The 112,629-nt window shown below is 71.5% G+C and carries 104 protein-coding genes, 6 tRNA genes and 1 pseudogene (2 of these 111 only partly in view); 24 read left to right on the forward strand and 87 right to left on the reverse strand.

Going from position 1 to position 112,629, the window contains the following annotated elements:
- The 8 genes and pseudogenes from pyrF to pyrR form a co-directional block, all read right to left on the reverse strand.
- A protein-coding gene (gene pyrF / locus AN215_RS01515; RefSeq protein WP_275520712.1) for an orotidine-5'-phosphate decarboxylase crosses the window boundary here: on the reverse strand, positions 1 to 356 show its start. Its footprint begins 484 nt before the window's first position; 356 of the gene's 840 nt are visible here — the first part of the coding sequence; it begins with the start codon at positions 354 to 356; its stop codon lies off the left edge, out of view.
- 62 nt (positions 357 to 418) lie between these two features.
- Positions 419 to 1,546: a quinone-dependent dihydroorotate dehydrogenase gene (locus tag AN215_RS01520; protein WP_070012640.1), complete on the reverse strand. Its 1,128-nt coding sequence runs from the start codon at positions 1,544 to 1,546 to the stop codon at positions 419 to 421.
- A gap of 132 nt (positions 1,547 to 1,678) precedes the next feature.
- Positions 1,679 to 4,993: a carbamoyl-phosphate synthase large subunit gene (carB, locus tag AN215_RS01525; protein WP_070012639.1), complete on the reverse strand. Its 3,315-nt coding sequence runs from the start codon at positions 4,991 to 4,993 to the stop codon at positions 1,679 to 1,681.
- An 88-nt stretch (positions 4,994 to 5,081) separates the two neighbouring features.
- Positions 5,082 to 6,215 (reverse strand): annotated as a pseudogene (carA, locus tag AN215_RS01530) (glutamine-hydrolyzing carbamoyl-phosphate synthase small subunit); the annotation flags it as partial.
- Positions 6,215 to 6,829 carry a PH-like domain-containing protein gene (locus AN215_RS01535; protein ID WP_070012760.1) on the reverse strand — a complete coding sequence of 205 codons (615 nt, stop codon included), beginning with the start codon at positions 6,827 to 6,829 and terminating at the stop codon, positions 6,215 to 6,217. The gene AN215_RS01535 and the pseudogene carA, both read right to left, overlap by 1 nt.
- A gap of 56 nt (positions 6,830 to 6,885) precedes the next feature.
- Positions 6,886 to 8,220, reverse strand: a complete 1,335-nt coding sequence (locus AN215_RS01540; protein WP_070012638.1) for a dihydroorotase — start codon at positions 8,218 to 8,220, stop codon at positions 6,886 to 6,888.
- Between the two features lie 2 nt (positions 8,221 to 8,222).
- Positions 8,223 to 9,230, reverse strand: coding sequence for an aspartate carbamoyltransferase catalytic subunit (locus AN215_RS01545; protein WP_070012637.1), 1,008 nt, complete (start codon positions 9,228 to 9,230; stop codon positions 8,223 to 8,225).
- A 233-nt stretch (positions 9,231 to 9,463) separates the two neighbouring features.
- A complete protein-coding gene (gene pyrR, locus AN215_RS01550) occupies positions 9,464 to 10,099 on the reverse strand; it encodes a bifunctional pyr operon transcriptional regulator/uracil phosphoribosyltransferase PyrR (protein WP_070012636.1) in 636 nt (211 codons plus the stop codon).
- 250 nt (positions 10,100 to 10,349) lie between these two features.
- On the opposite strand from pyrR, the gene bldD reads away from it, so the two are divergent.
- Positions 10,350 to 10,850 carry a transcriptional regulator BldD gene (gene bldD / locus AN215_RS01555; RefSeq protein WP_028431622.1) on the forward strand — a complete coding sequence of 167 codons (501 nt, stop codon included), beginning with the start codon at positions 10,350 to 10,352 and terminating at the stop codon, positions 10,848 to 10,850.
- Positions 10,851 to 11,132: 282 nt separating this feature from the next.
- Here the strand turns inward: bldD and nusB are convergent, their stop codons facing one another.
- From nusB to rpsD, 14 genes are all read right to left on the reverse strand, one after another.
- Positions 11,133 to 11,558, reverse strand: a complete 426-nt coding sequence (gene nusB / locus AN215_RS01560) for a transcription antitermination factor NusB (protein ID WP_070012635.1) — start codon at positions 11,556 to 11,558, stop codon at positions 11,133 to 11,135.
- Between the two features lie 2 nt (positions 11,559 to 11,560).
- The gene (gene efp / locus AN215_RS01565; protein ID WP_070012634.1) at positions 11,561 to 12,127 is read right to left on the reverse strand and encodes an elongation factor P; all 567 of its coding nucleotides are present in this window, start codon (positions 12,125 to 12,127) and stop codon (positions 11,561 to 11,563) included.
- A 72-nt stretch (positions 12,128 to 12,199) separates the two neighbouring features.
- A complete protein-coding gene (locus AN215_RS01570) occupies positions 12,200 to 13,330 on the reverse strand; it encodes an aminopeptidase P family protein (RefSeq protein ID WP_070012633.1) in 1,131 nt (376 codons plus the stop codon).
- A 138-nt stretch (positions 13,331 to 13,468) separates the two neighbouring features.
- Positions 13,469 to 14,254, reverse strand: coding sequence for an AAA family ATPase (locus AN215_RS01575; protein ID WP_079122593.1), 786 nt, complete (start codon positions 14,252 to 14,254; stop codon positions 13,469 to 13,471).
- Positions 14,255 to 14,726: 472 nt separating this feature from the next.
- Positions 14,727 to 15,821, reverse strand: a complete 1,095-nt coding sequence (gene aroB / locus AN215_RS01580; RefSeq protein WP_070012632.1) for a 3-dehydroquinate synthase — start codon at positions 15,819 to 15,821, stop codon at positions 14,727 to 14,729.
- Complete coding sequence (locus AN215_RS01585) at positions 15,818 to 16,333, reverse strand: shikimate kinase (protein WP_070012631.1); 516 nt, start codon at positions 16,331 to 16,333, stop codon at positions 15,818 to 15,820. Before AN215_RS01585 ends, aroB begins: the two co-directional genes overlap by 4 nt.
- The gene (gene aroC, locus AN215_RS01590) at positions 16,330 to 17,514 is read right to left on the reverse strand and encodes a chorismate synthase (RefSeq protein ID WP_070012630.1); all 1,185 of its coding nucleotides are present in this window, start codon (positions 17,512 to 17,514) and stop codon (positions 16,330 to 16,332) included. Before aroC ends, AN215_RS01585 begins: the two co-directional genes overlap by 4 nt.
- A gap of 179 nt (positions 17,515 to 17,693) precedes the next feature.
- Positions 17,694 to 18,563, reverse strand: coding sequence for a shikimate dehydrogenase (locus tag AN215_RS01595; RefSeq protein ID WP_070012629.1), 870 nt, complete (start codon positions 18,561 to 18,563; stop codon positions 17,694 to 17,696).
- Positions 18,563 to 20,248, reverse strand: a complete 1,686-nt coding sequence (mltG, locus tag AN215_RS01600) for an endolytic transglycosylase MltG (RefSeq protein ID WP_070012628.1) — start codon at positions 20,246 to 20,248, stop codon at positions 18,563 to 18,565. The genes AN215_RS01595 and mltG overlap by 1 nt, the downstream gene beginning before the upstream one ends.
- Before the next feature lie 126 nt (positions 20,249 to 20,374).
- Positions 20,375 to 20,839, reverse strand: coding sequence for a Holliday junction resolvase RuvX (ruvX, locus tag AN215_RS01605; RefSeq protein ID WP_070012627.1), 465 nt, complete (start codon positions 20,837 to 20,839; stop codon positions 20,375 to 20,377).
- The gene (gene alaS / locus AN215_RS01610; RefSeq protein WP_070012626.1) at positions 20,839 to 23,511 is read right to left on the reverse strand and encodes an alanine--tRNA ligase; all 2,673 of its coding nucleotides are present in this window, start codon (positions 23,509 to 23,511) and stop codon (positions 20,839 to 20,841) included. Before alaS ends, ruvX begins: the two co-directional genes overlap by 1 nt.
- A complete protein-coding gene (locus tag AN215_RS01615; RefSeq protein WP_070012625.1) occupies positions 23,511 to 23,855 on the reverse strand; it encodes a DUF6167 family protein in 345 nt (114 codons plus the stop codon). The genes alaS and AN215_RS01615 overlap by 1 nt, the downstream gene beginning before the upstream one ends.
- 7 nt (positions 23,856 to 23,862) lie before the next feature.
- Positions 23,863 to 24,306 (reverse strand): DUF948 domain-containing protein, encoded by a 444-nt coding sequence (locus AN215_RS01620; RefSeq protein ID WP_070012624.1) that lies wholly within the window; start codon positions 24,304 to 24,306, stop codon positions 23,863 to 23,865.
- Positions 24,307 to 24,814: 508 nt separating this feature from the next.
- Positions 24,815 to 25,426 (reverse strand): 30S ribosomal protein S4, encoded by a 612-nt coding sequence (rpsD, locus tag AN215_RS01625; RefSeq protein ID WP_431306301.1) that lies wholly within the window; start codon positions 25,424 to 25,426, stop codon positions 24,815 to 24,817.
- Between the two features lie 53 nt (positions 25,427 to 25,479).
- Here rpsD and AN215_RS01630 point away from each other — a divergent pair, with 53 nt between their 5' ends.
- Positions 25,480 to 26,331, forward strand: coding sequence for a DUF2470 domain-containing protein (locus AN215_RS01630; RefSeq protein ID WP_079122596.1), 852 nt, complete (start codon positions 25,480 to 25,482; stop codon positions 26,329 to 26,331).
- A gap of 223 nt (positions 26,332 to 26,554) precedes the next feature.
- Here AN215_RS01630 and AN215_RS01635 read toward each other — a convergent pair whose 3' ends face one another.
- From AN215_RS01635 to AN215_RS01650, 4 genes are all read right to left on the reverse strand, one after another.
- Complete coding sequence (locus AN215_RS01635; protein ID WP_070012621.1) at positions 26,555 to 27,961, reverse strand: replication-associated recombination protein A; 1,407 nt, start codon at positions 27,959 to 27,961, stop codon at positions 26,555 to 26,557.
- 53 nt (positions 27,962 to 28,014) lie between these two features.
- Entirely contained in the window at positions 28,015 to 28,644 is a 630-nt protein-coding gene (locus tag AN215_RS01640; RefSeq protein WP_245694145.1) for a vitamin K epoxide reductase family protein, read from the reverse strand.
- 74 nt (positions 28,645 to 28,718) lie between these two features.
- Positions 28,719 to 29,981 carry a histidine--tRNA ligase gene (gene hisS, locus AN215_RS01645; protein WP_070012619.1) on the reverse strand — a complete coding sequence of 421 codons (1,263 nt, stop codon included), beginning with the start codon at positions 29,979 to 29,981 and terminating at the stop codon, positions 28,719 to 28,721.
- 10 nt (positions 29,982 to 29,991) lie between these two features.
- Positions 29,992 to 30,708, reverse strand: coding sequence for an MBL fold metallo-hydrolase (locus AN215_RS01650; protein WP_070012618.1), 717 nt, complete (start codon positions 30,706 to 30,708; stop codon positions 29,992 to 29,994).
- A 221-nt stretch (positions 30,709 to 30,929) separates the two neighbouring features.
- On the opposite strand from AN215_RS01650, the gene AN215_RS01655 reads away from it, so the two are divergent.
- Both AN215_RS01655 and AN215_RS01660 read left to right on the forward strand, forming a co-directional pair.
- Positions 30,930 to 31,757, forward strand: coding sequence for a peptidylprolyl isomerase (locus AN215_RS01655; RefSeq protein WP_070012617.1), 828 nt, complete (start codon positions 30,930 to 30,932; stop codon positions 31,755 to 31,757).
- Between the two features lie 161 nt (positions 31,758 to 31,918).
- Positions 31,919 to 33,151: a DUF349 domain-containing protein gene (locus AN215_RS01660; protein ID WP_070012616.1), complete on the forward strand. Its 1,233-nt coding sequence runs from the start codon at positions 31,919 to 31,921 to the stop codon at positions 33,149 to 33,151.
- A gap of 158 nt (positions 33,152 to 33,309) precedes the next feature.
- Here AN215_RS01660 and AN215_RS01665 read toward each other — a convergent pair whose 3' ends face one another.
- From AN215_RS01665 to pgsA, 15 genes are all read right to left on the reverse strand, one after another.
- Positions 33,310 to 35,973 carry a RelA/SpoT family protein gene (locus AN215_RS01665; RefSeq protein ID WP_107374252.1) on the reverse strand — a complete coding sequence of 888 codons (2,664 nt, stop codon included), beginning with the start codon at positions 35,971 to 35,973 and terminating at the stop codon, positions 33,310 to 33,312.
- Between the two features lie 155 nt (positions 35,974 to 36,128).
- Positions 36,129 to 36,692, reverse strand: a complete 564-nt coding sequence (locus AN215_RS01670; protein ID WP_070012758.1) for an adenine phosphoribosyltransferase — start codon at positions 36,690 to 36,692, stop codon at positions 36,129 to 36,131.
- A 17-nt stretch (positions 36,693 to 36,709) separates the two neighbouring features.
- Positions 36,710 to 37,918, reverse strand: coding sequence for a protein translocase subunit SecF (secF, locus tag AN215_RS01675; RefSeq protein WP_070012615.1), 1,209 nt, complete (start codon positions 37,916 to 37,918; stop codon positions 36,710 to 36,712).
- A gap of 1 nt (position 37,919) precedes the next feature.
- Positions 37,920 to 39,677 (reverse strand): protein translocase subunit SecD, encoded by a 1,758-nt coding sequence (gene secD / locus AN215_RS01680; RefSeq protein WP_070012757.1) that lies wholly within the window; start codon positions 39,675 to 39,677, stop codon positions 37,920 to 37,922.
- A 128-nt stretch (positions 39,678 to 39,805) separates the two neighbouring features.
- Positions 39,806 to 40,324 carry a preprotein translocase subunit YajC gene (yajC, locus tag AN215_RS01685; RefSeq protein WP_070012614.1) on the reverse strand — a complete coding sequence of 173 codons (519 nt, stop codon included), beginning with the start codon at positions 40,322 to 40,324 and terminating at the stop codon, positions 39,806 to 39,808.
- Between the two features lie 162 nt (positions 40,325 to 40,486).
- A complete protein-coding gene (gene ruvB / locus AN215_RS01690) occupies positions 40,487 to 41,578 on the reverse strand; it encodes a Holliday junction branch migration DNA helicase RuvB (RefSeq protein ID WP_070012613.1) in 1,092 nt (363 codons plus the stop codon).
- Positions 41,579 to 41,758: 180 nt separating this feature from the next.
- Positions 41,759 to 42,391, reverse strand: a complete 633-nt coding sequence (gene ruvA / locus AN215_RS01700; RefSeq protein WP_070012611.1) for a Holliday junction branch migration protein RuvA — start codon at positions 42,389 to 42,391, stop codon at positions 41,759 to 41,761.
- The gene (gene ruvC / locus AN215_RS01705) at positions 42,388 to 43,065 is read right to left on the reverse strand and encodes a crossover junction endodeoxyribonuclease RuvC (RefSeq protein WP_070012610.1); all 678 of its coding nucleotides are present in this window, start codon (positions 43,063 to 43,065) and stop codon (positions 42,388 to 42,390) included. The genes ruvA and ruvC overlap by 4 nt, the downstream gene beginning before the upstream one ends.
- 215 nt (positions 43,066 to 43,280) lie before the next feature.
- Complete coding sequence (locus AN215_RS01710; protein WP_070012609.1) at positions 43,281 to 44,039, reverse strand: YebC/PmpR family DNA-binding transcriptional regulator; 759 nt, start codon at positions 44,037 to 44,039, stop codon at positions 43,281 to 43,283.
- Between the two features lie 167 nt (positions 44,040 to 44,206).
- The gene (gene pdxT / locus AN215_RS01715; RefSeq protein ID WP_070012756.1) at positions 44,207 to 44,818 is read right to left on the reverse strand and encodes a pyridoxal 5'-phosphate synthase glutaminase subunit PdxT; all 612 of its coding nucleotides are present in this window, start codon (positions 44,816 to 44,818) and stop codon (positions 44,207 to 44,209) included.
- A gap of 82 nt (positions 44,819 to 44,900) precedes the next feature.
- Positions 44,901 to 45,869 (reverse strand): pyridoxal 5'-phosphate synthase lyase subunit PdxS, encoded by a 969-nt coding sequence (pdxS, locus tag AN215_RS01720; RefSeq protein WP_079122597.1) that lies wholly within the window; start codon positions 45,867 to 45,869, stop codon positions 44,901 to 44,903.
- Positions 45,870 to 45,988: 119 nt separating this feature from the next.
- Positions 45,989 to 46,549 (reverse strand): LemA family protein, encoded by a 561-nt coding sequence (locus AN215_RS01725; RefSeq protein ID WP_070012607.1) that lies wholly within the window; start codon positions 46,547 to 46,549, stop codon positions 45,989 to 45,991.
- Between the two features lie 100 nt (positions 46,550 to 46,649).
- Positions 46,650 to 47,810, reverse strand: a complete 1,161-nt coding sequence (locus tag AN215_RS01730; protein ID WP_070012606.1) for a glycosyltransferase family 4 protein — start codon at positions 47,808 to 47,810, stop codon at positions 46,650 to 46,652.
- Positions 47,807 to 48,778: a phosphatidylinositol mannoside acyltransferase gene (locus tag AN215_RS01735; RefSeq protein WP_070012605.1), complete on the reverse strand. Its 972-nt coding sequence runs from the start codon at positions 48,776 to 48,778 to the stop codon at positions 47,807 to 47,809. The genes AN215_RS01730 and AN215_RS01735 overlap by 4 nt, the downstream gene beginning before the upstream one ends.
- The gene (pgsA, locus tag AN215_RS01740; protein ID WP_070012604.1) at positions 48,775 to 49,437 is read right to left on the reverse strand and encodes a phosphatidylinositol phosphate synthase; all 663 of its coding nucleotides are present in this window, start codon (positions 49,435 to 49,437) and stop codon (positions 48,775 to 48,777) included. The genes AN215_RS01735 and pgsA overlap by 4 nt, the downstream gene beginning before the upstream one ends.
- Positions 49,438 to 49,649: 212 nt before the next feature.
- On the opposite strand from pgsA, the gene AN215_RS01745 reads away from it, so the two are divergent.
- Both AN215_RS01745 and AN215_RS01750 read left to right on the forward strand, forming a co-directional pair.
- Positions 49,650 to 51,848 (forward strand): elongation factor G-like protein EF-G2, encoded by a 2,199-nt coding sequence (locus AN215_RS01745; protein WP_070012603.1) that lies wholly within the window; start codon positions 49,650 to 49,652, stop codon positions 51,846 to 51,848.
- Positions 51,849 to 51,969: 121 nt separating this feature from the next.
- Complete coding sequence (locus AN215_RS01750) at positions 51,970 to 53,640, forward strand: hypothetical protein (protein WP_070012602.1); 1,671 nt, start codon at positions 51,970 to 51,972, stop codon at positions 53,638 to 53,640.
- A gap of 67 nt (positions 53,641 to 53,707) precedes the next feature.
- Here the strand turns inward: AN215_RS01750 and AN215_RS01755 are convergent, their stop codons facing one another.
- The 6 genes from AN215_RS01755 to thrS all read right to left on the reverse strand — a co-directional run bounded on the left by AN215_RS01755 (position 53,708) and on the right by thrS (position 60,938).
- Positions 53,708 to 55,036 carry an MFS transporter gene (locus AN215_RS01755; protein ID WP_070012601.1) on the reverse strand — a complete coding sequence of 443 codons (1,329 nt, stop codon included), beginning with the start codon at positions 55,034 to 55,036 and terminating at the stop codon, positions 53,708 to 53,710.
- A gap of 196 nt (positions 55,037 to 55,232) precedes the next feature.
- The gene (locus AN215_RS01760) at positions 55,233 to 55,703 is read right to left on the reverse strand and encodes an RpiB/LacA/LacB family sugar-phosphate isomerase (protein WP_070012600.1); all 471 of its coding nucleotides are present in this window, start codon (positions 55,701 to 55,703) and stop codon (positions 55,233 to 55,235) included.
- Positions 55,704 to 55,705: 2 nt separating this feature from the next.
- Complete coding sequence (locus AN215_RS01765; protein WP_070012599.1) at positions 55,706 to 56,659, reverse strand: ribokinase; 954 nt, start codon at positions 56,657 to 56,659, stop codon at positions 55,706 to 55,708.
- A gap of 192 nt (positions 56,660 to 56,851) precedes the next feature.
- A complete protein-coding gene (locus AN215_RS01770) occupies positions 56,852 to 57,901 on the reverse strand; it encodes a LacI family DNA-binding transcriptional regulator (RefSeq protein ID WP_245694147.1) in 1,050 nt (349 codons plus the stop codon).
- Positions 57,902 to 58,301: 400 nt separating this feature from the next.
- Positions 58,302 to 58,862, reverse strand: a complete 561-nt coding sequence (locus AN215_RS01775; protein WP_070012597.1) for an HIT family protein — start codon at positions 58,860 to 58,862, stop codon at positions 58,302 to 58,304.
- Positions 58,863 to 58,961: 99 nt separating this feature from the next.
- Positions 58,962 to 60,938 (reverse strand): threonine--tRNA ligase, encoded by a 1,977-nt coding sequence (thrS, locus tag AN215_RS01780; RefSeq protein WP_070012596.1) that lies wholly within the window; start codon positions 60,936 to 60,938, stop codon positions 58,962 to 58,964.
- A gap of 212 nt (positions 60,939 to 61,150) precedes the next feature.
- Here thrS and AN215_RS01785 point away from each other — a divergent pair, with 212 nt between their 5' ends.
- Complete coding sequence (locus AN215_RS01785) at positions 61,151 to 61,837, forward strand: 3'-5' exonuclease family protein (protein WP_107374254.1); 687 nt, start codon at positions 61,151 to 61,153, stop codon at positions 61,835 to 61,837.
- A 555-nt stretch (positions 61,838 to 62,392) separates the two neighbouring features.
- Here the strand turns inward: AN215_RS01785 and AN215_RS01790 are convergent.
- From AN215_RS01790 to AN215_RS01805, 4 genes are all read right to left on the reverse strand, one after another.
- Positions 62,393 to 62,464, reverse strand: a tRNA-Val gene (locus tag AN215_RS01790).
- A 33-nt stretch (positions 62,465 to 62,497) separates the two neighbouring features.
- Positions 62,498 to 62,974, reverse strand: a complete 477-nt coding sequence (locus tag AN215_RS01795) for an SRPBCC family protein (protein ID WP_070012595.1) — start codon at positions 62,972 to 62,974, stop codon at positions 62,498 to 62,500.
- A 321-nt stretch (positions 62,975 to 63,295) separates the two neighbouring features.
- Positions 63,296 to 63,367, reverse strand: a tRNA-Val gene (locus AN215_RS01800).
- A 60-nt stretch (positions 63,368 to 63,427) separates the two neighbouring features.
- Positions 63,428 to 63,748 (reverse strand): TIGR02611 family protein, encoded by a 321-nt coding sequence (locus AN215_RS01805; protein WP_070012594.1) that lies wholly within the window; start codon positions 63,746 to 63,748, stop codon positions 63,428 to 63,430.
- 190 nt (positions 63,749 to 63,938) lie between these two features.
- On the opposite strand from AN215_RS01805, the gene AN215_RS01810 reads away from it, so the two are divergent.
- On the forward strand, positions 63,939 to 64,352 hold the full coding sequence (locus tag AN215_RS01810) for an SsgA family sporulation/cell division regulator (RefSeq protein ID WP_003959770.1): 414 nt from the start codon (positions 63,939 to 63,941) through the stop codon (positions 64,350 to 64,352).
- 189 nt (positions 64,353 to 64,541) lie between these two features.
- Positions 64,542 to 65,123, forward strand: a complete 582-nt coding sequence (locus AN215_RS01815; protein WP_070012593.1) for a CGNR zinc finger domain-containing protein — start codon at positions 64,542 to 64,544, stop codon at positions 65,121 to 65,123.
- A 60-nt stretch (positions 65,124 to 65,183) separates the two neighbouring features.
- Here the strand turns inward: AN215_RS01815 and AN215_RS01820 are convergent, their stop codons facing one another.
- Positions 65,184 to 65,402, reverse strand: coding sequence for a hypothetical protein (locus AN215_RS01820; protein WP_070012592.1), 219 nt, complete (start codon positions 65,400 to 65,402; stop codon positions 65,184 to 65,186).
- Between the two features lie 152 nt (positions 65,403 to 65,554).
- Entirely contained in the window at positions 65,555 to 66,064 is a 510-nt protein-coding gene (locus tag AN215_RS01825; protein ID WP_070012754.1) for a hypothetical protein, read from the reverse strand.
- Between the two features lie 103 nt (positions 66,065 to 66,167).
- On the opposite strand from AN215_RS01825, the gene AN215_RS01830 reads away from it, so the two are divergent.
- Positions 66,168 to 66,680: a DsbA family protein gene (locus tag AN215_RS01830; protein ID WP_070012591.1), complete on the forward strand. Its 513-nt coding sequence runs from the start codon at positions 66,168 to 66,170 to the stop codon at positions 66,678 to 66,680.
- On the opposite strand, the gene AN215_RS01835 is transcribed toward AN215_RS01830, so the two are convergent.
- The 3 genes from AN215_RS01835 to AN215_RS01845 all read right to left on the reverse strand — a co-directional run bounded on the left by AN215_RS01835 (position 66,665) and on the right by AN215_RS01845 (position 69,577).
- On the reverse strand, positions 66,665 to 67,498 hold the full coding sequence (locus AN215_RS01835) for a GNAT family N-acetyltransferase (RefSeq protein WP_070012590.1): 834 nt from the start codon (positions 67,496 to 67,498) through the stop codon (positions 66,665 to 66,667). The genes AN215_RS01830 and AN215_RS01835 overlap by 16 nt on opposite strands.
- 73 nt (positions 67,499 to 67,571) lie before the next feature.
- Entirely contained in the window at positions 67,572 to 68,393 is an 822-nt protein-coding gene (locus AN215_RS01840) for an aminotransferase class IV (protein ID WP_070012589.1), read from the reverse strand.
- A complete protein-coding gene (locus tag AN215_RS01845) occupies positions 68,390 to 69,577 on the reverse strand; it encodes a chorismate-binding protein (RefSeq protein WP_079122598.1) in 1,188 nt (395 codons plus the stop codon). Before AN215_RS01845 ends, AN215_RS01840 begins: the two co-directional genes overlap by 4 nt.
- Positions 69,578 to 69,779: 202 nt before the next feature.
- Here AN215_RS01845 and AN215_RS01850 point away from each other — a divergent pair.
- The 5 genes from AN215_RS01850 (at position 69,780) to AN215_RS01870 (ending at position 72,467) form a co-directional block, all read left to right on the forward strand.
- Positions 69,780 to 69,852, forward strand: a tRNA-Gly gene (locus tag AN215_RS01850).
- Positions 69,853 to 69,882: 30 nt separating this feature from the next.
- A tRNA-Cys gene (locus tag AN215_RS01855) sits at positions 69,883 to 69,956 on the forward strand.
- A 1-nt stretch (position 69,957) separates the two neighbouring features.
- A tRNA-Val gene (locus tag AN215_RS01860) sits at positions 69,958 to 70,029 on the forward strand.
- Between the two features lie 289 nt (positions 70,030 to 70,318).
- Positions 70,319 to 72,160, forward strand: coding sequence for a sugar-binding protein (locus tag AN215_RS01865; RefSeq protein WP_245694149.1), 1,842 nt, complete (start codon positions 70,319 to 70,321; stop codon positions 72,158 to 72,160).
- A 235-nt stretch (positions 72,161 to 72,395) separates the two neighbouring features.
- Positions 72,396 to 72,467 (forward strand) — tRNA-Val (locus AN215_RS01870).
- Positions 72,468 to 72,562: 95 nt separating this feature from the next.
- Here AN215_RS01870 and AN215_RS01875 read toward each other — a convergent pair.
- The 3 genes from AN215_RS01875 to AN215_RS01885 all read right to left on the reverse strand — a co-directional run bounded on the left by AN215_RS01875 (position 72,563) and on the right by AN215_RS01885 (position 74,389).
- Positions 72,563 to 72,877, reverse strand: a complete 315-nt coding sequence (locus tag AN215_RS01875) for a TFIIB-type zinc ribbon-containing protein (RefSeq protein WP_070012587.1) — start codon at positions 72,875 to 72,877, stop codon at positions 72,563 to 72,565.
- 39 nt (positions 72,878 to 72,916) lie between these two features.
- A complete protein-coding gene (locus AN215_RS01880; protein ID WP_079122599.1) occupies positions 72,917 to 74,041 on the reverse strand; it encodes a phosphotransferase family protein in 1,125 nt (374 codons plus the stop codon).
- A gap of 138 nt (positions 74,042 to 74,179) precedes the next feature.
- Complete coding sequence (locus AN215_RS01885; protein WP_070012586.1) at positions 74,180 to 74,389, reverse strand: hypothetical protein; 210 nt, start codon at positions 74,387 to 74,389, stop codon at positions 74,180 to 74,182.
- Positions 74,390 to 75,141: 752 nt separating this feature from the next.
- Here AN215_RS01885 and AN215_RS01895 point away from each other — a divergent pair.
- Entirely contained in the window at positions 75,142 to 76,785 is a 1,644-nt protein-coding gene (locus AN215_RS01895) for a serine/threonine-protein kinase (RefSeq protein ID WP_079122600.1), read from the forward strand.
- A gap of 76 nt (positions 76,786 to 76,861) precedes the next feature.
- On the opposite strand, the gene AN215_RS01900 is transcribed toward AN215_RS01895, so the two are convergent.
- From AN215_RS01900 to AN215_RS01920, 5 genes are all read right to left on the reverse strand, one after another.
- Positions 76,862 to 77,668, reverse strand: coding sequence for a TrmH family RNA methyltransferase (locus AN215_RS01900; protein ID WP_070012584.1), 807 nt, complete (start codon positions 77,666 to 77,668; stop codon positions 76,862 to 76,864).
- A gap of 13 nt (positions 77,669 to 77,681) precedes the next feature.
- A complete protein-coding gene (gene cobA / locus AN215_RS01905) occupies positions 77,682 to 79,001 on the reverse strand; it encodes a uroporphyrinogen-III C-methyltransferase (protein ID WP_079122601.1) in 1,320 nt (439 codons plus the stop codon).
- A gap of 318 nt (positions 79,002 to 79,319) precedes the next feature.
- The gene (gene cobT, locus AN215_RS01910; RefSeq protein WP_070031088.1) at positions 79,320 to 83,192 is read right to left on the reverse strand and encodes a nicotinate-nucleotide--dimethylbenzimidazole phosphoribosyltransferase; all 3,873 of its coding nucleotides are present in this window, start codon (positions 83,190 to 83,192) and stop codon (positions 79,320 to 79,322) included.
- 254 nt (positions 83,193 to 83,446) lie between these two features.
- A complete protein-coding gene (gene cbiE, locus AN215_RS01915) occupies positions 83,447 to 84,781 on the reverse strand; it encodes a precorrin-6y C5,15-methyltransferase (decarboxylating) subunit CbiE (protein ID WP_070012582.1) in 1,335 nt (444 codons plus the stop codon).
- 241 nt (positions 84,782 to 85,022) lie between these two features.
- A complete protein-coding gene (locus AN215_RS01920; protein ID WP_070012752.1) occupies positions 85,023 to 85,673 on the reverse strand; it encodes a GNAT family N-acetyltransferase in 651 nt (216 codons plus the stop codon).
- A 323-nt stretch (positions 85,674 to 85,996) separates the two neighbouring features.
- Here AN215_RS01920 and AN215_RS01925 point away from each other — a divergent pair, with 323 nt between their 5' ends.
- Positions 85,997 to 86,368, forward strand: coding sequence for a hypothetical protein (locus tag AN215_RS01925; protein WP_070012581.1), 372 nt, complete (start codon positions 85,997 to 85,999; stop codon positions 86,366 to 86,368).
- Positions 86,369 to 86,465: 97 nt separating this feature from the next.
- Complete coding sequence (locus AN215_RS01930; protein ID WP_107374264.1) at positions 86,466 to 86,870, forward strand: hypothetical protein; 405 nt, start codon at positions 86,466 to 86,468, stop codon at positions 86,868 to 86,870.
- A gap of 75 nt (positions 86,871 to 86,945) precedes the next feature.
- Here the strand turns inward: AN215_RS01930 and AN215_RS01935 are convergent, their stop codons facing one another.
- The 3 genes from AN215_RS01935 to AN215_RS01945 all read right to left on the reverse strand — a co-directional run bounded on the left by AN215_RS01935 (position 86,946) and on the right by AN215_RS01945 (position 89,455).
- Positions 86,946 to 87,473 (reverse strand): GNAT family N-acetyltransferase, encoded by a 528-nt coding sequence (locus tag AN215_RS01935; RefSeq protein WP_070012579.1) that lies wholly within the window; start codon positions 87,471 to 87,473, stop codon positions 86,946 to 86,948.
- A 121-nt stretch (positions 87,474 to 87,594) separates the two neighbouring features.
- A complete protein-coding gene (locus AN215_RS01940; RefSeq protein WP_070012578.1) occupies positions 87,595 to 88,170 on the reverse strand; it encodes a sigma-70 RNA polymerase sigma factor region 4 domain-containing protein in 576 nt (191 codons plus the stop codon).
- A gap of 127 nt (positions 88,171 to 88,297) precedes the next feature.
- Positions 88,298 to 89,455, reverse strand: a complete 1,158-nt coding sequence (locus AN215_RS01945) for a glycerophosphodiester phosphodiesterase (RefSeq protein WP_070012577.1) — start codon at positions 89,453 to 89,455, stop codon at positions 88,298 to 88,300.
- A 305-nt stretch (positions 89,456 to 89,760) separates the two neighbouring features.
- Here AN215_RS01945 and AN215_RS01950 point away from each other — a divergent pair, with 305 nt between their 5' ends.
- Positions 89,761 to 90,441: a lysophospholipid acyltransferase family protein gene (locus tag AN215_RS01950; protein WP_070012751.1), complete on the forward strand. Its 681-nt coding sequence runs from the start codon at positions 89,761 to 89,763 to the stop codon at positions 90,439 to 90,441.
- A gap of 126 nt (positions 90,442 to 90,567) precedes the next feature.
- On the opposite strand, the gene AN215_RS01955 is transcribed toward AN215_RS01950, so the two are convergent.
- From AN215_RS01955 to argC, 11 genes are all read right to left on the reverse strand, one after another.
- On the reverse strand, positions 90,568 to 90,828 hold the full coding sequence (locus tag AN215_RS01955; RefSeq protein ID WP_070012750.1) for a DUF4235 domain-containing protein: 261 nt from the start codon (positions 90,826 to 90,828) through the stop codon (positions 90,568 to 90,570).
- 5 nt (positions 90,829 to 90,833) lie between these two features.
- Complete coding sequence (locus AN215_RS01960) at positions 90,834 to 91,229, reverse strand: DUF3618 domain-containing protein (protein ID WP_070012576.1); 396 nt, start codon at positions 91,227 to 91,229, stop codon at positions 90,834 to 90,836.
- Positions 91,226 to 91,645, reverse strand: coding sequence for a phage holin family protein (locus tag AN215_RS01965; RefSeq protein WP_070012575.1), 420 nt, complete (start codon positions 91,643 to 91,645; stop codon positions 91,226 to 91,228). The genes AN215_RS01960 and AN215_RS01965 overlap by 4 nt, the downstream gene beginning before the upstream one ends.
- Before the next feature lie 73 nt (positions 91,646 to 91,718).
- Positions 91,719 to 93,176, reverse strand: a complete 1,458-nt coding sequence (gene argH / locus AN215_RS01970) for an argininosuccinate lyase (RefSeq protein WP_070012574.1) — start codon at positions 93,174 to 93,176, stop codon at positions 91,719 to 91,721.
- A 110-nt stretch (positions 93,177 to 93,286) separates the two neighbouring features.
- On the reverse strand, positions 93,287 to 94,483 hold the full coding sequence (locus tag AN215_RS01975) for an argininosuccinate synthase (protein WP_070012573.1): 1,197 nt from the start codon (positions 94,481 to 94,483) through the stop codon (positions 93,287 to 93,289).
- Between the two features lie 135 nt (positions 94,484 to 94,618).
- The gene (locus AN215_RS01980) at positions 94,619 to 94,999 is read right to left on the reverse strand and encodes a DUF488 domain-containing protein (RefSeq protein WP_070012572.1); all 381 of its coding nucleotides are present in this window, start codon (positions 94,997 to 94,999) and stop codon (positions 94,619 to 94,621) included.
- A 76-nt stretch (positions 95,000 to 95,075) separates the two neighbouring features.
- Positions 95,076 to 95,630: an arginine repressor gene (locus tag AN215_RS01985; protein WP_070012571.1), complete on the reverse strand. Its 555-nt coding sequence runs from the start codon at positions 95,628 to 95,630 to the stop codon at positions 95,076 to 95,078.
- A 19-nt stretch (positions 95,631 to 95,649) separates the two neighbouring features.
- Positions 95,650 to 96,801, reverse strand: a complete 1,152-nt coding sequence (locus tag AN215_RS01990) for an acetylornithine transaminase (RefSeq protein WP_070012749.1) — start codon at positions 96,799 to 96,801, stop codon at positions 95,650 to 95,652.
- Between the two features lie 125 nt (positions 96,802 to 96,926).
- The gene (gene argB, locus AN215_RS01995; RefSeq protein ID WP_070012748.1) at positions 96,927 to 97,883 is read right to left on the reverse strand and encodes an acetylglutamate kinase; all 957 of its coding nucleotides are present in this window, start codon (positions 97,881 to 97,883) and stop codon (positions 96,927 to 96,929) included.
- Positions 97,884 to 97,891: 8 nt separating this feature from the next.
- Positions 97,892 to 99,046 carry a bifunctional glutamate N-acetyltransferase/amino-acid acetyltransferase ArgJ gene (argJ, locus tag AN215_RS02000; protein WP_070012570.1) on the reverse strand — a complete coding sequence of 385 codons (1,155 nt, stop codon included), beginning with the start codon at positions 99,044 to 99,046 and terminating at the stop codon, positions 97,892 to 97,894.
- Between the two features lie 52 nt (positions 99,047 to 99,098).
- Positions 99,099 to 100,127, reverse strand: coding sequence for an N-acetyl-gamma-glutamyl-phosphate reductase (gene argC, locus AN215_RS02005; protein ID WP_070012569.1), 1,029 nt, complete (start codon positions 100,125 to 100,127; stop codon positions 99,099 to 99,101).
- Between the two features lie 170 nt (positions 100,128 to 100,297).
- Here argC and AN215_RS02010 point away from each other — a divergent pair, with 170 nt between their 5' ends.
- Entirely contained in the window at positions 100,298 to 100,762 is a 465-nt protein-coding gene (locus AN215_RS02010; RefSeq protein WP_070012568.1) for a hypothetical protein, read from the forward strand.
- A 113-nt stretch (positions 100,763 to 100,875) separates the two neighbouring features.
- Here the strand turns inward: AN215_RS02010 and AN215_RS02015 are convergent, their stop codons facing one another.
- The 5 genes from AN215_RS02015 to AN215_RS02030 all read right to left on the reverse strand — a co-directional run bounded on the left by AN215_RS02015 (position 100,876) and on the right by AN215_RS02030 (position 104,613).
- On the reverse strand, positions 100,876 to 102,132 hold the full coding sequence (locus AN215_RS02015) for an RNA polymerase sigma factor (RefSeq protein WP_107374255.1): 1,257 nt from the start codon (positions 102,130 to 102,132) through the stop codon (positions 100,876 to 100,878).
- Between the two features lie 68 nt (positions 102,133 to 102,200).
- Complete coding sequence (locus AN215_RS02020) at positions 102,201 to 102,557, reverse strand: YciI family protein (RefSeq protein ID WP_070012566.1); 357 nt, start codon at positions 102,555 to 102,557, stop codon at positions 102,201 to 102,203.
- A 132-nt stretch (positions 102,558 to 102,689) separates the two neighbouring features.
- Positions 102,690 to 103,706, reverse strand: coding sequence for a hypothetical protein (locus AN215_RS02025; RefSeq protein WP_139140679.1), 1,017 nt, complete (start codon positions 103,704 to 103,706; stop codon positions 102,690 to 102,692).
- Positions 103,703 to 103,855 carry a hypothetical protein gene (locus AN215_RS30000; RefSeq protein WP_216094076.1) on the reverse strand — a complete coding sequence of 51 codons (153 nt, stop codon included), beginning with the start codon at positions 103,853 to 103,855 and terminating at the stop codon, positions 103,703 to 103,705. Before AN215_RS30000 ends, AN215_RS02025 begins: the two co-directional genes overlap by 4 nt.
- Positions 103,856 to 104,043: 188 nt before the next feature.
- Positions 104,044 to 104,613, reverse strand: a complete 570-nt coding sequence (locus AN215_RS02030) for a histidine phosphatase family protein (RefSeq protein ID WP_070012565.1) — start codon at positions 104,611 to 104,613, stop codon at positions 104,044 to 104,046.
- Positions 104,614 to 104,803: 190 nt separating this feature from the next.
- Between AN215_RS02030 and AN215_RS02035 the strand changes: the two genes are divergently transcribed.
- On the forward strand, positions 104,804 to 105,805 hold the full coding sequence (locus AN215_RS02035) for a hypothetical protein (protein ID WP_070012564.1): 1,002 nt from the start codon (positions 104,804 to 104,806) through the stop codon (positions 105,803 to 105,805).
- 104 nt (positions 105,806 to 105,909) lie between these two features.
- On the opposite strand, the gene ligD is transcribed toward AN215_RS02035, so the two are convergent.
- Positions 105,910 to 106,926: a non-homologous end-joining DNA ligase gene (gene ligD, locus AN215_RS02040; protein WP_070012563.1), complete on the reverse strand. Its 1,017-nt coding sequence runs from the start codon at positions 106,924 to 106,926 to the stop codon at positions 105,910 to 105,912.
- 182 nt (positions 106,927 to 107,108) lie between these two features.
- The gene (locus AN215_RS02045; RefSeq protein ID WP_070031089.1) at positions 107,109 to 108,554 is read right to left on the reverse strand and encodes an aminotransferase-like domain-containing protein; all 1,446 of its coding nucleotides are present in this window, start codon (positions 108,552 to 108,554) and stop codon (positions 107,109 to 107,111) included.
- Here AN215_RS02045 and AN215_RS02050 point away from each other — a divergent pair.
- Both AN215_RS02050 and AN215_RS02055 read left to right on the forward strand, forming a co-directional pair.
- A complete protein-coding gene (locus AN215_RS02050) occupies positions 108,553 to 109,563 on the forward strand; it encodes a DMT family transporter (protein WP_070012562.1) in 1,011 nt (336 codons plus the stop codon). The two genes, AN215_RS02045 and AN215_RS02050, sit on opposite strands and share 2 nt — an antisense overlap.
- 105 nt (positions 109,564 to 109,668) lie before the next feature.
- Entirely contained in the window at positions 109,669 to 109,869 is a 201-nt protein-coding gene (locus AN215_RS02055) for a DUF1918 domain-containing protein (protein WP_070012561.1), read from the forward strand.
- 59 nt (positions 109,870 to 109,928) lie between these two features.
- Here AN215_RS02055 and AN215_RS02060 read toward each other — a convergent pair whose 3' ends face one another.
- Positions 109,929 to 111,191, reverse strand: coding sequence for a glycoside hydrolase family 10-like protein (locus tag AN215_RS02060; RefSeq protein ID WP_070012560.1), 1,263 nt, complete (start codon positions 111,189 to 111,191; stop codon positions 109,929 to 109,931).
- Between the two features lie 362 nt (positions 111,192 to 111,553).
- Here AN215_RS02060 and AN215_RS02065 point away from each other — a divergent pair, with 362 nt between their 5' ends.
- Positions 111,554 to 112,414 (forward strand): 3-hydroxybutyryl-CoA dehydrogenase, encoded by an 861-nt coding sequence (locus AN215_RS02065; protein ID WP_070012745.1) that lies wholly within the window; start codon positions 111,554 to 111,556, stop codon positions 112,412 to 112,414.
- Positions 112,415 to 112,436: 22 nt separating this feature from the next.
- Here AN215_RS02065 and AN215_RS02070 read toward each other — a convergent pair whose 3' ends face one another.
- Positions 112,437 to 112,629, reverse strand: the end of a protein-coding gene (locus AN215_RS02070) for a PP2C family protein-serine/threonine phosphatase (RefSeq protein ID WP_070012559.1). It continues 1,235 nt past the right edge of the window; only the last 193 of its 1,428 coding nucleotides appear in the window; its start codon lies off the right edge, out of view; it ends in the stop codon at positions 112,437 to 112,439.

A 112,629-nucleotide genomic window follows, 5' to 3' on the forward strand; every position in this document is an offset into this window, starting at 1 on the left:
AAGAGAGGGGAGGACGGGTCGAGGTAGGCGTCGGCGTAGGCGGCCATGGTCGATCCGATGTCACCGCGCTTGGCGTCCATGACGACCAGCGCCCCGGCGTCCCGGGATTCGGCGACGGCCCGTTCCAGGACGGCGACGCCGCGGGATCCGAACCGTTCGAAGAAGGCGGACTGGGGCTTGAGCACGGCGACCCGGTCCGCCAGCGCCTCCACGACGGTGCGCGTGAAGCGTTCGAGGCCGGCGATGTCGTCGCCGAGCCCCCAGTCGGCCAGCAGCGCGGCGTGCGGATCGATGCCGACGCAGAGCGGACCGCGCTCGTCCATGGCACGGCGCAGCCGGGCGCCGAACGGCTCCAGGCGGGCGGTGCTTCGCGGGTTCCTGGTGTTCTGGGTGTCCGTGGTGTCCGGGTCCGCCGGGCTCATGCGGCTTCGGCCTTCCTGTGTCCGGCGCCGACTGCCTCGGCGAGAGTGTCGTAGGGGCTCGCAGCGAGCCGCGCCGCCAGCCCTTCGTGCAGTTTCCGGGGCCAGCCGGGGCCCTCGTAGACGAAGGCGCTGTAGCCCTGTACGAGCGTGGCACCTGCGAGGATGCGCTGCCACACGTCCTCGGCGGTGGTGACCCCGCCGACGCCGACGAGGGTGACGCGGCCGCCGACCCGCGCGTACAGGCGGCGCAGCACCTCCAGCGACCGGGCCTGGAGCGGAGCGCCGGAGAGGCCGCCGGTCTCCGCGGTGACCGAAGGGCCGGAGCTCAGGGCGAGGCCCTCACGGGCGACGGTGGTGTTCGTGGCGATGATGCCCTCGAGTCCGAGCTCGACGGCCAGGTCCGCGACGGCGTCGACGTCCTCGTCCGCCAGGTCCGGCGCGATCTTGACCAGCAGCGGCACGCGGCGTCCGGGGACGGCCTCGTCGGCGGCCTCCCGTACGGCGGCGAGCAGCGGGCGGAGGGACTCGGTGGCCTGGAGGGCGCGCAGACCGGGGGTGTTGGGCGAGGAGACGTTGACGACGAGGTAGTCGGCGTACGCGGCGAGCCGCCGGGTGGAGCTGACGTAGTCGCCCACGGCCTCCTCGTCGGACACCGCCTTCGTCCTGCCGATGTTGACGCCGACCACCGGCGAGCGGCGGGTGACGCCGCGGCGGCGTGTGCGGGCCGCGAGCCGGGCGGCGACCGCTGCCGACCCGTGGTTGTTGAACCCCATGCGGTTGATCAGGGCCCGGTCCGGCACGAGCCGGAAGAGCCGCTTGCGCGGATTGCCGGGCTGCGGCCGTCCGGTGACGGTGCCGACCTCGACGTGGTCGAAGCCCAGCACCGCCAGTCCGTCGACGCCCTCGGCGTTCTTGTCGAAGCCGGCGGCGAGCCCGAAGGGCCCCGGCATGCTGCGTCCCAGGGCGTGCACCCTCAGCTCCACGTGGCGTGGGGCGAAGCGGGCGGCGAGCAGACCGCGCACGACCGGCGTCCGTCCGGCGAGACGGATCAAGGCGAAGGCCAGCCGGTGGGCCCTCTCCGGGTCCATCCGCGCCAACACGGTCTTGAAGAGCAGGGAGTACATGGCGGGCGTGCCTTCGTGTGCGTACGGGCGGTGGGGTCGGCGGGATCCGGGATCCGGAAGGACTCGGCGGCGGACGGGCGGTCCCGGCCGGGCCGTGCGGTCGCGTTGACCGCACGGTCCGGCCGGACCGGTTCAGCCGGACCCGCGGGCCGCCGTGAGGTGGTCCGCGTGGTCCTGGAGCGAACGGACCCCGACCTCGCCGCGCGCCATCGCCTCGATGCCCTGCACCGCGGCGGCGAGCGCCTGGACGGTGGTGAGGCACGGGACGGCACGGGCGACGGCGGCGGTGCGGATGTCGTATCCGTCCAGGCGTCCGCCCGTGCCCCAGGGGGTGTTGACGATGAGGTCGATGTGCCCGTCGTGGATCAGCTGGACGATGGTGGGTTCGCCGTCCGGGCCGGGACCCTGGCTGTGCTTGCGTACGACGGCGGCGTTGATGCCGTTGCGCCTGAGGACTTCCGCGGTGCCGGACGTGGCCATCAACTCGAAGCCCATGGCGGCGAGTTCGCGCGCCGGGAAGATCAGCGACCGCTTGTCCCGGTTGGCGACCGAGACGAATGCGCGGCCCTTGGTGGGCAGCGCTCCGTACGCGGCCGCCTGGGACTTGGCGTAGGAGGTGCCGAACACGGCGTCGATGCCCATGACTTCGCCGGTGGAGCGCATCTCCGGTCCGAGTACGGTGTCCACGCCCCGGCCCTGCACGTCACGGAATCGGGTCCAGGGCAGCACCGCCTCCTTGACGGAGATCGGCGCGTCGAGCGGCAGGTCGCCGCCGTCGCCCGTGGCCGGGAGCATGCCCTCGGCGCGCAGTTCCGCGACGGTCGCGCCCAGCGAGATGCGGGCCGCGGCCTTGGCCAGGGGGACCGCCGTGGCCTTGGAGGTGAAGGGGACGGTGCGGGAGGCACGGGGGTTGGCCTCCAGTACGTAGAGGATGTCCCCGGCCATCGCGAACTGGATGTTGATCAGCCCGCGCACACCCACGCCGCGCGCGATGGCCTCCGTCGAGGCGCGCAGGCGCTTGACGTCGTGCCCGCCGAGGGTGATGGGCGGCAGCGCGCAGGCGGAGTCGCCGGAGTGGATGCCGGCCTCCTCGATGTGCTCCATGACGCCGCCGAGGTAGAGCTCGTGGCCGTCGTAGAGGGCGTCGACGTCGATCTCGATGGCGTCGTCGAGGAACCGGTCGATGAGCACGGGGTGTTCGGAGATCAGGCCCGCGTGACGCTCCAAGTAGGCGGCGAGCGCTGCGTCGTCGTAGACGATCTCCATGCCGCGGCCGCCGAGTACGTACGAAGGACGCACCATCACCGGGTAGTTGATGCCGGCGGCGATCTCCCGCGCCTGGTCGAAGGAGTAGGCGGTGCCGTACTTGGGCGCGGGCAGCCCCGCCTCCTCCAGCACCCGCCCGAAGGCGCCGCGCTCCTCGGCGAGATTGATCGCCTCGGGTGAAGTGCCCACGACCGGGACGCCGTTGTCCTTCAGCGCCTGGGCCAGGCCCAGCGGTGTCTGGCCGCCGAGCTGGACGAGTACGCCCGCGACGGGGCCGGCCGCCTGCTCGGCGTGGACGATCTCCAGCACGTCCTCCAGCGTGAGCGGCTCGAAGTAGAGCCGGTCGGAGGTGTCGTAGTCGGTGGAGACCGTCTCCGGGTTGCAGTTGACCATGACGGTCTCGTAGCCGGCCTCGCCCAGCGCGAATGAGGCGTGCACGCAGGAGTAGTCGAACTCGATGCCCTGGCCGATGCGGTTGGGACCCGAGCCGAGGATGATCACGGCGGGCTTCTCGCGCGGTGCGACCTCGTTCTCCTCGTCGTAGGAGGAGTAGAAGTAGGGCGTACGGGCGGCGAATTCGGCGGCGCAGGTGTCGACCGTCTTGTAGACGGGACGGACGCCCAGCGCGTGCCGCACCTCGCGCACGACGTCCTCGCGCAGGGACCGTACGGCCGCGATCTGGGCGTCCGAGAAGCCGTACCGCTTGGCGCCGGCAAGCAGGGCCGGGCTCAGCTCCCGTGCGGCGGCGAGCTCTTCGGCGACCTCGTGGATCAGGAAGAGCTGGTCGGTGAACCAGGGGTCGATCTTCGTGGCGTCGAAGACCTCCTCCTGGGTAGCCCCGGCACGGATCGCGTCCATCACGGTGTTGATGCGCCCGTCGGTGGGGCGTGCGGCCTGTCTCAGCAGAGCGCTCTTCTCCCCCACCGGGGAGGTGAAGTCGAACTGGCTGCCCTTCCTCTCCAGCGAGCGCAGCGCCTTGTTCAGCGCCTCGGGGAAGTTGCGGCCGATGGCCATCGCCTCGCCGACCGACTTCATCGTGGTCGTCAGGGTGTCGTCCGCGCCCGTGAACTTCTCGAAGGCGAACCGCGGCGCCTTGACCACCACGTAGTCGAGCGTCGGCTCGAACGAGGCGGGAGTCTGCTCGGTGATGTCGTTGGGGATCTCGTCCAGCGTGTAGCCCACCGCCAGTTTCGCCGCGATCTTGGCGATCGGGAATCCCGTGGCCTTGGAGGCGAGAGCGGACGAACGCGAGACCCGGGGGTTCATCTCGATCACGACGACCCGCCCGTCGGAGGGGTCGACGGCGAACTGGATGTTGCAGCCGCCGGTGTCGACACCGACCTCGCGGATCACGGCGATGCCGATGTCCCGGAGGATCTGGTATTCGCGGTCGGTGAGCGTCATCGCCGGCGCGACGGTGATGGAGTCGCCGGTGTGCACACCCATGGGGTCGAAGTTCTCGATGGAACAGACGACCACGACGTTGTCGTGCTTGTCGCGCATCAGCTCCAGTTCGTACTCCTTCCACCCGAGGATGGACTCCTCCAGCAGCACCTCGGTGGTCGGGGAGAGAGTCAGGCCCTGCCCCGCGATGCGGCGCAGTTCCTCCTCGTCGTGGGCGAAGCCGGAGCCCGCGCCGCCCATCGTGAAGGACGGCCGTACGACGACGGGGTAGCCGCCCAGGTTCTCCACCCCGGCCAGCACCTCGTCCATCGAGTGGCAGATGACCGAACGGGCGGACTCGCCGTGGCCGGTGCGCTCGCGCACCGCCTCGACGACCTCCTTGAACTGGTCGCGGTCCTCGCCCTTGTTGATGGCTTCGACGTTCGCGCCGATCAGCTCCACGCCGTACTCGGCCAGCGTGCCCGCCTCGTGCAGCGAGATCGCCGTGTTGAGCGCCGTCTGGCCGCCCAGGGTCGGCAGCAGTGCGTCGGGACGCTCCTTCGCGATGATCTTCGTGACGAACTCCGGTGTGATCGGCTCGACGTACGTGGCGTCCGCGATCTCGGGGTCGGTCATGATCGTCGCCGGGTTGGAGTTGACGAGGATCACCCGCAGCCCCTCCGACTTCAGCACCCGGCAGGCCTGCGTACCGGAGTAGTCGAACTCGGCCGCCTGACCGATCACGATCGGGCCCGAGCCGATCACCAGAACGGACTCGATGTCGGTGCGCTTAGGCACGCCGGTCCTCCATGTGCGCCTTGGTGCTTTGCTGGTCGTCCGGGACGCTCGCATCGTCGTCGTATGCGCCGCCCACGCCGTTCGCCGCGCCTTCCATCAGCGCGGTGAAACGGTCGAAGAGGTAGGCGGCGTCGTGCGGGCCGGCCGCCGCCTCGGGGTGGTACTGGACGCTGAAGGCCGGGCGGTCCAGGAGCCGCAGCCCTTCCACCACGTCGTCGTTGAGGCAGACGTGGGAGACCTCCGCCCGGCCGTACGGGGTGTCGGAAACCGTGCCCAGCGGCGCATCGACCGCGAACCCGTGGTTGTGCGCGGTGACTTCGACCTTGCCGGTGACCCGGTCCTGGACCGGCTGGTTGACCCCCCGGTGCCCGTACTTGAGCTTGAACGTGCCGAAGCCCAGGGCGCGTCCGAGGATCTGGTTGCCGAAGCAGATGCCGAACAGCGGCGTGCCGCGCTCCAGCACCGCGCGCATCAGGGCGACGGGCTGGTCTGCCGTGGCGGGATCGCCGGGCCCGTTGGAGAAGAACACCCCGTCCGGCCGGACCGCGTAGAGATCCTCCACGCTCGCGTCCGCCGGCAGCACGTGCACCTCTATGCCGCGCTCGGCCATGCGGTGCGGCGTCATGCCCTTGATCCCGAGGTCGACGGCGGCGACGGTGAAACGTTTTGCGCCGTGCGCCGGCACCATGTACGCCTCCCGGGTCGCCACCTCGCCGCACAGGTCGGCGCCCGTCATCGCCGGTGCGGAGCGCACCCGTTCCAGCAGCGCCGCCGCGTCGGACGAGGCCGCGTCCCCGGAGAAGATCCCGGCGCGCATCGCGCCGCGCTCGCGCAGGTGCCGTGTGAGCGCGCGGGTGTCGACGCCGCTGATGCCGACGACGCCCTGCGCGGCCAGCTCCTCGTCCAGGGTGCGCACGGAGCGCCAGTTGGAGGGCCTGCGGGCCGGGTCGCGTACGACGTATCCGGCGACCCAGATGCGGCCGGACTCCGGATCCTCGTCGTTGACGCCGGTGTTGCCGATGTGCGGGGCGGTCATCACGACCACCTGACGGTGGTAGGAGGGGTCGGTGAGGGTCTCCTGGTATCCCGTCATCCCGGTGTTGAAGACGGCTTCCCCGAAGGTCTCCCCCACCGCCCCGTAGGCGCGTCCACGGAAGCTGCGGCCGTCCTCCAGCACGAGTACGGCCGTACCCCCGGCGGCCGGCCGGTCGGTGCTCGTCATCATGTGTCCCTCTCAGGGGTCGCCACGGGCTGGTGGTGCGGGCCGGCGACGCCGCTGTCGCCGGATGCGAGTGCTTCGAGCCGCTCCGCCCAGGCCGCGTGCCCCTCGGCGCGGTCGAAGCGGAAGCCGGAGTCGATGCGGCGGTCGCCGAGCTGCCAGGTGATCACCAGCAGCCCGCCCTCGGTGAGGACCTTGCCGGCGATCCCCTTGTCCAGGCGGGCGCCGTGCAGCTGCGCCGCCGGGATGAGGAAGTCCTTCGCCCCGGGCCGCACGACATGGACGCCCGCCTCGGTCAGCGTGAGCTCGGCGCGGCTGCGGGTGCCGAGACCGTGGGCGACGATCCGGTCCAGCCACTGCCCGGCCGTGGTGGAGCCGTGGTAGCGCCCGTCGGCGTGCAGCTGGGTCTCGCCGCTCTCCTCCTGCGCCGGAGGCGCGGACGGTTCGGGCAGGTCGCCCTGGAGGGTGCCGCGCCACTTCCAGCCCTGCCGCATCAGCCAGTACAGCAGTGCGACGAACAGCAGCAGCCCGACCACCCAGCCGATGCGCGCCGCCCAGTCGGTGACCTCCTGCGACCTCGGCTCCGCCGCCGGCGCGGAAGCCGGTCTCAGCTCCAGGGCGGCGGCCAGGCCGGCGGCGAGGTCGGCGGCCGGCGATGCGAGAGATTGTGCGATCACGCCAGTTTCCCGTCGACGAGTGTTGCCCGTCCCCGCAGCCAGGTGTGCGTCACGCGTCCCGGCAGTTCACGGCCCTCGTAGGGGGTGTTACGGCTGCGGGAGGCGAAGCCCGCGGGGTCCACCGTCCCACGGTAGCCGGGGTCGATGAGCAGCAGGTTCGCGGGTTCGCCGGCGGCGACGGGACGGCCCTGGCCGTGCAGGCGGCCGATGGCGGCCGGGCGGTACGACATCCGCTCGGCGAGGCCCGCCCAGTCCAGCAGGCCGGTCTCGACCATCGTGTGCTGCAGCACCGGCAGCGCCGTCTCCAGGCCGACCATCCCCATGGCCGCCGCGCCCCATTCGCAGTCCTTGTCCTCGTGCGGGTGCGGGGCGTGGTCCGTGGCGACGCAGTCGATGGTGCCGTCGGCGAGCGCCTCCCGGAGCGCGTTGACGTCGGCCTCGGTGCGCAGCGGCGGGTTCACCTTGTAGACGGGGTCGTAGGACCGTACGAGCTCGTCGGTCAGCAGCAGATGGTGCGGGGTGACCTCGGCGGTGACGTTCCAGCCCTTGGACTTGGCCCAGCGCACCAGCTCCACCGAGCCCGCCGTGGACAGGTGGCAGATGTGCACGCGTGAGCCGACGTGGGCGGCGAGCAGCACGTCGCGTGCGATGACCGACTCCTCGGCGACGGCGGGCCAGCCGCCCAGGCCGAGTTCGGCGGAGACGGTGCCCTCGTTCATCTGCGCGCCCTCGGTCAGCCGGGGCTCCTGCGCATGCTGGGCGACGACGCCGTCGAATGCCTTCACGTACTCCAGCGCCCGGCGCATGATCACGGCGTCGTCGACGCATTTCCCGTCGTCGGAGAAGACCCGCACCCCCGCCGCGGAGTCGTGCATGGCGCCCAGTTCGGCGAGCTGCTTGCCTTCCAGGCCGACGGTGACGGCGCCGACGGGCTGCACGTCGCAGTAGCCGGACTCGCGGCCCAGGCGCCACACCTGTTCGACGACGCCGGCGGTGTCGGCGACGGGGAAGGTGTTGGCCATGGCGTGCACGGCGGTGAAGCCGCCCTTCGCCGCCGCCATGGTGCCCGTGAGCACGGTCTCGGAGTCCTCGCGGCCGGGCTCGCGCAGGTGGGTGTGGAGATCGACGAGGCCGGGGAGGAGGATCCGGCCGTCGGCCTCGATCACCTCCGCGCCCGCGGCGGTGATGCCGCTGCCGGTCTCGGCGATCGTCTGACCGTCGATCAGTACGTCCTGAGGGGGGCCGCCGAGCACACTCGCGCCGCGGAGGAGCGTCTTGCCGGTGGTGCCCTGGGCGCCGCCGGCGCCGGTGATGCTGTTCTTGCCTGCCATGGTCAGTCGTTCTCCTCGGTGCGGGCGGCTTCCGTGCGTGCTGCTTCCGTGTGGGCGGCGGATGCGCCGGAGACGGCCGGTTCGGCGCCGCCCAGCAGCAGATACAGCACCGCCATCCGGATGCTCACGCCGTTGGTGACCTGCTCGACCGCTGTGCAGCGGGGCGAGTCCGCGACCTCGGCGGTGATCTCCATGCCCCGGTTCATCGGGCCGGGGTGCATCACGACGGAGTGCTCCGGCATCCGCGCCATGCGCTGCCCGTCCAGCCCGTAGCGGCGTGCGTACTCGCGCTCGGTCGGGAAGAAGGCCGCGTTCATGCGCTCGCGCTGCACCCGCAGCATCATCACGGCGTCGGACTTGGCGATGACGGAGTCGAGGTCGTAGCTGACCTCGCACGGCCAGCCGCCCACTCCGACGGGCACCAGCGTGGGCGGCGCCACGAGCGTCACCTCGGCCCCGAGCGTGCTGAGCAGGTGGACGTTGGAGCGGGCGACACGGCTGTGCAGCACGTCGCCGACGATCGTGATCCGCCGGCCGGCCAGGTCGCCCTCGCCGCCCGCGAGCCGCCGCCGCATGGTGAAGGCGTCCAGGAGCGCCTGCGTGGGGTGTTCGTGGGTGCCGTCCCCCGCGTTGACGACGGAGCCGCCGATCCAGCCGGAAGTGGCCAGGCGGTGCGGCGCCCCGGAGCCGTGGTGACGGATGACGACTGCGTCGGCGCCCATGGCCTCCAGGGTGAGCGCGGTGTCCTTCAGCGATTCGCCCTTGGAGACCGAGGAGCCCTTGGCGGAGAAGTTGATGACGTCCGCGGAGAGGCGCTTGGCGGCGGCCTCGAACGAGATCCGGGTCCGCGTCGAGTCCTCGAAGAAGAGATTGACGACGGTGCGGCCGCGCAGAGTCGGCAGCTTCTTGATCGGCCGGTCCGCGACCCGCGCCATCTCCTCGGCGGTGTCGAGGACGAGCACGGCGTCGTCGCGTGAGAGATCGGCGGCCGAGATGAGGTGACGCTTCATCTGTTGCCTTCCGTGGGTCGGTTGTCCGTGGGCGGGGCAGGACGGGGCGGGGCGGCTGTCGGGTGCGGGCAGGAGGCGGCGGCGGACGCAGCCGGGCGGGGCGTCGCCCGGTGCGGCACGAGGGCCGGCTCGGTCAGGGGCGGATGCGGTGAGGGGTGCGGTTCGTCGTGGTGCGTCCTCGGTGCTCCGGTACGGCCGTGAGGTGCACCGGAGCCCGGATTCCCCCGGACGGACTAACGCTCCACGTGTGCTTCGGGCTGCTGTCCGGTGCCGTGCTGCCGGTCGGCGCCCGCGGGGGCGGACCCGAGGAGCACCCCGTCGCGGCCGTCCTCCTCCGTGAGCTGGACCCTGACCGCCTCGCGCAGGGACGTCGGCAGGTTCTTCCCGACGTAGTCGGCACGGATCGGGAGCTCGCGGTGTCCCCGGTCGACCAGCACGGCGAGCTGGACCGCGCGGGGGCGGCCGATGTCACCGAGGGCGTCCAGGGCGGCACGGATGGTGCGGCCGGAGAAGAGCACATCGTCGACGAGGACCACCAGCCGCCCGTCGACCCCGTCGGCCGGGATGTCCGTACGGGCCAGCGCGCGGGCAGGGCCGAGCCGCAGGTCGTCGCGGTACATGGTGATGTCGAGCGACCCGTGCGGGACCGGCCTGCCGGTGACGTCCGCGAGCTTGGCCGCCAGGCGCCGCGCCAGGAAGACGCCGCGGGTGGGAATTCCGAGAAGCACCACGTCGTCGGCGCCCTTGGCGCGTTCGACGATCTCGTGGGCGATGCGGGTGAGGACGCGGGCGATGTCCTGCGCCTCGAGTACGGGGCGGCCGGTGGCCGCTCCCCTGCTGCCGTCGTCGGCAGACCTGCCGGTGTCCATGCGAAGAGGACCTCCTTCCCCGCCTCACGGGACGGGCCTTAAAGGACGCCTGAACTGTCAGCGCAACGGTACCAGGGGGCCAAAGGCCGCCTGCACCGGGGCCGGAATCGTTCGGAGAAGCGTTCGGACGCAGACCGGAGCTTTCAATTCCGCTCTACCTCGCAAAGCTGATCGGCGTTCGGCTTGACGGCAGACATTACGCTGCGTAACCTCACAGTGAGTTACCACTTTCTCGTCCGCGGGGAGCGATATGTCCAGCGAATACGCCAAGCAGCTCGGAGCAAAGCTCCGTGCCATCCGCACCCAGCAGGGGCTCTCCCTCCACGGGGTCGAGGAGAAGTCCCAAGGCCGCTGGAAGGCGGTCGTGGTCGGTTCCTACGAGCGCGGGGACCGTGCCGTCACCGTCCAGCGCCTCGCCGAGCTGGCCGACTTCTACGGTGTCCCGGTGCAGGAGCTCCTGCCGGGCACCACTCCGGGAGGAGCCGCGGAGCCGCCGCCCAAGCTCGTGCTCGACCTGGAGCGTCTGGCCCATGTGCCTGCGGAGAAGGCAGGCCCGCTCCAGCGGTATGCGGCCACCATCCAGTCCCAGCGCGGCGACTACAACGGCAAGGTCCTCTCGATCCGTCAGGACGACCTGCGCACGCTCGCCGTCATCTACGACCAGTCCCCCTCGGTGCTGACGGAGCAGCTCATCAGCTGGGGCGTCCTCGATGCGGACGCGCGCCGCGCGGTCGCCCACGAAGACGCCTGACAGCCTGAGGGCCGGCCGGGCCTGAACATGCCGCTGCCGGTGGTGCGCCCTGGACGGGCGCGCCACCGGCAGCGGTTTTTCTGTGATCGCCTCCGGTCCACGGCACTCGATTTTGTGAGCGGATCGCCACGCAAAGTGATCGTGGCCCCCGGCCCCCGTGCTCCCCTCACACGAATGGCGGAACGACCCCCGACCGATTCGCAAGGATGCGGGACAGCCGGAACCGGGCGACTCCACCATGCGGCTGCGCGAGGAGATCGAGACCCTCTACCGCGGCCCCCGTCAGCGGCGAAGTGTCGGCTTGAGGTCCTTCAGCCGGCCGAGGAGGCCGTTGATGAAGGGCGGTGACTCGTCCGTGGAGAACTCCCGCGCGATGTCCAGGGCTTCGTCTATGACGACCGCTTCGGGGACGTCCTCCGACCAGATCAGCTCGTAGGCCGCCAGTCGCAGGATGCACCGGTCCACGACCGGCATCCGGTCCAGCGTCCAGCCCACGGAGTAGGTGGAGATCAGCTCGTCGATGCGCTCGGCGTTCTGCGCGTAGCCCTCGATGAGCTGCATCGTGTATTCGCTGACGGGCGGCTGCCGTTCGTCGGTCCCGGCGTGACGGATCCAGTCCTGCATGACGTCCGTCGGTGTACTGTCCCGCTGGTCCGCCTCGAAGATGATCTGGAAGGCCCGCTTTCGGGCCTTGTTACGGGCGGCCACGGTTAACCGTTCACCCGGCCGAGGTACTCGCCGGAACGCGTGTCGACCTTGATCTTCTCGCCGGTGGTGATGAACAGCGGGACGCCGACCTCGTAACCCGTCTCCAGGCGGGCGGGCTTGGAGCCGCCGGTGGAGCGGTCGCCCTGGACACCGGGCTCGGTGTGCTCGATGACCAGCTCGACGGCGGCGGGCAGCTCGACGAAGAGCGCCTCGCCCTGGTACATGGCGACCGTCGCCTCGAAGCCCTCCATCAGGTAGTTGGCGGTGTCGCCGACGATCTCCGGGGTCACATGGAGCTGGTCGTAGGTCTCCATGTCCATGAAGACGAAGTACTCGCCGTCCTTGTACGAGAACTGCATCCCGCGTCGGTCCACGGTGGCCGTATCGACCTTGGTGCCCGCGTTGAACGTCTTGTCGACGGTCTTGCCGGACATGACGTTCTTCAGTTTCGTACGGACAAAGGCGGGCCCCTTGCCGGGCTTGACGTGCTGGAACTCGACGACGGACCAGAGCTGGCCGCCTTCGAGCTTGAGCACCATGCCGTTCTTGAGGTCGTTCGTGGATGCCACGGTTGCGGAATCTCCTGAGACTGCTGCTGCGGAGACCAGAGGGCCGCCACGGCTCCCGTCACCCGTCAGGGGCTAGAGAGCGAGCAGCTCTTTGGTCGTGATGGTGAGTAGCTCGGGTCCGCCGTCCGCCGCGGGGCGGACGACGAGAGTGTCATCGATCCGGACACCGCCCTGGCCCGGCAGATGGACCCCGGGCTCGATGGTGACCGGCACACAAGCGTCCAGTTTACCCATGGCCCCAGGTGACAGCCGAGGGTCCTCACCGATTTCCAGTCCCACCCCGTGACCCGTCGAGGAGCCGAGTGCCTCGGCATGCCCGGCGCCCTTCAGCACCTGGCGCGTGGCACGGTCGACGTCGCTGCAGGCCATGCCGGGTGTCAGGGCCTCACGTCCGGCCCTCTGGGCAGCGAAGACGAGGTCGTACAGCTCCACCTGCCAGTCCTCGGGAGCGGTCCCGATCACGAATGTACGGCCGATCTGGCAGCGGTAGCCGTGGTATTGGGCTCCCAGGCGCACGGAGAGGAAGTCGCCCTCCTCCACCCGCCGGTCGGTGGGACGGTGGCGGGCCAGGCCGGCGTTGCGTCCGGTCGCCACGCACGTGGGGAATGCGGAGCCTTCCGCGCCGTGGTCGATCAGTCTGCGCTCCAGCTCCAGGGCCAGGTGCCGTTCGGTGCGTCCGACGAGGATCGACTCCAGCAGCTCGCCCAGCGCCTGATCGGTGATCTCGGCTGCGATGCGCAGCGCGGAGATCTCCTCCTCGTCCTTGATGACGCGCTGGGCCTCAACCGGGCTCGGAAGACCCGTGAGGCGGAGTGAGGCGGCGACCGAGGCCATGGCGCGGTACCGGGCCACCGTCAGATGGTGCTCCTCGACGGCGAGCAGCCGGACACCGGCCGTCGCGGCCAGGTCGGCTGCGGCCACGGCGGTGTCGCCCTCGGAGTTGGAGAGGCGGTCGGTGCGCAGCTCGTCGTCGGGACGCCCGCCGGTGTGGTGGTCCGGACTGTCGGCGGAGGCCGGGCCGAGCAGCGTGTCGGTGCCGTCGGGGCCGATCAGCAGCGCGGCACCGTGCGACGGACGGCCGGTCAGATAGCGGATGTTGGCGGGCCGCGTGACCAGCACCGCATCGGGCGGACCGTCCTTCACCGCAGTCGCGGCGCAGCGCTCACGGAGCAGGGCGCGGCGAGCCACATGGACTTCGGACATGTTTCCGACCTTACGGAGAGCCCGGCGGGGCGGCAGTCCGTGCGGGGCCGTGCGGGCGACGGAGCACGGGGGCCGTGCCGCACGTACGGGCACCGCGGGGGCGGCACCCGCGAGGTGGGCGAGCGGGCCGGCGGAGTCTCACCAGCGCGGGGGGCTGGCCAGGCTGCGGGCCACGACGTCGTCGAGCATCCGGGCCGTGGTGGCCACGTCCTGACGGGAGTTGTCGATGATGGGCAGGCCCGAGCCGTACCAGCCGGCCATGCGGCCGTGGATCTGGGCGACCTCTTCGTCGCTGAGGCGCCGGTTGCCGCTGCGGGCCGCGTTGCGCTCCAGCACGATCTCCAGCCCGGGCAGCAGGACGACGGGGATCATCCCCGGGCCGACGTGACGCTTCCAGCCGCCGAGGCCGACCACGGGACGGTCGGGGAAGACGGCGTCGTCGAGGATGCAGGAGATGCCGTTGGCCAGGAAGTTGCGGGCGGCGAAGCCGCAGGTGCGGCGTGCCAGCCGGTACTGCGCCTCGGAGTGGTCGTTCCAGCCGCTCTGCGGGTCGGCGAAGCCCGAGCGCACCCATTCACGTACGTCGTCGAGGCTGATGTGGGACGTGGGCACGGCCCGGCGGTCGGCCCAGTAGCGGGCGACGGTGGTCTTGCCCGCGCCGGCGGGGCCGATCAGCAGTACGGCCACGGCGGCCCGGGTGGCGTCGAGCTGCGCCGGGTCGGCGTCCGGGGTCGGGATCTCGACGGGGGCGCCGCGCGAGAGCTGCAGATGGCCGGTGGATTCGGTGGGGTGCACTTCCGGCTCGCCCGGGTAGCCCTGACCGGGCTGCTGCGCGGGCGCCGGGGGCACCGGCGGCGGCGCACCGGGAGCGGGTGCCGGCGGTACGGGCGGGGGCGGTGCGGGGGCCGGCGGCCGGTCGGGCACGGGCGGACGTCCCTGGGGCTGCGCGGGCGGCCGGGCCGGCGGCTGCGCGGGCGGCGGGACGTGAGGCTGCGGCGGATGCTGGGAGTGGACGCCGGGCCAGGCGGCAGGCTGCGGCGGCTGTGCGGGCTGCCCTGGCTGCTGCGCGACGTGCGAGGGTGCGGGAGGCGGCGGTGCCTGCCCGCTGTGCGGTGCTTGCCCGTTCTGCGGTGCCTGCCCGTTGTGCGGAGGGTGCGTGCCCTGCTGGTTTCCCGGTACGGATTCCGGAGGAGGGACGGGCTGTTGCGCCCCGTACTGCTGCATCCGCTCCCCAACTCCGCTCGCGTCTGCCGACGCTGCCGCCGCAGCGCCACGTTCGTGTGACAGTACCGGAAGGTGCTGCCCTGGTTGTTCCTGTTGAACGGCGGAGAGCAGCGGCGAGTGCCCGGCGGCCGGAATCACCGCGGACGTTCGCCGCTCTCGTCCCCCGCTCCGCCTATGCGGCGATCTCCGCGTGCGCCGCGAGCAGCATCGCGGGATCGGGCCCCTCCAGTACGGACGGCTTGGCCAGTCCGTCCAGGACGATGAAGCGCAGCAGGTCCCCGCGGGACTTCTTGTCCACGCGCATCGTCTCCAGCAGCTTCGGCCACTGGTCGCCCCGGTAGGTGACGGGCAGACCCACCGACTCCAGTACGGCGCGGTGCCGTTCGGCGGTGGCCTCGTCCAGCCGCCCCGCGATGCGGCCCAGTTCGGCCGCGAAGACCATGCCGACGGAGACGGCGGCGCCGTGCCGCCATTCGTAGCGCTCGTTCTTCTCGATGGCGTGCGCCAGCGTGTGCCCGTAGTTGAGGATCTCGCGGAGTCCGGACTCCTTCAGGTCGGCCGAGACCACCTCCGCCTTGACCCTGATGGAGCGTTCGATCAGTTCGGCGGTGTGCGGGCCGTCGGGGCGGCGCGCGGCCTCCGGGTCGGCCTCGATCAGATCCAGGATGACCGGGTCCGCGATGAAGCCGGCCTTGATGATCTCGGCGAGCCCGCCGACGTAGTCGTGCACGCCGAGAGAGTCCAGCGCGGCGAGGTCGCACAGCACGCCGGCCGGCGGGTGGAAGGCACCGACGAGGTTCTTGCCCTCGGCGGTGTTGATACCGGTCTTGCCGCCGACCGCGGCGTCCACCATGCCCAGGACGGTGGTCGGCACCGCGATCCAGCGCACTCCGCGCAGCCAGGTCGCGGCCACGAAGCCCGCGACGTCCGTGGTGGCTCCGCCGCCCACGCCGACGATGACGTCGCTGCGTGTGAAGCCGGTCTGCCCCAGGGCCTTCCAGCAGTACGCGGCGACCTCGGCGGTCTTGGACTCCTCGGCGTTCGGCAGCTGCACGGCGATGGCCTCGTAGCCCTGTGCGGCCAGGTCCTCGCGGAGCACCCCGCCGGTCTCGGCGAGGGCCTCCGGATGCAGGACCGCGACGCGCTTGGCCGCGGTGCCGATCAAGTCCGGGAGTTCGCCGAGGAGTTGGCTCCCGATGAGCACGTCGTAGGGCGGGTTGCCCGCTCCGCCGACGGTGACGCGGATCTGGGGGGACTCGCTGGTCATTGCTGCTTCAGCTCCAGGACGTCGAGGATCTCGCCGACGACCTCGTCGGGCGTGCGGTTCTCGGTGCTGACGACGGCCGTGGCCACCTCGGTGTAGAGAGGCCGGCGTGCGTCCATCAGCTCCCGCCACTGCTTGCGCGGGTTCATCATCAGCAGCGGCCGCGGTGCGTCGAGCCCGACCCGTTTGACGGCCTCGGCGACGTCCATGTCGAGGAAGACGACGGGCGCCCCCTCCAGCAGCTGCCTGGTCTCCGGCGCGAGGACGGCACCGCCGCCCAGCGCCAGCACCCCGGTGTGCTCCGCCAGCGCCGTACGTACGGCCTCGCGCTCCAGGGCACGGAAGTGCGGCTCGCCCTCGTCGAGGAAGATCTCGGAGATCGGCCTGCCCGCGGCCTGGACGATGTCCTCGTCGGTGTCGCGGCAGGCGGTGCCGAGCCGCTGCGCCAGGAGTTCGCCGACGGTCGTCTTTCCGACGCCCATCGGGCCGACGAGGATGACGGCGGGCCCGGTCATTTGATCTCCAGGCTGCCGAGGAAGCCGGCCACGTTGCGGCGGGTCTCGGCGACGCTGTCGCCGCCGAACTTCTCCGCCACCGCGTCGGCCAGCACCAGCGCGACCATCGCCTCCGCCACGATTCCGGCGGCCGGCACGGCGCACACGTCGGAGCGCTGGTGGTGCGCGCGGGTCTCCTCGCCGGTCTGCACGTCGACGGTCGCCAGCGCCCGCGGCACCGTCGCGATGGGCTTCATCGCTGCCCGTACGCGCAGGAGTTCACCGGTGGACAGACCGCCCTCCGTACCGCCGGAGCGGCCGGAGCTGCGCCGGATCCCCTCGTCCGTCGGGACGATCTCGTCGTGCGCGCGGGAGCCCGGCACCCGCGCCAGCCCGAAGCCGTCGCCCAGCTCGACACCCTTGATCGCCTGGATGCCCATGAGCGCCCCCGCGAGCCGGGAATCCAGCCGCCGGTCCCAGTGGACGTGCGAGCCCAGCCCGACCGGCACCCCGTGCGCGGCCACCTCGACCACACCGCCGAGGGTGTCGCCGTCCTGGTGGGCCTGGTCGATCTCCGCGACCATCGCCTTGCTCGCGTCGGCGTCCAGGCAGCGCACGGGGTCGGCGTCGAGCCGCTCCACGTCGGCGGGCTGCGGGACCAGGCCGTAGGGGGCCTTGGCGGCTCCGAGTTCGACGACGTGGGAGACGATCTCGATCCCGGCCGTCTCCTTCAGGTACGAGGCGGCGACGGTGCCGAGGGCCACGCGCGCCGCCGTCTCCCGCGCCGAGGCCCGCTCGAGAACGGGACGCGCCTCGTCGAAGCCGTACTTCTGCATGCCGGCGAGGTCGGCGTGACCGGGGCGCGGCCGCGTCAGCGGCGCGTTCCGTGCGAGGCCGGCCAGCTCCTCCGGGTCGACCGGGTCGGCGGCCATCACCTGCTCCCACTTGGGCCACTCCGTGTTGCCCACCATGATCGCGACGGGCGAGCCGAGAGTGAGCCCGTGCCGCACGCCGCCGATGAAGGTGATCTCGTCCCGCTCGAACTTCATCCGGGCCCCGCGGCCGTAACCGAGCCGCCGCCGCGCCAGGGCCTCGGCCACCATGTCAGTGGTGACCGGGACACCGGAAGGCAGCCCCTCCAGCGTCGCCACCAGTGCGGGGCCGTGCGACTCCCCCGCGGTCAGCCAGCGCAACCTGCTCAACGGTGCTCCTCGATCTCTTACCCGGTCGCCAGTGCGGTCCTTGCTCCGGTCCTTGCCGGTCTGCCCCGATCTTCCCACGTGCCCGCGCCGGAGCCCGCCGCCGTCCGGTTGCCGGACGCCATGTGGCGCCCGGGCCGCAGCCGCGGGACTGTGCGGGGGGCCTGACCGGAGGCCTCCGGTCAGGCCGTACGTGCGTGCAGCGCCGCCTCGCCCGCGGCGCGCATCGCGGCGAGCGGGGCCGGCGCACGCCCGGTCATCAGCTCGACCTGCGGCACGGCCTGGTGCACGAGCAGGTCCAGCCCCGAGATGACGGTGCCGCCCCGCTCCGCCCATGCCGCCGCGAGCCGGGTGGGCCAGGGGTCGTAGAGGACGTCGAAGAGCGTGCCGGGCCTGGCGGGTACGTGGCCCGCGAGCGCGTCCGCCGCACCGGCCGGCGTGGTGGCGATCACGAGCGGCGCGGTGAGCGCGTCCGCCGCGTCCGCCCATGCGGCGGTCCGGACCCGGACCCCGAGGCGCTCCCCCCAGCCGCGCATCTCGCCGGCCCGTTCCTCACTGCGTACGTACGCGGTGACGTCCCCGTCGCAGATCTGCGCGAGCGCGGCCAGCGCCGAGGACGCCGTGGCGCCGGCACCGAGGACGGCGGCGTGCTCGGCTCGCACGGTCCCGCGCTCGCGCAGAGCCGTCACCATGCCGGGGATGTCGGTGTTGTGACCGAGACGCCTTCCGCCTTTGAGGACAACGGTGTTGACCGCCTCGACGGACTGCGCGGTGGCGCTGACCTCGTCCAGCAGCGGGATCACCGCACGCTTGAGCGGCATCGTCAGGGAGAGGCCCGCCCACTGCTCGTCGGTGCCGTCGAGGAACGGGCCGATGCCGTCCTCGTCCACCTCGTACCGCTCGTACGTCCAGTCCTCCAGGCCCAGTTGCCCGTACGCCGCGCGGTGCAGCACCGGTGAGAGGGAGTGGGCGACGGGCGAGCCGAGAACGGCGGCCCTCCGTACGGCCGGGGACGCGGCTGGTTCCGGCCGTACGGGGTGGTGCGGGTGCATCAGCCGCCGTTCCCCTTCTTCTTGCGCTGTTCCTTGTTGAAGTCCTGGACGTTGCGGTCGTGTTCGGCCTTGCTGGCGGTGAAGCGCGTGTCACCCGGCTTGACGGTGACGAAGTAGATCCAGTTGCCCTTCGTCGGGTTCAGCGCCGCCTCGATCGCCTGGTGCCCGGGGTTGTCGATGGGGCCCGGCGGCAGACCACGGTTGAGATAGGTGTTGTAGGGCGACTTGAACCTGGTGTCCTCGACGGAAGTCTCCAGCGACGAGCGGCCCTTGGCGTAATTGATGGTCGAGTCGAACTGGAGCAGTATGTCCTTGTCCAGCCGGTTGTAGATGACCCGGGAGACCCTGCCGAACTCCTCGTCCTGCTGGGCCTCCGCCTGGATGAGCGAGGCGATGGTGAGTATCTCCTCGGGCGACTTGCCCACCTTCTTCGCCTCGCCCGCCAGATCGACCTTGGTGTGCTCGGCCTTGGCACGCGCGATCATGTCGCGGAGGACGTCCAGAGGGTCGCTCTCCTCGCCGACGCTGTAGCGCGAGGGGAAGAGGAATCCCTCCGGATTGCCCTTGGCGAAGCGCGGCAGGCCCAGGTCGGAGGCGCGGGCGTTCTTGGCGGCCTTCTCCGTGGTGCCCTTCGGTTTGCCGAGCTTGTCGTCGACCAGTTCGTAGACCGCCTTCGCCCGCCGCCCCTCCGAGATGATCAGCCCGTTCTGGCTGGCCGGGTCGAGCATCAGCTTCACGGCCGCGGCACCGGACATCTGCTTGCGGAGGCTGTACGTGCCGGGCTGGATGCCGCTCGACTTCTTCTCCGCCTGTGCCGCCTCGACGAACGCACCTGCGCTCTTGACCACTCCGGCCTGCTGCAGCTCGTTGCCCATGTCCGCGATGGAGGCGCCGTCGGGGATCTTCACCTGGGCCTGTCCCGAACCCTTGCCCGAGTAGTCGGGGGCCGGCGCGAAGTACGTCTTGTAGAAGTCGTATCCGAAGTAGCCCGCGGTGCCGAGGCCTCCCGCGAGAACCAGGGAGACGGCGAGGCAGGCGCAGCCGCCACGGCGCTTCTTGGGCTCGCCCCCGCGGCGGCCGGACCGCTTCGAACGCCCGTCGCCGTCCTCGTGGTCGAAGTCGCCGTCCCCGTCGTCGCGGTCCGCGAAGAAGGCGTGCTCGCCCTGGTCGGGCCCGGGGTCCCAGCCGGTCTCGGGGTCGGCGTCGGGCCTTCCGCCGGGGCCGCCCGGCCCGCCCGGACCGCCGGGGTGCGGCGCGAGATAGCCGTCCGCGCCCGGCTGCCCGTACGGCCCCGGATAGCCCTGGCCGTGCGGCTGCTGCTGCGGATGGCCCTGCTGTGCGGCGTAGTAGCCGGGCTGGGCGCCGGTGTCGTACGGATCGTTGACGACGGGCATGCCGTGCGGGTTGGTGGCACCTGCGCCGTGCCCGGCGTCATAGGGGCTGCCTGCTCCGCCGCCGTCGTAGCCGCCCTGCCCGTAGTACTGCTGCTGTGGCTGCTGTCCGTAGTAGCCCTGCTGGTGCGGCACCTGGTGCTGACCGGTGCTGTACGGGTCGGCGTACTGGCCGGCGTGGGGATCGCCGTCGCCCGGGTACGAGGTGTCTCTCCCACCGTCCCACGTGTCCCCGAAGAGAGGGTCGTCGGGATGCCAAGGTGGGAGGCTCTGCCCCCGGCCATACTCAGTCATCGGTCCCCTAGATCCGCCGGACGGCAGCCGTCTGCCGAACGCAATAGGCAGGACACCCGCGGCACGGCGAGATTGCCGGCCCCCTCCAGCGGTTGCGCTTGCCGCGGGAACGTTACCGTATCGCGATCAGACAACCACTTCGACGCATTCCCCGGGTGGGCTGCCTGACATCCGTTCAGTCTCCAGGGCGTTCTGAAGAATCACCACCGCCGCAGCCTGATCGATGCGGGAGCGGCCCTTCTTCGAGTTCACGCCGGACGCACGCATGTCCTGTGCAGCCGTGACTGTACTCATACGCTCGTCCACGAGCCGAACCGGGACCGGTGTGATCTTCCTCGCCAGTTCCTCCGCGAACGCACGGACCTTGGCCGCGGCCGGCCCCTCGCTGCCCTTGAGGGAGCGGGGCAGGCCGGTCACGACTTCGATCGGTTCGTACTCGGTGACGAGCGCCGCCAACCGCCGCTGCGCCGCGGGCAGATCGCGCCCCGGCACCGTCTCGACGGGTGTCGCCAGCAGGCCGTCGGGGTCGCTGCTCGCGACGCCGATGCGGGCGTCGCCGACGTCGATGGCGAGGCGGCGGCCACGACGCATCAGGCGCTGCCGCTCTCTGTCACCATCCGCTCGACCGTGGCGATGGCTTCGTCCACGGCGTCCGGGTTCTGGCCGCCGCCCTGGGCGACGTCGGGCTTGCCACCGCCCCCGCCGCCGAGGGCCTTCGCGGCGCCTCGCACCAGGTCACCGGCCTTGAGGCCACGGTCGCGTGCGGCGTCGTTCGTGGCGATGACGGTCAGCGGCCTGCCCCCGGTGACGGCGAACAGAGCGACGACGGCTGGACGGGAGCCCGGAATGCGCTGGCGCACGTCGAGCACGAGGGTGCGCAGGTCCTCCGCCGCGGTGCCGTCCGGCACTCGCGCGGCGGCGACGGCGACACCACGTACGTCCGTGGCGCCCTCGGCGATGCCGGCCGCGGCCTGCAGCACCTTCTCGGCGCGGAAGCGCTCGATCTCCTTCTCGGCGTCCTTCAGCCGGGTCACCATCGAGGAGATCCTCTCGGGCAGCTCCTCGGGACGGCCCTTGAGAAGGTCCGTGAGCTGGGAGACGACGGTGTGCTCGCGGGCGAGGAACTTGTACGCGTCGACTCCGACGAGAGCCTCCACGCGCCGCACGCCGGAGCCGATCGAGGACTCGCCGAGCAGCTTGACGAGACCGAGCTGGGCGGTGTTGTGGACGTGGGTGCCGCCGCACAGCTCCTTGGAGAAGTCGCCGATGGTCACCACGCGGACCCGTTCGCCGTACTTCTCGCCGAACTCGGCGAGCGCACCCTGCTTCTTCGCGTCGTCGATGCCCATGTACTCGGCGGACACGTCGAGTTCGCGGGACAACACCTCGTTGATCCGCTGCTCGACGTCCGTGAGGACGGTGCCCGGCACGGCCGACGGCGAGCCGAAGTCGAAGCGGAAGCGGCCGGGCGAGTTCTCCGAACCGGCCTGGGCCGCGGTCGGACCCAGAGCGTCCCGAAGTGCCTGGTGGGTGAGGTGCGTTGCGCTGTGGGCCCGGGCGATGGAGCGGCGGCGGTCCACGTCGATCTGGGCGTGCGCGGGGGCGCCGACGGTCACCTCGCCGACCTGGACCACGCCCTTGTGCACCGAGACGCCCGTGACGGGCTGCTGCACGTCCCGGACCTCGACCACGGCGCCGTTCTCCATGCGGATGCGTCCGGTGTCGGCGAGCTGGCCGCCGCCCTCGGCGTAGAAGGGCGTGCGGTCGAGGACGACTTCGACCTCGTCGCCCTCGTGGGCGGCGGGCGAGGAGACGCCGTCGACGAGCAGGCCGACGACGGAGGCCTCGTCACCTGTGTGCTTGTAGCCGGTGAAGTCGGTGGCACCGCTGCCGTCCGCGATCTCGCGGTACGCGGACAGGTCGGCGTGGCCCTGCTTCTTGGACCTCGCGTCGGCCTTGGCGCGGTCGCGCTGCTCCTGCATCAGCCGCCGGAAGCCCGCCTCGTCGACGGAGAGGCCCTGTTCGGCGGCCATCTCCAGCGTGAGGTCGATGGGGAAGCCCCAGGTGTCGTGCAGCAGGAAGGCCTTCTCGCCGGCCAGGACGGTGCTGCCGGAGGCCTGGGTCTCGCTGACGGCAGTGTCCAGGATGTTGGTGCCCGAGCGCAGCGTCTTGAGGAAGGCGGCCTCTTCGGCGAGTGCGACGGTCTCGATGCGCTTGCGGTCGGTCTCCAGCTCCGGGTACTGCGGCGCCATGGCCTTGATGACGGTGTCCGTCAGCTCGGCGGCCGTCGGGCCGCTCGCGCCGAGGATGCGCATGTTGCGGATGGCGCGGCGCATGATGCGGCGCAGCACGTAGCCGCGGCCCTCGTTGCCGGGCGTGACGCCGTCGCCGATGAGCATGATGGCCGTACGCATGTGGTCGGCGACCACGCGCAGGCTGACGTCGGAGTGCTCGGCATCGCCGTAGCGCACACCGGTCAGTTCGGTGGCCTTGTCCAGGACCATGCGCGAGGTGTCGATCTCGTACATGTTGTGCACGCCCTGGAGGATCATCGCCAGACGCTCGAAGCCGAGGCCCGTGTCGATGTTCTGGCTGGGCAGGTCACCGATGATCGGGTAGTCCTTGCCCTCGCCCGGGCCGCGCTCGTACTGCATGAACACCAGGTTCCACAGCTCGACGTAGCGCTCGTCGTTGACGGCGGGGCCGCCCTCGGGGCCGAACTCCGGGCCGCGGTCATAGCTGATCTCCGAGCAGGGACCGCAGGGGCCGGGGACTCCCATGTCCCAGTAGTTCTCGTCCTTGCCCAGGCGCTGGATGCGCCCGGCGGGGACGCCGACCACGTCACGCCAGATGCGCTCCGCCTCGTCGTCCTCCTCGTAGACGGTGATCCACAGCCGCTCCGGGTCGAGCCCGTAACCACCCTTGTCCTGCGGTGTGGTCATCAGCTCCCAGGCGAGCTTCGCGGCGCCTTCCTTGAAGTAGTCGCCGAAGGAGAAGTTGCCGCACATCTGGAAGAACGTGCCGTGCCGGGTGGTCTTGCCGACCTCTTCGATGTCCGGTGTACGAACGCACTTCTGGACGCTGGTGGCGCGGTCGTAGGGCGCCTTGACCTCGCCCAGGAAGTAGGGCTTGAAGGGGACCATCCCTGCCGGGACGAGCAGCAGCGTCGGGTCGTCCGCGATCAGCGACGCCGACGGCACGACGGTGTGCCCCCGCTCCTCGAAGAAGCGCAGCCAGCGGCGGCGGATTTCAGCCGACTCCATCAGTGGTCCTCGTTTCGGTCGTACGGTCGGTCGGGGCCCTGCCGGTGGTGTGCGGGGCCCAGTTGGGGTCTGCGGGCCTGGGCGGGGAGCCCCGGGCCTGCCGCCTTGCCGGGCGGCGGGGCGTCGAGCCCCAGAGCGTCGTTCAACTCGCCCTCCCGCTGGGCCATTCCGGCCTTCACGTCCAGGGCGAAGTCCTTCAGGCGGTGACCCGTGTCGACCGCCTTGCCGGCGGCGCGGACGGCGAGTGCGTCGGGGGCGAGGGAGCGCAGTTTGCGCTGCACCTTGGCTGTGGCCCACACGCCGGCTGCGGCGCCGGTGGTGAACCAGAAGGCTCGGCGGAACATCTGCGGATCAGCCCTTTCCTCGCATGCGCCCGCGCCCGCCGCGCCGGGCACCGGGCACCGTGCGGCTCACGACGACGGGTGGTGGCGTCTGCTGTGCCGGCACGTCCCGCTTGCGCCTCAGCGCGCGCCGTACGCCGTAGCCGAAGGACGCGACCTTCACCAGCGGCCCGCCGAATGTGGTGGAGACGGTGGAGGAGAGCGCGGAGGCGTTGGAGGTCACCTCCTGCACGTCGGAGGCGATCGCGTCCACCCGGTCCAGCTGCGTCTGTGCGGAGCGCACGGTCGCGGACGCCTCTCCCAGGAGCGGCACGGCCTGTTCCGTCACGCCCGTCACCAGCTTGGTGGCCGCTTTGAGCGTCTGCGCGAGCCTCACCAGCACCACGGCGAGGAACGAGACAAGAATCGCCCAGAAGACGGCCACGAGGAGACCGGCCACCTCTCCACCGGACACGCTGCACCGCTTCCCTCGGGGTCCTACGGGGTCTGCCGCCGCTCCCTGGCTGCGCTCGCTCGCGGACCGCATCCGGCACCCGTCGAGGGCAGCGGCGGCTGTACCCCGAGCCTATCGCGCCGCACGGCCCGGTTCGTACCGCATAAACGACGGCATCGGGGCAGGAGGGAGGGCGTGCGCTCCGCCGGCTGAGCGCACGGGCGGCGGTCGCCGCGAGCACAGGACGGCGCCGGACGGCGTCCCGAAGAGACCTGCGCGACAGGCGTGTTGACAAGGCCGCGCGGCGAACGCACCGCAGACCGGGACCGGTTGAGACCCCGGGCACGCGGCAGCCCGCCGTGCCGGCGCCCGGCGGGAGGGCCGGGCGCACGCGGAGGCAGGCGGGCTGTGCCGTCGGGTTGCGGTCGGAGAGCGCTGGAACCGGGCGCGCCGGAGGCGGCGCGAGGGCGGGCTGCCGCGCGGGGCGGGTGTGCCGCCGGGCCGTAGGGCCTCTCTCGCGCCCGCGGACTCAGCGTGCGTAGTACTCGATGACCATCTGCTCGTCGCAAACCACAGGAATCTCCTTGCGGTTGGGCGTGCGGTCCAGACGGAAGGCGAGCGCCTCCAGGTTGACCTCCAGGTAGCGCGGGATCTCGCCGTCGGGCGCGTACCCGCCCTCGCGGGCGACCAGGAAGGGGTGCTTGGTGCGGCTGCGCTCGCGGACCTGCACGACGTCGTCCGGCTTGAGCCTGTAGGACGGCTTGTCGACCTTCCGGTCGTTCACCGCGATGTGGCCGTGCACGACCATCTGACGGGCCTGGTAGATGGTGCGGGCCAGACCCGAGCGGAGCACGAGCGCGTCGAGTCGGCGCTCCAGCTCGATGACGAGCGCGTCGCTCGTCTTGCCGTCCGTCTTGCGGGCGCGGTCGTAGGCACGGACCATCTGCCGCTCGCTGATGTCGTACTGGGCACGCAGCCGCTGCTTCTCCAGCAGCCGGACCTTGTAGTCACTGTTCTGCTTGCGGCCCCGGCCGTGCTCGCCCGGAGGGTACGGCCGGTGCTCGAAGTACTTCACGGCCTTCGGGGTCAGCGCGATGCCGAGGGCACGCGACTTCTTGACCTTGGGACGCGACTGGTTCACTGAACGGACCTCCATGTAAGTTAGGTGAGGCTTACCTTAGCGGAGGAGAACGTATGTTTCGACCTGGGATTCCCCGCACCGGCACCGATTCCGGCCGGGGACAGCCGCGTCCCGTGGACGACGCCCGGGCACCCACTGCCGCGGAGCGCGTACGGACCCTCGTGGAATCCAGCGTATCGGCCGTGCTCGACATTCCGTCGGCCCGGCCGCCGGAGCCGGCGGCGCTCGGCCACGGCAGCCCGGAGGCGCGCGCGGTCACGGAGGACGGTGACGTGGTCCTCCTGGTCCCCGCCTCCTCACCTGCCGCACAACTGGCGGGGCGCGCAAGCGGGGACGAGGTCACGGCGGTGATGGAAATCACCGATGTGGCACCGGTTGCGGTCCCGCACCGGGTACGGGGCCGGGCATGGGTCGCGGGCTGGCTCACGCCCGTCGCGCCCGGGGAACGCGGTGCCCTCGCGCGGCTGATCACGGCACGGCACCCGGCCGGTCCGCCGGCGGCCGATGTGGCGTGGCTGCTGCTGCGGCTGGAGGTCGGCGAGGCGTACGTGGACGATCTGTGGGGCGCGGAAGCCGTCGAGCCCGACGACTTCGCGGCGGCGGCCCCCGATCCCCTGGCGCCACACGAGGCCGACCTGCTGCAGCATCTGGCCGCCTCGCACGACGATCAGATGCGCACCCTGTGCGGGCTGCTCGGCGAGACCGGACCGGCGTGTGCCGCGGCGGGTGCGCAGGCGGTGCCCCTGTCCGTGGACCGGTACGGAATGCGGGTGCGCTTCTGCGGACTTGAGGGGCATCAGCCCGGCGCGTGCTTCGACGCCCGGTTCGAGTTCCCGGACCCGGTGAACGACGTGGCTCAGCTGCGGCAGGCCATGCGGCTGCTCTTCGAAGCCGCGGCGGGGTAGCGGAACCGGGAAGCGGAACCCCGCGGTACGGGACGGGGGAGGCCACGCCGGCAGGGCGGGAGCGGCCGGCCGGTCGGGTACGCCCGCCACGGCCCGCCCGCGGCAGCCACATGGCCCGGTAGGCGGTGCCGGAACGGCGCCCGACCCGTTTCCGGGGCCCCGCACGTATCCGGTGTCCCGCACGTATCCGGGGCACCGGACGGACGCTGGGCGCCGCTCGTGGTCATTCCGCCGCGGGCCGGGGCGATCCCGGGCGCTCCGGTGACTCCTGAGGTGCCGGGCCCGTGCCGCGCAGCCGTTCGCGGACGCGTTCGGCCACCTCGGCGTAGCGTGCCTCGGCTCCGTACCTGGTCGGCTCGTAGTAGCGCTTGCCGTGGATCGCGTCCGGCGCGTACTGCTGTGCGGCGATGGCGCCCGGGAGGTCGTGCGGATACTGGTAGCCCTTGCCGTGCCCCAGTTTCGCCGAGCCCTGGTAATGACTGTCGCGCAGGTGCGCCGGTACGGGGCCGGCGAGCCCCTCGCGTACGTCGGCGAGGGCGGCGTCGACGGCCATGTAGGCGGCGTTCGACTTGGGCGCCAGCGCGAGGGCGACGACCGCGTGGCCGAGCGTGATACGGGCCTCCGGGAAGCCGATCATGGCGACCGCCTGCGCCGCCGCCACAGCCGTCTGCAGGGCGCTCGGATCGGCGAGGCCGATGTCCTCGCTGGCCGAGATCATCAGGCGGCGCGCGATGAAGCGGGGGTCCTCCCCTGCCTCGACCATGCGCGCCAGATAGTGCAGCGCCGCGTCCACGTCGGAACCCCGGATGGACTTGATCAGCGCACTCGCGACGTCGTAGTGCTGGTCGCCGTCGCGGTCGTAGCTGACAGCCGCCCGGTCGACCGCCTCCTCCAGGGTCCCCAGGGTGACCTCGGACTCGCCCTTGGCGAGCGCCGCGCCCGCACCGGCCTCCAGCGCCGTCAGCGCGCGCCGGGCGTCGCCGCCCGCGATGCGCAGCAGATGGGCCTCGGCCTCCGGGGGAAGCGTGACCGAGCCGGCGAGGCCACGGTCCTCGTCGACGGCACGGCGGACCAGGGAGCGCACGTCGTCCTCGGTGAGCGCTTCCAGCGTCAGCAGCAAGGACCGCGACAGCAGCGGCGAGATGACCGAGAAGTACGGGTTCTCGGTCGTCGCCGCGATCAGCGTGACCCAGCGGTTCTCCACGGCGGGCAGCAGGGAGTCCTGCTGGGCCTTGCTGAAGCGGTGGATCTCGTCGAGGAAGAGGACGGTGTCCTTGCTGTACGCACCCGAGGAACGGCGCGCGCTCTCGATGACGGCGCGCACCTCCTTCACGCCCGCGGTGATGGCCGACAGCTCCACGAAACGCTTGTCGGTGGCCTGGCTGACGACATACGCGAGCGTCGTCTTTCCGGTGCCCGGCGGGCCCCACAGCATCACCGAGGAAGGCCCGGCGGGGCCGCCGCCGCCCTCCCCCACGAGCCGCCGCAGCGGAGAGCCGGGGCGGAGCAGATGCTGCTGGCCCACCACGTCGTCCAGGGTGCGCGGGCGCATCCGTACGGCCAGGGGGCTGGCGGACGGATCACGCGCCTGGCGTTCCTCCGCGGCCGCGGTGAACAGGTCGGGTTCCACGCCAGGAACCCTAAATCAACGCTCTGACAACGGCGGCGGGCAGCCTGCGGGCGTCAGCCCGTCCAGAACTCCCACCAGCGCACGAGGATCAGCAGCCCGATGACGCCGATGTGCAGCACCGGCAGCACCCACGGGAACTCGTCGAGGAAGCCCCGCACCGGCGCGGGCGCGGGCAGATGGCCGTGGCGTACGTTGTGCGCCGTCACATACCAGAACATGACGATGGTGGCCGCCCACGCGAGGCAGCACCACAGGCACAGGGCGCCGATGTTGTACAGCGACTGGTACATCAGCCAGGTGCAGAACCCGACGCCGAAGAGCGTGCCCGCGTTGAACGTGAGCCAGTACCAGCGGGGGAAGCGCGCGCCCGTGAGCAGGCTCATCCCCACGCAGATGACGACCGCGTACGCCACGATGCCGATCATCGGGTTCGGCACCCCGAAGGCCTCGGCCTGCTCGCTCTTCATGATGTTGCCGCAGGAGATGACCGGGTTGAGGCTGCACGCGGGCGTGAAGTCCGGGTTCTCCGCAAGCTTGATCTTGTCCAGGGTGATCACCCAGGACGCCAGCAGACCCGAGGCCGCCGTGATCAGCAGCATCCAGGCGAAGGCACGTCCGGTGCCGACGACGCTCCCGGAGGGCTCGTCCGTGCCCGTGCGCGCGTCGTCCAGGGGTGCCGTCATGGTCATAAGCCCTTGATCCCGTCGTCGGTCCTCTGCCCCGTGTGCAGCTCAATTGTGCACCAAGGCACGCACTCTCAGCGGAGTTTCCCGGCCACCTCGGCCACGACACGGTCGAGTGGTACGGCGGTCTGCTCACCGCTGTGCAGATCCTTCAGCTGGGCGACTCCCTGGGCCAGATCCCGCTCCCCGGCCAGCAGCGCGAAGCGCGCACCGGAGCGGTCGGCTGACTTCATGGCGTTCTTCATGCCCTTGCCGCCGTAGGCGAAGTCCGCGGCGACACCGTCCCGGCGCAGCTCGGTGACCACCCGGAAGAGTGCACGGCGCGCCTCGTCGCCGATCGGGACCGCGAACACATCTGTGGCGGCGGGCAGTTCGAGCTCGATCCCCTCCGCACGCAGGGCCAGCACCGTACGGTCGACGCCCAGTGCCCACCCCACCGACGGCAGGGCCGGGCCGCCGATCATCTCCGACAGGCCGTCGTACCGGCCGCCGCCGCCCACCGCGGACTGCGAGCCGAGCCCGTCGTGCACGAACTCGAAGGTGGTGCGCGTGTAGTAGTCGAGACCGCGCACCAGCCGCGGATCGTCCTCGTAGGAGACGCCGGCCGATGTCAGGAGCTCACGCACCTGCTCGTGGTAAGACTTGCAGGCCTCGCACAGGTGGTCGCGCATCATCGGCACGTCCGTGAGCTGCCTCTGAACGCTCTCCCTCTTGTCGTCCAGCACCCGCAGCGGATTGATCTCGACGCGGCGGCGAGTGTCCTCGTCCAGGTCGAGCCGGCGCAGGAACTCCTGGAGCGCCGCGCGGTACACGGGGCGGCACTCCTTGTCCCCGAGGGAGTTGAGCAGGATGCGGAAGTCGCGCAGCCCGAGTGAGCGGTACGCATCGTGCGCGAGGATCACCAACTCGGCGTCCAGGGAAGGGTCTTCGGCACCGATCGCCTCGGCACCGACCTGGGAGAAGTGCCGGTAGCGGCCCTTCTGGGGCCGCTCGTAGCGGTAGTACGAGCCCGAATACCACAGCTTGACCGGGAGGTTGCCGCTCTTGTGCAGGCTGGCCTCCAGGGCGGCGCGCAGCACGGAGGCGGTGCCTTCGGGGCGCAGGGCCAGTTCGTCGCCGCCCTTGGTGGTGAGGGTGTACATCTCCTTGGTGACGATGTCGGTGGACTCTCCGACACCGCGGGCGAACAGCTCGACTTGCTCGAAGCCGGGCGTCTCGGTGTATCCGTAGCCGGCGCGGCGCAACGGCGCGGAGAGCGCCTCACGCACCGCGAGGTAGTCGGCGGACCGGGGCGGAATCAGGTCGTAGGTGCCCTTGGGGGCCTTGAAGCTGGTCACGGAAGTCTGGTCACATTCCTCGTCGCGGTGCGGCGCTCGTACCGCCGCCGCCCGGCCCGGCCGCCACCTGCCGCATGAAGGGGTTGGTGGCGCGCTCCTGGCCGATGGTCGTCTGGGGGCCGTGGCCCGAGAGCACCACGGTCTCGTCCTGGAGCGGCAGGCACACTCGTGCCAGCGACTGCAGGATCTCCTGGTGGTCGCCCCCGGGGAGGTCGGTGCGTCCGATGGAGCCGGCGAAGAGCAGGTCGCCCGAGAAGAACACCGGTGGCACATCTGCCTGTTCGGGCATCCGGAAGGTCACCGACCCCTTCGTATGGCCCGGCGCGTGTGTGACGGTCAGCTCCAGCCCGGCCAGCCGCAGCGTGGCGCCGTCGGTCAGCTCCTCGATGTCGTCCGGCTCCCCCACGGTCAGCTCGCCCATGAGGGGCTGGCCGATGCTGCGGCCCAGCGCCTTCTCCGGGTCGCTCATCATGTAGCGGTCCTCGGGGTGGATCCAGGCGGGCACGTCGTGCGCGCCGCACACCGGCACTACCGAGGCGACATGGTCGATGTGTCCGTGGGTCAGCACGACGGCGACCGGCTTCAGCCGGTGCTTGGCGACGGCCTCCTGGACGCCTTCGGTGGCCTGGTGGCCAGGGTCGATGATCACGCACTCCTCGCCGGCGGCGGGGGCGACCAGATAGCAGTTGGTCCCCCAGGCCCCGGCGGGGAACCCGGCAACGAGCACGATCGTCCTTCATTCGTCCGGAAATCGGGCACGGCGGCCGGGACGTACTGCCCGGGAACCGCCGGATGCCTGCGGCGATCCACGCAACCCGCCCCGCCGATCAGGCTGGTCACAGCCTACCGGCGGCGGGCCGGGCGCCGCGAACCCGTATACGGTACGGGCGGACTCTGGTACGCACGCACGCATCCCCACGCAGGCACGGCCCGAAGGAGAAGCCCCCGGTGGTCAGCAGCGAACAGCGCAGAAAGCAGCTCGCACGCGAGAAATACCAGAGACAGCAGGAGAGGCGCGCGGCACGGCGGCGCCGGGCACGCCTGCGGAACACCGCGATCGCCCTCGGCGCGGCGCTGGTGCTCGGGGCGGGCGCCGCCTACCTGTCGTTCGGCGGTTTCGGCGACGACGGGAAGAAGAAGGACTCCGCGAAGGGCTCCGCGACGAAGAAGCCCGGCGACCCCTGTGACAAGCCCGCGGGCGGCAAGCCGAACGGCAAGACGTGGAAGAAGGAGCCAGCACTCGACATCGACGAGTCCGCGGAGTACGCGATGACCCTGGAGACGACGTGCGGCGAGATCGGCGTCAGCATGGACGCGTCGAAGACGCCGCGCACGGTCAACTCCTTCCGGTTCCTCGCCGGTGAGAGCTTCTTCGATCACACCGAGTGCCACCGCCTGGTCGACGCGAGCATCCACGTCCTGCAGTGCGGCGACCCCCTGGCCACCGGAAAGGGCGGCCCCGGCTACACGCTTCCGGACGAGAACCTGAAGGACTCGCGGGTGCAGGACGGCACGTACCCGGCGGGCACGGTCGCGATGGCGAACAGGTACGACGCACGGAGCAAGGAGGGACGGGACACGGGAGGCAGCCAGTTCTTCCTCGTCTTCGAGGACAGCGAGCTCCCGCCCGACTTCACTCCGTTCGGAAAGATCACCAAGGGCATGGACGTGCTGAAGAAGATCGCCAAGGCCGGTTCCACGCCCGATCCGCAGACCCGGAACACCCCGCCGAATGCGACGGTGGTGATCGACAAGGCCACGGTTCGCAAGTCCTGACCCGGCGCGGGCGTATACGGGCAGTGCCCCTCGCGTGCACAATTTCGCTCCGTCCGCATGCGGACAGCGCGGGCGCCGTTCGCCTATGTTGGCAATGACGAGATGTGTGGACGATGCCGGGGGGCCCGCACCCAGCCTGGGCATCATGTGGAGGAGGCGCTGTGAGCAGCGACCCGTCGTGGGGCCGCGTCGATGAGGCGGGGACCGTTTACGTGCGTACAGCCGACGGCGAGAAGGTCGTCGGGTCGTGGCAGGCAGGCTCGCCGGAGGAAGCGCTCGCCTACTTCACGCGCAAGTACGAGGGCCTGGTCGTGGAGATCAGCCTTCTGGAGAAGCGCGTGAAGACCACCGATCTGTCCGCCAGGGACGCCGGCACCGCCATCGAGCACCTGCGGGAGCAGGTCGACGCGCATCACGCCGTCGGCGATCTCGACGCACTCGGCAAGCGGCTCGACGCCCTGACCCTCGCGGTGGAGAAGCGCCGCGAGGAGCGCAAGGCGGAGAAGGCACAGCAGAACGAGCGGGCACGCCAGTCCAAGGAGGAGCTGGTCGCAGAGGCCGAGGAGCTCGCGCAGAGCGAGCAGTGGCGGTCCGCCGGGGAGCGGCTGCGCACCCTGGTCGAGAGCTGGAAGCGCCTGCCGCGGCTGGACCGCAAGACGGACGACGAGCTGTGGCGCCGCTTCTCGCATGCGCGCTCCGCGTTCTCCAAGCGGCGCAAGGCACATTTCGCGCAGCTCGACGCGCAGCGTGAGGAGGCCCGTCAGCGCAAGGAGAAGCTGGTGGCCGAGGCCCAGGCTCTCTCCGACTCGCGCGAATGGGGCTCCACCGCCGCGAAGTACCGCGACCTGATGCAGGAGTGGAAAGCCGCGGGACGTGCCCAGCGGGAGCACGAGGAGGACCTGTGGCAGCGCTTCCGCGGGGCCCAGGACGTCTTCTTCCAGGCCCGCAGCGAGGTGTTCGCCGAGCGCGACGTCGAGCAGCGGGAGAACCTGGCCCGCAAGGAGGAGCTGGCCGAAGAGGCCGAGAAGCTGCTGCCGGTCAGCGACCTCAAGACGGCCCGTGGCGCCTTCCGTGCCATCAACGAGCGCTGGGACGCCGTGGGCCATGTGCCGCGTGACGCCCGGGCCAGGATCGAGGGCCGTATGCACGCGGTCGAGCGGGCGATCCAGGAGGCCGAGGAGTCCGAGTGGCGTCGTACGAACCCCGAAGCGCGGGCACGGGCGGCGGGGCTGACGGGCCAGCTGCAGGACGCCGTCGACAAGCTGCGTGGCCAGGCCGAGAAGGCCCGCGCGTCGGGGAACACGGCCAAGGCGGAGAAGCTGGAGAAGGAGCTGGCCGGCCGCCAGGAGCTGCTGGACCAGGCGATGAAGGGCCTGGAGGAGTTCGGCGGCTGAGCGGACCGGGGACCGCGGGCAGGGGGGCCGGGACAGGTTCCGCGACTCCGTTCGGCCGGCCGCCACGCCTGTTTCAGGACGGCACCCCAGGACGCCGGCCTCAGGCCGGCAGTCTCAGAACGGCGGCGGCTGGACCTTCTGCCTCAGGTCGGTCTGCCTCAGGACGGCCTGCGTGCCGAGGTCACCCGGTAGACGTCGTACACGCCCTCCACGCCGCGCACCGCCTTCAGTACGTGCCCCAGGTGCTTGGGGTCCCCCATCTCGAAGGTGAAACGTGAGGTCGCGACACGGTCCCGCGAGGTCTGCACGGCTGCCGAGAGGATGTTGACGTGCTGGTCCGAGAGGATGCGCGTGACGTCCGAGAGCAGCCGGGAGCGGTCCAGCGCCTCGACCTGGATGGCGACGAGGAAGACGGAGGACTGGCTGGGCGCCCACTCCACGTCGATGATCCGCTCGGGCTCCTTGGTCAGGGAGTCGACGTTGACGCAGTCGGTGCGGTGGACCGAGACGCCGTTGCCGCGGGTGACGAAGCCGATGACGGGGTCGCCGGGTACGGGCGTACAGCACCGGGCGAGCTTGACCCAGACGTCGTCCACGCCCTTGACGACCACTCCGGGGTCGGAGTTCGCCCTCCGCTTGGCGCGGCGCGTGGCCGCCGGCATGGGCGGTGCCGTCTCGGCAAGGTCCTCGTTCGCGGCGTCCTCACCGCCGAGGGACTGCACGAGCTTCTGCACGACGCTCTGCGCCGAGACATGGCCCTCGCCGATGGCGGCGTAGAGGGCGGAGATGTCCGCGTAGCGCATCTCGTGGGCCAGGGTGACGAGGGAGTCGCCGGTGAGGATGCGCTGGATCGGCAGGTTCTGCTTTCGCATCGCGCGGACGATGGCGTCCTTGCCCTGCTCGATGGCCTCGTCACGGCGTTCCTTGGTGAACCAGGCGCGGATCTTGTTACGGGCCCGGGGTGACTTCACAAAGCCCAGCCAGTCGCGGGAGGGCCCCGCGCCGGCGGACTTGGAGGTGAAGACTTCGACGGTGTCGCCGTTGTCCAGAGTGGACTCCAGCGGCACCAGGCGGCCGTTGACGCGGGCGCCGATGGTGCGGTGCCCGACCTCGGTGTGTACGGCGTAGGCGAAGTCGACGGGGGTGGCCTCCGCGGGCAGCGCGATGACGTCGCCCTTCGGTGTGAAGACGAAGACCTCGTTGCGGGAGAGGTCGAAGCGCAGCGACTCCAGGAACTCGCCCGGGTCCTCCGTCTCCTTCTGCCAGTCGAGCAGCTGCCGCAGCCACGACATGTCGTTGACGTGCTCGTCGCCCTTTCCCGTGCCCTTCGGGATGTCCGTACGCACCTTGGAGGCGCCCGCGACGGCCTGCTGCTTGTACTTCCAGTGGGCGGCGATGCCGTACTCGGCGCGGCGGTGCATGTCGAAGGTGCGGATCTGCAGTTCGACGGGCTTGCCGCCCGGCCCGATGACCGTCGTGTGCAGCGACTGGTACATGTTGAACTTCGGCATCGCGATGTAGTCCTTGAACCGGCCGGGGACCGGATTCCACCGGGCGTGCACGGTGCCCAGAGCGGCGTAGCAGTCGCGGACGGTGTCCACCAGGACGCGGATGCCGACCAGATCGTAGATCTCCGCGAAGTCCCGGCCGCGGACGATCATCTTCTGGTAGACGCTGTAGTAGTGCTTGGGGCGGCCGGTGACGGTGGCCTTGATGCGGGCGGCCCGCAGGTCGGCCTGTACCTCGTCGGTGACGACGGCCAGATACTCGTCCCGCTTCGGTGCCCGCTCGGCCACCAGCCGCACGATCTCGTCGTACATCTTGGGGTAGAGGATCGCGAAGGCGAGGTCCTCCAGCTCCCACTTGATGGTGTTCATGCCCAGCCGGTGCGCGAGCGGGGCGAAGATCTCCAGGGTCTCCCGGGCCTTCTGCTCCTGCTTCGCCCGCTTCAGATAGCGCATGGTGCGCATGTTGTGCAGCCGGTCGGCGAGCTTGATGACCAGCACCCGGGGGTCCTTGGCCATGGCGACGACCATCTTGCGTACGGTCTCGGCCTGCGCGGCCTCGCCGAACTTGACCTTGTCCAGCTTGGTGACGCCGTCGACGAGGAGGGCGACCTGCTCGCCGAAGTCACGGCGGAGGGTGTCCAGGCCGTACTCGGTGTCCTCGACGGTGTCGTGCAGCAGCCCCGCCATCAGCGTCGCCGGGTCCATGCCCAGCTCCGCGAGGATGGTGGTGACCGCGAGCGGGTGCGTGATGTACGGGTCGCCGCTCTTGCGCTTCTGGCCCCGGTGCCAGCGCTCGGCGACCTGGTAGGCGTGCTCGATCTGGCGGAGGGTCGCGGACTCGATCTTCGGGTCGTTGCCGCGCACTATCCGCAGCAGAGGCTCCAGGACGGGATTGAAGGGGCTGGAGCGCTGCACGCCGAGGCGGGCCAGACGTGCCCGTACACGGTTGGACGAACCGGAGCGGCCCGAGACGCCTGAGACGGCTCGGGCCGGGGCCACTCGTTCGCTGTGTTCCTGTCCGTCGGCGGCCTCCGCCGCCGCGGCGGAGTAGGCGCGGTCGTCGACGGCTGTCCCTCCGGTGCCGGACGGGCCCCCGGCCTTGTCCGACCTGCCCGCTCCGGCGGGGTCGCCGCTTCTGCTGCGGTCGCCGCGCTGTGAGGATGCGGTCGAACCGGATCCGGGGTGCTCACGGGGCGCCGTGCCCTCGGCACTCTCCCGAGGGGGCCTGTCCGCGGCCGCGGCGAGAGCGCCGGGCCCGCCGGGCTCGGCGTCGTGACGCTGTGCTGCGGTGTGCGGCTGGGCCTCGTCTGGCAAGAGCACTCCTCGTTGGACCCCAGGTCGGACTGCCATGGTATCGACCCCGGCGGTACCCCTGCCGCGCAGCCGGTGGTGCGGCCACAGCGAAGGCGGTCACCCGTGTCTCGTGGGGAGAACGTACCGGGTGACCGCCTTGTGGCGTCCGCTCGTGGTCAGACCGTGACCAATGCGTCCAAGGGGGCGTCGCGCAGCGCGGGCTTGAGCCGGTCGCGGCCGCCCAGGAAGGCGAGCTCCATCAGGACCGCTATACCCGCGACGTGTGCCCCCGCCCGCCGCACCAGCTGAAGCGCCGCGTCGGCGGTGCCGCCGGTGGCCAGCACGTCGTCGATGATCATCACTCTGTCCTCGGGGGCGAGGTCCTCGGCGTGGACCTCCATCTCGGCGGTGCCGTACTCCAGCTCGTACGACTGCGCCAGGGTCGCTCCGGGGAGCTTGCCCGCCTTCCGTACGGGGATGAAGCCCAGACCTGCCCGCACGGCCACCGGTGCCGCGAGGATGAAGCCACGCGCTTCCAGGCCGACGACCTTGGTGGCGCCGCGCTGGGCGCAGACACCGGCGAGGGTGTCCGTGAGCACCGCGAACGCCTCCGGGTCGGCCAGCAGCGGCGTGATGTCCTTGAACATCACGCCCGGCACCGGGTAGTCCGCCACGTCCCGGATACGGCCGAGGAGCATCTCCCGCACGGCACCGGGGACAGCCGGCTCGGGCTCGCTCATGATGCCTGTCACCTCGTTCACCTGCGCTTTCCGGACGGACGGTTGCGGTTGCGGTTACGCGAGGGCGGCTGACGCCGCTGGGCGGGCGAACCGGGGGCTTCGTTCCGGCCGCGCGGTCCGACGACTCCGGCGCCGGCGGGCGCGGTGCCGTCGTCCGGTGCCTGCACACTGCCGTGGCCCGGGCCGGGGAAGCCGTCCTGCGGGCCCGGCCCGTCGCCCGGACCGTCCTCGCCGTGCTCCCCCCGGGCCTCGCGGTCCTCGTTCTTGAGGCGCTTGGCCTTGACGCGCTTGGCCAGCGCCTTGATCTGCGGCTCGCGCTCCTTGAAGTCGGCCACCAGCGGCGTGGCGATGAAGATCGAGGAGTACGCACCGGCTGCGAGGCCGACGAAGAGGGAGAGGGCGATGTCGTTGAGCATGCCGCCGCCGAGCAGGCCGCCGCCGATGAAGAGCAGTCCCGCCACGGGGAGCAGCGCGACGACCGTGGTGTTGATGGACCGCACCAGGGTGGAGTTGATGCTGCGGTTGGCGATCTCGCTGTAGGTGTACTTCGTCTGCTTGGTGACGTTCCGGCTGCTCTCTCTCAGGCTGTCGAACACGACGACGGTGTCGTAGAGCGAATAACCCAGAATCGTCAGCAGACCGATGACGGTGCCCGGCGTGACTTCGAAGCCGACGAGCGAATAGACGCCGACGGTGATCGTGATGTCGTGGATCAGCGCGATGAGCGCAGCGAGCGCCATTCTCCACTCGAAGGCGATGGCGAGATAGATCACCACGAGGATCATGAAGATCCCCAGCCCCAGCCATGCCTTGTTGGCGATCTGCTCACCCCAGCTGGGACCGACGAGCTGAGTGTCGATCTTGTTGGGGTCGACCTTGAGATTCTGCGACAGGGACTCCTTGACCTCCGTCGACTTGGCGGTGTCCAGACCCGCGATCTGGATGCGCATGCCGCCGTTGCCCAGCTGCTGGACGATCGCCGGGTGGCCGGACTCCTCCTCCACCGTCTCCTTCGTCTGCTGGACGGAGGCGGTGGTCTTGGGCGTGGTGAGCACCGCGCCGCCCTCGAACTCGATGCCCATGTTGAGTCCGCGCACCGCGAGGCCCACGATCGCCGTGATCGTGATCAGGATGGAGACGCCGTACCAGAGCTTGCGCTTGCCGATGAAGTCGTAGCCGACGTCACCGCGGTAGAGCCGGGCACCGATGTTGCCGAGTCGCGACATCTCATGCCTCCTTCGGGTCGGTGCTGACGGCGGACGTGCGTCGGCCGCGGCGCAGTGGCGGTTTGGCTCCGAGCCTTGTCGGGTCGAGACCGGACCAGGAGTGCCCGCTGGAGAAGAACCTGGTGCGGGCCAGCACCGTCATCAGCGGCTTGGTGAAGAAGAAGACGACGACGACGTCCAGCAGCGTGGTCAGCCCGAGCGTGAACGCGAAGCCCTGCACCTTGCCGACGGTGACGATGAACAGCACGGCGGCGGCGAGGAACGACACGAAGTCGGACACGAGGATCGTGCGCCGGGCACGTGGCCAGCCCCGTTCGACGGCGGGCCGCAGTGTGCGTCCCTCGCGGATCTCGTCGCGGATGCGTTCGAAGTAGACGATGAACGAGTCCGCGGTGATACCGATCGCGACGATCGCACCGCACACGGCCGGGAGGTTCAGCGCGAAACCGATCGCCGGGCCGAGCAGCGACATGATCGTGTACGTGAGCGCCGCCGAGACGAGGAGGCTGAGGATCGCGATCAGGGACAGCCCTCGGTAGTACGCGATCAGATACACCACCACGAGGCCGAGCCCGATGGCGCCGGCGATGAGCCCGGCCGCGAGCTGGTCGCTGCCGAGCGCGGGCGTCACCGTCGTGACGTCCGACTCCTCGAAGGTGAGGGGCAGGGCGCCGTAGGAGAGGATGTTGCCCAGCTCCTCGGCGGACTGCTGGTTGAAGCTGCCGGAGATCTCGGCGTTGGACGAGAGCCGCTGGCTCACGGAGGGGGCGGAGACGACCTCGCCGTCCAGGGCGATCGCGAACTGGTTCTGCGGCTGCTGCTTCTTGGAGAGCTTCCCGGTGGTGTCGCCGAAGTCCTTGGAGCCCTTGCCGTCGAAGGACATCGTGACGATCCACTGGCCGCGCTGCTGGTCGAACTGGGCCTTGGCATCTGTGACGTTCTTGCCCTCGACCCCGACCGGCCCCAGGACGTATTTGATCTTCTCCTTGGCGTCGCAGGCGAGGACCGGATCGCCCGACTTGGCAGCGGAGGCCTGCTCACTCACCTTGGCCCTGTCCTGCTTGCCGGTGCAGTCCAGCTTCTGGAACTTCTTCGCCAGCTCCGGCGGGACGCCCGGCGGCTGCTGTTGCTGCGGCGGCGCGGTGGGCGGTGCCGTCGGTTTGGGGCTGGGCTTGTCGTCCGCGGGCGCGGCCTTCGCCTTGAGCCCGTCGGTCACCGCGCGGCCCTGATCCCCGCCGTTTCCGCTGCTCTGCTCTCCCTGACCGTCCTGGCCGCCCTGCCCGTTCTGCTGCTCGCCCGACGGGGGCTTGGACGGGGACTGCGAAGGCGGCTGCTGAGGCTGCTGGGTCGACGGCCCGTATGTCAGCACCGGGCGGAAGGCCAGCTTCGCGGTCGTACCGACCTGCTCACGGGCCTGCTTCTCGTTCGTGCCGCGGGGGATGTTGGCGATGATGTGCCTGTCGCCCTGGGTCTGGACCTCGGCCTCCTGCACGCCCAGACCGTTGACCCGCCGCTCGATGATGCCCACGGCGGTGTTCATGTTGGTCTGGTTGATCGCGTTCGGCTTCCCCGGCTGGTTCTTCGCCTCAAGGGTGATGCTCGTGCCGCCGGCGAGATCGATGCCGAGCCGGGGGGTGTCATGGCCGGAGAAGAACATCCCCCCGGTCATGCCCACCAGGGCCAGCAGGATCAGCGTCAGCGAGCGCCATGGTTTCGCGTGTGCGCCCTGGCTCCTGCGGCCTTTCTTCGGTGCTGCCACCTTCTCGTGTCTCCTGTCCCAGCAGCCGGTGCCGGCCCAGGAGTTGAGTGGGGCCGCCACGCGGCGCACAAATGGTCTGCGGACGTGCTCCGCCGCCGGGCCCGGTCAGTGGCCCGGCGGCGCCGACCTTACTCGGAGTCGGTGCCCTTCCGCTTGGCGTCCTCGGGCTTGTCGTCACCCTTGGCCTGCTCGTCCTTGGCATCGGACGCCGCGCGCCGCGCGTCGCCGTCGGCTCCGGTGTCGTCGCCGTCCTCGTCGCCGGACTTGGCGAAGTCGACCTTGGAGCCCTCGGCGCGCTCGTCGTCCGAGGTGAGGGAGGAGGCGTCGTCCGGGACGACGGTCTTGCCGATCTCGAGGTCGCTGGGCGTGGCGTTCACGATCCGCTCGTACTCCTCCTGCTCGAGCACGGCGCCGACGGCGTTCTTGGCGTAGAGAGCGTGCGTGCCGGGAGCAACCTCAAGGAGGACCGTGTCGTCGCGGATCTCCTTGACTGTGGCGTACATGCCCCCGATCGTCCGGACACCGGTGCCCGGCGTCATGGAGTCACGCATCTTGGCGGCCTGACGCTGCTTGTTCTTGGCGGACCGGGTCATGAGGAACATGGCCCCGATGAGCACGATGAAGGGGAGGAGAGTAACGATATTCACGGCGGGAGAGAGTCCTTCGCACGACCGCGTCTCAGCGGCCTGGATTTCGGGGTGGGCGTGCCGCCTGTAAGGGACGGCGCTGGCGGAGTCTAAGCGAGCCCTCGCCAATGGAACAACGTCAAGCGTGGCACAGGGGTTCCTGGCCCGTCTCCCCCGCGCACGTCACTCTCCGAACAAGCCTTGCTGCCGGGTGCCCGCGGGGGAACCCGGAGACTGCGGCGGCCGGGCCAGCCCCAGGTGGTCCCAGGCCGCCGGGGTGGCGATCCTGCCGCGCGGCGTCCGGGCCAGCAGCCCCTCGCGTACGAGGAAGGGCTCGGCCACCTCCTCCACGGTCTCCCGCTCCTCCCCCACCGCGACGGAGAGCGTGGAGAGACCGACGGGGCCGCCGCCGAAGAGCTTCAGCAGCGCGCCGAGGACCGCGCGGTCCAGCCTGTCCAGGCCGCGTTCGTCCACTTCGTAGACCGCCAGGGCGCGGGATGCGATGTCGCGGTCGATCATGCCGTCGGCCTTGACCTGGGCGTAGTCGCGCACGCGGCGCAGCAGGCGGTTGGCGATGCGGGGTGTGCCCCGGGACCGGCCGGCGATCTCGGTTGCGCCCTCCGCGTCCGTACGCACATCCAGCAGGCGCGCTGAGCGGTGGACGACCTGCTCCAGCTCGCCTGGCTCGTAGAACTCCATGTGGGCGGTGAATCCGAACCTGTCGCGCAGCGGGGGCGGCAGCAGCCCGGCGCGGGTGGTGGCGCCGACCAGGGTGAAGGGCGGCAGCTCCAGCGGGATGGCCGTGGCACCGGGGCCCTTTCCGACGATCACGTCGACGCGGTAGTCCTCCATCGCCATGTAGAGCATCTCCTCGGCGGGCCGCGACATGCGGTGGATCTCGTCGAGGAAGAGAATCTCGCCCTCCTGGAGCGAGGAGAGGATCGCGGCGAGATCGCCGGCGTGCTGGATGGCGGGGCCCGAGGTGATGCGGATCGGGGCGCTCATCTCAGCGGCGATGATCATGGAGAGGGTGGTCTTGCCCAGACCGGGGGCGCCCGAGAGCAGGACGTGGTCGGCCGTGCCGCCGCGCCTGCGCGCGGCCTTCAGCACGAGATCGAGCTGCTCGCGCACCTTCGACTGGCCGATGAACTCGCTCAGTTCCCTGGGGCGCAGCGCCGCCTCCACGGCGCTCTCGTCGCTCTCCGCCTCGGCCCCGACGAGACGGTCGGTGCCGTCGGCCGCCGTGTCCGCGTGGCCGTAGTCGTCGCCGTTCATGGCGTCTGCCTCCGCCTGTGGTGGTGCACGGGGCCGTGCGCGGCCCGCGTGCCGCGGTGCGTCCGGTGCGTGCCGCCGTGCCTGCGGTGCGTACCGCTCTTCCAGTGGTGCGTGCCGCTCCGCCTCGGGTGCGTGCCGCCGCCGGTGTTCCGCGCCGTGCCGCGCAGTGCCGCCCGCATGTCACCGCGCCCGGTTCAGCGTCTGCAGTGCCGCGCGCAGCAACTGCGGTACGGGCGGCTCCACGCCCGAGGCCGCCGCTTCCTCGGCCTGCGGGGCGACCGCCGCCACGGCTTCGTCCGCCTCGCGTGTCGCGTACCCCAACCCGACGAGGGCTGAGTGGAGTTGGCCGCGCCAGCCGCCGCCCTGTGCGCCTGCCGACTGCCCGGGCAGCTGTGCCGCCGCCCCGGAGACGGGCGCGCCGAGGCGGTCCTTCAGCTCCAGCAGCAGCTTCTGAGCGCCCTTCTTCCCGATGCCGGGCACGGCCGTCAGCGCCTTCTCGTCGCCCCCGGAGACGGCCGCCCGCAGCGCGTCCGGCGAGTGCACGGCGAGCATGGACTGGGCGAGGCGCGGGCCTACGCCGCTCGCCGTCTGCAGCAACTCGAAGGTCTGACGGGCGTCTTCGTCCTCGAAGCCGTAGAGCGTCAGCGAGTCCTCCCGTACGACGAGGGAGGTGGCGAGCTTGGCGTGCCTGCCGACGCGCAGCTGTGCGAGCGTGCCCGGCGTGCACTGCACGGCCATGCCCACGCCGCCGACTTCGACGACTGCCGTGTCGGGCGCGAGCGAGGCGACGGTGCCGGAGACGAAGGCGATCATCGGGCGGTGCCTTTCGGGGCTTCGGGCGCTCTCCGGGGCCCGGAGGCATCGGGAGTTCTGCGCGCTTTCGCGGCGCCCGGCTCTCCGGCAGGCCGGCCGGGCCCGGGGGGATCCGCCGCTGGAACGGGGGCACTTGGCGGCGCCGCGTGACCCGCCGCGTGCCTGGCGTGCGCCTGCTGGAGGCGGTTGAGGCGCTGCTGGACGGGGGCGCGCCAGATGTGGCAGATCGCGAGCGCGAGGGCGTCGGCGGCGTCGGCCGGGCGCGGCGGGGCACCGAGCCGGAGCAGCCGCATGACCATGGTGCCCACCTGCGCCTTCTCCGCCCGGCCGGTGCCGGTGACCGCGGCCTTGACCTCGCTGGGCGTGTGCAGCTCGACGGGCAGGCCACGGCGGGCGGCGCACAGCATCGCCACGGCACCGGCCTGGGCCGTGCCCATGACCGTACGGACGTTGTGCTGGCTGAACACCCGCTCCACCGCGACGGCTTCCGGGCTGTGCCGGTCGAGCCATTCCTCGACGCCCTGCTCGATCAGCAGAAGGCGCTCGGCGACGGACACGTCCGCCGGTGTGCGCACGACGCCGGCCGCCTTCATCGTCAGCGGCCGGCCGGCGACTCCCTCGACGACCCCGAGGCCGCAGCGGGTCAGCCCCGGATCGACACCGAGCACACGCACGCCCGTCCTCCTCGCTCACGCCTGCGGCTCCGACTGTGTTCCCGCAGGTTATCGGCAGGGACCGACAATCCCGTCGCGACGTACCGGCGCGGGGTGCCCGAACGGCCCGGACAGCGACGGCAGTTGCCGGCCGCGGCAGCGCCGGACATGGCCGCCCGACCGGACGCCGCCCCTGCTGCGGGCATGGTCGCCGGACCCCGGGAAGGGCGGAGGGGTCAGGCGTCGACCTTCGCCATGATGTCGTCGTCGACGTCGAAGTTGGCGAAGACGTTCTGCACGTCGTCACTGTCCTCGAGGGCGTCGATCAGCTTGAAGATCTTGCGGGCGCCTTCCTCCTCCAACGGCACCTGCACGCTGGGCAGGAAGCTGTTGTCGGCCGACTCGTAGTCGATGCCGGCGTCCACGAGCGCCGTGCGCACCTCGACCAGGTCGGTGGCCTCGCTGATGACCTCGAAGTTCTCACCGAGGTCGTTGACTTCCTCCGCCCCGGCTTCCAGGACGGCGGCGAGCACGTCGTCCTCGGAGAGGCCGTCGTCGCCCTTGGGGACGATCACGACGCCCTTGCGGTTGAAGAGGTAGGAGACGGAGCCCGGGTCGGCCATGGAGCCGCCGTTGCGGGTCATCGCGACGCGTACGTCGGAGGCCGCGCGGTTGCGGTTGTCGGTGAGGCACTCGATGAGGACCGCGACACCGTTGGGCCCGTAACCCTCATACATGATCGTCTCGTAGTCGGCGCCGCCCGCCTCGAGACCGGCGCCGCGCTTGACGGCGCTGTCGATGTTCTTGTTGGGGACGGAGGACTTCTTCGCCTTCTGGATGGCGTCGAAGAGAGTCGGATTCCCCTCCGGGTCGGCGCCGCCCGTACGGGCCGCGACCTCGATGTTCTTGATCAGCTTGGCGAAGAGTTTGCCGCGCTTGGCATCGATCACGGCCTTCTTGTGCTTGGTGGTTGCCCACTTAGAGTGGCCGGACACAGCCTTGCTCCTTCGACGTCACCGACATGAACAGACGCGGAGATCCTACCGTCAGCGCCCCCGCGCGCTGACCGCCCTGCTCCCTCACGGGGAAGACGGCCCGTGGGCGTGGCCTCCTGTCAGCAGCCGGGCATCACACGGAGCGGCCGGGCGGACGCGCGCGGTGGTCACGCGGCGGCGGCGCGCACCATCTCGACGAACATCGCGTGCACGCGGTGGTCGCCCGTGAGTTCGGGGTGGAAGGACGTCGCCAGCAGGGCGTCCTGGCGTACGGCGACGGTGTGACCGTCGTGCACGGCCAGGGTCTCGGCACGCTCTCCCGTCGACTCCACCCACGGTGCCCTGATGAAGACCCCTTCGACGGGGCCACCCTCGACGCCCTTCACGTCGAGGGGGGCCTCGAAGGACTCGTTCTGCCTGCCGAAGGCGTTGCGGCGGACGATCATGTCGATGCCGCCGACGGTCTCCTGCTCCTGTCCCCCGGCGCTGACGGGAGAAGCGTCCAGGATCTTGTCCGCCAGCAGGATCATTCCCGCGCAGGAGCCGTACGCCGGCATTCCCGCACGTACGCGCTCGCGCAGCGGCTCCATCAGGCCGAAGGCGACGGCCAGTTTGGAGATCGTCGTCGACTCGCCGCCGGGGACGACCAGTCCGTCGACCGCGGCGAGCTCCTCCGGCCGCCGCACGGCACAGGTGTGCGCGCCCGCCGCCGCCAGGGCGGCGAAGTGCTCGCGCACGTCGCCCTGCAGGGCGAGTACGCCGACGGTGGGAGTGCTCACGGACAAGGGCCTTTCATACGGTCATGCGGATGTCGTGTTTCTGCGGACGTTCACCGGGGAGCGCTGCCGGTGAAGCGGCCGGTCACCAGCCCCGGGAGGCGTACCGCTCGCCCTCGGGCAGCGTGTCGCAGTTGATGCCGACCATGGCCTCGCCGAGACCCCGCGAGGCATCGGCGATGATCTTCGGGTCGTCGTAGAAGGTCGTCGCCTTCACGATGGACGCGGCGCGCTTGGCCGGGTCACCGGACTTGAAGATGCCGGAGCCCACGAAGACGCCCTCGGCTCCGAGTTGGCGCATCAGCGCGGCGTCCGCCGGGGTGGCGACACCGCCCGCGGAGAAGAGCACGACGGGCAGCTTGCCCAGCTCGGCGACCTCCCTGACCAGCTCGTACGGTGCGCGCAGCTCCTTGGCGGCGCCGTACAGCTCGTGGCTGTCCAGCGACTTGAGCCGGCCGATGTCGCCGTTGATCTGACGCATGTGACGCACGGCCTCGACCACGTTGCCGGTGCCCGCCTCGCCCTTGGAGCGGATCATGGCCGCGCCTTCGGAGATGCGCCGCAGGGCCTCGCCGAGGTTGGTGGCACCGCACACGAACGGGGTGGTGAAGGCGAACTTGTCGCTGTGGTTGACCTCGTCGGCCGGCGTGAGGACCTCGGACTCGTCGATGTAGTCCACGCCGAGGGCCTGCAGGAGCTGTGCCTCGACGAAGTGGCCGATGCGGGACTTGGCCATCACCGGGATGGTGACCGCCTCGATGATCCCCTCGATCATGTCCGGGTCGGACATCCGCGCGACGCCGCCGTCCTTGCGGATGTCGGCGGGGACCCGCTCGAGTGCCATGACCGCGACGGCACCGGCGTCCTCGGCGATCTTCGCCTGCTCGGGTGTGACGACGTCCATGATCACGCCACCCTTGAGCTGCTCGGCCATGCCGCGCTTGACACGGGCTGTGCCTGTCGCGGGGGCCTGGGCGGCGGACGTGGCAGAGGGCACGGAAGACGGGCTGGACACGTATGACCTCACTCGACGGTAAAAGTACGACAGGACCATGGTAGGTCCGTTGCATACACCGTCCGGGAGAGGGGTGGCCTTGGAAAAGGGCCAATCCGGCTGTGGTGGACTGCCCGCCGGCCTCCTCGCAGGCAGCGCACCGATCTCGCGCCCGCTGCCTACTGCGGCGCTCCGTTGCCCCGGTCCGCGAGGGCGGGCGGCGGCTCGTCGTCCATCTCGAAGGCGAGCGGAAAGGGCGCGTAGCCGGCAAGCCGCAGCCAGCGCACGGTCCGGTGGCGCCGCAGCGCCCGCGCCGCGCGTACGGCGTCGTTGTGGAAGCGCCGCGCCATCGGCACCCGGCGTACGGCCGCGGCGAGTTCGGCCGCCGTGTCCTCGCCGCCCGGCGCGGCACGTACGGCCTCGACCTGTGCGCTCTCGTCGAAGACGGCGCGCAGGGCCTGGCTCAGCTCGCTCTCGGCGACCTCACGCTGCTCCTCCGCCGCCTGCCGGGCGTCGTGCGCGGCCTGGTAGAGGACCATCGACGCGGCGGGGTCGAGGACGCCGGCGGTGGCCAACTCCTGTGCGATGGACGCCCGTCGGAGCAGTTGCGCGTCGAGCGCGGCCCGCGCGGCGTCGATGCGGGCGTGCAGCCGGTCGAGACGTCCGGCCGTCCAGCTGAGATAGACGCCGATGAGGAGCACCGCTACGGCGGGCAGGATCACGGTCGTCATGGTGGGCATCGCTACCGCGCTCTCCCTCGTTCTTCACCTGTCACCTGTGATCGGCCGCCGGCCGCCGGCCCACAGCCGCCCGCTCGTACGTACGGACGCTCTCGGTCCCTCAGTCACGGGCCAGCCCGAGACGGGCGCGCAGTCCGATGCGTTCGTCGGGCGAGACGGCGGCGGCGCCGTCGGCGACCGTCTCGTACACGGCCAGGATGTCGGCCCCGACGGTGGACCAGTCGAAGCGGCGCACGTGGCGGCTGCCGTACGCGCGCAGGCGCTCCCGCCGCTCCGGGTCGGCGAGCAGCCGCACGGCGGCCTCCGCGAGGGCGCCGGCGTCCTCGTTGGGGAAGAGCTCGCCGGCCTCTCCCCCGTCGAGCACCTGCGCGAAGGCGTCCAGGTCGCTCGCGAGCACGGGAGCGCCGGAGGACATCGCCTCGACGAGGATGATCCCGAAGGACTCACCGCCGGTGTTGGGTGCGACGTACAGGTCGACGCTGCGCAGCAGCCGCGCCTTGTCCTCGTCGCTGACCATGCCGAGGAACTCCACCCGGTCCCGCATCCCGGCCGGCAGGTCCTCGACGGCCTCCTCCTCGTCGCCGCGCCCGGCCACGAGCAGACGCGTCTCCGGCCGCGATTCGAGGATCCGCGGAAGGGCCCTCATCAGGACGGGAAGTCCCTTGCGGGGCTCGTCGATCCGTCCGATGAAGCCGATGGTGCCGCCCTGCCACTCGGCCTTGGGCTCCGCGCGCGCGAAGAAGTCGACGTCGACGCCGTTGGGAATGACCACGGCGTCGCCGCCGAGGTGTTCGACGAACGTGCGCCGTGCGTACTCGCTCACCGCGATCCGCGCGCTGATCTTCTCCAGTGCGGGCTGCAGGATCGGGTACGCCGCGATCATCGCCCGCGAGCGGGGGTTGGAGGTGTGGAAGGTCGCGACGATGGGGCCCTGGGCCGCCCAGCAGGTGAGCAGGGCGAGGGAGGGCGTGGCCGGCTCGTGGATGTGCAGCACGTCGAAGCGGCCCTCGTGCACCCAGCGCCGTACCCGGGCCGCGGAGAGGAAGCCGAAGTTGAGCCGCGCGACCGACCCGTTGTACGGCACGGGGACGGCGCGGCCCGCCGAGACCACGTACGGCGGCAGCGGCGTCTCGTCGTCGGACGGCGCCAGCACGGACACCTCGTGCCCCAGGCGGTCGAGGTGCTCCGCCAGGTCGCGGACGTGGAACTGGACGCCGCCCGGCACGTCCCAGGAGTAGGGGCAGACGATCCCGATCCTCATGCCTCCCGCTCCTCCCCGGACCCCGTGCGGTGCCCGCTCAGGTCCTTCCCCGCGGACTCCGCGTCATCCGCGGGCGGGAAGTCCGAGAGCCACAGCCGCTGCAGCATGTGCCAGTCCTCGGGGTGCTCCGCGATGCCCTCGGCGAAGGCGTCCGCCATCGTCTGCGTCATCACGGCGGTCCTCTCCTGCCGTGTGCCCTCCGCGGGAACCGGGACCGGCGGATACACACGGCCCTCCATGCGCGGCGCGTCCCCGTACCAGAGCGTCACCGGCAGCAGCATGGCTCCGGTCTGCTGGGCGAGGAGGGCGGGCCCGGCCGGCATCCTCGTACGTTCGCCGAAGAAGGTCACCTCGACCCCGGAGGCCGACAGGTCGCGGTCGGCGACGAGACACACGAGGCCGCCGTCACGCAGCCGGCGTGCGAGCGTGCCGAAGGCGCTGCCGCCGGAGTGGGGCAGCACCTCCATCCCGAGGCCTTCGCGGTAGGCCACGAACCGGTCGAAGAGGGACTCGGGCTTGAGACGTTCGACGACCGTGCTGAAGGGCGTCTTCAGACCGGTCGTGACGTACGCGCCCGCCAGGTCCCAGTTCGCCAGGTGCGGCAGGGCGAGGATCACGCCCCGGTCGGAGGCGATGCCGTCGGTCAGCCGGTGCAGATCGTGGATGTGGACGTTGTCCCGTATGTGCCGCTCACGCCAGGCGGGCAGCCGGAACGACTCCATCCAGTACCGCAGATAAGAACGCATGCCGGCGTGCGAGAGCTGCCTGAGCCGCTCCGGCGAGGCCCCGGGCACGACACGGGCGAGGTTCGCCTCCAGCTGCCGCACGCCCCTGCCTCGCCGCTTCCAGACGGAGTCCGCGATGCGCCGGCCCAGAGCGGCGGCGGCCGGTGCGGGAAGCCTGCGTACGCCGGCCCAGCCCAGGCCGTACAGCGAGTCGGTCAGCCGTTCACGGAGGGTGGTGCTCACGCCGTGCCCGTCCCTTCCGCATCCGCCGCCCCGTCCGCCTCGGCGGCCTCACGCCGCACGGTCACGACCCGCTGCCCGAGCGTGACGATGCTGCCGAGAGCAACGACCCACAGGGCGACGGGAAGCAGGACGCCGATGTACGGGACTCCGAAGACCGTGAAGCCCGACAACCCGGCGAGTACGAGTGTGATCACGAGCCGCTCGGCGCGCTCCACAAGGCCGTTGACGTTCACGGGCAGACCGATGCTCTCCCCGCGTGCCTTGGTGTAGGAGACGACCTGGCCGCTGGCGAGGCAGAAGATCGTCACGCCGCACATCAGGACGCTGTCACCGCCGCCCGCGTACCACAGCGCGATGCCGCCGAAGACGGCCGCGTCCGCGACACGGTCGAGCGTGGAGTCGAGAAAGGCGCCCCACCGGCTGGAGCGCCCCAACTGCCGTGCCATGTTGCCGTCGACGAGATCGGAGAAGACGAAGAGCGTGATGACGACCGTGCCCCAGAAGAAGTGGCCGAGCGGGTAGAAGACCAGCGCTCCCGCGACCACTCCCGCGGTGCCGATCAGGGTGACCGTATCGGGGCTCACTCCCAGCCGCAGCAGCAGCGTCGCGAAGGGGGTGAGGACACGCGTGAAGAACGCACGCGCGTACTTGTTCAGCATGGTCGTCCCGTTGATCGATGGCGGGCCGGCAGCGGGTGCGGCCACCGGTCGGCCCATGTTAGCCAGGCGCGCAGGCCACCGCGTCCACGGTCCGCGGCAGCTCCGTGCGCTACGTATGGACGCGTGCCGGGAGCGGTGGAAAGCTCGAAGTACCGCGTTTTTCGCGACGAAGCCAGACGGACCCAGCAGGTGTCGACCGGAAGGCGGGACACATGGGCGACAAGGCGAGCACACACCCCGGAGCCGCCGGCAGGGCAGCGGCGGCCGACCACCCCTCGAAACTGCGGAACGTGGTGCTGGTCGGCCACAGCGGATCGGGAAAGACCACCCTCGTGGAAGCACTCGCACTGGCCTCCGGGGCGGTGACGAGAGCCGGCAGGGTGGAGGACGGCGGATCCCTCTCCGACTACGACGAGATCGAGCACCGGCAGCACCGGTCGGTGCAGCTCTCCCTGGTGCCGGTCGAGTGGGAAGGCATCCGGATCAACGTACTGGACACTCCCGGATATGCGGATTTCGTCGGGGAGTTGAGGGCCGGTCTGCGGGCAGCGGACGCGGCCCTTTTCGTCGTCTCGGCCGCAGACGGCGTCGACGGCGCGACCCGGCTCGTGTGGGACGAGTGCGCGGCGGTCGGCATGCCGCGGGCGATCGTGGTGACTCATCTCGACGCCGCACGCGCCGACTTCGAGGAAATGGTCTCGGTCTGCCAGCGTGTCTTCGGCGGCGACGACCCCGACGCCGTCATCCCGCTCTACCTGCCGCTCCGCGGCGAGCAGGGCGCCGACGGGCACGCTCCCGTCGAGGGCTTGATCGGTCTGCTCTCCCAGCGCGTGTACGACTACTCCTCGGGGACGCGCGCCGAACGCGACCCCGACCCCGGGGCGCTGCCGCAGATCGAGGAGTCCAGGAACCGCCTCATCGAGGGGATCATCTCCGAGAGCGAGGACGAGACCCTCATGGAGCGCTACCTCGGCGGCGAGGAGTGCGAGATCCCGACCCTCATCCAGGACCTCGAGAAGGCCGTCGCACGGGGCGTCTTCCACCCTGTGCTGGCGGCGGCGCCCGCGGCCGAGGGCGCACAGCACGGCCTGGGCACCCTGGAACTCCTGGAGCTGATCACGGGCGGCTTCCCCTCACCCCTCGAACACGAGATCCCCGAGGTCACCACGCCCGAGGGCAAGCCACGCCCCGCTCTGACCTGCGATCCGGACGGTCCGCTCGTGGCCGAGGTGGTCAAGACCTCCTCCGACCCGTACGTGGGCCGCATCTCCCTCGTCCGTGTCTTCTCCGGCACTCTCCGTCCCGACGAGACGGTGCACGTCTCGGGGCACGGCCTGGAGGACCGCGGCCACGAGGACCACGACGTGGACGAGCGGATCGGCGCGCTCTCCGCGCCCTTCGGCAAGCAGCAGCGCCCGCTGTCCAAGGCCGTGGCCGGCGACCTGGCGTGCGTGGCGAAGCTGAGCCGGGCGGAGACGGGCGACACCCTGTCCGCCAAGGACGATCCGCTGCTGATGCAGCCGTGGGTCATGCCGGACCCGCTGCTGCCGGTCGCCATCGAGGCGCACACCAAGGCGGACGAGGACAAGCTCTCGCACGGGCTGTCCCGGCTCGTCGCCGAGGACCCGACGATGCGCCTGGAGCAGAACCCGGACACCCATCAGCTCGTCCTGTGGTGCCTGGGCGAGGCGCACATGGGCGTCGCCCTGGAGCGCCTGCGCAGCCGCTACGGCGTCAACGTCGACTCCGTGCCGCACAAGGTGTCGCTGCGGGAGACCTTCGCCGAGGAGGCGGCCGGGCGCGGACGGCACGTCAAACAGTCGGGCGGGCACGGGCAGTTCGCGATATGCGAGATCACCGTGGAGCCGCTGCCCGGCGGCAGCGGCATCGAGTTCGTCGACAAGGTCGTCGGCGGTGCCGTGCCCCGGCAGTTCATCCCGTCGGTGGAGAAGGGCGTACGGGCGCAGGCCGCCAAGGGCGTCGCCGCCGGCTATCCGCTGGTGGACTTCCGGGTGACCCTGCACGACGGCAAGGCCCACTCGGTGGACTCCTCGGACGCCGCCTTCCAGACAGCCGGGGCGCTCGCGCTGCGCGAGTGCGCCTCCAAGGCGCGCATCCATCTCCTGGAGCCCGTCGCGGAGTTGCAGGTGGACGTGGAGGACGAGTACGTCGGCTCGGTGATGAGCGACCTGTCGGGACGGCGCGGGAAGGTCTCCGGCACCGAGCAGGGAGCCGACGGGCACACGCTCGTACGGGCGCAGATCCCGGAGATCGAGATCAGCCGGTACACGGTGGAACTGCGCTCCCTCTCCCACGGGACCGGTCGCTTCGCCCGCTCGTACGCCTGCCACGAACCGATGCCCCAGCAGCTGGCCGGCAAGATCCTGGAAGCCGCCCAGAACGGCGGCTGACTGCGGCTACGCTGGACAAAGGCACGTGAAAAGGTGTGCCGGCCACGGCAGTTGGGAATATGCCGTGGTCGGCACCCGCGCGTGGGCGGGCGTCGCCGGAGTTTGACGAAGTGGGGGCTCAGTGGCCGGGTTCGAGGATTTCGAGGGCATCGAGGCCGCGTCCGACTTCAGTCCGGGCGCGCAGGTGCCGCTCTCCGGCTCCGGCGGTCAGACGGCGGCCACTCAGGCCCTGGCGTCCGCCGCGTACCGGGACGGCCCCGTCACCGACCTCGTCGCCGCGAACGACGTGGCGACGGTGAAGCCCCCGCGGCTGTCGCTCTTCGAGCCGAACCTCGGCGAGGCGTTCTCACGCGCGGTGCAGGTGCGGCTGCTGGGCGGGGCGCGCAAGGCGCTCATCCAGTCCTTCGGCATCGAGCCGCAGACGGTCGTCGAGCACTGCCTCGCGGCCACCCGTATCCGCAAGGACCGCGACACCCGGCTGACCGTGATCATGGTCATCTTCGGGGTGCTGTTCCTGCCGGGGACGCTGCTGTGGCTGCTGGGCTTCCAGCTGCGCCGGGCGATAGCGGGCGCTCAGGACAAACGCATGGGCGCCTTCGGCATGGCCGCCATGGTCGCGCTGGGCGGCCTCGCCGTCCTGTTCATGCTCAAGCTCCCCTTCGACGGGCTGCTCGCCCTCTATCTGCGCGGCATGCTCATCGTGCCCATCGTCGGCTGGCTGTGGGCGAAGCAGGTCTGCGAGCGCTCCGCGAAGCTGCTGCGCGGCCAGTGGGAGCAGCTGCTGGGCGGCAGCGGCGTCGGCGCGAAGATCCCCGAGGCGGTTCCGCAGGACCCGGGTGACAAAGGTGCCGAGCGCATCCGGCTGGGCCTCGCCAAGCTCAGCGCGGAGCAGGCCAGCAACCTCGTCTACTACGCGGGCCCCAAGGGGATACTCGGCATGGGCACGCGCTGGGGCAGCTGGCAGCTCGCCGAGGAACTGGTGGCCAAGGACCCCGAGGCCGACATCAACCCCTTCCGCAGCTGGGACGTCGTGCGTTCCATCCACGACCAGCTCCGCAGGCTGGAACGCGGCCCGCTGCACACCGGCGGCTTCCCCACACCGTCCATACGGCACTGGGTCGTCTCCCCCATCGGCGAGGGCGCCAAGGAGGTCACCCGCCCCGAGGGCCAGGAGGTCGAGGGGTACCGCATCAAGGACTTCGAAATACAGCGCATCTGCAACGAGCAGCAGTTCGGCAGCGGCAACAGGCACTACCTCGGCGTCCAGTTCGTGCTCTGGGACGGCCAGTTGGTGATCACGCTGCTGATCACGGTGACGGTGCTGCACCACACCCTTCGCATCGAGGTCACGGGTCACGCGCTGGGCCCGGTGCATCCGCTGTTCACCACGAAGCCCAAGGCCAAGACCAAGGAGGTCTCCAAGAGCGTCAAGTTCTGGGAGACCAAGGAGGTCACCCTGCCGCTGGTGCACGCCCGCGAGGTGGTGCGGCTCTCCGCGCGGGCGCCCTTCACCTGGTTCCCTCCGGTACTGGACTTCCTCGGCGGCAAGCTGAATCTTCCGGAGCCCTTCGGGCTGCGTCACGCGTGGGCGGACAAGCCGTGGCGGCACCGCTTCATGGCCGACGACGCGCTGCGGGCGGCCACTCCCGTGCTGCGGGTGGTGCATTCGGCCGCGATGCGCGTGCTGGAGGAGAACGGCTGCGACACCGAGCAGTTCGGCAACCGTTCGCTCGTTCTCAGCGGTCTCGTGCAGGGAGCCGAACCCAGGAAGGCCGACGCGTACGACGCGTGAGACCGGCGGCAGCCGGTCACCGGCGCCTTCGGGCAGCACGGCATCGCGGACGGTGCGTTCCTCCGGTTCACCTGGCGGCCGGCTGCGGCTCCTTCTCGAGGGCGGCCGCACGCTGAGCCGGCCCCCAGGTCTCTCGCGTCGCGAGCACCCCGGCCAGGCCCACGGCCGCGACGCCGACATAGAGCCCGGCGGGGCCCCACCAGCCGAAGGAGTCGGCCAGCAGCACGGCGACGAACGGGGCGAAGCCCGCCACCGACGCGGCGGTCTGGTAGCCCAGCGACGCGCCGGAGGTCCGCGTGCCGGTCCTGAACAACTCGGCGAACCAGGCTGCCTGAGTGCCCGTCAGCGCCGCGTGGATGACACCGATGGCGATCAGGAAGACCAGCACGATGAACACGGCGCCGCCGGTGTTGGCCATCACGTACATGGGCAGCCCGAAGCCCACGGCCAGGAAGCAGCCGACCAGGTAGACGGGGCGGCGCCCGACCCGGTCCGTCAGGGCGCCCGAGAGGACCGTGGTGACCACGGCGAACAGACTTGCGATGACGACTCCGGCGAGAGCGACGCCCCGGTCGTCCGGGTCGCGGTCGGTGATGTACGACAGGAGATACGTCGCCGTCAGGTAGTAGGCGCAGGACTCGACGACCCGCAGGGCGATGATGCGCAGGATGTTCCGCCAGTCGTCACGGACGACGGTCAGCAGCGGATTGCGGACGGTGGCGCCCTTGGCCTTGGCGTCCTCGAACTCCGGCGATTCGCTGAGCTTCATCCGCACGATCAGGCCGACGACGATCAGCGCGGCGCTGGCCAGGAACGGCAGCCGCCAGGCCCAGTCGCCGTCCAGGGAGGCGGAGAGCAGGAAGGCGATGTTGGCGAGCGCGATGCCGAGGGGGTTTCCTGCCTGCGGTATCGCCGCGTACAGGCCGCGACGCCTTCGGGGTGCGTGCTCGTACGTCATCATCACCGCGCCGCCCCACTCGGCGCCGAATGCCAGCCCCTGGATGCTGCGGATGATCACCAGCAGGACGGGGGCGAGCAGGCCGGCCTGCTGGTAGGTGGGCAGCAGGCCGATGAGGACGGTGGCTATGCCCATCGTGAGCAGGGCGCCGACGAGGACGGGCTTCCGGCCGTGCCGGTCGCCGAGGTATCCGCCGAGGGCGCCGCCGATGGGCCGCATGAGGAAGCCGACGCCGAGGGTGACGAAGGCGAGGAGCGTGCCGACCACCGGGTCGGACTCGGGGAAGAAGGCGTCTCCGAAGTAGAGGGCGGCCGCGGTGCCGTAGGCCACGAAGTCGTAGTTCTCCACGCAGGTTCCCGCCGCGGAGGCGAGAGCGGTCTTCACACGTCCTCGTGGGGCGTCGGATGTGGGAGTGGGTGGTGAGCTGGGTGCGGTCATGCCGGATCTCCTTCGGTGGCGGGCGCGCGGGGATGAACGGCCCTGCGGTGCGGCGGGGACGGGGGGATCTGCAGCGAGGAGGGAGTTGCGGGAGAAGGGGATTGCGGGTGGGGGACGGGAGTCGGGGGCAGAGGACCGTGGAGGCCCGTGCGGACGGCACGGGCAGCGGTCAGGGCAGGTCAGGTCTGTCGGCGAGTCAGGTCTGGTCGGCGAGTTCCCGTGCCGACCGGAGTTCCAGTTCACGGAGCTTGGCGACGCGGCGCACGGTGTCGTCGTCCTCGTCGAACGTCGCGGCGAGGAACGCTTCGAGCACCTCGGTCGCGACAGCGGGACCCACCAGCCAGGCACCGATGGCGATCGCGTTGGCGTCGTCGTGCTCGACGGCCTGATGGGCGGAGTACACGTCATGTCCGAGGCCGCACCGGATGCCTGCGATCTTGTTGGCGGCCATGAGTGCGCCCGCGCCGGTGCCGCACACGAGCACGGCCCGCTCGGCCTCGCCTCTGCGCACCGCGTCGCAGGTGGCGTGCGTGATGTCGGGGAAGTCGACGGGGGTGTCGGTGTCGGGCCCCCGGTCCAGCACCTCGTGTCCGAGGCGCAGCAGGACCTGGCGCACATGCTCCTTGAGCCCGAGCCCCGCGTGGTCGTTGCCGAGTGCGACGCGCATTGTCAGACCTCCGCAGTAGTGGTGAGGGGATGGGCCGCGCGAGCTTCGCAGACCTCGCGCAGCGCGGGAATCGATGTCATGCCGCCGCTGCGTGTGACGCTCAGCCCGGCCGCCGTCGAGGCTCCTGCCAGGGCGTCGGGCAGGTCCGCTCCGCCGGCCAGGGCCGCGGCCAGATAACCGGTGAAGGTGTCGCCCGCCGCGGTGGTGTCGACCGCGTCGGCCGGGAAGGCGGGCACGTGGAGAACCGGTTCGCCCCTGCCGGACCCGGCGGCGTAGGCGCCCTGCTCCCCCATCGTGCACACGACCAGCGCGTCCAGCTCCTGCGCGAGGGCGACGACGCGCTCCTCCGGCGAGTCCGTCGGTATCCCGAGCAGCCCGGCGACGGCCCGGGCCTCCGGATCGTTGACGACCAGTACGTCGTGGCTGCCGGGGGCGGGACAGCTCAGATCGGCGGGCGCCGGCGCCGCGTTCAGCACGGTGGTGGCGCCCCGTGATCTGGCGAGCCGTGCCGCGTGGTTCACGACGGGGGCCGGGACCTCCAGTTGGAGCAGGACGATGTCTCCGGGTTCGACGGCCGCCAGCCCCGCCTCGGCGTCCTCCTCCGTGAGCCGGGAGTTGGCGCCGGAAGCGATGACGATGCGATTGTCGCCACCGGGTTCGACGAGGACCATGGCAACGCCCGTGTGCACGTCGGGGACGGTGCGTACGGAGGCGGTCTCCACCCCGGCTTCGGCCAGGGCCCGGCGTACGAGCCGTCCATGGGCGTCGGCGCCGGTCGCTCCGACCATGGTCGTACGGGCGCCCCCGCGAGCGGCGGCGGCAGCCTGGTTGCCTCCCTTCCCGCCGGCACTGATCCGCATCCCGGAGCCCAGCACGGTCTCCCCCGCCCGTGGGCAGGCGGGCACTTCCATCACCTGGTCGGCGTTGAGGCTTCCGACGACGTGCACTGACGGCATGGCGACTTCCCGTCCGGGGCTGGGTGTTCGCGGGCGTGTGGGCGTGTGAGTGGGTGCGGTGCGTGGGGTGTGGGTGAGGGACAGTGCGGGTGCGGCACCGCGTGGACCGGGGGTTGCCGCCGGGGTCACCTGGCGGGGCGCCGCCGGGCGGCCGGAGCGGCGCCCGGGCCGCCGCGGCCCCACCGGTGACGGCTAGGCCGTCCCCGGACGCGGTCCCGGTGTCAGCAGTACGGACGGCTGCTCACCGGTCGCCTGCCGGCAGGCCGAGGACTGACGGACCACCAGCTCCATCGGAAGGACGACCGACTCGGCAGGCCGCCCTTCGATGACCTCCAGCAGCAGCCGCATCGCGGTCTCGCCCAACTCGCGCGCCGAATGGGCCACGACGGTGATCGGCGGATCGAGTTCCCCGAACCACTCGATGTCGTCGAACGCGACGAGCGCGAGATCCCGTCCGATGCGGAGGCCCTGCCGGCGCACCTCGCCGAGTGCGCCGACCGCCATCAGGCTGTCCGCGGCGAGCAGGGCGGTCGGTGGGCGTCGGGCGGCGAGCAGACGTGCCGCCGCCGTGCCGCCGCTGGCGCTGCGGAAGTCGCCGGCGGCGATCAGTTCCGGGTCGTCGTCCAGGCCGTGCCGGGCGACCGATCTGAGGAACGCGTCATGCCGGGCACGGCCCGTGGAGACGGCCATCGGTCCGCCGATGAACCCGATGCGGGTGTGGCCCTGTGAGGCCAGATGAGCCAGCGCCAGGTCCACGCCCTGCGCGTTGTCCGCCGTCACGCTGGGAACGTCGAAGCCTTCGACGGTCCGGTCGACGAAGACCAACGGCAGACGGGCCTGTTCGATGTCACGGAGGTTGCCGCTCCCCTCCCCCTGCGGGGCGATGATGATGCCGTCCACCCGCTGGGTGAGAAACGCCTCCAGGTAGGTGTCCTGCTGGACCGTGTCCTCATTGGCGTTGGCGAGCAGCGTGACGTACGACGAGGCGAGTGCGGCTTGTTCGGCCCCGTGTGCGATGTCGGCGAAGAACGGATTGCGTACGTCCGAGACGAGCAGGGCCACCGCGTGGCTGCGGGCCGAGCGAAGAGCCCGTGCCCGGGCGTCCGGCCGGTAGCCGAGTTCGGCGGCGGCCGCCCGGACCTGTTCACGCGAGGCGGCGGACGTCGAGGTGCTGCCGCTGAGCACCCGTGAGGCAGTACCGACGGAGACACCCGCGCGGGCTGCCACGTCCTTGATGGTCACGGTGTTTTCCATCGCGGGCCTTTCGGTACGGAAGGGTTGCGCATCCGCCGCCGCCCCGGCTCCGGGACCGTTCTGCTGAACGGACCGGACGGAACGGGCCGGTCGGAATCGTTTCCATGGAAACGATTCCATGGAGGATCCTGAAGGGCCCCCGTTCCCTCGTCAAGAGTTCGTCCGGGATTTTCCGGCAAGCCGTACGCCGCCACCCGACGCCACGGGACGGCAGCGCGCTGGAGGCGCTCGAAGGTTGATCAGGCAGGCAGGACGTCTGCGGCCCTTGTGTCCGCTGCGCGGGGGCGCGGGCCAGGGCGGGCGCACGGCACCTTCGCGCGCTGCCACGCCCCGACCCCGGAAGCCGTCAGCCGTCAGCCGTCAGCCGTCAGCCGTCAGCCGGAAGGCTCTAGCCGTCCTGCCAGGCGTCGGCCAGCATCGCCCGTGTCTCCGCGAGGAGTTGGGGAAGCACCCGCGTATGCCCCACGACCGGCATGAAGTTGGTGTCGCCGCCCCACCGCGGGACGACGTGCTGGTGCAGATGCGCGGCGATGCCGGCGCCCGCGACCGACCCCTGGTTCATTCCGACGTTGAACCCCTGAGCTCCGGCCGCGGCCTTCAGCGTCTTCATCGCACGCTTGGTGTATTCGGCCAGTTCGGCCGTCTCCTCGCGGGTCAGCCCGGGATAGTCGGCGACGTGCCGGAACGGGACGACCATGAGGTGCCCGCCGTTGTACGGATAGAGGTTGAGCACCGCGTAGACGTGCTCGCCGCGCGCGAGGACAAGGCCGTCCTCGTCGCTCTTGGCCGGGATGGTGCAGAAGGGACAGCCGTCGTCCGCGCCGGGGCCGGTGGGCTTGTTCTCACCCTGGATGTACGCCATGCGGTGCGGTGTCCACAGGCGTTGGAACGCATCCGGCGTTCCGACCCCGATCTGCTGTTCCGGCTCGCTCGTCATGCGGGCCAGCATAAAACTTCCCAGGTACCGGGCAGGGCCCCAGGGTGATTCCCGGAACCCCGCCCGTACGCCCGCGGACCGGCACGCCGTGCGGACGCGCCCACGAGGACGCTACGCCCGGCGCTCGACCGCCTGCAGCAGTTCGGCGACCGCCTCGTTCTGCGGTACGCCGTTCTTCTGCGTGCCGTCGCGGTAGCGGAAGGAGACCGCTCCGGCGGACACGTCCTCGTCCCCCGCGATGATCATGAAGGGGACCTTGGACTTCTGCGCGTTGCGGATCTTCTTCTGCATCCGGTCCGAGGAGGAGTCGACTTCGATGCGCAGGCCCTTCTTCCCGGCCTCAGCCGCGAACTCCTCCAGATACGGCACATGTGCGTCGCCGATCGGGATGCACACCGCCTGCACCGGAGCGAGCCACGCGGGGAACGCACCCGCGTAGTGCTCCAGCAGCACCGCGAAGAACCTCTCGATCGAGCCGAAGAGCGCGCGGTGGATCATCACCGGCTGCTGCCGGGAGCCGTCCGCCGCCGTGTACTCGAGTCCGAAGCGCTTCGGCTGCTGGAAGTCGACCTGGATCGTGGACATCTGCCAGGTCCGGCCGATGGCGTCCTTCGCCTGCACGGAGATCTTCGGCCCGTAGTACGCGGCGCCGCCCGGGTCCATCACCAGCTCCAGACCCTGCTTGCCGGCGGCATCGCGCAGCGCCTCGGTGGCCTCTTCCCACTCCTCGGGCTCGCCGATGAACTTGGAGTTGCCCTCCTCGCGGGTGGACAGCTCCAGGTAGAAGTCGTTCAGGCCGTAGTCACGCAGCAGGCCCAGCACGAAGGTGAGCAGGCTGTCGAGCTCGTCGGCCATCTGCTCCTTGGTGCAGTAGATGTGCGAGTCGTCCTGGGTGAAGCCGCGGGCGCGGGTGAGGCCGTGCACGACGCCGGACTTCTCGTACCGGTAGACCGTCCCGAACTCGAAAAGCCGCATCGGCAGTTCGCGGTACGAGCGGCCACGCGCCTTGAAGATCAGGTTGTGCATCGGGCAGTTCATGGCCTTGAGCCGGTAGTTCTGCCCTTCGAACTCCAGCGGCGGGAAGATCGACTCCGCATAGTTCGGCAGGTGCCCGGAGGTCTCGAACAGCTGCTCCTTGGAGATGTGCGGGGTATTGACGAACTCGTACCCGGACTCCTCGTGCCGCTGCCGCGAGTAGTCCTCCATCACCTTGCGTACGACGCCGCCCTTGGGATGGAAGACGGCCAGCCCCGAGCCCAGCTCCTCCGGGATCGAGAACAGGTCGAGCTCGGTACCGAGCCTGCGGTGATCACGCTTCTCGGCCTCGGCGAGGAACTCCAGATACGCCTTCAGCTCGTCCTTGGTCGGCCACGCGGTGCCGTAGATGCGCTGCAGCTGCTTGTTCTTCTCGCTGCCGCGCCAGTACGCCGCGGCGCTGCGCATCAGCTTGAACGCCGGGATCGCCCTGGTCGTCGGCAGGTGCGGGCCACGGCACAGGTCCTTCCAGCACAGCTCGCCGGACTTGGCGTCCAGGTTGTCGTAGATGGTCAGTTCACCCGCGCCGACCTCCGCGGAGGCGCCCTCGGCCGCGTCCGCAGCAGAGCCCTTCAGCCCGATCAGCTCCAGCTTGTACGGCTCGTCCGCCAGCTCCTCCCGCGCGTCCTCGTCGGTGGTGACGCGGCGGGAGAAGCGCTGCCCCTGCTTCTGGATCTGCTGCATCTTCTTCTCGATGAGCTTGAGATCGTCCGGGGTGAAGGGCTCCGGTACGTCGAAGTCGTAGTAGAAGCCGTCGCGCACGGGTGGCCCGATGCCCAGCTTGGCCTCGGGGTAGAGCTCCTGCACCGCCTGAGCCATGACGTGAGCGGTGGAGTGGCGGAGGATGTCCAGCCCTTCCGGACTGGTCAGCTCCACCGGTTCGACCTCGTCGCCCTCGGCGACCTCGTACGCCAGGTCCTTCAACTCCCCGGCCACACGCGCGGCCACGACCGAACGCTCGCCCTCGAAGAGAGCGGCGGCCGTCGTGCCCGTCGTCACCACTCGCTCTTCCCGCTCGGAATCGCGTTTGATGATCACACGGACATCGGTCACCGGTCTCTCCTGACTCTCATTTCGCAGAGCGCCGACGAGCGTCGAGCGCAGGTGGAATCGTACCGAGAGCACACCCCTTCCCGCGAAACGATTACGGGCCCCTCACCACCAGCGGGCGCGAGCCGGCGCGATTCCCGCCCGGCCACCCGTGATTGACGCGTCACGGAGTGCGGTATCAGCAGCGCGGGCCTCTTACGGACAGGAGTGGTGCCATGACCCCGTGGTACGAGGGGCCGCTCGCGGCACTGGCCCTGGACGCCCGCCGTCCCGCGCCGCAGCCCGGCACTGCCACCGGCCCCGACCCCGAACACGACCGGCTCCACGCCGCAGCGGTCGCCGCACAGCAGGCAGTGGCCGCGCCGGTCGAGACGCACACGCTGCCCGCCGCCCCCGGCGCCGGCGAGGGGCATCAGGCGTACGTCGTGGCCCGCTCGCTGGCGTCGCACGCCACCGGAAAACCCCTCGTCGTCATGGACGCCCCCTACGATCTGACGCTGCTCGACCGGGAGTTGAGACGGCACCGGAACACTCCGCTCACCGGCTGCCTCGGCACCCGGAGCATGTGTGTGATCGATCCCGTGCTTCTCCACCGACGCCTGAACCGCACCTCGGCAGCCCCTGCCCAGTGCCGCGGCCTCGCGGCGCTGTGCGACCACTACGGCGTACCCGCTCCGGCGGATTCCGCCCCGGAGGGAGCGGCGGCCGCCACGTTGGCGCTCGCACGGGCGCTCGGCCGTCACTTCGCACCGCAGCTCGCCGGTCTCACGCCCCCGGCACTGCACACTCTCCAGGCGATCTGGTTCGCGGCCGAAGCACGCGGCCCGGGCGCGTGGTTCACCAGCGGAACGCGGAAACCGGCGGACCACATATGGCCACTGCGCCCGATGACAGCCGCCTGAGCCCAAGCCGTCCTGCTGCACACAACGAGACGGAGCGACGAAGCCCCCGCCCCGCGAGCCAATGCCGCACAAGAACGACGAGGGCGAAGCCGTCCGCGCCTCCTGCGGACACCCCGCACCGACACCAAAGGGGGGCGCCGATGGCGAAGCCCCCGCCGCCACACGAGGCAAAGCCGAAACAAGAACGACGAGCGCGGCAGGGCCCACGACTCTGCAAACGCCGCCCATGGATGCCAAGGGGGTGCGGGTGGCGAAGCCCCCGCCACGCGAGCCAATGCCGAACAAGAACGACGAGGGCGAAGCGGTCCGCGCCTCCTGCGGACACCCCGCACCGACACCAAAGGGGGGCGCCGATGGCGAAGCCCCCGCCGCCACACGAGGCAAAGCCGAACAAGAACGACGAGCGCGGAAGGGCCCACGACTCTGCAAACGCCGCCCATGGATGCCAAGGGGGTGCGGGTGGCGAAGCCCCCGCCACGCGAGGCGAAGCCGAGCAAAAACGACGAGGGCGAAGCGGTCCGCGTTTCCTGCGGACACACTCCACCCTCGACCTCGTGGGCGATACTGGGTTCGAACCAGTGACCTCTTCGGTGTGAACGAAGCGCTCTCCCGCTGAGCTAATCGCCCGCTCGCGGCACGTGCAGAACCATACAGTGCCGCTCAGTCATCATCCAAACCCCTTCGGAGCCACCGCTCCAGCCCCCGACGGCCCGCCCGCATCATCAACGCGTGGTTGGCCCGCAGGAACGGCCGTGCGGGCACCGCCAGACGCCGCATCAGCGGCCTGCGCACCTCCACTTGCTGCTCGTACACGGCGACCGTGCGACCGGAGCGCGAGGGTCCGCCTTCTCTCACCGTCCAGCGCGCCCAGCCCGCGACATCGCCGTCGATCTCCATCTCAAGGACGCCCGCGGCGGGATCGTGCCGCACGGCCCTCCCGGTGATCCGAAGGTCGAACGGCAGCACGGAGCGGATGCGCCCGCGCCCGGACGACTCCTCCAGCGCGTGCACCTCCCGCACTTGGGGCCACCACTCGGGGTACTCCCCGGCTCGTTCCAACGCGGCGAAGACCCGCGCGGGGTGTGCGTCGAGGCGCCAGACGCTGCGGAAGACGAAGCGGTGGCGGCTGGACTTCATCGGCTCACTCCTCACGCTCCGCACCGCGGACCGCCGTTCGTGTCCGCGGCCGCGAAGCCTCCGGCATCCTGTCACCGCCGGGAGCCGGGCGTACGTTGTGGCCCGTCGCCGAATTCGTCCGTTCCAGCGGGACTTCGGCCACCGGGCACTTCGAAATGGGCCCACCCGAATTTACCGATGAAGTGAATTCCCGCTGTATCTCCCTTACACGGAGAAACGCACCGTGAAGCCGCCGCAGGAAGGCAGGAAGAACGGCACACCACAACTGCTCATATGCAGAACCGGGGCCCTGGGCTCAAGCCCGGACCCCGGTGGAAGCGGTGGGCGATACTGGGTTCGAACCAGTGACCTCTTCGGTGTGAACGAAGCGCTCTCCCGCTGAGCTAATCGCCCGCTGCGCCCGCAAGATTACCGCATGTCAGGTCCTGCTCATGACGCCGCGGGAGCCCCGCGCTACCGCACACGTGCCCCCTGCTTGCGTTCCCGGCGCTCCAGTCGCCGCTCCCTCCACCAGTGTGTCCACTCCAGCAACTGCCGCTTCGTCCAGCGCAGCACACGCTGCGCCCAGGGGAACTCGGTCGCCCACAGTCCGATGCCCGCGAAGATGATCAGCCAGCCCGGACCCGGCAGTGGCAGCAGCACAACGCCGCCGGCCACGACCGCCAGGCCGAGGAGGAAGATCACCACCTGCCAGGTGCGATGCAGGGGCTTCGACGCCTTGATGAACCGCGGGGCCCGTGAACCCAGGGGTCTCCGGTCACTCTCTGCGTACATATGCCCAACGTAACCGAAGTCGGCCCCGTCACCGGAATAGCCCTACCCAACAAAAACGCCATAGGCCATATCAAGGGCTGCATTACTCGCAAAACGGTCAGAGGGGTTTACAACCGACGAGTACGTGGCATGTCGATTTCGCCGACGTGCGAACCCCCGAGCGCACACTGAGCGAAAGGCCCTGGCGCTTATGAACACCACGGTCAGCTGCGAGCTGCACCTGCGCCTCGTTGTTTCGAGCGAGTCATCACTGCCGGTACCCGCGGGGCTGCGGTACGACACGGCCGATCCCTATGCCGTCCACGCCACCTTCCACACCGGCGCCGAGGAGACCGTTGAATGGGTCTTCGCCCGCGATCTCCTCGCCGAGGGTCTGCACAGGCCCACAGGCACCGGTGACGTACGTGTATGGCCCTCCCGGAGCCACGGCCAGGGAGTCGTCTGCATCGCCCTCAGCTCCCCCGAGGGCGAGGCTCTGCTCGAGGCCCCGGCGCGGGCCCTGGAGTCCTTCCTCAAGCGAACCGACGCGGCCGTGCCACCCGGCACCGAGCACCGACACTTCGACCTCGACACAGAGCTCTCGCACATCCTCGCGGAGAGCTGAGCCCACTGGTCCCGCGCAGCCGTCCGACTCGGGGCGACGGCTGCGCCTCCCTCGGCAGCACGGTACGCACGAAGACGCCGTCACCGACCGACCCGGCTGAGCCGGGCTCCGTCGGTGGCGGCGTCGCCGTGCGTCGCAGGGGTTAGTCTCTGCGCACCGGACCCGTCGGTCAGACCCGAGGAGCGACCCGTGCAGATCAACCACGACACCCGGTGCGCGCTCGACGACGTGGTGGATCTGCTGAACACCGCTGCCGACGGCGACCGGCCCGACCGGCTCGTCTCGGTGGCCGACCTCGGGGCGTACGTGGAGCGCAACAGCCTCAGCGACGTCGGCGCGCTGACGGCCCAGGATCTGAGCGCCGTGCGGTCGGTGCGGGAGCGCTTCGCACGGGTCTTCGAGGCGGGCGACGACCGTACGGCCGCCGGGCTCGTCAACGCGCTGGTGGCCGAAGCGGGGACGACTCCTCAGCTGACCGACCACGACGGCTACGACTGGCACGTGCACTACTTCGCGCCGGGGGCCTCCGTCTCGCACCACCTGGCCGCCGACGGCGGCATGGCCCTGGCCTTCGTCATCGTCTCCGGGGAGCGGGACCGGCTGCGCCGGTGCGGCGCTCCGGACTGCCGGCGGGCGTTCGTGGATCTCTCGCGGAACCGGTCCCGGCGCTACTGCGACAGCCGTACGTGCGGTAACAGGCTCCATGTCGCGGCCTACCGCGCGCGCCAGCGCGATTCCGCGGAGTCCACGGAGACGACGGCTCGGCGCTGAGCGGCGCCGGCCCCGGCCGCCCGTTCCGCCGGCCGGCCCGGCGCACGGCCGCAGAGGCGCTCAGTCCAGGAAGAGGTCGTGGGCGCCGGTGATGGCGAGGAGGACCGCGATGAACGCCAGGAAGAACATCAACGGCGGCTGGGACAGGGCGTAGAGGCAGCCCTTCTGCTCGGCCAGCTGCACCTCGGGCAGCACAGGGATGTTGACGGGCTGGGCGGTCGCGGCAGGCGCGGAGGGCGGCTCGGCGAGCTCGGCCGGGGGATTCGGCGTCATGTCCATCTCGCGGTGATGATGACGCAGCCCGCACCCCGGCGAAGGTCAACACGCCCACGGCACGGTGGAGTTCATGGGTACGTCCGGTGCTGTGGTGATGAACGTGGTAGGTGGAGCCGGATGTGCACGGCTGCGGCTGCTGTGCGCTGGCGTGTGCGTCAGATGCCGTGCTTCTTGAGGATTGCCTCGATGTCGGAGAAGTCCTCGGTGTCGCCGTCGGAGGCGGACTTCGCCGGCTTGCCGGACCCCTGTTTTCGCGCCTGCCCCGTGGACGAGGCGGGCCCGCCGGAGCCGAGGGCGGGAGCATTCGCCGTACCGGAGGCGGCGGCACGACCCGGCCCGGCAGCCGTGGCGCGGGGCTCCGCGCCGCCCTTGCTGCGGGACCTTCTGCCGGCGAAGCGCCCGATGACATACAGCACGAACGCGACGGCAAGGACCGCGAATCCCGCCCAGACGGAGGGCTTGAGCACGAGGTCGGCGGCCCAGGTGCCCACCGCCTTACCGATCTTTCCGGCCAGCCCGATCAGGCCGGACATGGCCAGCCCGACCGGGACCAGCGAGAATGCCGCGATGCGGGTGGCGGCGGCGAAGCGCCGCCGGAAAGCCGTCAGGAACGCGACGGCCAGGCCGGCCGCGGAGAGCGCGGCGCACACGGTCGTGGTCAGCATGCCGCCCATTTTGCTACGTGCGCACGTGAGAGGCCATGCCGGTCCCCGTATTCAGGGAGATCTCGGGGTAATGAGCCATGCGCGGGACTGAGAGACTGTGCGCATGGACGACGCTTCCTCCAGCCCCGTGCTCGACTACTGGTGCGAGCTGCAGTGCCCCGACTGTCACCGCGCCCAGGGAGACCTCGACGCGCTGCGCGAGCGGTACGGCGAGCGGCTGGAGATCCGGCTGCGGCACTTCCCGCTGGAGAAGCACAAGCACGCCTACGCCGCGGCGCAGGCCGCGGAGGAGGCGTTCGCGCAGGGCAAGGGGGACGCCTACACGGCGGCCGTGCTCAGGCGCCACGCCGAACTCGCGGACCGCGGTGAGGAGTTGCTGCTGGAGGTGGCCCGCGAACTGGGCCTGGACGCCGGGGAGTTCGAGAGCGCGCTGATCGACGGGCGGCACCTGCTGATCGTCGACGCCGACCAGGCTGAGGGCAGGGCGATCGGGGTGAAGGGCACACCGACGTACGTCATCGGCGGGCAGCGCCTCGACGGCGGAAAGAGCCAGGAAGGGCTCAGGGGCCGGATCGAGGAGATCGCCGACGGGCTGACGCGTCAGAGCGGCTTGTAGAAGTGCTGCTCCACGGCGCTGTAGCCCAGTGACGAATACAGGCGCAGCGCCGGTGTGTTGGCGCAGTAGACATGCAGGCCGAGCACCCGGGCCCCGGCCGCGAGGGACTCGCGTTCTGCGATGAGCATCAGCGAGCGGCCGTGGCCCCGGCCCCGCTGCTGCTCGGCGACCTCGACCTCGTAGACGTAGCTGTCGGTGTCCTTGCGCGGGCTGCGCGCCGTCTCGATCCACACGGAGCCGACGTCGGCGCCCTCGTGGACGAGCACGCGCAGCACCGCCCCGCGTGTGTGCACGCCTGCGGGCAGCAGCGCCCGGTTCGACTCGTCGGCCCGCGATTCCAGCTCGCTGTCCGGGACACCGCGGTCCGCGAACATCCGCAGCAGTTTCGGCCGCCCGCCGGCGACCCAGGCGGGGAACTCGGCCTCGGTCATCGGCCGGTCGGTGCTGCCCGGCGGGAGCCGCGGCTCCTCGCCGAGCTGCTTGATCATGCTGCGGCTGCGCTCGCGGTAGCCGAGACCCGCCACCAGCCCCAGCGCGGCCTCCGCCCTGGCCGGGACGGTGATCTCCACTCGACGGCAGCCCCAGTCGCGCAGCACCTCCTCCGCAGCGAGGGCGGCTACGGCTCCGCGTCCGCGCCGCCGCTCGCGTTCGTCGACGACCAGCTGCGTCACGCGGCCCGTCACGGGCCCGTACTGCGGATCGACGGTCAGGCGGAGAAGGCCGACGGGACGGCTGTTCACGCAGATGTCGTACGAGCGGGAGCGCACGCTGTCCGCGTCGTACTGGTCGGGGCCGGTCGGCCGCAGCGTGGTGGTCACGTTCGAGTTCTACCCGGCTGAACTGCCCGGCGTCACGCGGTTTCACCGTCGGTGCGGGGCGGCGGCGGGCGCTTCACGGGTCGATGTCCGCCGCTGAGCGCTCGGCGAAGAGCCGCATGGCCTTGAGGGTGACCGGGCCGGGGGCGCCGGGCAGTTCGCGGCTGTCGACCCGGTGCACGGCCTGTACGTCGCGCAGCGACGAGGTCAGGAAGACCTCCTCTGCGCGCTCCAGGGCGTCGAGGGGCAGGTCCGTCTCCCGCGCGCCGCACCATTCCGCGACCAGCGCGCGGGTGATGCCGGCGAGGCAGCCGGACTCCACGGGCGGCGTGTGCAGTTCACCGTCGAGCACGACGAAGACGTTGGTGCCGGTGCCCTCGCACAGGCGGCCCCGGGTGTTGGCGAACAGGGCCTCGCCCGCGCCCTGTTCGTGTGCCCGGGAGAGGGCGAGGACGTTCTCCCCGTACGAGGTCGTCTTCAGGCCCGTCAGCGCGCCCCGCTCGTTGCGGGTCCAGGGGACGGTGATCACAGCCGTGGTGTCGGGGCGACGGGGCGACTCGCTGAGGACGACGACGAGGGTGGGCCGGACGTCACCGCGGTCGGAGCCCAGCGGCGACGGCCCTCCGGTATAGGTGATGCGGAGCCTGCCGAGCGGCACCGGCTCGGCGGCGGTGACGGCGGCGCAGGCACGGCGCACCTCGTCCGGGTCGGGCTCGGGCAGGCCCAGTCCGCGGGCCGACCGCGCGAGGCGCTCGACGTGCCGCGTAAGGGCGAAAGGTGTGCCGTCCGTGGTCTTGACCGTCTCGAAGACCCCGTCGCCGACTGTCAGTCCGTGGTCCAGGACGGAGACGTGTGCGTCGTCGACGTCCCGCAGTCCGCCGTCGAGCCAGATCCTCACGGGGCTCTCCTTCCGCTCGTCGCCGTGGAGCGCGGCACCTCGGGCGCCCGGGCAACCTCGCGGACCCGGGGCACAGGGTGATGCCGCACGTCCGACGCTACCTTGAGCAGCCCGGATGCCTTGAGTTCGGTCTCCTCCCACTCCGCCTCCGGGTCGGATCCCCAGGTGATGCCGGCGCCGGTGCCGAAGCGCAGCACGGCGGGGCCGGGGGCCGTGGCTCCGGCGGCCGGGGTGCGGCGTTCGATCCAGAAGGTGCGTATGCCCACCGCCAGCTCGCCCGTGCCCCGGTCGGCGTCGGCCCAGCCGATGCCGCCGCAGTACGGGCCGCGCGGACTTCTCTCCAGCTCGCCGATGATCCGCAGGGCGCTCAGCTTGGGGGCGCCGGTGACCGAGCCCGCGGGGAAGGTGTGCCGGAAGAGGTCCGGCCATCCGGTGCCGGCGGGGAGTTCGCCGCGCACGGTGGAGACGAGGTGGACGAGGCCCGGGTGCTGCTCGATCTCGCACAGGCCGGGAACGGTGACCGAGCCGGCTTCGCATACGCGGCCCAGGTCGTTGCGCACCAGGTCGACGATCATCACGTTCTCGGCGTGGTCCTTCTCCAGAAGCCCGTCGGGCGTACGGGCCGTGCCCTTGATCGGCCCCGAGGTGACGGTGCCGCCGGAGCGGCGCAGATACAGCTCCGGGGAGGCCGTGGCCACCTCCACCCCGTACGCGGGCAGTCGCACGGCGCCCGCGTACGGGGCCGGGTTGCCGGCCGCCAGGAGGGCCGAGAGACCGGCGATGTCGGAGGCGTCGGGGCCGGGGTCGGGAAGCGGCGCGCTCAGAACGCGGCAGAGGTTCGCCTGGTAGACGTCGCCGGCGGCGATGTGCTCGCGGATGCGCCGTACTCCCGCGGTGTAGGCGGCTCGGTCCATGGAGCTGGTCCACGCGCCGGGGGCGGGGCCGCGCCACCGGGTGGCCGCGGGGACGACCGCCGCAGGCAGCGCTGCCGGGCGGGGGGACGCAGCCCGGGGCTTCGCCGTCTCGCGTACGTCGCCGAAGCGCGCGCACAGCAGCCGGCCCTCGAAGTCCGCGACGACCGCCCACCAGCCCGCGGACTCCAGGGCGGCGGGGTCACTGGTGACGTCGAGCAGGTCGGTGGCGAGCAGGGAGCCGAATCGGGCGAAGGGCGACGGGGCGTACACATGAGCGAGTCTATGGGGCGGCGACGGAGGCCTTCGCCCGGTACCGCGAGGGGCTCTCGTGGTTGTCGCGGAGAGCCCGCGCCGCAGCTCGGCGGGCCGCGGGGGCGGTCACGGAGAGCAAACAGAATTTGAGCTGGCAGCGATATCCGCTAGAGTTCAACCCGTCGCCGGGACGCGCAAGCTGACGGCGACGGCAGCACATGCGGACGTGGCTCAGTTGGTAGAGCATCACCTTGCCAAGGTGAGGGTCGCGAGTTCGAATCTCGTCGTCCGCTCTGTGTGGGGGTTCACACGACTCCCGCCTCGGTGGAGTGGCCGAGAGGCGAGGCAACGGCCTGCAAAGCCGTCTACACGGGTTCAAATCCCGTCTCCACCTCCAAGGACGATTAGCTCAGCGGGAGAGCGCTTCCCTGACACGGAAGAGGTCACTGGTTCAATCCCAGTATCGTCCACACAGGCCAAGGGCCGTCTCCCGACGCGGGAGACGGCCCTTGTGCGTGGCCGAGCGCGGGGCTGTGCCCGCCCGTTCGGCGTGGGCCACTGTGAAGGCGCAGCAACTGGCGCCGCGTGGTCCGGATTTCGGGTGCGGCTGTTCCCAACCCGCCTGTCCACGCTGCCCGGTGCGGCGCAGGCGCCCCGCGATTCTTCCGTCTCCCGGCGCCGGGTCTTGCCTTGAAGCAGGGGGTTGCCGAAGAGTTACGGCCGGTATGGTCCGCGGGCTGAAGAAGGGGCGGTTGGATCGTGGCCGACGCGAGTGAGGAAGCCGGCACGACGGGGCCCTCCCGGCGGCGCGTCACCGCCGCCATGGCTTCCGGCCTGGTGGGCGCTGTGTACGCGGCGGGAACGCCCACGGCGAGTGCCGCTGAACGAAGTCGGGGCTCCGGCGGCCGCAGCGACCCCGCCCACCACGACGTGCTGTTCGTGAGCGCGCACCCGGACGACGAGGCGGGAAACCTGTCCACCTTCGGCTTGTGGCGCGAGCGCCGGGGACTGCGCACAGGCGTCGTCACCATCACCCGCGGGGAGGGCGGCGGCAACGCGGTCGGCCCGGAGGAGGGCGCGCCGCTCGGCATGCTGCGGGAGGGCGAGGAGCGTTCCGCAACCGCGCTCGCGGGCATCGAAAACATCTTCTACCTGGACAAACCAGACTTCTGGTACACGCTCTCCGCCCCGCTGACCGAGCGGATCTGGCACGAGCGGGACACCTTGGAGCGGATGGTCCGGCTGTTCCGCATGGCCACGCCGCACACCGTCGTGACCATGGACCCGCGGCCGTTCAACCAGCACGGCGGGCACCAGATGTCGGCACGGCTGGCGATCGAGGCGTACTTCCTGGCCGGTGACGAGCGGGCCTTCCCCGAGCAGATGACGTGCGAGGGTCTGAGGCCGTGGCACCCTCGCCGGCTGCTGTCGCAGAATCACGGCTTCTCCGGTCTTCTCGGGCCGGAAGCGCCCGAGGAACGGCGCACCGACCCGGACACCGGGCTGCCGGTCGTCGGCGTCTGGTCGGGGCACATCTCGCGCGAGCACGGGAAGTCCTGGGCCCAGGTGGAGCGGGACGCGGCCCGCATGTACCGCAGTCAGGGCTGGTCCGCGATGCCGCCCGAGGTTCCCACGGACCCCGGGAAGCTCGGCTCGGACTGGTTCAGCGTGCTGGCGGAGAAGGGCCGTGCCGTCAGGGCGCCCGTACGGGGACAGGGCGAACTCAGGCCCGTGTACGCCGAGTTCCGCGCGTGGACGCGCCGGGTGGGGTTGCCCTGGCTGGCCAACAACGCGCAGCCCGAATACCCGGCGCCGCCGTCGACCACGGTGCCCGAGGTCGACGCGGCCCCCGTACTGAACGGAATCGAAGGCGACGGCGAGTATCCCGGCCCCCGGTTGCGCCTGCGGCACTGGGAAGGCGACGAGGCGACGGACACCGACTGCTCGGCGACGGCGAAGATGTCCCGGCACGGCGACGACCTCTTCGTACTCGTCACGGTGACGGACGACCGGGAGGGGACCCGCCTGGACAAGGAGGACGCCAAGAGGCACTGGCGGACCGACTCCGTCGAGATCGCGCTCGATCCCCGCGGCGACGGCGACGACACCTCGGTCACCTTCAAGACCGGCATCTTCCCCTTCACGGCACCGGACGGCGGCCCGGCCGCGGAGCGGGACGCCGACAACCGCCAGGGTCCCGCCGAGAAGACGGCGCCGGGAATGCGCGTCGCCGCAGCGGTCGGCGAACCGTACCGGGGCTACACGGTCGAGGTGAAGATCCCGCTCGGGGAGCTGCCGGCCGCTGCGGATCCCGAGCGGTTCGCGGCGAACATCCTCGTGTACGACTCCGACACCCAGGACAAGACAGGCCAGACCCGGCTGGCGTGGTCGCCGTTCGGCAGCGCACAGGCCGATCCGTACGTGTGGGGCACCGCCCGCCTGGAGGGTTACACGCCGCCGCCGGGCCGTCCGACGGTCCCGGCCGACGCCGAGATCCCGACCGAGGCGGCACGCAGCGAGGACTCCCCCGCTTCCGTCGCCCAGGCCCGTCGCACCGGCATCCCGGTCGCCGGGGGCCCACGCCCCTGCGGCCCTCGCTGACGGGCCCGCGCCGGCTGCCGGAGCACCCGCCGGGCAGGGCCGAGGTGAACTCGCGTGCTCACACCGGCCGTCGGCCGCTGCCGCACCGCCGTCACGGGGCGCCGGGCTGCAGCGGCAGTACGCCGGGCCGTGCCCCGGGGCGTCGCGACGGACGCGTACAGGTGTGGACGGCCGCGGACGGTAGCGGATTTGTCTTGCAGGTCAGGGCGTGACAATATCTCTGTCGCAACAGCCCGCGCGGTTAGCTCAGCGGGAGAGCGCTTCCCTGACACGGAAGAGGTCACTGGTTCAATCCCAGTACCGCGCACGTGAGAGTGCCCCGGCCGTCCTCGGCCGGGGCACTTCTTCTGTGCGGGGCGGCTCAGCTGCCTCTGTCAGCTCAACTGAGCGCAGAGGCACGGCTCATGACGAGAAGAGCATGTGGCCGAAGCCGCGCTTGTGGCCGTGCTTGTGGTGGCCGTGATGCCCATGTTTGCCGTGGTGCTGGGCACCCCAGGCCGGGGCTGCGGGATAGGCCTGCGGCGGGGCGTGGCCCTGCTGGCCGTAGGGTGCGGCCGGCGGCGGACCCGGGGGCTGCTGCCACTGGGACTCCAGCCTTGTGAGCGATTCGAGTTCACCGTAGTCGAGGAAGATGCCGCGGCAGCCGCCGCACTGCTCGATCTGGACGCCGTTGCGGTTGAACGTCTGCATCGGGGCACCGCACTTGGGACACTGCATATGCAACTTCTCCTCCACACCCGTGAATTCACCGCTCGGCTAAGGCAAGTCAAGCCTAAGGCCCGTTTCGTCCGGTTGTCCTGGTGCGGCGGCGGCCACTATTCGTCCGCAGGCATCCACGCATGCCGATTCGGCTTCGTCCAGGGAACGTCCGGCGGCGTGCGCCTTGGCGACGGCGAGTGCCGCCGTCTGTACGGTCAGGGTGCGCGCGGGGGCGTCCAGCCGGGGCCAGGGGTCGAGGTGGGCCGTGCCGGACCCGGCCTGGTAGGCACCGAGAAAGGTGTTCCAGGACGCGGTCGGCAGCAGCCCGGCGGCATACCAGGCGGCGGGCCGGGCGAGGTCCCACGCCGGATCGCCGAGCCCGAGGTCGTCGACGTCGATGAGCTGCCAGACGCCGCCGGTCCCCGGCTGTCTGACCAACTGGCCCAGATGGAAGTCGCCGTGGCAGAGCGTGCCGGTGCGTGACGGCTCCGGCGGCTCCTCGTTCCGGCACCAGGCGGGAAGCGTCGCCCAGGCGGCCTCGGCTGCCCCGGACGCCGCTACGAGGGCCGGAGCGGCGGCGCCGCGGCCCAGCGCGGCACGCATCCGGCCGACTGCCCTGGCGGCCTTCGCCGGACCGCGCATCGCGGGCAGCGGGCCGGGCAGTTGCGCCGAGAGCGCGTCCGGCGGCACGGAATGCAGACCGGCGAGCAGGGCGCCTGCCTCCTGCCAGGGGGCGGAGCCGGGGGCATCGGGGTCGACGGGGACGCCGCGCGGCCAGAGCGTGGCCGGCCGGTCGCCGTCCAGCCGCAAGGGGCGTACGTCACGGGTCCGTTCGGCCGGGAGCCCGCCGGGCGCGAGCGGCGCCAGCATGATGCCGGCGAGGCGCGGGTGGGCGGCGACGCGCAGCCGTACGGTCAGGTCGGCCGTGCCTGCGTCCGTGGCGGGCGGATGTGCCTTGGCGACGAGGCCGCCGAAGGCGACGACCGTGCCGTCGGGACGGTCGGCGAGGACGACCGGTGCTGGTGCGGCGGACTGCGTCGGTCGCGGCCCGGCCGCCTCCTCCACGAGGGCGCACAGCCGGGCGGTCAGCGTGGGTGTCGTCGGCACCGTCCCCCCCAGCGACTCGTGCGGCGGCGCCGACTCGTGCAGGGACCGCAGCGGCCTGCAGACGATCGTACGCATGGCGGACGCTCATGCGTGAGGTCCGGGCAGCTCCCCAGCTGCCCGGACCTCAATGCCGTCCGTCGCACCCCCGTCCCCACGGGGCTGATGGCCGGGTCATCCCCGACTCGGGCCGCTCTCCCGAGCCCGGAGCACCGTTCAGTGCCCCAGCATTCCGGCCACGGACGACGCCTGTGTGATCACCGCCTGCACCGCACCGAAGGCGATGGCCAGGACGATGGCCAGCGGCAGCACCATGGCGGCCGCCACCAGCGGATGACGACGGCCGCTCGCACGCGTGCCGATCGCGGCGATCGCCACCAGCCGTCCCCGTGCTCTGCGTACCGCGCGCTCTGCCGTGTGCGCCATGATCCGCTCCCGTCGTCTCCTGGGGCGGCGGGCGACTGACCTCGGGGGACGAGTGCTTCGCCCGCCGCTTGCAAGAAGACTAGGCGGGCGGCGGGGACCGGGCGTCATGCCCGCGTATCGACTGAGGGGCCTCCCGCAGGATGACAGCGGGACCGGCCGGATACTCCCCAGGGTGGAGGCCGACACCACCGGCACGAGGGTCTTCCCGGAAGGGTGTGCGCACACGGGACGTGACGGGGCCGCGCGCAGCGCGCCCCAGGGGCCTCCCCTGCAGGTCGCACGCCGGTGGGAGGGGTGCGCCCGTTCGTCCGAGGGGAAGGTTCACCAGGCGATGTGAGCAGGTGACTTCGCTCACCACGGCTGTCCCGGCCGGGGCCCGACACCTCGTCAAGTCCCGTCGCCGGGCCGTGGGTACGCAATGGGCGGGCGGCTCGTCCGGCTGGGCGGCCCAAGAACCGGCCAGAGCGTTACCTGCCGTCAAGTCACGTGTGCGGAAGGGGTGTTGACCTGCACCGAGTCGGCTCCCGCCGGGCCGGGCACGCCAGTTGGGAGCGGACAGGCATGGCTCATGCGGCCGGGGCAAAGCGTACGGCGCCTCGTGCGCGGCCTGTCGTCGCCGCGTGGCAGCAGTCCGTAAGCTGTGCCTCGTCAGACGGACGCGCTGGGAAACGACCAAGGGCTCCCCGGCCACCGGCTGGGGACTCCCCGCCGGAGGCAGGGGAAGGGCCCACCACCTCAGGCAGGGGAACGACATGGCGATGATGCGGCTCCGACGCGAGGATCCGCGAGTCGTCGGCTCGTTCCGGCTGCACCGGCGCCTCGGCGCCGGCGGCATGGGCGTGGTCTACCTCGGTTCCGACCGGCGGGGGCAGCGGGTCGCGCTGAAGGTCATCCGTCCGGATCTCGCCGAGGACAAGGAGTTCCGCTCGCGCTTCGCCCGCGAGGTCTCCGCCGCGCGCCGCATCCGTGGCGGTTGTACGGCCAGGCTGGTTGCGGCCGATCTGGACGCGGACAGGCCGTGGTTCGCCACGCAGTACGTGCCGGGCCCCTCGCTGCATGACAAGGTGAGCGAATCGGGCCCGCTTCCGGCGAGCCAAGTCGCTTCCATCGGGGCGGCGTTGGCCGAAGGGCTGGTCGCCGTGCACGAGGCGGGCGTCGTACACCGTGACTTGAAGCCGTCCAACATCCTGCTCTCGCCCAAGGGCCCGCGCATCATCGACTTCGGCATCGCCTGGGCCACGGGCGCGAGCACGCTGACGCATGTGGGCACGGCCGTGGGCTCGCCCGGGTTCCTCGCACCCGAACAGGTACGGGGCGCACTGGTGACCCCCGCGACGGACGTCTTCGCACTGGGCGCGACGCTGGCGTACGCGGCGACCGCCGACTCCCCCTTCGGGCAGGGCAGTTCAGAAGTGATGCTGTACCGCGTGGTGCACGAGGAGCCTCAGCTGGAGGGCGTGCACGCTGCGCTCGCTCCGCTCATCCACGCGTGCCTGGTGAAGCTGCCCGAGGAGCGTCCGAGCCCCCTCCAGCTCTCCCTCCGGCTCAAGGAGATCGCGACGCGCGAGGCGCGCGGCCTGTCGGAGCAGCCGGGCGGAACGCCGGGTGCCGACGCCGGGAGCGGCGCCTCGCACGGTTCCCACGGCTATTACGGCTCCGACGGGGCGGGGGCAGCGGACGGCCGGGGCGTCGCGGGCGGCGGTTCCGCGAGCGGAGGGCACCCGCCGGCCGCGCGGGCCACGGGCACCGGGACGAGCGCCAACAGGCCGTTCACCTCCGGTGGTTCGGCAGGATCACCGGCTCGCGGCGGGGCGGGTCCGGTTCCGCGGTCGAGGCCGCCGGGCGACCGGGGCCGCCTGCGGCGCTCCGAGGAGCGAGGACGGCAGCGGCCGGCCCAGGCGCCCCGTCAGGAGCGGGAGCGGCACCGCGAGCACCACCGCGACCACGGAAGTCAAGGGGCGACCGGCGTGTCGGGGTCCTCGGCCACCGCGGGCGGCTCCTCGTCAGGCGGGCCGGGCGGTCATGCGGGCTCGCCCCGCACTTCGGCACCGCGTAACGGCGACCGCGCCACCGGAGCCGGAGCCGGGAGCCGCCCCACGGCGCGGACGGCCACGCGCGCCGGCGGCGGCAACGCCGCGGGACGCGGGGGCCAGGCGCGGCGGCAGGGCGCGGCAGGGCGCGATCAGGGGCCGGGCTCCGCGCGGCGCGGAGCGGACCGGAGGCTGCTGCGGCAGCGGCTGATCGTGTTCGTGACGGTCACCCTGCTCGTGGCGCTGGGGATCGCGGCGGCACAGGGCTGCCAGGGGCCTGCGCGCGGCCTGGGCAGCCATCCGGCTCCCGCACCGGCGGCACCGGCTGACAATGCCCCGGTCCAGGGGGCTCCGGCCGGCGGCTGACACCGCAGGACCGAGGCTGAAGCCGAACCCCCTCTTACGCGCCTCTCCTTACGCGTCTCTCCTCACGCGACCCGGGTCACGTCCTCGTCGCCGCGTAGAAGGCGACCGCCGCGGCAGCGCCGACGTTGAGCGAGTCCACGCCGTGCGCCATCGGGATGCGGACCCGGTCGTCGGCGGCCCTCATCGCCCGCGCGGACAGGCCGTCCCCCTCGGCGCCGAGCAGCAGCGCCACCCGCGGCAGCCGGTGTGCCCCGATGTCGTCGAGCGGTACGGCGTCCTCGTCCGGAGTGAATGCGAGCAGCCGGAAGCCTGCCTCGCGAACCGGCTTCAGTCCGCCGGGCCATGTGCCGAGCCGCGCGTACGGGACCGAGAAGACCGCGCCCATCGACACCTTGACGGAGCGCCGGTAGAGCGGGTCGGCACAGGACGGGGAGAGAAGCACCCCGTCCATGCCGAGCGCCGCCGCGCTGCGGAACACCGCCCCGATGTTGGTGTGGTCGTTGACCGCTTCCATGATCACCACACGCCGGGCCGTGGCCAGCAGGGCCCCGGGCTCCGGCAGGGGCGTGCGTCCCATGGAGGCCAGGGCACCACGGTGCACGTGGTAGCCGGTGACCTGCTCGGCGGCCTCCGGGCTCATCACGTAAGCGGGTGCCCGCACCTGATCGAGCACGTCCCGCATGACCGGAAGCCACTTCTCGGAGAGCAGCATCGAGCGCATCGGATAACCGGCCTGGGCGGCACGGCGGATGACCTTCTCGCCCTCTGCCACGAACAGGCCCTCGGCGGGCTCGCGTCTGCGGCGCAGCTCGACGTCGGTGAGGTCCGTGAAGTCGGACAACCGGGGGTCGGCGGGGTCGTCGACGGGGATGATGTCAGCCACGGTTGACTTCGGCTCAGCTTCCGTTTCCGTTTTCGGCCGGGTCTTCGCGGGGGGCGGTGCTCCCGACGGAGACCACGTCTCCGACGACGATGACCGCGGGCGGCCGTACGCCTTCCGCGGCCGAACGCTCCGCCACCGTCGCCAGCGTGGCGTCGACGCGGCGCTCCCCCGCCATCGTCCCCTCCTGCACGACGGCCACCGGCGTAGCGGCGTCCCTGCCGTGCCGCACGAGGGTCTCCGCGATGGCGCCGATGCGTTCCACCGCCATCAGCAGTACGAGGGTGCCGCGCAGGCGTGCCAGCGCGGGCCAGTCGACGAGCGACCGCGGGTCGTCCGGGGCCACATGGCCGCTGACCACCGTGAACTCGTGCGCGACTCCCCGGTGGGTGACCGGGATGCCCACGGCGCCCGGGACGCTGACGGCGCTGGTGATGCCGGGCACGACGGTGACCGGGACGCCCGCCTCGGCGAGCTGCTCCGCCTCCTCCATGCCACGGCCGAAGACGAACGGGTCGCCGCCCTTGAGCCGCACGACGGACCTTCCGGCCTTGGCGTGCTGGACGAGGGCGTCGTTGATGGCCTCCTGCGCCATGGCGCGTCCGTAGGGGATCTTCGCCGCGTCGATCACCTCGACGTGCGGGGGCAGTTCGGCCAGCAGGTCACGCGGTCCGAGCCGGTCCGCGACGACGACGTCGGCCTCCGCGAGCAGCCGCCGGCCGCGCACCGTGATCAGGTCCGGGTCGCCCGGGCCGCCGCCGACGAGGGCCACTCCCCCGGTACGGCCGCGGTGCCGGGGCGCGCCGAGCGTACCGTCGTGCAGGCCTTCGACGACCGCGTCGCGGACGGCCGCGGAGCGGCGGGGGTCGCGGCCCGTCAGGACGGCGACGGTGACGCCCTCGCTCTGACCGGTGGCCGGGGTCCAGGCGGTGGCGGCCGAGGCGTCGTCGCTGCGTACGCACCACACGCGGCGGTCCTCGGCCTCGGCGGAGGCCGCCTGGTTGGTGGCGGGGTCGTCGGTCGCGATCAGTGCGTACCAGGCGCCGTCCAGGTCTCCGCCGGTGTACGGGCGCTGCCGCCAGGTCAGTTCGCCCGCGTCGGCCATGGCCTCGACGGAAGGGGTCACGGCGGGGGCGATCAGCAGCACGTCCGCGCCGGCGGCCAGCAGTGCGGGGAGCCGCCGCTGGGCGACGACGCCTCCGCCGACGACCACCACGCGGCGCCCGACGAGGCGGAGGCCGACGGGGTAGGCGGGGTGGTCCCTCCCGGCGCCGGGCCGGGGAGCGTCCCTGGTTTCCGTCCCGTTTCCGTTCGTCGGGGGCTCGGGCTCGGACATGCGCGTGCGGCTCCTTGCTTGCGGAACGGGCCGCTACGGCGCTGGAGCGGCGGAGGAAGTGCGTGTGCGGTGGGGACATGCCTCGCGTACAGACTATGGCGCGGGAGGTGCGGACGCTGTTCCGCGGATCACTGCAGGACGGCGCGGGGCCGGAGGCAGGACGACCGCACGCGGTGACGGGGGTCCGGGCCGGTGGCGGCGCCGTCCGCCCGCGCACGCAGGGGAGGCACAACAGGCGAGCACGCGCGCGGACCCGGAGGCGCGGCAGGGCATGGCGCGGTGACGCAGCCCGCACCTGCCGGGCGGACACGCCCCTTCTCAGCCCTTGCCAGTGACTCCCGCCGAGTCGAACGTCGCGACCTCGTGCATGGCACGCGCGGCGCTCTGCACCATCGGCAGCGACAGCAGGGCGCCCGTGCCCTCCCCCAGCCGCAGGTCCAGGTCGACCAGCGGGCGGAGCCCGAGCTTGGTGAGAGCGGCCACGTGCCCGGGCTCGGAACTGCGGTGCCCCGCGATGCACGCGGCCAGGGCCTCCGGCGCCACGCAGCGCGCGACCAGGGCGGCGGCACCCGCGCTGACTCCGTCGAGGATCACCGGCGTACGGAGGGACGCGCCGCCGAGGATGAGCCCGACCAGCGCCGCGTGTTCGAGCCCGCCGACGGCCGCCAGCATCCCCAGCGGATCCTCCGGATCGGGCTGGTGGAATTCGAGAGCGCGGCGTACCACTTCGACCTTGCGTGCGTGCGTCTCGTCGTTGATGCCCGTGCCGCGGCCGGTCACCTCGGAAGGGTCAGCGCCCGTGCACGCGGCGACGAGCACCGCGGAGGCCGTGGTGTTGGCGATGCCCATCTCACCTGTGAGCAGCGCCCTGTTGCCCGCGGCGACAAGGTCGCGTGCGGTCTCGATGCCCACCTCGACGGCGCGCAGCGCCTCCTCACGGGTCATGGCAGGACCCTGTGTCATGTCGGCGGTGCCCGCGCGGACCTTGCGCGGCAACAGGCCGGGCGTGGAGGGAAGTTCGGCCGCCACGCCGACGTCGACGATGCAGACCTCGGCGCCGACCTGGTTCGCGAACGCGTTGCAGACGGCGCCGCCGCCCAGGAAGTTGGCGACCATCTGGCCCGTGACCTCCTGCGGCCATGGCGTCACTCCCTGGGCGTGCACCCCGTGGTCCCCCGCGAAGATCGCGACGGCGGCGGGCTCCGGGAGCGGTGGCGGGCACTTGCGTGAAAGGCCGCACAGCTGCGCGGAGATGATCTCCAGCATGCCGAGCGCACCCGCCGGCTTGGTCATCCGCTTCTGCCGCTCCCACGCCTCACCGAGCGCCTTGGCGTCCAGGGGACGGATGGCGGCGACGGTGTCGGAGAGCAGGTCCTGCGGCTCGGCACCGGGCAGTACACGGCGTCCGTACGACTCCTCGTGCACCACCCAGGACAGCGGACGGCGCTTGGACCAGCCGGCCTGCGCCAGTTCGGGCTCGGGCGGGAACTCGTCGACGTAACCGACGCACAGGTAGGCGACGACCTCCAGGTGCTCGGGCAGCTCCAGCGCGCGGACCATCTCACGCTCGTCGAAGAAGCTGACCCAGCCGACGCCCAGCCCCTCGGCGCGGGCCGCCAGCCACAGGTTCTCCACGGCGAGCGCCGAGGAGTACGGGGCCATCTGCGGCTGTGTGTGACGGCCGAGGGTGTGCCGGCCGCCACGGGTCGGGTCCGCGGTGACGACGATGTTGACGGGGGTGTCGAGGATCGCCTCGATCTTCAGTTCCTTGAACTGCTTCGCCCGCGCCTTCGGCAGGGACTCGGCGTACGCGTGCCGCTGGCGCTCGGCCAGTTCGTGCATGGCGCGCCGGGTCTCCTCGGAGCGGATGACCACGAAGTCCCAGGGCTGGGAGTGGCCGACGCTGGGCGCGGTGTGGGCCGCCTCCAGGACGCGCAGCAGCACCTCGTGCGGGATGGGGTCGGGGCGGAATCCGTTGCGGATGTCCCGGCGCTCGCGCATCAGACGGTGTACGGCCTCGCGCTCGTCGTCGGCGTAGCCAGGGGCGGGCGGGCCCGTCGGGGCAGGAGGAGCTTCGGGCTGGGCCTCGCCCGCACTCTCCGGGGCGTCGGTCCCGGTCTCCGGGCCGGTCTCCGCTGCTGCCCCCGCCTCGGTCTCCGCTTCGTCTCCGGGAGCCGTTCCCGTACCGGCGGCCGTGGCAGGGTCCTCATCAGCCGCATCCGGCCCGGGTGCCGGTGCGGCGGCGGATGCGCTGCCCTCCGCGGCGTCTTCGCTTATGAGATCGGCGGGTACTGGCACGGCTGCGACCTCCGCCTGCTGTGCCTCCCCGGCGGCGGGAGCGGACCCGGGTGCCGTGCCGGGCGCGGCTTCAGCCCCGGCTTCAGTTCCGGGCGCGGGCGCGGACTCCGCCGCCGCGACGTCCTGCGCGGCGGCGGGCTCCGGCTGAGGCCCGGCCTCCACGGCTGCGTGCTGCCCCTGTCTCGGCACCGTGGCCTCTGCCTCGGGCTGCGGTGGTCCCTCCGTGAGGTTCTGCGCGCCGCCGTCCCGGGCGACACCCGTGGCGCCGCCCGCCTGGGCCTGGGGGCTCTGTACTGCCGCTGTCGCGACATGCCGGGTCTGCTGGGCCGGGATACCGGCGATGTTCTCGGGCGCCGGAGCGGTACCGGACCCGGCCTGTGCGGCTTCCTGAGCCGGTGCGGCTCCTTCGCCCGCCTCCACCGCAGGCTGCTGGGCAGGGATCTTCGCCTCCTCCGCCACCGGTGCGGCGTCCTCCGCGCGCGGCAGCTCCCCGGGCGGCGGTGTGGCCGAACCGTCACCGTCAACAGGCGTGACGGTACCGGGCTGTTGGGGTTCGATCGCCTCCACCGCAGTCGAACCCGGGGAAGAGACCCACGTGTTGCCGGTGCCGGTGCTCTCGTTGCTGCTCTCGTCCTTCGCGCGGCGGTGCCTGCGTTTGCGGCCGCCGCCGGAACGGGACGCGGCAGTCTGCTCGTCCTGCGTTCCGGCTGACGGCGTCGCGGCCGCCGGAGCCGATGCCGCAGCCGCGGCATCTCCGGGTTGCCGCACCGCGGCTTCGGGCCCGGCGGGCCCGGCCTGCTCCTGCGCCGGGGCGGGCTGAGGAGCGTTCCCCTGCGCGGACGCGGCCAGTTGGGGACCGGCGAGCGCCATGGCTTCCTGGGCCCGGACGGGTGCCTCCGCGTCACCTGACGGACTGCCGCCGGCCGCCCACGCCTCGTTCTGCGGTGGCAGCGCACCGAGTTGAGGCCCCGGGAGCGGCTCGGGGTTCTCCTGTGTGAGATCCAGATACTCGGGGCCGCCCGCGGTGGCGTCGTCCCGCCGCGGGGTGCTGTCGTACCCATGAGCGGACTCGCCCTGCTGAGCGGTGACTTCGGGCTGCCGCTGAACCTGCGGCTGTGCCTGCGCGGGCGGCTGCGGCACCGCCTTCCGGGACTGCGCGGAAGGTCCTGGCGCAGGTCCCGTGGCTGGGGCGGCGTTCTGCGCGGACCCGCCCGGCCGGCCGCCGAGCCCGCGGTCGGAGAGCGGACGCACCGCCCCCGACTGCTCCGGCTCGGGCGGCCCCAGGTGGAGCGGACGGCGGGGAGGCGTCCGGTCGCGTGGCGTCCCCTGCGCCGGAGTGGTGGTCTGCTGATCTTCCGGGTAGGCCGCCCGGACCGAACTGGCGTCGATCGCGCCGGAGTCACGCCCGTCCGTCTCGTGCGGACCGGGCACGTGGGCGGTGGTGCCGGGGGCGGGCTCGTACTGCTGCGCACCTGTCTCCGGCTGCGGCTGGGGCTGCTGCTGCAAGGGCGGCTGCTGTGGCTGGTAGGCGTCCATGTGCCCGTAGAACTCCTGCGTGTACGGGCCCTGTTGCACGTAGGGGTCCTGCTGGGCGTACGCGTCGTGCTGGGCGTACGGGTCCTGTTGCGCATATGGGTCCTGGCCGCCCGGGACCTGCGGCTGCGGCTGGGCGCCTGCGGAGGCCTGCGGGTCGTGCCACGCACCGTGCGAGCCCGGCAGCAGCAACTCCGGGCCGGCGGGGGCGGCTTCGGGAGTCGCCGCATCGCCGAAGCCTGCGTCCGGTGCCGCGTAGGAGTAGCCGCCGTCCACCGGAAGACCCGGCTGTCCGCCGTCCGGCTGCCCGCCTGCATTCTCCGGCTGCCCCTCACCCGGGATCTGGCCGGTGTCAGTCATGCGTACCCCTCGCGCATCGGTAGTGCTTCTTCCAGCCCTGCGGACAGCCGCCTGGCTTCGTAGATGAAGAACGAGCGCGCACCAGGTGCGGCACGTTCTCCCCCACGCGCCGTCCGGACATTGACGGACGAACCCTCAACACCGCACGGCGGCACAACGATCCGTCAGCCTACCCGGGGCTGAGCTGACCTCCGTCCCCCGAAGGGTGAGAAACAGCACTTCGTCGTGGTCCGTCACGAACTGGCCACAGAGGTTCAGGTCCGGACACCGGCCAGCAGAAAAACGACAGCTCGTTCACTTTCCACCCACTCCGTGGTGTCCAGCTCGACGGACTGAAGCAGGGCGCATTCCACGGCGTAACCGCCTTCCGCGAGCGCCCTCCCGACGGCCTCCGCCTCGTCCCGTGTCGCAGCATGAGTGACGATGCGGCCCGGGCGTCTGTCGGCGACGGCCGCGACCGTGGGGACGCCTCCTCCGCCCACGCGCACCACGTCCGGCTCCGGCAGATCCTCGAGGACCTGCGGAGCCGTGCCGTGCACGGTGTCCAGCTGTACGCCGAACCGACGCGCCGCGGCGGCCGTACGGGCGCAGGCGTCCAGGTCGCGGTCGACGGCGATGACGGCGGCGCCGAAGCGTGCGGCCTCCACAGCCAGGGCGCCGCTGCCCGCGCCGATGTCCCACACGAGGTCGCCGATGCGTGGCCCGAGCCGGGCGAGCTGGCCGGCGCGCAATTGCTGCGACTCACTCGCGCGCACGGGTGCGGCGGCACGCGCGAGGCCGCCTCGACCGGCCTCACCGGCTTCGGCCGCCTCGCCGGCCTCGGCGCTCCCGCCGTCCGCGTATCGGGACAGCGGGAGTGCCCAACCCCGTACTGCGGGCGGGTAGTCCGTACCGTGCGCGGCGAGCCATCCGCCGCCGTGCGCACCCTGCCCGGGCGTGCCGTTGCCGGCTCCCGTGCCCGTGGGCTGCGGCGGGGCGGGTGCCGTCGAACCGCCCGCCACGATCACGACGTTCGGGTCGCGCCAGGTGTGGTCGGCGACCTTGTCCGAGGTGAGGACCGTGACTTCCTCCTGCGACGTGCCCAGGGCCTCGCAGATGACGAAGGTACGGTGCACCGGCCCGAGCATCAGCGCGAGTTCGGCGGGGCCCGCACCCGGGGAGGTGAGCACGCCGACCTTCGTGTGGGCCCGGCACACGTTGACCGCGTGCCGCAGCGTACGGGAGTTGGCGACCACGAGCTGCGCGTCGTCCCACGGCATCCCGGCACGGGCGAAGGCGGCGGCCATCGCGGAGACTGCCGGGACGACCTCCACCTCGAGACCGTGTTCGGGATCGCGCAGCGTTCGTACGACGCCGAAGAAGCCGGGGTCGCCGTCCGCGAAGACGACGGCGGTGCCGCGGTGGCGAGCGATGCGCCGCGCAGCCAGGGAGACGCTGCCGAGCTGGATCTGCTCTGCGTGCGGCGGGACTTCGGGCATCCGGAGATGGTGTGCGGCACCTGCGACGAGCGTGGCCGCGCCGAGGGCGGAGCGGGCGGCGCCTGACAGAGGCGAACCGTCCCACCCGATCACGGTGACGCGGTCTGCCATCGGTGCGTCTCTCCTGGGCTCGTCGCAGGTCGGGGCTCGTCGAGCCTACCTCTGCGGCGGCCTGGGGCTAAGGCCGGGGCGGACGGTTCCGGATATGCGGGCGTACGACGGAATTCGTGCAGCCTGTCCGCCCGTTCCCCAATCCTCGCCGCGATTTCGCCTCCGCCTCCGCCGGCCCGCCACGACTTCCCGCTGAGGCTTCCGGTCCGCGGCACACCGTGACGCGGAACCAGCCGGGGCTCTACCGCGGTGAGTGCAGCCAGTCCGGGTACGGTGCGTAGCCGCCGGCGTCGGCCAGCTCCTCCTGGATGCCTTCCAGATCCTCGGGCAGCAGGCTCCACACGAGCAGATCGGTGCGGATCTCCGCCCAGCCGCCGTCCTCTGTGCGGGTGCGCGCTATCCAGGCGTTGCGCAGCACCCCCTCGCTGATGCAGCCGAGCTTCTGCGCGACCTGCTGCGCGGCGGTATTGTCCGCGGCCGTGCGAAGCTCCATCCGCTCGAACTTCTGGTCCTGGAAGAGCCATTGGGCCAGCGCCAGCACCGACTCGGAGGCGTAACCCTCGCCGCGTGCCCAGGGCGCCGTGACGTAGCCGACCTCGGCGGCCAGGACGCGCCAGTCTGTGTGGCCGAGCTGGACCATGCCGACCAGGCGCTGGGTGAGGAACTCCGTGACGGCGAAGACGATGCCGTCACCCTCGGTGCGCACCGCGGGCGCGCGCCGCAGGATGAACTCCCGTGCGTCGGCGTCCCGGTAGGGCACCGGCACGGTGGTCCAGGCGGCCACCAGCTCGTCACGCATCATCTCCGTGAGCGAGGGCACGTCCGCTTCCTCGAACGGGCGCAGCACGAGACGGTCCGTGCTGATCGAGACGTCCGGAAAGGTCGAAGTCATGTGCCGCTCCATACGGATCGAGGGGCTGGGGTGTCGCTCCCCAGAAGACCACCGCGCGGTCTGCAGGCCGCTCTGGGTGGACCGCCGGCGGGGGTCCTGGGTGCACCAGACGATTGCCGCAGTGCACAGCATGCAGCATCGGACGCGGTGTGCGCAGTGCCGGAGATCCCTTCGCAGGCGGGACGCGGCGCGGCATACCGACTTGTCGATACGGGGACCTGCGCACGGGCGGCATCCGGCATGCATCCGGCGTGCATCCGGTCGAGCCGCACTTCACCGGTCCCGGACGCCGGGGCGTACGGCACCCCTTCTAGACTCGCGGGGTGTTCACCCCGCTCACCGTCGCTCTCGCCGTGGCGGCGCTCGCCCTGGCCGTCTGGTGCGGCTGGGCGGCCTACCGCGACCAGCCCACCAAGGACTGGCACTTCATCGGCATGGCCGTGGTGTCGGTGCTCGCCCTCGCACAGCTCGCGGTCGGCATCGTGCGGCTGGCAGGCGGAGAGGACGCCGCCGAGGGAACGGTCATCTTCGTGGCGTATCTGGCTGCCGTCGCGGCCTGCGTACCGGTGGTGGGCCTCATCTCGCTGACGGAGCGCACCAAGTGGGGCTCACTCACCGTCGCCGCCGGGGCAGTCGTGCTTGCGGTGCTCCAGGCGCGGCTGCACGAGATCTGGGGAGGCGGAGGTGGCGCCTGAGACACCGCCGCGGGAGCCGCGGGACCCCGGCGGCGGTCCGTCAGACTCCGACGCCACCGCCCGGCGGGCTTCGAACGCACCGGCGCGGAGCGCGGGCATCGGCAAGGGCCCCGGCACACTGCTCGTCACCCTCTACGGCATCTTCACGGTCGGTGCCGCCTCCCGCTCGGCCGTGCAGCTTGCGACCCGTTTCGACGAGGCGCCGCTGGCCTATCTCCTGTCTGCCGCGGCGGCCCTCGTGTACGCCTTCATCACCCTGTCACTCGTACGGGGAGGCGAGAGGGCGCGCAGGGCCGCGCTCGGCTGCTGCTGCGTGGAGCTGCTGGGCGTGCTGACGGTGGGCACGTGGACGCTCGTGGAACCGTCCGCCTTCCCGGACGCCACCGTCTGGTCGGACTACGGAATGGGCTACCTGTTCATTCCGGTGATCCTGCCCGTGACGGGGCTGCTGTGGCTGCGCCGGTCCCGTTCACACGGCGGCCCGGCCGCCGTCGGTGACTGACCGCCGCAGGAGCACCGCGCGTACGGGCTTCGCCAGGCCGCCGCGGAGGCCCCGTCAGGGGCCCCACTGCCGGACTCAGGCGCTTGCGCGGACAGCCGCAGAACCGCCAGGGCCCCCTGCGGCGCCGCCGACGTCCTTCGTCATCGACGTCAGCTTCACCTGCCGGTCCTTCCCGGTGCTGCCGGTCGTGGTGTAGCCGTACTTCCGGTACAGCCGGAGGTTGCCCTCGCTGCGGTGGCCGGTGACGAGCTGGTAGCGCTTGGCGTCACGCTCGGCCGCCAGCCGGTCCTCGATGGCGGCGAGGAGCCGCCCGCCCAGACCGTGCCGCTGCAGCCGGGGGTGCACGCAGAGCCTGTCGATCCGCGCTGTGCCGTCGTCGTCGACCGCGCCCCGTACCGAGCCGACGACCTCTTCGCCGAGGCGCGCGACCAGCACGCAGCCCGCTGCCATCTCGGCGCGCAGCCCTTCCAGGGTCTGGGTGAGGGGAGCGATGGCGTAGTCGCCGTAGGCTTCCGCCTCGCTCTGGAAACACAGGTACTGGAGCTTGAGGATTTGCTCGGCGTCGCCGTCGACCGCCGCAGAGATGGTCACGCTCATGCCCATGTGCGCCCTGCCTCCCCTTGTCATGGTGCGTCCGGGCTCGGGCCGGATGTACGAGGGTGGCCGTGCCCGGACTGTCTGCCCTGATGTGACGCCGATTGCTTCCCGCAGCATTCCCCCAAGTTCACCTGGCGCAATCCGACGCCGCGAGCATTGTGCGCAGGCAACCCAGACATCGGGAACGAACCGGGCCGAGGCTGCCCTGTGACATTCCCAACTCGCCTGCGATCTCGGGGTAGGTGAGGTCCCTGCCGGAGAACAGCGCGCGCATCAGCGCCGGGCACGGCCCTGGAAGACGGGCGACGGCGGCGGCGAGCAGGCGCCGCTGCTCGACGGCGAGGACGGTGACTTCCGCCGCCGGGGTGGACGGCAGGCCGCGACCGGGCAGCGGGATCTCCAGTGCCGCACGGCGCCGGGCGCGGCGTGCCTCGGCCCGTACGGCACGGCGCAGCCAGCGCGCGGACGGTGCGGCGCCGTCAGCAGCGCCTGCGACGGCCCGTCCGGACCTTCGGGCCTCCAGCCAGCGCAGCCATACCGCCTGTTGCAGGTCCTCCGGGTCCTCGCCCGCCGCTGCCGCCTCCGCGGCGCATTCGGCGGCGAGGAGCCGCCGCAGCGGACCGGGCGGCAGCGAGGGTTCCGGTACGCCGGTTGCGGCGTGGGCTGATCGGTCGGCCGAGCGGTCGGCTGAGCGGTGGTCCATGCCGGTCGCAACGCCCCGGAAGCGGGCCGCGGTTGCCGTACGGCGGTGATGCCACCCCTGTGGGTGACTCCCCCGGAGCCTCCGGCCTGGGGTCGACCCCAGGCCGGAGCCTTCGGCTCCGGAGGACTCAGCGGGAGCGGAAGTCCTCCGCCGCGAGCAGTCCGGTGTCGGGGTTGTCGGTGAAGATGCCGTCGATGCCCGTCTTGAAGTAGGCGCTGAAGGCCCCGAAGGCGTCGCCGTACGCGTTCGGGTCCGTGCCACGCCGGAAGTCGGCGGGCAGGAATGTGTTCTCGTTGCGCATCGTGTACGGGTGCAGCACCAGGCCGCGTGCGTGCGCGTCCCGTACGAGCGTCGTCGGCTCACCGAGGCTGCCGTCGGGGTTCTTCGGGATGACGAGGTCGACCACGGGACCGATGCCGTCGGCGAACCGCGCGATCCACTTCAGCCCCTCGGGCTTGACCAGGTCGGCGACGGTCCGCGGATCGCCGGCCTCCACGAAGTCCCAGGGCCGCGAGGCGGGCGCGTCCAGCAGGCAGACGCCGGGGCAGCGGACCAGCTTCTTCAGCTTCTGGATGCTGCTGGGCTCGAAGGACTGCACGAAGTTCGGCGAGTCCTCGCGGTGGCGTCCGTACTTGCGCAGAAGCTTCGCCAGCCGCGGCTCCAGTTCCAGGCCGAGCTTGCGGAAGTAGGTGGGGTGCTTGGTCTCGATGTGCAGCCACACGGGGCGGCCGCGGCGCTTGCCCTCCTTGTGCGCCCACTTGAGGACGTCCTCGAAGAGCGGCACCTCCCAGCGCCCGTCGTAGAGCGTGTTGCGCTGACGGGTCTGCGGGATGCGTTCCTTCGCGCGCAGCGTGTGCAGTTCGGCGAGGGTGAAGTCCTCGGTGAACCAGCCCGTGAGGTCCTTGCCGTCGACCTTCTTGGTCGTCTTGCGCCCGGCGAACTCGGGATGGTCCGCGACGTCGGTGGTGGCGGTGATGTCGTTCTCGTGACGGCAGACGAGATGCCCGTCCTTGGTGGGCACGAGGTCCTGCTCGATCACGTCCGCGCCCATGTCCAAGGCGAGTTGGTAGGAGCCGAAGGTGTGCTCGGGGCGGTAGCCGCTGGCGCCCCTGTGAGCGACGACGGCCGGTACCGGCAGCCGCCCTCCGTGCCGGTCCTTCCCGCGTCCCCCGCTCCTGTCGTCCGCGAGCGCGCTCCCGCCCGTACCGACCGCGGCGGCGCCCGCGGCGCCCAGCACGGCCGCTCCGAGCACGAGTCTCCGACCCGGCTGCTGCTCCTGTCCCATCGGCTCTCCTCAGCTCGTCCCAGATCTGTCCCGTCCGGCCGAACGCGGTGGTCCGGCGGACGACTGGCTGATCGTAGGTCGGCCATACGTACGGAAGGGAGGCGTAGGGCCGAACATGCGGGAAACACGGCCAAGATGACACTCCGACGCACTCCGGCACGGCACCGAGAGGCGGCGAAGAGACGGTATTCCGTGTCAACTCCGTGTATCGGTCCGATGACCCCGGTGTGCGCACCGCCGAGAGCGGCAAGTATCGTCCTCACCTGCGCGGGTTCGCGCGCGACCGTCACCGACCGGAGGAACCGTTGTCCCGTTTCCGTCTGATCAAGGCACTGCTCGGCCCGCTGCTGCGGGTGCTGTTGCGCCCGCAGGTGGAAGGGGCGGAGCGAATTCCCGGTTCCGGCCCGGTGATTCTCGCCGGCAACCACCTCACCTTCATCGACTCGATGGTGCTGCCTCTGGTCACGCACCGTCAGGTGTTCTTCATCGGCAAGGACGAGTACGTGAAGGGCGGCAGCCTCAAGGGCCGTCTGATGGCGTGGTTCTTCACCGGCGTCGGCATGATCCCCGTGGACCGCGACGGCGGACGGGGAGGCGTCGCGGCCCTGATGACAGGGCGCCGGGTGCTGGAGGAGGGCAGGATCTTCGGCATCTACCCGGAGGGCACCCGCTCCCCCGACGGCCGTCTCTACCGCGGCCGTACCGGCATCGCCCGTCTCGCGCTGATGACCGGGGCACCCGTCGTGCCCTTCGCGATGATCGGGACGGACTCCATCCAGCCCGGCGGAAAGGGCCTGCCCCGCCCGGCGCCCGGCCGCCGCATCGCCGTGCGCTTCGGCGAACCGCTGGACTTCACGCGCTACGAGGGCATGGACCGCGACCGTTACGTGCTGCGCGCCGTGACGGACGAGGTGATGAGCGAGGTCATGCGCCTGTCCGGGCAGGAGTACGTGGACGTGTACGCGACGAAGGCCAAGGCCGCCTGACAGAGGCACCACCGGCGGCGCCACCGAGCAGACACACGGGAGCGCCCGGCCCGCAGCGATGCGGTCCGGGCGCTCTCCGTGTGTCTGCCGGGTCAGCTCGGTCGGCTCTGCCCGGGGGGCGCGGCGCTAGGCGGGCCAGGTCCCCGTCAGACCGCGCACGCCGGTCGCGCCTCCACGGTGGATGACCGCCTTGACCACGCCGGCGATCGCCCCTTTGAGTGCGACGGCCGGCAGGATCTCCTTCAGGCGCCGCTCCTCGTCGCCGGCGTCCGGTGCGTCGTCCTCGTGGGCGACGGCCTTCCAGACCTTGCTGAACAGGGCACTGGCGATCATGCCGCCGAGCAGGCCGAAGAGGATCCCGAAGGGTTTGTAGAGCAGCTTGACCACGCCGCTCACCTCTTCCCGTGTTTCCCGCACTTCCAGTGCTTGCCGTGCATCCAGTGCTTGCCGTGCGTTCCGTGTTTGCCAGGCGTTCCGTGCTGCCGGTGCAGGATCAGATATGCCGCCAGGGCGGCGGCGCCGACGGCACCCACGGCTGCCATCGCAGCGCCGGGCTTGGCGAAGCTGCCGTTGGCGGCCTTCTCCGCCGTGTGCTGCATCCTGACCTTGGCCTCGTTCGCCTCGAACAAGGCCTTGGACTTGGCGTGCGCGGCCATCTCCCGCGCGTGCGCCTTCACGTCCGCCTTGCCCGCCAGCTCCGCGACCGTCTCCGCCAGCTGTTCGCGGGCCTGCTCCACCTCCGCCCGCAGCTGCTGACTGTCGGTCGCCGTGCCGGACTTGCGCGTCATCGGTGGGCTCCTTCCCTGATCGCATCGACATCCGCCTTCACACTGTCGATGGTCCTCTCGGGTTTCGGCGGGGCGGCGGAGCCCAGCTCATGCTTCCCCGCCAGCGCCAGCACACCGGCCACCAGCAGCAGCCCGCCGGCGACGATCAGGGCCGCGGCCCATACGGGCAGCGCCACGGCTATGCCCGCGATCGCCGCGAAGACCAGCGCCCACAGGGCCAGCAGCCCCATGACCGCCGCTCCGCCGAACATGCCTCCGCCGAAGCCGGCGCGCTTGCCCTTCTCCTTCATCTCGGCCTGCGCAAGACGCATCTCGCTGCGCACCACGTCGCTGAGCTGCTGCGAAGCCTGCTTGGTCAGCTCGGCGACGGTGCTGTGGTTCGTCTCTTCCGGCCGGTGACGCACAGATCCGATCATCGCGTCTCGCCTCGCTTCTCATCGGGGGGCCATCCGGGTGCCCTCCCGCCGGGCGACTACGCGTACGGACGCATCAGCGCCGGTCAGCGGCCCATTCGCGCTGCTCGGCGAGATCTTTCCGTACCTCTGCGAGCTGGACGGCCACCGCTGCGGGCGCGGTGCCGCCACGGCCGTCACGGGAGGCCAGCGCGCCTGGAACGGTGAGGACCTCGCGCACCTGCGGGCCGAGGTGCGGGGAGATCGCGGCGAACTGCTCGTCCGTGAGCTCGTCCAGCTCGATGCCGTCGCGCTCGCAGGCCTTCACGCACTCCCCCGCGACCTCGTGCGCGACCCGGAAGGGGACGCCCTGCCGCACCAGCCACTCGGCGATGTCCGTGGCCAGCGAGAACCCGGCAGGTGCCAGCTCCGCCAGCCGGTCCCGGTGCACGGTCAGCGTGGCGAGCATGCCCGTGAAGGCGGGCAGCAGCATCTCCAGCTGGTCGCAGGAGTCGAACACGGGCTCCTTGTCCTCCTGCAGGTCGCGGTTGTACGCGAGCGGGAGGGCCTTGAGGGTGGCGAGCAGCCCGGTGAGGTTGCCGATCAGGCGGCCGGACTTGCCCCGGGCCAGCTCGGCGATGTCCGGGTTCTTCTTCTGCGGCATGATCGACGAGCCGGTGGAGAAGGCGTCGTGGAGCGTGACGAAGGAGAACTCCTTGGTGTTCCAGAGGATGATCTCCTCCGCGATCTTCGAGACGTCGACGCCGGTCATGGCCGTGATGAAGGCGAACTCGGCGACGAAGTCCCGGGAGGCGGTCCCGTCGATCGAGTTGGCTGACGAGCCGTGCTCGAAGCCGAGGTCGGCGGCGACGGCCTGCGGGTCGAGGCCCAGCGAGGACCCCGCAAGCGCGCCGGAGCCGTACGGGGAGACCGCCGTACGGGCGTCCCACTGGCGCAGCCGCTCCGCGTCCCGTGAGAGGGCCTGTGCGTGAGCGAGCACGTGGTGGGCGAAGAGCACGGGCTGGGCGTGCTGGAGGTGGGTGCGACCCGGCATGGCTACGTCGGGGTGTGCCTCGGCGAGGCCGACGAGCGCCTCCTGGAGGTCGGCGAGGAGCCCGCCGAGGATGCGGGCGTGATCGCGCAGGTACATGCGGAAGAGCGTCGCGACCTGGTCGTTGCGTGAGCGTCCCGCGCGCAGCTTGCCGCCAAGGTCCGGCCCGAGCCGCTCCAGCAGGCCGCGTTCCAGGGCGGTGTGCACGTCCTCGTCGGCGATGGTGCCGGTGAAGGTGCCGTCGGCCACGTCGCGCTCCAGCTGGTCCAGCCCGCCGGTCATCTGCCGGAGCTCTTCGGCGGTGAGCAGTCCGGCCTTGTGCAGCACGCGGGCGTGCGCGCGGGAGCCGGCGATGTCGTAGGGCGCGAGCCGCCAGTCGAAGTGGACGGAGGCGGAGAGCTTCTCCAGCGCTTCGGACGGCCCGTCGGCGAAGCGCCCGCCCCACAGCCGTACGTCCTGGTCTGCGGCCGCGCCTGGGGTCTGCGGCGCTTCGTTCCCGGTCATGGGGGTGCTCTCCTTGGTGCTCGGTCGCAGACCGCCTCCCCGCCGGGTGCGGCGGGGAGGCGGGTGAAGGTCGGTGCGTACGGCCCTGATGCCGGGCCGGGGACCGCAGACTACTGGGCCAGGTCCCGCTTCGCGGCGATCTTGCTGGACATGCCGAAGAGCTCGATGAAGCCCTTGGACATCGACTGGTCGAAGGTGTCGCCGCTGTCGTACGTCGCGAGGTTGAAGTCGTAGAGCGACTGCTGGGAGCGCCGGCCGGTGACGACGGCCCGTCCGCCGTGCAGCGTCATCCGGATGTCGCCGCTGACGTGCTCGCTGGCCTCGTCGATGAAGCCGTCCAGGGCGCGCTTGAGCGGGGAGAACCACAGGCCGTCGTAGACGAGTTCGGACCACCGCTGCTCGACCTGCCGCTTGAAACGGGCCAGTTCGCGCTCGACGGTCACGCTCTCCAGCTCCTGGTGCGCGGTGATCAGCGCGATGCCGCCCGGGGACTCGTACACCTCCCGGGACTTGATGCCCACCAGCCGGTCCTCGACCATGTCGATCCGGCCGACGCCGTGGGCGCCCGCCCGGTCGTTCAGCTGCTGGATCGCCTGCAGGACGCTCACCGGCTTGCCGTCGAGGGCGACGGGGACGCCCTTCTCGAAGGTGATGATCACCTCGTCGGCCTCGCGCGGGGTCGCCGGGTTCTCGGTGTACTCGTAGACGTCCTCGATCGGGCCGTTCCAGATGTCCTCCAGGAAGCCGGTCTCGACTGCCCGGCCGAAGACGTTCTGGTCGATGGAGTACGGGGACTTCTTGCTCGTCGCGATCGGCAGGCCCTTGTCCTCGCAGAAGGCGATCGCCTTGTCCCGGGTCATGGCGTAGTCCCGGACGGGGGCGATGCACTTCAGGTCGGGGGCGAGGGAGGAGATGCCGGCCTCGAACCGCACCTGGTCGTTGCCTTTGCCGGTGCAGCCGTGGGCGACCGTCGTGGCGCCGTGCTTGTGCGCGGCGTCCACCAGGTGCTTGACGATGGTGGGCCGGGACAGGGCGGAGACCAGCGGGTAGCGGTCCATGTAGAGCGCGTTGGCCTTGATCGCCGGGAGGCAGTACTCGTCGGCGAACTCCTCCTTGGCGTCCGCCACTTCGGCCTCGACGGCACCGCAGGCGAGTGCGCGCTTGCGGATGACGTCCAGGTCCTCGCCTCCCTGGCCGACATCGACGGCGACGGCGACGACCTCGGCCCCGGTCTCCTCGGCGATCCAGCCGATGCAGACGGAGGTGTCAAGGCCGCCGGAGTAGGCGAGTACGACGCGCTCAGTCACGGGGTTCTCCTTACAGTGCATACGCTGATGGGCATAAGTATGCACTCTCCCGTATGCTTCGTCAACGCGCCTGGTCAGAGGCTTGCGAGGGGCCTGAACAAGGTTCCGCGGGCGCCGCCCGAGGCGGTGGCCGTCTCAGCCGGAGCCGCCGCCGAGCTCCTCACGGAGCACCGCCGCGTGGCTGCGCTCCAGCTGCTCCTCCTTCACCGAGGTGAGCAGCGTCAGCGTCCCGCCGTCCGCCCGTTCACGGAGCCGGTCCAGGGCCTCACGGGCCTCCGGCTCCGCCAGTTCGGCCCGGTAGCGCTCGGCGAACTCGGTGAACCGTCCGGGGTCGTGGGCGTACCACTTGCGCAGCTCGGTCGAGGGCGAGACCTGCTTCGCCCACTCGTCCAGCCGTGCGTCCTCCTTCTTCATCCCGCGCGGCCACACCCGGTCCACGAGCACCCTGAGCCCGTCCTGACGGGGCCTGGCCGCCTCGTACACGCGCCGCACTCTCACACGCCTCGCCTGTGTCATGCCTCAAGGGTGGAACGGCGGCGGGCGGACCGCACGGTCGGTGACCTGACGCGGGAGGCCGGTGCCCCTCCCGGCACTAGTGCTCCTTCTGAGCCAGGTTCAACAGGTGGCCCGCGAGGGCCTGCCCGCCGTCAGGGGCGCGGCTGATGAGCAGGAGCGTGTCGTCGCCGGCGATCGTGCCGATGATGTCGTGGACGCCCGCCTGGTCGATGGCCGAGGCGAGGAACTGCGCGGCGCCGGGCGGCGTGCGCAGGACCACCAGGTTCGCCGACGCCTCGGCGGAGATGAGGAGTTCACCTGCGAGGCGCGCCATGCGGGCCTCGCTCGCGGACTCGCCCAGCGGAGCCTTCGGCGTACGGTCCCCGCCCTCGCTGGGGACGGCGTAGATCAGCTCGCCGCCGGTGTTGCGGATCTTCACCGCGCCCAGCTCATCCAGGTCACGGGAGAGCGTGGCCTGCGTGACGGAGAGCCCGTCGTCGGCGAGGAGCTTGGCGAGCTGGCTCTGGGAGCGCACCGGCTGCCGGTTGAGGATGTCGACGATGCGCCGGTGCCGGGCAGTGCGGGTCTGCGGTACGGCCTGGCCCCCGTAACCGTTGCCCAGCTCCCCCTCATGCGCGTACTCCTCGGTCATCGGCCCGGTCCCCTTCGGCTCATGCGCTCGTCTCCCCGCCGTCCACCGCGTCCAGGACCGCGGGGAGGGCCCCGAGGAGAGCGTCCACCTCGTCCTCGGTGACGATCAGCGGCGGAGCGAGCCGTACGACATCCGGCGCGACCGCGTTGACCAGGAACCCCGCATCCTGAGCCGCTTGTTGCACGTGCGGTGCGACGGGCTCGGTGAGCACGATACCCAGCAGGAGTCCCGCCCCGCGGACCTGCTCGACGAGCGGATGTCCGATCGACCAGATCCCGTCACGCAGCCGCTCCCCCAGCCGCCGGGCACGCGCGGGCAGTTCGTCCTCGGCGAGGGTCCGGAGCACCGCCAGCGCAGCCGCACAGGCGACGGGGTTGCCGCCGAAGGTGGAGCCGTGCTGACCGGGCGTCAGCAGCTCCGCCGCCTGACCGAAGAACATCGTCGCGCCCAGCGGAAGACCGCCGCCGAGTCCCTTGGCGAGGGTGATGACGTCCGGTTCCACGCCCTGTGCCTGGCACGCGAACCAGTGGCCGGTACGTCCGATACCTGTCTGGATCTCGTCGATGACGAGGAGCGTCCCGGTGGCACGGGTGATGTCGCGTGCGGCCGCGAGATAGCCCTCGGGCGGCACGACGACGCCGTTCTCCCCCTGCACCGGTTCGATGATCACCAGCGCCGTGTCCGTCGTGACGGCGGCGTTCAGCGCGTCGGCGTCGCCGTAGGGCACATGGGTCACCTCGCCGGGCAGCGGCTCGAACGGCGCCTGCTTCGCGGGCTGTCCCGTCAGCGCGAGCGCTCCCATGGTGCGGCCGTGGAAACCGCCCTCGGTGGCGACCATGTGCGTACGGCCGGTGCGCCGCCCGGCCTTGACGGCGGCCTCGACGGCTTCGGCACCCGAGTTGCAGAAGAAGACCCGGCCCTCGCGGCCCGTCAACTCCAGCAGCCGCTCAGCCAGTTCGACGGGCGGTTCGGCGATGAAGAGGTTGGAGACGTGGCCGAGCGTGGCGACCTGGTCGGAGACCGCTCGTACGACAGCGTCGTGCGCGGTGCCCAGCACGTTGACGGCGATGCCGCCTGTGAAGTCGGTGTAGGCGTTGCCCTGCGCGTCCCACAGGGTGGTGCCGTGACCGTGCGTCAGAGGTATGCGCGGAGTGCCGTAGTTGTCGGTCATGGCCGACTGCCAGCGGTCTGTGAGCTCGGAGTTGGCGGCGCGGGCGGCGCTGCCGGCAAGGGTGCCGCTCGGCGTGGTTCCGGTCGCGGCGCCTGCGCCGGTGCCCGCCGGTTCGTCCGTGGTGGTCATGGCGTGGGCTCCCCCTCACGCTTGTCCGGCACGACCATCGTGCCGATGCCCTCGTCGGTGAAGATCTCCAGCAGGATCGAGTGCGGTACGCGGCCGTCCAGCACGCGTGCGGTGCGCACTCCGTTGCGTACGGCGTGCAGGCAGCCCTCCATCTTGGGGACCATGCCGCTGGCCAGCTCCGGCAGCAGCTTCTCCAGTTCCGCCGCGGTGAGTTGGCTCAGGACCTCGTCGCTGGCCGGCCAGTCCGCGTACAGGCCCTCGACGTCGGTGAGCACCATCAGCGTCTCGGCGCCGAGCGCGGCGGCGAGCGCGGCGGCGGCGGTGTCGGCGTTGACGTTGTAGACGCCGCATCCGTCGCCCGCGGCTGTGCCGTCGGCGCCCTCGGACTCGTCGGACGGGTCGGCGCTGCGTGCGATGGAGGAGATGACGGGGATGCGTCCGTCGTCCAGCAGCGCCTGGATCGCACCGGTCTCTATGCTCTCGATGTCTCCGACGCGGCCGATGTCGACGGCTTCGCCGTCGACGCGGGCATAACGCTTCGTCGCAGCCATGATGTGGGCGTCCTCGCCGGTCATGCCGACGGCGAGCGGCCCGTGCCGGTTGAGGAGATTGACGAGCTCGCGCTGGACCTGGCCCGCGAGGACCATCCGTACGACGTCCATCGTCTCGGGCGTGGTCACGCGGAGACCCGCCTTGAACTCCGACTCCAGCCCCAGCCGCGTGAGTTGGGCGCTGATCTGCGGACCGCCACCGTGCACGACGACGGGACGCAGCCCGGCCTGGCGCAGGAAGACGACGTCCTGCGCGAACGCGGCCTTGAGCTCCTGGTCGACCATGGCGTTGCCGCCGAACTTGATGACGACGGTCCGGCCGTTGTGCCGCGTGAGCCACGGCAGCGCCTCGATGAGCGTCTGCGCCTTGGGCAGCGCGGTGTGCCTGCGAGTGGGATGCACGGGACCGTTCACGAGCTGTACGCGCTGTTCTCGTGGACGTAGTCGGCCGTCAGGTCGTTGGTCCAGATGACGGCGGACTCCGGACCGGCTGCGAGATCCACCGTGATGCCGACCTCGCGGTAGCGCATGTCGACCTTGTCGCGGTCCTCCCCGACCGAGCCGTTCCGGCACACCCAGACGCCGTTGACGGCGACGCCCAACCGGTCGGGCTCGAAGACGGCGCCGGTCGTGCCGATCGCGGAGAGCACCCGGCCCCAGTTGGGGTCCTCGCCGTGCACAGCGCACTTGAGCAGGTTGCTGCGGGCGACGGAGCGGCCGACCTCGACCGCGTCGTCCTCGCTCGCCGCGTTCCTCACCTCGATGCGGATGTCCTTGGAGGCGCCCTCCGCGTCGCGGATGAGCTGCTGCGCCAGGTCGTCGCAGACCGTCCGTACCGCCTCGGTGAACTCCGTGCCGTCCGGGACGACTTCGGCGGCGCCGGAGGCGAGCAGCAGCACCGTGTCGTTGGTGGAGAGGCAGCCGTCGGAGTCGATCCGCTCGAAGGTCGTACGGGACGCGTCGCGCAGCGCGCCGTCCAGCGCGGCGGAGTCCAGGTCGGCGTCGGTGGTCAGCACGACCAGCATCGTGGCGAGCGAAGGGGCGAGCATGCCCGCTCCCTTGGCCATGCCGCCCACCGTCCACCCGCCGGAACCCCGCACCACGGCCGTCTTGTGCACCGTGTCGGTGGTCTTGATCGCAAGGGCGGCCTTCTCACCGCCGTACTCGGAGAGCCGGCCGGCGGCCTCCTCGACTCCCGGCAGCAGCCTGTCCATCGGGAGCCGGGTGCCGATCAGTCCGGTGGAGCAGACGGCGATCTCGCCGGCACCGAGGCCGAGGACCGAAGCGGCCTGCTCCGCGGTGGCGTGCGTGTCCTGGAAGCCGAGCGGGCCCGTACAGGCGTTGGCGCCACCGGAGTTGAGCACGACCGCCGACACCGCGCCGCCCTTGAGTACCTGCTGCGACCAGAGCACCGGCGCGGCCTTGACGCGGTTCGCGGTGAACACGCCCGCGGCCGCGCGGCGGGGACCGTTGTTGACGACGAGCGCCAGGTCCTCCCCGCCGCTCTCCTTGATCCCGGCCGCGACTCCCGCAGCCGTGAACCCCTTTGCCGCTGTCACGCTCACGCTTATTCTCCGTTCGCTTCGCCGCCTGCCGGCCGCGGGTACGTGCCGTGGCTCACGGCGCGGTTCCCACGGCGGGCAGGCCCAGTGCCTCGGGAAGCCCGAGGGCGATGTTCATGCTCTGCACCGCACCGCCGGCGGTGCCCTTGGTGAGGTTGTCGACCGCGCCGACGACGATGAGGCGGCCCGCGTCCGCATCCAGAGCGACCTGCAGCTGAACGCTGTTCGAACCGTGCACGTGGCCGGTCGCCGGCCACGCCCCCTCCGGGAGCAGCGTGACGAACTGCTCGTCCTGGTACGCCTTTTCGTAGACCGCTCGCAGCTCCTCCGCACCGGTGCCCGGCCTCGCCCTCGCACTGCAGGTGGCGAGGATCCCGCGGGACATCGGCGCGAGAGTCGGCGTGAAGGAGACGCTGACCCGCTCGCCCGCCGCCGCGGAGAGGTTCTGCACCATCTCCGGTGTGTGCCGGTGTCCGCCGCCCACTCCGTACGGGCTCATGGAGCCCATCACCTCGCTGCCCAGCAGATGCGGCTTGAGCGCCTTGCCCGCGCCCGAGGTGCCCGTCGCCGCGACGACGACGGCCTCCGGCTCGGCCAGCCCGGCCGCGTAGGCGGGGACGAGCGCCAGTGAGACGGCGGTCGGATAACAGCCCGGGACCGCGATGCGCCTGGACCCCACCAGCGCGGCGCGGGCCCCGGGCAGCTCAGGGAGGCCGTACGGCCAGGTGCCGGCGTGGGGCGTGCCGTAGAAGCGCTGCCACGCCTGTGCGTCCGAGAGACGGAAGTCCGCGCCGCAGTCCACGACGAGCACGCCCTCACCCAGCTCACGTGCCACCGCGGCGGACTGTCCGTGCGGCAGCGCGAGGAAGACGACGTCGTGGCCGGCCAGAGCGGCGACGGTCGTCTCCTCCAGAACCCGGTCCGCGAACGGAGTCAGATGCGGCTGAAGCACCCCGAGGCGGCTGCCCGCGTTGGAGTTGCCGGTGAGCGCCCCGACCTCGACCTCGGGGTGCGAGGCCAGCAGGCGCAGGATCTCCCCGCCCGCGTATCCGCTCGCCCCGGCGACCGCTGCTCGTACTGCCATCGTTCCCTCCTCGTCGCCAGCATGACTATACGTGGCATAGCAGTTTTATGCAAAGCCGTGAATGCGATGAGCCCGGCGGGCGTTCCGGGTCGGCACAGGGGGAGCAGGAACAGATGGAAGAGCAACCCGTACAGCCCCGCACGGTCCCGTGCAGATGAGGAGGAGGAGCGATGCGAGAACCGGTCCCCCATGCCGCGCTGCAGCAGCTGGGCGTGCTCGTGGGCGAGTGGGACATGTGGGCACTCGGCCGGAGGATGGGCCCCGTGCGGTCCTCCTTCACATGGGCGCAGGGCGGCACCTTCCTCCTGCAGCGCACCGACCTGGTGGCGCGGAGCTCCGTACCGGCCGAGTGGGAGGGACACCTGCCCTTCCCCACCGTGACCATGACCGGCTATGACGACTCCGCGGAGGGGTTCACGACGCTCTACGCCGACGGCCGCGGTGTGGCCCGCGTGTACGGGACGTCCCTCGACGACGGCGTGTGGACGATGTGGCGCGCGGCCGAGGGCTTCCATCAGCGCTTCACGGCGACCGTGGACGAGTCCGGTGGCAGGTTCACCGGCGGCTGGGAGTGGTCGGCCGACGGTACGGACTGGGAGAGGGACTTCGACGTGACGTACGTCCGGGCCGGATGAGCACCTGAGGGCGGCGGGCGGCCGGGCCAGGGCGGCGGAGCCGCTGCGGCGGGCGGTCGCCCGGTCCGGCGCCCGCAGGCATGCGTCCTTCCGCGCCGGTCACAGTCCGCCGGTCACCGCCTGCCGGACGCCGAGCGCGCCGCGCGGGCCAGCAGCAGTTCCTTCTCGCGCACGTTGCGTGCGAGGGACGCCGCGCGCTCGAACTCGGCGCGTGCTTCGTCGGTACGCCCCTGGCGCTCCAGAAGATCGCCGCGGACGCTGGGAAGCAAGTGGTAGTCCTTCAGGGCCGGTTCGTCCTCAAGGGCGTCCAGGATCTCCAGGCCGGCCGCGGGACCGCGCGCCATGGAGACGGCGACCGCCCGGTTCAGCTCGATCACCGGGGACGGCGTCAGGGCGGTCAGCTGCCCGTAGAGCGTCGCGATCGCCGTCCAGTCGGTGTCGTCGTAACGCACGGCCTGCGCATGGCACGCGGCGATCGCGGCCTGGAGCGAGTACGGCCCGCGTCCGGCGCGGTGCAAGGCGTCCAGGCCGCGCCGCATCAGCAGCCGGTTCCACCGGGCGCGGTTCTGGTCGGCGAGCAGCACGGGCTCGCCGCCGGGTCCGGTACGGGCGGGAATGCGGGAGGCCTGGAACTCCAGGAGCGCGGCCAGGCCGTGCACCTCGGCCTCCGCGGGCATCAGGCCCTGCAGGACGCGGGCCAGACGGAGCGCCTCCTCGCAGAGGGCGGGGCGCACCCAGTCCTCACCGGAGGTCGCGGAGTAGCCCTCGTTGAAGACCAGGTAGATCACTTCGAGGACGGAGGAGAGCCGGGCGTCGCGGTCGGGCCCGCCGGGGACCTCGAAGGTCACCCCGGACTCGGCCAGTGACCGTTTCGCCCGGACGATCCGCTGGGCGACCGTCTTCTCCGAGGTCAGGAAGGCACGGGCGATCTCCGGCGTCGTCAGGCCGCCGAGCAGCCGCAGGGTGAGCGCGATACGGGCGTGCGTCGGGAGGACGGGGTGGCATGCGGTGAAGATCAGCCGGAGCAGGTCGTCGTCGATGTCCTCTTCGGCCGACGCCTCCGGCCCGGGCGACGAGGGCCCGTCGCCGGGGACGGCGGACACGTCCTCCAGGGCACGGCCGACCTCCGCGAGCTTGCGGGCGTAGGTCTCCCTGCGGCGTACGAGATCGACCGCCCGGTGCTTCGCCGTGGCCGTGAGCCAGGCGCCCGGTCTGTCAGGGACGCCGGACTCCGGCCACTGCTCCAGCGCCGCGAGCAGCGCGTCCTGCGCGAGTTCCTCGGCGAGGCCGACGTCCCGCACGATGCGGGTGACAGCGGCGATGATCCGCGGCGATTCGATCCTGAATGCCGCTTCGACCGTCTCTGTCACGCTTCCTGCTGTCACGGCCCCCCATCACAGCAGCCGCCCGCGAAGCGGACAAGCGCGGCTCCGGCCGGTCAGCCCTCGTCGAGCTGCCGGACCTCGGCCGTGACCTCCCACTCCGCCGGGTGGATCTCCAGGAACCGCCTGGCCCACTCCATGGCCTCGGCCTTGTCCTTGCACTGCGAGAGCGAGTAGCCGCCGACGACCTCCTTGCTCTCGGTGAAGGGCCCGTCGGTGTAGCTCAGTTTGCCGCCGGACCAGGTGATCCGGGTCGCTTCGGACGTCGGGGTGAGGCCGGCGGTGTCCAGCATGACGCCGGCCTTGGTGATCTCCTCCAGCAGAGCGTTCATGCGCTCCTGGAACTCGGGTCCCGGAGCCTCCTCGGGGAGGTTCTGCTCGTCCACACGGATCATCGTCAGAAAGCGCGGCATGGTGACTCCTCGGTCGGGACGGCGGGGCCTTCCCCCGCCTCTCACCTGTGCGTCGAACGGGAGACGCCCGGATCGACATCCCCGGCGGAATTCTTCTGAGAATTCCCGGCGGCCGCCTCCCGAGCGTGCCGGTCACCGGTCCGCGTCACCGGCCCGTGCCCCCGCGGCGGCCCATGCCTGTGCCCGTGCCAGCATCTCGACGCCGAGACCGCTGACCATGAGCCGCTCCTTCGCGTTCGCCATGAGAGCCGCCGTCCAGCGGGTCGGGCCGCCGTCGGCGATGCTCACCGCCTCCCCGCCGGGGGTGGTCAGGCGCAGTTCGAAGCAGGCGCCCGCGTAGTAGCCACGGCCGCGGGTGCGGTCGTCGTCGAAGCCCGCCGTCACCTCGGGGTGTTCGCGGGCGATCCGCTCCAGTACGTGCTCGCGCAGCGCCGCCCGGTGCCGGCCGTCCGTCAGATCGGTGACCGAGACGTGCAGCCGCCACGAGTGGGGTGCCAGGTCCACGAGCCGCCCGAGGACGTCGATGTGTGCGGTGATGTGCTCGGCCAGCGCAGACGTCTCGAAGCGGAAGGAACCCTCGTCCCGCCCGGCCGTGCACATGCCCAGCAGCGTGAAGTGCGCCGTCATGCCGGGCGAGTCGAACATCTGAGCCCGCACCACACGGTGCACCGCCGCCAGCCGGACCGGCAGCCGGGAGCGGCGGTCCGTACGCAGCAGGTCCTGCCGGCGTACGGCGCACTCCAGGGCCAGGGCGTTCGTGGCGTCGGCGACGACTTCCGTGTTCCGGACGGTGCTCACGACCTTGTGCTGGTCGACGGTCGCCACCGCCGAGTTCGTACCAAGAGGGCACAGCGGCGACAGTGTGAGGCTGGTGAAACCGTGGCCGGCGAGGCGCCGATGGAGCAGGAGCTCCACCTCGGCGAGGGCCGCCGGGTGCACATCCGAGGGACCGGTGAACCTGTTGCGCGCGTACTGCGCCATGAGCCGGGCGGGGGTGACGGCCGCCGCGCGCCGCTTGAAAGCCGCGAGCAGCAGGGTCTGCAGGTCCGGTGGTGACAGGCGCTCGGCCAGAGCTGCCATGAGCCCGCCCGAGCGCGCCTCGCGCAGGACCCGTCCCAGATGCGGGTCCGGCTCTTCCGGCGCGGTCATCCCGTCCTCCTCGCGGTCGGCAGCCACTCCGCCTCATCGTGGCGCAGCAGCGGCCCGTGGCCGTAACGGTTTTCCGCGGGCCCGTCGTGTGCGCGCGTACGGTTGCCGCGGCGGGGCCCGCGGGCGTCGCGGTCGGCGTCTCGCGGCATGAGCTTTTCTTCGCCCGCCCATGGGCCCCGGCGCCCGGCACGGCGGCCCTGCGCTCATTCGGCTGCGTATGCGGGGACACGGGGTGCACCGAGGACGTCGGACTGCCCCCGGCCCGCTTCCCGGGGCCGCCCGGGTCCCGGTCCGCGACCGGTTCTCGCACCCGGGCACGGCACCCTGCCCCGGCCGGTCAGTTCTCCAGGTTCAGGCTCCACTCCCCCGCCCGTCCGGACAGGGTGATGAGGGAGAGCGGCTGGGCGTCGACGTGCCAGTACGACTGGGGCGGCGCCTTCAGTACGTAGCACAGCGCTGCCCGCATCACGCCGGGCTCGGTCACCGCGACGATCCAGCTGCCGTCGCCCACCGGGCGGGTGTCGAGCCAGCCGCCGATGCGCTGGATGAAGGTCATCAGGGACTCACCGCCGTGCGGCGCGGAGCGCGGGTCCGAGAGCCAGCTCTGCACGGACTGCGGCTCGCGTGCCGCGACCTCCCTGAGGGTGTAGCCGCTCCAGCGGCCCATGTCGCAGTCGCGCAGGGCGGGCTGCGCGACCGGGGAGAGGCCGAGGGACAGCCCGGTCTCCCGGCAGCGCACGGACGGCGAGCAGTAGCGCAGCTCGGCGGCGGCCAGATGGGAGAGGGACGGTCCGGCCCTTTTGACCTCGTGCCATCCGGCCGCGTCGAGGGAACGGCTGTCCCCGAAACGCACGTCGAGCACGGATGAGCTCCGGCTGGATGCCAGAAGGGTGAGGCGAAGGGCCATCCGGCGATCGTAGAGCGATCGGCGCCCGTCTTCGATAGGACATTCGTCATGCCCGCCCCTGCTCGGGGGCGTCCTCTGGTGGACACCCCCGCGCGGGAGCGGTGCAATGAAAGCGCACGTCACCAAAGCGGTCATCGCGGTCATAGCGGGGACACGCACCTGAAAGCAGCGGGCACGGGAGAGTGCGTTCGTGGAGCTGGACGAGGTGACCGACGAGTTGTACGGGCTGCGGCCGCAGGAGTTCACCGCCGCCCGCGACGACCGCGCGCAGCGCGCCCGTGCCGACGGGCAGCGGGAACTGGCGAAGCAGATCCGCGCCCTGCGCCGTCCCACGATCGCCGCGTGGGCGAGCAATCTGCTGGTACGGGAGCAGGGTGAGCAGGTCGCACCGCTGCTGCGTCTCGGCGAGGAACTGCGCGGCGCACACCGGAACCTGGACGGGGACGAGCTGCGGCTGCTCTCGCGCCGGCAGCACCAACTGGTGAACGCCCTGTCCAAGGAGGCGGAACGGCTCGCCTCGCAGGACGGCGTCCCCCTCGGACCGCAGGCGCAGCAGGAGGTGGCACAGACGCTCCACGCGGTGCTCACGGACCCGGACGCGGCGCAGGAATGGGCGGCGGGGCGGCTGTCGAAACCGCTGGCCGCCACCGCCGGTTTCGACGCCGCGGCGCGCGAGGTGGCTGAGGCACCTGCCTCGGCCCGCAGGAGCGGGAAACCTGGGCGGAAGGGGGCGAAGGAGCCGCAGAAGGCGAAGGCGGGCGGCGGGGCGAAGCAGCGGACGGGCGCCGACGGCGGCGTCAAGGCTCCCGGCGGGACCGGAGACACCGGAAGGACCAGGGAAACCACGGAAGCCAGGGAGTCCCGGGCCGCCCGGGAAGCCGCCCGAAGGACCGCACGGGAGGCCGCCGATGAGGCACACCGGCGCCGGCGGGAGGCGGACGCGGCGTCCGAGGAGGCAGCGGCGGCACGCGCTGCACGCGAGGAGGCCGAGGAGCGGGCAGAGCGGCTGCGCGGTGAGATGCGGGAGGCCGAGGAAGCCCGTAAGCAGTCGCGGAAGCGCGAGCGGGAAGCGGACCGTGCCGAGCGGGAGGCACGGCGCCGTGCGGAGGCCGCCGAGGCGGCGGAGGAACGCGCCCGCCGGGAGGCGGCGGGTACCGGCCGGGAGGCGGGCGCGGCCCGCGGCGGACGGTGAGGCGGGCTCACGCTCCGCCCGGCGTCACCGGCATGCCCGTCCTCCCGCGGCCCTGCGTGCGCCGGAGCAGGCCGCTTTCCCGGCGCCCCGGGGTCCCGTACCGGTCACCCCTGCCGGGGCCGTTCGCGGACCACGTCCCGTGGCCGCTTGTCGTGGCGCAGCCCGAGGAAACGCGGGTGCCGCAGCCTCCCGTCCCGCGTCCACTCGGTGAAGCCGGTCTCCGCGACGAGTTCCGGTGCGGCCCAGTGCGCCCCCTTCTCGCGCACCGGGTCGGCGAACGGCGAGCGCCGCGTGGCCAGTTCGTCCAGCCTGCGCCGCAGGTCGAGCAGGGTGGCCTGGTCGTAGCCGGTGCCGACCTTGCCCGCGTAGCGCAGCCGGCCGTCCTCGTAGTAGCCGAGCAGCAGCGCGCCGAACCCGGCTCTGCTGCCCGCGGGTTCGGTGAAGCCGCCGATGACGAACTCCTGCCCCTTCGCGCACTTCAGCTTCAGCCAGTCCGGCGAACGGCGCGTCACATACCGTCCTTCGGCGACCTTGGCGATGAGTCCCTCCCAGCCGCGGCGGCACGCCTCGTCCAGCAGACGCTGCCCGCCCTCGTTGCGGTGGGTGGTGAATCGCAGCGGACCGCCGAAGCTCAGCGCCGCGCGCAGCAGCGACTTGCGGGTACGCAGCGGCAGCGCACGCACGTCCGTCCCCTCCAGCCGCAGCAGGTCGAAGAGGTAGTAGGTGACGGCGACCCCGCTGGCGCGCGCCTGATGCGGATCGGTCAGCTGCATCCGCTGCTGGAGCCGCGCGAAGTCCGTGCGGCCCTCGCTGAACGCGACGATCTCGCCGTCGACGGTGAAGTCCGGGCAGTCCTGCGCGGTCAGGGCGTCGGCGATCTCCGGGTAGGTGCCGTTCAGGGATCGGCCCGTACGGGAGAGGAGCCGCACTGTTCCCCCTTCGCGTACGGCGAGGACACGTACGCCGTCGAGTTTGCGCTCGAAGATCCAGCCGCCGCGGGCGAACTCACGGCGGTCGCTGAGGGTGGCGAGCATGGGGCGGGCGGCGAGTTCCGCGCCCGGGGCCGCCTCACGGAGCCTGCTGCGCTGCTCGGCGGGCAGCCGGTCCAGCGGTGTGCTCATCGCTGCTCCCAGGTTCCCGTGGCTGCGGGGGATTCCGCCGGTCCCGTGGCCGGCATGGCCGGCTCCTCACTGTCGCGGGTGGCAGGTACCCCGGCAGGTACGGGCCATGCGACGGTCACGCCGTACGCGCCCGCGCCCGGTTCCCGGTGCCCGCGGCGGCCGGACAGCCCGCAGCGGGCCGGTCAGCCGAGCACTTCGTCGCAGGCCGTGCGCAGCCGCCGTACCCCTTCGGCGATCTCGCTGCCGCCGGCCGCCGGCGCGAAGCTCAGGCGCAGGTGCCGGGCGGCGGGCTCGGCGGCGAAGTAGGGCCGCCCCGGGGCGACGGCGACTCCGGCGCGCAGCGCGGCGCCCGCGAGCGCGTCCTCGTCAGAGCCGTCCGGGAGCCGGAGCCACAGGTGGTAGCCGCCGAGCGGCGCGTGCGCCACGGGCAGGCCGGGCAGCTCACGCGTGAGGGCGGTGAGGAGGACCTCGCGCCGCTCGCGCAGCCGGGCGGCGACGGTGCGGAGGTGACGCGGCCAGGCGGGCGCGCCGACGAGTTCGAGCGCCGCCTCCTGCAGCGGCCGGGAGACGAAGAAGCTGTCCACCGTCTGCACGGCGCGCAGCCGCTCCAGGGCAGGCCCGCGTGCCGAGAGCGCCCCGACGCGCAGGCTGGGCGATGTGGCCTTCGTCAGCGAGCACAGGTGCACGACTCTGCCGTCCGGGTCCGACGAACGGAGCGTCGGCGGAAGCGGGCCCGCGTCCTCGTGGGCGAGGTGACGGGCGAAGTCGTCCTCGACGACGAACGCGCCCGCCTGCCTTGCGGCGCGCAGCACGGCAGCGCGGCGTTCCGGACCGAGCACGGCGCCGGTCGGGTTCTGGAAGAGCGGCTGGCAGACGAAGACGCGTGCGCCGCTCGCGCGGAACGCGCCTTCGAGGAGCCCGGGCCGCACCCCTTCGGTGTCGACCGGCACCGGGACGGGACGCAGACCGGAGGCGCGCGCGGCTGCGAGCAGCCCCGGATAGGTCGGGGACTCGACGAGAACCGCGGCACCGGGCGCGGCCAGGGCCCGCAGTGCGGTGGTGACGGCGCTCTGGCCGCCGGCGGTGATCAGTACGTCCGCGGCCGTGACGCTTCCCTCGGGGCCGCCGATCTCGCGCGCGAACCAGCCACGCAGCTCCTCCACGCCGGGCACCGGTGGCCGGTCCCAGGCGCCGGGCCTGCGCCCGGCGCGGGCCAGCGCGGCGGCCAGCGCCCTCTCGGGCCGCAGGTTCGCCGGCAGGTAGCCGCCGCTGAGTTCGATGACGCCGGGCGGCGGCTCGGCCAGCGTGGCCAGTACGCCTTCGGCGTCGACGCTGCGCGGCACCTGGTCCGCGGAGGCGTCGGCACTCAGCGCGACCTCCTGCCAGGAGGTGTCGCCCCTCTCGGGGGGTGCCGCGCCGGTGCCCGCCCGGAACACCCCTGCGCCGGGCCGGGTGACGACGAGGCCCTCCGCTGCCAGCCTGGCGAGTGCCCTGGAGACGGTGACCGGACTGACCCGGTGCCGCTCGACCAGCAGCCGGCTCGACGGCAGCTTCTCACCGGCAGAGTAGCGGTCCATCTCGCGACGCAGGGTTCCTGCCAGTTCAGCCACGCTGCTACGCTCTTGCATGGAAGCAGAGAATAGCGCTACCGCGCGCGAAGCGATAGCAGTTCCGGGTGCGGCTCGGGCACACACAGCCGGGACCCCGGCCCGCGCCGGGTCAACCTCCGGCCCGGCTGGCACGGAGGACCCCGCACCGTCTCATGCTCAAGTGACCCGGCAGCGGGGCGGCGGACTCGTCCTCGCTTCCCTGGGCGTCACCTGCTTCTCCCTCACGCTTCCCGCCACCGCGTGGGCGCTCGAAGGCTTCGGCCCCTGGTCTGCGACGTCGCTGCGGGTCGTCCTCGCCGGCCTGGCCGCATGCCTGCTGCTCGCCGTGCTGAGGGTTCCCGTACCGGCCCGGCGGCACTGGCCGTGGCTGGCCGTCTCCGCGTCCGGCGTCATGATCGGCTTTCCGCTGCTGACGACGCTCGCGCTGCAGACCTCCTCCACCGCGCACGTCGCCGTCGTCGTCGGTCTGCTGCCGCTCACGACCGCGCTGTACTCCTCGCTGCGTACGGGCTCCCGGCCGTCCCCCGTCTTCTGGGCGGCGGCCCTCGCGGGTGCCGCCGCCGTGCTGGCCTTCGCCGTGCACGAGAGCGGCGGCGTCCCCGCCACCGGCGACCTCTACCTGGTCGCGGCCCTGCTGCTCTGCGCGGCGGGCTACGGGGAGGGCGGCCGGCTCGCGCGTGAACTGTCGGGCCTCCAGGTGATCGGCTGGGCGCTGGCGGGCTGTCTGCCGCTGGCCGTTCCCGCCGCCCTCGTCTCACTGCTGGCCGAGCCCGCGCATCCGACCGTGCACGCGGTGGCCGGTCTGGCGTGGGTGGCCACCGGATCGCAGCTGCTGGGACTCCTGCTGTGGTACCGGGGCATGGGCCTCGCCGGTGTGGCACGGGCCAGCCAGACGCAGCTCGCGCAGCCGCTGCTCACGCTGGCCTGGTCGGTGCTGCTGCTCGGCGAGCACCTTCCGCCCGCCGCTCCCGCGACCGCCGTCGCCGTGCTGCTCTGCATCGTCGTCGTGCACAGAGCCCGTACATGACGGAGCACGGACAGCCCATCCGGCTTAGACTTATCTGTACGGACAGCACACCACGGACTGTACGGATATTCCGGTGCATCCCCTGCGAACAGGAGGGCCCTCCTGATGCGAGCGAACACGGGCGACCGTCTGCTGGTGCACGGCCGGGTCGTGGGTGAGCACGACCGTGAGGCGGAGATCGTCGAGGTGCTCGGCAGGGACGGCGAGCCGCCGTTCCGCGTGCGCTTCGAGGACGGGCACGAGGCAGTGGTCTCACCAGGACCCGACTCCGTCGTACAGGAACGCAAGTCCAAGCATCACGCCTGACCGGCCGCGGCACCGCCGGGGCCGGAGGTGCGCTGCGGCAGCTTGCCCCTCGCCGGCCGCTACCGCCGCCGCGGATAGTGGTCGGCGACGACGCGGTCCATCGCGCCGATGGTGTCCTCCGAGACCTCCTTGGCCGAGAAGAAGGCATGCCCCCGCACCTCGGGCAGTGAGTCGCAGTACGTGAGGTGGCGCGAGAGTTCCGCCGGGTCCTGCCACGGCTCGGGCTGGGCGGGGTCACCGGCCTTGTAGAGGGCTTCGCCGATGAAGAGCCGCGTCCGCGTCCCCCGTACGGTCTCCGCCCACCACGGAGCGAGCTTCGAGTAGTCCGCGACCTCGAAGCCCATGTGCCAGTAGAGCTGCGGGATGACGTAGTCGATCCGGCCCTCGCGCACCCACTTGCGGGTGTCCGCGTACAGGTCGTCGTACGTCTGCACCTGCGCGGCGCTGTCCGAGCCCGCGGGATCGCTCGACTTGTTGCGCCACACGCCGAACGGGCTGATCCCGAAGGGCAGCCCCGGCCTGATGCGGCGGATGCGCCGGGCCGCCTCCTCCACCAGCAGGTCGATGTTGTCGCGGCGCCAGGCGGCCCGGTCCGGGAATCCCCTGCCGTACTCCTCGTACGCGGCGTCGTCGTCGAAGGTCTCCCCCTCGACCGGATAGGGGTAGAAGTAGTCGTCCCAGTGGACACCGTCGATGTCGTAGCGCCGCACCGCGTCGAGCATGGCGTCCTGCACGAAGCGCCTGACCTGCGGCAGGCCGGGGTTGTAGTAGAGCTTGCCGCCGTAGCGGACCACCCAGTCCGGGTGGCGGCGGGCCGGATGGGAGGCCACGAGCTTCCCCGGGTCGTCGTGGAGTGCGATGCGGTACGGGTTGAACCACGTCTCCACGGCCAGACCCCGGCGGTGCGCCTCACGGACCACGAAGCCCAGCGGGTCCCATCCCGGGTTCTTGCCCTGTACGCCGGTGAGCCACTCCGACCACGGTTCGTGCCGCGAGGGCCACAGCGCGTCGGCGGTCGGCCTGGCCTGGAACCAGACGGTGTTGAGCCGGCGGCGCTTCGCGGCGTCCAGGTGGGCGAGCAGCTCGGCCTGCTGCTCACGCGGCGTCAGGTCGGCGGCGCTGGGCCAGTCCCGGTTGTCGACCGTCGCGATCCACATGCCGCGCAGTTCGCGGTCACCGCCGTCGTGGCCGTATTCCGGGGCCCGGCGCTCCCGTGCTCGCTGCCGTTCCTGCGCCGTGGCGTCGAGGTTCGAGGAGCCGGCCACGCCTGTCAGCGCGCCTGCCGAACCCGCCGCGAAGCTTCTGCGTGTGATGCGCCGCATCGGCTTTCCCTTCCCCCTTCGTCGTCGCCCGGGGCTTCCGTACGCCCTCTCCAGGCCTCCCTTTCATGGTCGCTCCGCCGGGCCGGTGGTCGGTGGCCCTCGCCGGTGCGCTCCCGCACAACGGAGTGGTGGAGACCAATTCGACGATGCTCCCGTGGCCGTGGCGCGCGTACAAGTCCCCGCGCGGGCTTTCGCCCCCGCCCCGCGAGGCGGGCGTCGTCGGGGGTAACGTCGTGGGCGGCGTGGGAGCCACCCCCGTACACATTCCGGGGGAGGGACAGGGCTGTCCCTCGGGGGGGCCGTTCCTCCAGGGCCGTCACGCCCGTCACGCCTGGGACCAGAGGATCAGCGAAAGGCACGAGGTGACGGACATCGAACGCGTCGGAGTGGTGGGCTGCGGCCAGATGGGCTCGGGCATCGCCGAGGTGTGTGCACGGGCCGGACTGGACGTCATGGTCGCCGAGACCACCGGCGAGGCCCTGGAGCTGGGCCGGACACGGCTGGCGAACTCCCTCGGCAAGGCCGCGGAGCGCGGAAAGATCACCGAGAACGAGCGGGACACCACGCTCGACCGGCTCGCTTTCACCACGGACCTCGGCGACTTCGCCGACCGCGACCTCGTCATCGAGGCCGTGATCGAGAACGAGCAGGTCAAGACGGAGATCTTCCAGGTGCTCGACCAGGTCGTCACCCGGCCCGACGCCGTCCTCGCCTCCAACACCTCCTCGATCCCGCTGGTCAAACTCGCGGTGGCGACCTCACGCCCCGACCAGGTCATCGGCATCCACTTCTTCAACCCCGCGCCGGTGCAGAAGCTCGTCGAGATCATTCCGGCTCTCACCACCGGGGACGAGACGATCAAGCGGGCGGAGGCGGCCGTCACCGGCATCCTCGGCAAGCACACGATCCGCGCCCAGGACCGCTCCGGCTTCGTCGTCAACGCCCTGCTGATCCCGTATCTGCTCTCCGCGGTCAGGATGTTCGAGTCCGGGATCGCGAGCCGCGAGGACATCGACAACGGCATGGAGCTCGGCTGCGCGCACCCGATGGGACCGCTGAAGCTCACCGACCTGATCGGTCTCGACACCGTCGCCTCGGTCGCCGACTCGATGTACGCGGAGTTCAAGGAGCCGCTGTACGCCGCTCCCCCGCTGCTGCAGCGGATGGTGGACGCGGGACGCCTCGGCCGAAAGGCGGGCGCGGGCTTCTACGCCTACAGCTGACGGCTCGTGGCTCCTGCCCGGGCTACGGGCAGGAGCACGCCAACGGCACGTACGCGTCCGCTCGTCCGGGCGGCGGATCGTGCCGCGGCCCGTGCACACTGCAGCGGTCGTTGCGCAGCGCGAGCAGAGCGACGTCGTCGGGAAGACGGCCGCCGGCGTGCCGCAGCAGGGACCGGCGCACATGGTCGACCAGCTCCGCCGGACCGGCCGCGCCC

This window comes from Streptomyces abyssalis, from assembly GCF_001751365.1.
Taxonomy (GTDB): Bacteria; Actinomycetota; Actinomycetes; order Streptomycetales; family Streptomycetaceae; genus Streptomyces; species Streptomyces abyssalis.

What these genes read in the sequence shown, in the direction of transcription:
- AN215_RS30000 (WP_216094076.1), bottom strand. Translation starts at nt 103,855, where the DNA reads ATGCCGCGAGACGCCGACCGCGACGCCCGCGGGCCCCGCCGCGGCAAC.
- AN215_RS01640 (WP_245694145.1), bottom strand. Translation starts at nt 28,644, where the DNA reads ATGACGGCACCCCTGGACGACGCGCGCACGGGCACGGACGAGCCCTCC.
- AN215_RS01765 (WP_070012599.1), bottom strand. Translation starts at nt 56,659, where the DNA reads ATGCCGTCAGTGCACGTCGTCGGAAGCCTCAACGCCGACCAGGTGATG.
- AN215_RS01585 (WP_070012631.1), bottom strand. Translation starts at nt 16,333, where the DNA reads ATGACCGGGCCCGCCGTCATCCTCGTCGGCCCGATGGGCGTCGGAAAG.
- AN215_RS01895 (WP_079122600.1), top strand. Translation starts at nt 75,142, where the DNA reads ATGGCGATGATGCGGCTCCGACGCGAGGATCCGCGAGTCGTCGGCTCG.
- AN215_RS01820 (WP_070012592.1), bottom strand. Translation starts at nt 65,402, where the DNA reads ATGGACATGACGCCGAATCCCCCGGCCGAGCTCGCCGAGCCGCCCTCC.
- AN215_RS01775 (WP_070012597.1), bottom strand. Translation starts at nt 58,862, where the DNA reads ATGCTGGCCCGCATGACGAGCGAGCCGGAACAGCAGATCGGGGTCGGA.
- AN215_RS01875 (WP_070012587.1), bottom strand. Translation starts at nt 72,877, where the DNA reads ATGCAGTGTCCCAAGTGCGGTGCCCCGATGCAGACGTTCAACCGCAAC.
- AN215_RS02060 (WP_070012560.1), bottom strand. Translation starts at nt 111,191, where the DNA reads ATGCGGCGCATCACACGCAGAAGCTTCGCGGCGGGTTCGGCAGGCGCG.
- cobA (WP_079122601.1), bottom strand. Translation starts at nt 79,001, where the DNA reads ATGTCCGAGCCCGAGCCCCCGACGAACGGAAACGGGACGGAAACCAGG.
- AN215_RS02050 (WP_070012562.1), top strand. Translation starts at nt 108,553, where the DNA reads ATGGAAGCAGAGAATAGCGCTACCGCGCGCGAAGCGATAGCAGTTCCG.
- AN215_RS01725 (WP_070012607.1), bottom strand. Translation starts at nt 46,549, where the DNA reads ATGCCCACCATGACGACCGTGATCCTGCCCGCCGTAGCGGTGCTCCTC.
- cobT (WP_070031088.1), bottom strand. Translation starts at nt 83,192, where the DNA reads ATGACTGACACCGGCCAGATCCCGGGTGAGGGGCAGCCGGAGAATGCA.
- AN215_RS01785 (WP_107374254.1), top strand. Translation starts at nt 61,151, where the DNA reads ATGACCCCGTGGTACGAGGGGCCGCTCGCGGCACTGGCCCTGGACGCC.
- ligD (WP_070012563.1), bottom strand. Translation starts at nt 106,926, where the DNA reads ATGAGCACACCGCTGGACCGGCTGCCCGCCGAGCAGCGCAGCAGGCTC.
- AN215_RS01615 (WP_070012625.1), bottom strand. Translation starts at nt 23,855, where the DNA reads ATGTTCCGCCGAGCCTTCTGGTTCACCACCGGCGCCGCAGCCGGCGTG.
- AN215_RS02020 (WP_070012566.1), bottom strand. Translation starts at nt 102,557, where the DNA reads ATGCCGCGCTTTCTGACGATGATCCGTGTGGACGAGCAGAACCTCCCC.
- bldD (WP_028431622.1), top strand. Translation starts at nt 10,350, where the DNA reads ATGTCCAGCGAATACGCCAAGCAGCTCGGAGCAAAGCTCCGTGCCATC.
- argC (WP_070012569.1), bottom strand. Translation starts at nt 100,127, where the DNA reads ATGGCAGTACGAGCAGCGGTCGCCGGGGCGAGCGGATACGCGGGCGGG.
- aroB (WP_070012632.1), bottom strand. Translation starts at nt 15,821, where the DNA reads ATGACCAGCGAGTCCCCCCAGATCCGCGTCACCGTCGGCGGAGCGGGC.
- AN215_RS01745 (WP_070012603.1), top strand. Translation starts at nt 49,650, where the DNA reads ATGGGCGACAAGGCGAGCACACACCCCGGAGCCGCCGGCAGGGCAGCG.
- AN215_RS01520 (WP_070012640.1), bottom strand. Translation starts at nt 1,546, where the DNA reads ATGTACTCCCTGCTCTTCAAGACCGTGTTGGCGCGGATGGACCCGGAG.
- AN215_RS01545 (WP_070012637.1), bottom strand. Translation starts at nt 9,230, where the DNA reads ATGAAGCGTCACCTCATCTCGGCCGCCGATCTCTCACGCGACGACGCC.
- AN215_RS01730 (WP_070012606.1), bottom strand. Translation starts at nt 47,810, where the DNA reads ATGAGGATCGGGATCGTCTGCCCCTACTCCTGGGACGTGCCGGGCGGC.
- pyrR (WP_070012636.1), bottom strand. Translation starts at nt 10,099, where the DNA reads ATGGACACCGGCAGGTCTGCCGACGACGGCAGCAGGGGAGCGGCCACC.
- alaS (WP_070012626.1), bottom strand. Translation starts at nt 23,511, where the DNA reads ATGGAGTCGGCTGAAATCCGCCGCCGCTGGCTGCGCTTCTTCGAGGAG.
- AN215_RS01630 (WP_079122596.1), top strand. Translation starts at nt 25,480, where the DNA reads ATGTTTCGACCTGGGATTCCCCGCACCGGCACCGATTCCGGCCGGGGA.
- AN215_RS02055 (WP_070012561.1), top strand. Translation starts at nt 109,669, where the DNA reads ATGCGAGCGAACACGGGCGACCGTCTGCTGGTGCACGGCCGGGTCGTG.
- AN215_RS01945 (WP_070012577.1), bottom strand. Translation starts at nt 89,455, where the DNA reads ATGGGACAGGAGCAGCAGCCGGGTCGGAGACTCGTGCTCGGAGCGGCC.
- AN215_RS01830 (WP_070012591.1), top strand. Translation starts at nt 66,168, where the DNA reads ATGGACGACGCTTCCTCCAGCCCCGTGCTCGACTACTGGTGCGAGCTG.
- AN215_RS01965 (WP_070012575.1), bottom strand. Translation starts at nt 91,645, where the DNA reads ATGATCGGATCTGTGCGTCACCGGCCGGAAGAGACGAACCACAGCACC.
- AN215_RS01825 (WP_070012754.1), bottom strand. Translation starts at nt 66,064, where the DNA reads ATGCTGACCACGACCGTGTGCGCCGCGCTCTCCGCGGCCGGCCTGGCC.
- AN215_RS01570 (WP_070012633.1), bottom strand. Translation starts at nt 13,330, where the DNA reads ATGTCCGAAGTCCATGTGGCTCGCCGCGCCCTGCTCCGTGAGCGCTGC.
- secF (WP_070012615.1), bottom strand. Translation starts at nt 37,918, where the DNA reads ATGTCGCGACTCGGCAACATCGGTGCCCGGCTCTACCGCGGTGACGTC.
- AN215_RS01990 (WP_070012749.1), bottom strand. Translation starts at nt 96,801, where the DNA reads ATGACCGACAACTACGGCACTCCGCGCATACCTCTGACGCACGGTCAC.
- AN215_RS01920 (WP_070012752.1), bottom strand. Translation starts at nt 85,673, where the DNA reads ATGACTTCGACCTTTCCGGACGTCTCGATCAGCACGGACCGTCTCGTG.
- AN215_RS01960 (WP_070012576.1), bottom strand. Translation starts at nt 91,229, where the DNA reads ATGACGCGCAAGTCCGGCACGGCGACCGACAGTCAGCAGCTGCGGGCG.
- AN215_RS01595 (WP_070012629.1), bottom strand. Translation starts at nt 18,563, where the DNA reads ATGCACCCGCACCACCCCGTACGGCCGGAACCAGCCGCGTCCCCGGCC.
- AN215_RS01805 (WP_070012594.1), bottom strand. Translation starts at nt 63,748, where the DNA reads ATGTACGCAGAGAGTGACCGGAGACCCCTGGGTTCACGGGCCCCGCGG.
- AN215_RS01880 (WP_079122599.1), bottom strand. Translation starts at nt 74,041, where the DNA reads ATGCGTACGATCGTCTGCAGGCCGCTGCGGTCCCTGCACGAGTCGGCG.
- AN215_RS01755 (WP_070012601.1), bottom strand. Translation starts at nt 55,036, where the DNA reads ATGACCGCACCCAGCTCACCACCCACTCCCACATCCGACGCCCCACGA.
- mltG (WP_070012628.1), bottom strand. Translation starts at nt 20,248, where the DNA reads ATGACTGAGTATGGCCGGGGGCAGAGCCTCCCACCTTGGCATCCCGAC.
- AN215_RS01985 (WP_070012571.1), bottom strand. Translation starts at nt 95,630, where the DNA reads ATGACCGAGGAGTACGCGCATGAGGGGGAGCTGGGCAACGGTTACGGG.
- ruvB (WP_070012613.1), bottom strand. Translation starts at nt 41,578, where the DNA reads ATGAACGGCGACGACTACGGCCACGCGGACACGGCGGCCGACGGCACC.
- pgsA (WP_070012604.1), bottom strand. Translation starts at nt 49,437, where the DNA reads ATGCTGAACAAGTACGCGCGTGCGTTCTTCACGCGTGTCCTCACCCCC.
- AN215_RS01935 (WP_070012579.1), bottom strand. Translation starts at nt 87,473, where the DNA reads ATGGGCATGAGCGTGACCATCTCTGCGGCGGTCGACGGCGACGCCGAG.
- AN215_RS02010 (WP_070012568.1), top strand. Translation starts at nt 100,298, where the DNA reads ATGCGAGAACCGGTCCCCCATGCCGCGCTGCAGCAGCTGGGCGTGCTC.
- AN215_RS01760 (WP_070012600.1), bottom strand. Translation starts at nt 55,703, where the DNA reads ATGCGCGTCGCACTCGGCAACGACCACGCGGGGCTCGGGCTCAAGGAG.
- AN215_RS01670 (WP_070012758.1), bottom strand. Translation starts at nt 36,692, where the DNA reads ATGAGCGAGCCCGAGCCGGCTGTCCCCGGTGCCGTGCGGGAGATGCTC.
- ruvA (WP_070012611.1), bottom strand. Translation starts at nt 42,391, where the DNA reads ATGATCGCCTTCGTCTCCGGCACCGTCGCCTCGCTCGCGCCCGACACG.
- AN215_RS01795 (WP_070012595.1), bottom strand. Translation starts at nt 62,974, where the DNA reads ATGAAGTCCAGCCGCCACCGCTTCGTCTTCCGCAGCGTCTGGCGCCTC.
- AN215_RS02030 (WP_070012565.1), bottom strand. Translation starts at nt 104,613, where the DNA reads ATGGCCCTTCGCCTCACCCTTCTGGCATCCAGCCGGAGCTCATCCGTG.
- AN215_RS01940 (WP_070012578.1), bottom strand. Translation starts at nt 88,170, where the DNA reads ATGGACCACCGCTCAGCCGACCGCTCGGCCGACCGATCAGCCCACGCC.
- ruvX (WP_070012627.1), bottom strand. Translation starts at nt 20,839, where the DNA reads ATGCGTCGTGGCCGCCGCCTCGCCATCGACGTCGGCGACGCCCGCATC.
- AN215_RS02045 (WP_070031089.1), bottom strand. Translation starts at nt 108,554, where the DNA reads ATGCAAGAGCGTAGCAGCGTGGCTGAACTGGCAGGAACCCTGCGTCGC.
- AN215_RS01540 (WP_070012638.1), bottom strand. Translation starts at nt 8,220, where the DNA reads ATGGCAGGCAAGAACAGCATCACCGGCGCCGGCGGCGCCCAGGGCACC.
- pdxS (WP_079122597.1), bottom strand. Translation starts at nt 45,869, where the DNA reads ATGGTCCTGTCGTACTTTTACCGTCGAGTGAGGTCATACGTGTCCAGC.
- AN215_RS02025 (WP_139140679.1), bottom strand. Translation starts at nt 103,706, where the DNA reads ATGACCGCGCCGGAAGAGCCGGACCCGCATCTGGGACGGGTCCTGCGC.
- AN215_RS01980 (WP_070012572.1), bottom strand. Translation starts at nt 94,999, where the DNA reads ATGACACAGGCGAGGCGTGTGAGAGTGCGGCGCGTGTACGAGGCGGCC.
- AN215_RS01810 (WP_003959770.1), top strand. Translation starts at nt 63,939, where the DNA reads ATGAACACCACGGTCAGCTGCGAGCTGCACCTGCGCCTCGTTGTTTCG.
- cbiE (WP_070012582.1), bottom strand. Translation starts at nt 84,781, where the DNA reads ATGGCAGACCGCGTCACCGTGATCGGGTGGGACGGTTCGCCTCTGTCA.
- AN215_RS01885 (WP_070012586.1), bottom strand. Translation starts at nt 74,389, where the DNA reads ATGGCGCACACGGCAGAGCGCGCGGTACGCAGAGCACGGGGACGGCTG.
- argH (WP_070012574.1), bottom strand. Translation starts at nt 93,176, where the DNA reads ATGACCGGGAACGAAGCGCCGCAGACCCCAGGCGCGGCCGCAGACCAG.